We start from the raw sequence: 114,566 nt of genomic DNA on the forward strand, positions 1-114,566 counted from the left end.
TCGCGACAAGCATCAGGATCGCGCCGAAGACCAGCGAGATCAGCGCGTTGATCGACACGGCCCAGTGGCGCGGGACCTTGAAGCCGAGCGTCTGCGCGGTGAAGCCCGCCGAGTACATCGACATCGCGTTGATCAGCAGCATGCCGACCAGGGCGATCAGCAGGTACGGCACCGCGATCCACAGCGGCAGGAAGTCGCCCAGGAAGGAGACCGGGTCGGCGGCCGAGGCCAGGTCCGGCGTCGACACGGCCATCACGGCACCCATGAGGACCATCGGCAGGACGACGATGCCGGCGCCCCCGATCGAGTTCCGCACGATCGCGGCGGCGGAGGCCGTGCGCGGCAGGTAGCGCGTGAAGTCCGGGGAGGCGGGGATCCAGCTGACGCCACCGGCGGCGATCATGCCGATGCCGGCCACCATCAGGGACGTCGAACCCGCGGGCTGGTGGAAGACCTTCGACCAGTCGGTGTCGACGATCAGGTAGACGAGCACCAGGACGGAGAAGGCGCCGAAGAGGTACGTCGCGTACTTGTTGCACTTCTGCACGGCGTTGATGCCGAGGCCCGAGATGGCGAACGTCGCCACCACGAAGAGCAGCAGGGTGATGACGACCAGGACGTCGTTCTGCTTGATGCCGAAGAGGATGTCCAGCACGGTGAGGACCGCGTAGGCCCCCGTCACCGCGTTGATCGTCTCCCAGCCCCAGCGGGCCACCCAGATCAGCGAACCGGGCAGCAGATTGCCGCGCTGTCCGAAGACGGCGCGCGACAGGGCCATACCGGGCGCGCCGCCCCGCTTGCCCGCGATGCCGATCAGCCCGACCAGCCCGTACGAGACGACGGGCGCCACGATCGCGACGACGACGGCCTGCCAGAAGTTCAGCTTGTACGCCACGACCAGGCTCGCGCCCATCGTGAGCAGCAGCACGCTGATGTTGGCCGCGACCCAGGTGGGGAAAAGGTCGCGGGTCTTGGCGGTGCGCTCGGCGTCCGGGACGGGCTCGATGCCGCGGGTCTCGAGGGCGCCTTCGGATTCGGCGGTCTTGCTCATGCGGTGGGGTTCCGTGCCTCTGTGGGGGTGGGGCGGTGGCGATCGTCGCGGTCCGGCGAGGCGATCGCGTTGGACTCTACGCGCGTTGACGCTTCCTCTTCCATCGTACTTTAGTCCGAGTAGTTCCCTCTAGAGGCGTTTGTCTCTTGGAGGAAGTCACAAGAGCGGCCCGGACGAGGCCCATGACTGATACTGGACGGGTTATGGACATCGTCATCCTTGCTGTAGTCATCGCCGTGGTCGTGATCGGCGCGCTCGGCGGGCTCGTGGTCGGCAGCCGCAAGAAGAAGCAGCTGCCTCCGCCGCCGCCCTCGGCGCCCGACATCACCGCCGCCCCGCCGGCCGAGCCGCACGTCGGCGACGAGGCCGAGACCCCGCGCGACGAAGCGCGGCGCACGATCGAGGAGGTCGACCTCCCGGCCGCCGAGCCGGCCACCGAAGCCCCCGTCGAGGCCCCCGCAGAGGAAGCCCCGGCCGCCCCCGAGATCGAGGTCCCCGAGCCGACCGCGGGCCGGCTGGTCCGGCTGCGCGCCCGGCTCTCCCGCTCGCAGAACGCGCTGGGCAAGGGGCTCCTCACCCTCCTGTCCCGCGAGCACCTCGACGAGGACACCTGGGAGGAGATCGAGGACACGCTGCTCACCGCCGACGTCGGCGTGCAGCCCACCCAGGAGCTCGTCGAGCGGCTGCGCGAGCGCGTCAAGGTGCTCGGCACCCGCACCCCGGAAGAGCTGCGCGGCCTGCTGCGCGAGGAGCTCCTCAAGCTGCTCGTCCCCGAGTTCGACCGCGCAGTGAGCACGGACTCGAACCTGGACACCCCGGGCATCGTGATGGTCGTCGGCGTCAACGGCACCGGCAAGACCACCACCACCGGCAAGCTCGCGCGCGTGCTCGTCGCCGACGGCAAGAACGTCGTCCTCGGCGCCGCGGACACCTTCCGCGCCGCCGCCGCCGACCAGCTGCAGACCTGGGGCGAGCGCGTCGGCGCCCGCACCGTGCGCGGCCCCGAGGGCGGCGACCCCGCGTCGATCGCCTTCGACGCCGTCAAGGAGGGCATCGAGGAGGGCGCCGACGTCGTCCTCATCGACACCGCGGGCCGGCTGCACACCAAGACCGGCCTGATGGACGAGCTCGGCAAGGTCAAGCGCGTCGTGGAGAAGCACGCCCCGCTCGACGAGGTGCTGCTCGTGCTCGACGCGACGACGGGGCAGAACGGACTGGTCCAGGCCCGCGTCTTCGCCGAGGTCGTCGACATCACCGGCATCGTGCTGACCAAGCTGGACGGCACGGCCAAGGGCGGCATCGTGATCGCGGTCCAGCGCGAGCTGGGCGTACCGGTGAAGCTCATCGGGCTCGGTGAGGGGCCGGACGACCTCGCGCCGTTCGAGCCCGAGGCGTTCGTGGACGCGCTCATCGGGGAGTAGGCACTCCGCGCGGTGCGGGATTCCGCACCGTCGAGGGATGCGCTGTGGGGAACTGCGGGCCGATCGTGGCCGGCGGTTCCCCACCCTGCTTTTCGGGGCCAAAGCCAGGGCTACACGCAGGGCGACCTGTGGGCCGTGTACGCCAGGGTGCCCAGGAGGAGGCGGGCCTGCGGGGGCTGGGCGGCCGTGTCCAGGGACGGCGGGCGCAGCCAGCTCGTCGGACCCAGGCCGGCGCGGTCCGAGGGCGGCGCCGTGATGTACGTACCGGGGCCGAGGGCGTGGAGGTCGAGCGCCGCGTCGTCCCAGCCCATGCGGTACAGGAGCGCGGGCAGCTCGGCGGCGGCGCCCGGCGCCACGAAGAAGTGCACCCGGCCCTCGGGCGTGGCGACGACCGGGCCGAGCGGCAGCCCCATGCGCTCCAGACGGATCAGCGCCCGCCGTCCCGCCGCCTCCGGCACGTCGATGATGTCGAACGCGCGGCCGACCGGAAGCAGGACCGCGGCCCCCGGGAAGCGGCTCCATGTCTCGGTCACCTCGCCGAGCGTGGCGCCCGCCGGCACCGTCACTGACGGATCGAGCGGATGCGCCCCCGGCGCCGGGCAGTCGGCCCGGCCGCAGGAGCACGCGCCGCCCGCGGCCCGCGCGCCCGGGACGACGTCCCAGCCCCACAGGCCGGTGAACTCGGCGACGTGCGTGCAGTCCGAGGTGCGGCCGGACGTGCGGCCGCGGCGACGTGAGCCCGTCCGCAACTCACGGATGCCGCCGATCGTGAAGCCCATGCCCCCTCCAACGGGTCCCGCGCGCCGGTGGTTACGTAGTGGAATCGGATCGTGACCCGCTGCTCACGTCGCCCGGTCGAGGCGGCGCTCGGTCGCATCGGGGGTGGTGCGCCCGGCGCGACGCGCCCTGCCGCACCCCGGTCCGCCCACTTCCGGCTGTCCTATGTCAAGTGAATCGTGCGGCGCCGTCGCGCAGTTCATTCGAAGGGGTGGCGAATGGTGGCGTTTCCGGGTTCTCCCTCGCCGGAGGGGTGATCGTAGGATTACTTTCAGTGCACGAAGTTCGGGGTAGACGCACTCGTGGGTATGCCGCAGGCAAGTCGGTTTTCTCTCCGGAGAGTGACAACTGCCGGACGGGAGGCCGTTCTTGACGGCATCCTTGATAGTGCTTGCGGACAAGAGCGGCTGGGCAGGGCTTGGCGTCGAGCGTCTTGGTCGGATTCAGAATGGGGGCGTTCCAGTGGGCGGCAGCGGCGGAAGCGTGACGAACGCTGAGAAGCGCCCGAACGAGCTCCTCGGCTCGTGGTTCGTGCGCAGCGGCTGGTCCAAGGGCGAGCTGGCACGTCAAGTGAACCGCCGGGCCCGCCAGTTGGGTGCGAACCACATCTCCACCGACACCTCCCGGGTCCGGCGCTGGCTCGACGGGGAGAACCCGCGCGAGCCGATCCCCAGGATCCTCAGCGAGCTGTTCTCCGAGCGGTTCGGCTGTGTCGTGGCCGTCGAGGACCTCGGGCTGCGCGCCGCGCACCAGTCGCCCTCCGTGTCCGGCGTCGACCTGCCCTGGACCGGACCGCAGACGGTCGCGCTGATCGGCGAGTTCTCGCGCAGCGACCTGATGCTGGCCCGCCGCGGCTTCCTCGGCAGCTCGCTCGCCCTGGCCGCGGGCCCCTCCCTGGTCGAGCCCATGCAGCGCTGGCTCGTGCCGACCCCGGGCGGGGCGGCGAAGCCCGAGCCCGTGACCGACCTCGACAGCCGCCGCCGGGGCAATCGCCTCTCGAAGCCGGAGCTGGACCTCCTCGAGTCCACCACCGTCATGTTCCGCCAGTGGGACGCCCAGTGCGGCGGCGGTCTGCGCCGCAAGGCCGTCGTCGGCCAGCTCCACGAGGTCACCGACCTCCTCCAGGAGCCCCAGCCGGAGGCCGTCACCCGCCGCCTGTTCAAGGTCGCCGCCGAGCTCGCCGAGCTGGCCGGCTGGATGAGCTACGACGTGGGCCTGCAGCCCACCGCCCAGAAGTACTTCGTGCTCGCCCTGCACGCCGCCAAGGAAGCGGGCGACAAGCCGCTCGGCTCGTACATCCTCAGCAGCATGAGCCGCCAGATGATCCACCTCGGCCGCCCCGAGGACGCGCTTGAGCTCATCCACCTCGCCCAGTACGGCAGTCGGGACTGCGCCAGTCCGCGCACCCAGTCGATGCTGTATGCGATGGAGGCCCGCGCGTACGCGAACATGGGGCAGCCCAGCAAGTGCAAGCGCGCCGTGCGGATGGCCGAGGACACCTTCAGCGACGCCGACGACTGGGACGAGCCGGACCCCGACTGGATCCGCTTCTTCTCCGAGGCCGAGCTGCACGGGGAGAACAGCCACTCCTTCCGCGACCTCGCGTACGTGGCCGGCCGCAGCCCCACGTACGCGACGATGGCCGAGCCGCTGATGAAGCGGGCCGTCGAGCTGTTCGGCAAGGACCCGGAGCACCAGCGCTCCTACGCGCTCAACCTGATCGGCATGGCCACCGTGCACCTCCTCCAGAAGGAGCCCGAGCAGTCCACGGTCCTGGCCGAGCAGGCCCTCGGGATCGCCCGCAAGGTCCGCTCCGAGCGGGTCAACACGCGCATCCGCAAGACCGTGGACACCGCCGTGCGGGACTTCGGCGGCATCGCCGAGGTCATCCACCTGACCGACCAGCTCGCCGTCCACCTGCCCGAGACCGCCGAAGCCGCGGTCTGAGACCGCACCGGCCCACCAGGGACCATCCGCGCGTCATCCACGCGTAACACGCACGACCTCTTCGTCACTGCGGCGAAACATCGAGGGGCGCCCGCCGAAACGGCGGGCGGCCAGAGTCTGGCGCATAACCGGCCCACCCCTCATGACCGCTCAGGCTTCGCCCGCACGGGGCCGCACGAAACGACGAGGAGACGCCGATGGCACCAGCCATCACGCTTGCGGCGGACAGCCCCGCACTGTCGTCCGCCGACACAGGCTTCATGCTCATCTGTTCCGCCCTGGTGATGCTCATGACCCCGGGCCTCGCCTTCTTCTACGGAGGCATGGTCCGCGTCAAGAGCACCCTGAACATGCTGATGATGAGCTTCATCAGCCTCGGGATCGTCACGATCCTCTGGGTGCTCTACGGCTTCTCCGTCGCCTTCGGCACCGACAAGGGGTCGCTGATCGGCTGGGACGGCGACTTCGTCGGCCTCAGCGGCATCGGCCTCACCCAGCTCTGGGACGGCTACACGATCCCGGTCTACGTCTTCGCCGTCTTCCAGCTGATGTTCGCCGTGATCACGCCCGCCCTGATCAGCGGCGCCCTCGCGGACCGGGTGAAGTTCACCGCCTGGGCGGCCTTCATCACCCTGTGGGTCACGCTCGTCTACTTCCCCGTCGCCCACTGGGTGTGGGGCGCCGGCGGCTGGGCTTTCGAGCTCGGCGTCATCGACTTCGCCGGCGGCACCGCCGTGCACATCAACGCGGGCGCCGCGGCCCTCGGCGTCATCCTCGTCATCGGCAAGCGCGTCGGTTTCAAGAAGGACCCGATGCGGCCGCACTCGCTGCCGTGGACGATGCTCGGCGCGGGCCTGCTCTGGTTCGGCTGGTTCGGCTTCAACGCGGGCTCCTGGCTCGGCAACGGCGACGGCGTCGGCGCGCTCATGTTCGTCAACACACAGGTCGCGACCGCCGCCGCCATGCTCGCCTGGCTCGCCTACGAGAAGATCCGGCACGGCGCGATCACCTCCCTCGGCGCCGCCTCCGGAGCCGTCGCGGGCCTCGTCGCCATCACCCCCTCCGGCGGCTCCTGCTCCCCGCTCGGCGCCATCGCCATCGGCGCGATCGCGGGCGTCCTGTGCGCCATGGCCGTCGGCCTCAAGTACAAGTTCGGCTACGACGACTCCCTCGACGTCGTCGGCGTCCACCTCGTCGGCGGCATCATCGGCTCCGTCCTCATCGGCTTCTTCGCCACCGGCGGCGGCCAGTCCGACGCCAAGGGCCTCTTCTACGGAGGCGGCCTCGACCAGCTCTGGAAGCAGCTGGCCGGAGTCGGCGGTGTCCTCGCCTACTCCCTGATCGTCTCCGCGATCCTCGCCTTCGCCCTCGACAAGACCATCGGCATGCGGGTCAGCGAGGACGACGAGGTCGCCGGCATCGACCAGGCCGAGCACGCCGAGACCGCCTACGACTTCAGCGGCGCCGGCGGCGGCATCGCGGCCCGCTCGGCGGTACCGGCCCCGGCCGCCCAGGACTCCCAGAAGGTGGACGCATGAAGCTCATCACCGCGGTCGTCAAGCCGCACCGGCTCGACGAGATCAAGGAGGCCCTCCAGGCCTTCGGGGTCCAGGGCCTGACCGTCACCGAGGCCAGCGGCTACGGCCGCCAGCGCGGCCACACCGAGGTCTACCGCGGCGCCGAGTACACCGTCGACCTCGTCCCCAAGATCCGCATCGAGGTCCTGGTCGAGGACGAGGACTCCGACCAGCTCGTCGAGGTCGTGGTCAAGGCCGCCCGCACCGGAAAGATCGGCGACGGCAAGGTCTGGGCCGTCCCCGTCGAGACGGCCGTACGGGTCCGGACCGGCGAGCGCGGCCCGGACGCCCTCTAGAACCACGAAGCGAACGGGAGCCGCCGGGTGACGAGTGTGAACGACGTACCGACCGAAGCAGCGGACGACGACAGCGCTGCGCCCAGCGGCTACGCGGCGGCCCGGCTGCGCCTCCTCCAAGGGGACGCGCGGCCCGGGCCGCCGCGCCGTGCCGCCCTCGCCGCACTGACGGACGACTGGCTCGCCGGACTGTTCGGCACCGCGGTCCCGGGCACCGCGCTCGTCGCCGTCGGCGGATACGGGCGCGGCGAGCTCTCCCCGCGCAGCGACCTCGACCTTCTGCTGCTGCACGACGGCACCGCCGGACCCGGCGAGATCGCCGCGCTCGCCGACCGCCTCTGGTACCCGGTCTGGGACCTGGGCCTCGCCCTGGACCACTCCGTACGTACCCCCGCCGAGGCCCGCAAGACCGCGGGCGACGACCTCAAGGTCCACCTCGGCCTCCTCGACGCCCGGCACGTCGCGGGCGACCTCGGCGTCACCGCGGGCCTGCGCACCGCCGTCCTCGCCGACTGGCGCAACCAGGCACCCAAGCGCCTGCCCGAGCTCCGGGAGCTGTGCGAGGAGCGCGCCGAACGCCAGGGTGAACTGCAGTACCTCCTCGAACCCGACCTCAAGGAGGCCCGCGGCGGCCTGCGCGACGCCACCGCCCTGCGCGCCGTCGCCGCCTCCTGGCTCGCCGACGCCCCCCGCGAAGGACTCGCCGACGCGCGGCGCCGCCTCCTCGACGTCCGCGACGCCCTGCACCTCGCCACGGGCCGCGCCACCGACCGCCTCGCCCTCCAGGAACAGGACCAGGTCGCGCGGGACCTGGACCTCCTCGACGCCGACACCCTGCTCCGCCAGGTCTACGAGGCCGCACGCACCGTCGCGTACGCCACGGACGTCACCTGGCGCGAGGTCGGCCGCGTCCTGAGATCCCGCTCCGTGCGGCCCCGGCTGCGCGCCATGCTGAGCGGCGGCAAGGCCGCACCGGCCGAGCGCTCGCCGCTCGCCGAGGGCGTCGTCGAGATGGACGGCGAGGCCGTGCTCGCCCGCGCCGCCCGGCCCGAACGCGACCCGGTGCTGCCGCTGCGCGCCGCCGCCGCGGCCGCCCAGGCCGGACTCCCGCTCTCCCTGCACGCCGTGCGCCGCCTCGCCCAGGCCGCCCGCCCGCTGCCCACACCCTGGCCCGCCGAGGCCAGGGAACAGCTCGTGACGCTGCTCGGCGCGGGCCGGCCGACCGTCGAGGTGTGGGAGGCGCTGGAGGCGGAAGGACTGATCACGCGGCTGCTCCCGGACTGGGAGCGGGTCCGCTGCCGGCCGCAGCGCAACGCCGTGCACACCTGGACCGTCGACCGGCACCTCGTCGAGACGGCGGTCCGCGCCTCCACCCTCACCCGGCACGTCGGCCGCCCCGACCTGCTGCTCGTCGCCGCGCTGCTGCACGACATCGGCAAGGGCTGGCCCGGCGACCACTCGGTCGCCGGTGAGGTCATCGCCCGCGACGTGGCCTCCCGCATCGGCTTCGACCGTGCCGACACCGCCGTCCTCGCCACGCTCGTCCGGCACCACCTGCTGCTCATCGACACCGCCACCCGGCGCGACCTGGAGGACCCCGAGACGGTCCGGGCGGTGGCCGACGCGGTCGGCTCGGTCGGCACCCTGGAACTGCTGCACGCCCTCACCGAGGCGGACGCGCTGGCCACCGGGCCCGCCGCCTGGTCGTCCTGGCGGGCCTCGCTCGTCGCCGATCTGGTCCGGCGGGCCGCCGCCGTGCTCACCGGCGACGAGCCCGTCGACCCGGACGCCGCCGAACCCACCGCACAGCAGGAACGGCTCGCCGTGGAGGCGTTCCGCACGGGCGGGCCCGTGCTCGCCCTGCACACACAGATGGAGTCCGTCCCGGCCGAGCCCGCCGACCCGGAGCCGCTCGGCGTCGAACTGCTGATCGCCGTGCCGGACCGGCCGGGCGTCCTGCCCGCCGTCGCCGGGGTCCTCGCCCTGCACCGGCTCACCGTGCGCACGGCGGAACTGCGCTCGCTCACCCCGCCCGGCGACATGCCCGGCACCGTCCTGCTGCTCGACTGGCGGGTCTCCGCCGAGTACGGCTCGCTGCCCCAGGCCGCCCGGCTGCGCGCCGATCTGGTCCGCGCCCTCGACGGCTCGCTCGACATCGTGTCCCGGCTCGCCGAGCGTGACGCGGCCCAGCCCAGGCGCCGCGGGGTCGTCCCGCCGCCGCCCCGGGTGACCGTCGCGCCGGCCGCGTCCCGGCTCGCCACGGTCATCGAGGTACGGGCCCAGGACGCGCCCGGGCTGCTGCACCGGATCGGGCGGTCGTTCGAGACGGCCGGGGTACGGGTGCGGTCCGCGCACGCCTCGACGCTGGGGGCCAACGCGGTCGACGCCTTCTACGTCACCGGTCCGGAGGGCGCCCCGCTCCCGCCGGAGGAGGCCGCCGAGCTGGCCATGGCCCTGGAGGCGGCGCTCAGGGGCTGACCGCCTCGGACTGCTCCCCACGCGCGCGTAGATGTGTCCCCGCTCACCCGATCCGGTGGGCGGGGACGATTGCTTTGCGCGGCCAGATACTCTGGAGGGCGATTCTCCGTCCCCGACCCCAAGGACCGACGAGCGCCGTGTTCGATACTCTCTCCGACCGCTTGGCGAATACCTTCAAATCCCTCCGGGGCAAAGGCCGCCTCTCCGAGGCGGATATCGACGCCACCGCGCGTGAGATCCGTATCGCGCTGCTCGAGGCCGACGTCGCGCTGCCCGTCGTCCGTGCGTTCATCAAGCAGGTCAAGGAGAGGTCCCTCGGGATCGAGGTCTCCCAGGCGCTGAACCCTGCCCAGCAGGTCATCAAGATCGTCAACGAGGAGCTCATCGGCATCCTCGGCGGCGAGACCCGCCGGCTGCGGTTCGCCAAGACCGGCCCGACCGTGATCATGCTCGCGGGTCTGCAGGGTGCCGGTAAGACCACCCTCGCGGGCAAGCTGGGCCACTGGCTCAAGTCGCAGGGCCACTCGCCGCTGCTCGTCGCCTGTGACCTCCAGCGCCCCAACGCCGTGAACCAGCTGAGCGTCGTCGCCGAGCGCGCCGGCGTCGGCATCTACGCCCCGGAGCCGGGCAACGGGGTGGGCGACCCGGTCCAGGTCGCCAAGGACTCCATCGAGTACGCCAAGTCCAAGGTCTACGACGTGGTCGTCGTCGACACCGCCGGCCGCCTGGGCATCGACCAGGAGCTGATGCAGCAGGCCGCGGACATCCGCGACGCCGTCAGCCCCGACGAGGTCCTCTTCGTCGTCGACGCCATGATCGGTCAGGACGCGGTCAACACGGCCGAGGCCTTCCGCGACGGCGTCGGCTTCGACGGTGTGGTCCTGTCGAAGCTCGACGGCGACGCCCGCGGTGGTGCTGCGCTCTCCATCGCGCACGTCACCGGCAAGCAGATCATGTTCGCCTCCAACGGCGAGAAGCTGGACGACTTCGACGCGTTCCACCCGGACCGCATGGCGTCCCGCATCCTCGGCATGGGCGACATGCTCACGCTGATCGAGAAGGCCGAGCAGACCTTCTCGCAGCAAGAGGCCGAGAAGATGGCCGAGAAGCTGGCCTCCAAGAAGGGCCAGGACTTCACCCTCGACGACTTCCTGGCTCAGATGGAGCAGGTCAGGAAGATGGGCTCGATCTCGAAGCTGCTCGGGATGCTCCCGGGCATGGGCCAGATCAAGGACCAGATCAACAACCTCGACGAGCGCGACGTCGACCGCACCGCCGCGATCATCAAGTCGATGACCCCGGCCGAGCGCGCGGACGCCGCGATCATCAACGGCTCGCGCCGCGCCCGTATCGCCAAGGGTGCCGGTGTCGAGGTCAGCGCGGTCAAGAACCTGATCGAGCGGTTCGTCGAGGCCCGCAAGATGATGTCCCGCATGGCCCAGGGCGGCGGCATGCCGGGCATGCCGGGGATGCCGGGCATGGGCGGCGGCCCCGGCCGGCAGAAGAAGCAGCCGAAGAAGGCCAAGGGCAAGCAGCGTTCGGGCAACCCGATGAAGCGCAAGCAGCAGGAGCAGGACGAGGCCGCCCGTCGCGCGGCCGCCGCCGAGGCCGGCGGCGCGCTCGGCCTGCCGGGCGCGGCCGAGCAGGGCGGCAAGGACTTCGAGCTCCCCGACGAGTTCAAGAAGTTCATGGGCTGACCTGCCGCGGAACAGCAGGGGAGAGGGGCGCTCGCGCGATGCGGGCGCCCCTCTCGCATGCGCGGGGGTGACCCGGTCCACCCGGGTGGCGAGGTCCCCGGAACTGTGCGGTCATGGGCCCAAGGCCCATCAGCCCGGCCGGCGCTCCGCGGCGCCCCGACGGCAGGCGGCACAGGAGGAGAGGCAGGCGTGGCGAACCCCGTACCCCCGCGTGACCGCACGGACCAGCCCTGGCGATCCGAAGGCGCCCCTCCGCCCCCTCCGCCGCAACCGCCGAAGCGCAAGATGCCCGGCGGCTGGGGCGGCCTCATCCTGACCGCGCTGGTCGTCTACCTCATCGCCAACCTGGTGCTGTCCTTCTTCAGCTCGGGCGGCGAGCCGACCATCTCGTACACCGAGTTCAGCAAGCAGGTCGCCGACGACAACGTCAGCAAGATCTACGCCAAGGGCGACGCGATCCAGGGCCAGCTCAAGAAGGAGCAGCCCACGCCCGACGGCAGCGACAAGGACAGCAAGAAGTACACGAAGTTCAAGACCCAGCGCCCCTCCTTCGCCGACGACAAGCTCTGGGAGAACCTGGAGAAGCACGGCGTCACCGTGACGGCCGAGCCGGTCGTCCAGCAGCGCAGCTTCCTGTCCAACCTGCTCATCTCGCTCGCCCCGATGCTGCTCCTCGTCTTCCTATGGATCTTCATCGCGCGGCGCATGAGCCAGGGCATGGGCGGCGCGGGCGGCATGCTCGGCCGCAAACAGCCGCCCAAGCCGGTCGAGCTGGAGCCCGGCAAGAAGCGCACCACCTTCGCCGACGTCGCCGGCATCGACGAGGTCGAGGGCGAGCTCAACGACGTCGTGGACTTCCTCAAGAACCCCGACGCCTACCGGAAGATGGGCGCCAAGATGCCGCGCGGCGTGCTGCTCGCGGGCCCTCCCGGCACCGGCAAGACGCTGCTCGCGCGGGCCGTCGCGGGCGAGGCGGGCGTGCCGTTCTTCTCCGCGTCCGCCTCCGAGTTCATCGAGATGATCGTCGGCGTCGGCGCCTCGCGCGTACGGGAACTCTTCGCGGAGGCCCGCAAGGTCGCCCCGTCGATCATCTTCATCGACGAGATCGACACCATCGGGCGGGCCCGCGGCGGCGGCAGCGGCATGGGCGGCCACGACGAGCGCGAGCAGACGCTGAACCAGATCCTCACCGAGATGGATGGCTTCAGCGGCTCCGAGGGCGTCATCGTCATCGCCGCCACCAACCGCGCCGACGTCCTCGATCCGGCCCTGACCCGCCCCGGCCGCTTCGACCGCGTCGTCAACGTCTCGCCGCCCGACCGCGACGGCCGCGAGGCCATCCTCAAGATCCACACCCGCGAGATCCCGATGGCCGAGAACGTGAACCTCGCCCAGGTGGCACGGACGACGCCCGGCATGACCGGCGCCGAACTCGCCAACCTCGCCAACGAGGCCGCCCTCATCGCCGTCAAGCGCAAGCAGCCCCAGGTCACCCAGACCGACCTCTCCGAAGCCCTGGAGAAGGTCCAGCTGGGCGCCGAGCGGCCCCTGGTCATGCCCGAGGAGGAGCGCCGCCGCACCGCGTACCACGAGAGCGGCCACGCCCTCCTCGGCATGCTCCAGCCCGGCGCCGACCCGGTCCGCAAGATCACCATCGTGCCGCGCGGCCGCGCCCTCGGCGTCACCCTCTCCACCCCGGACGCCGACCGGTACGCGTACACGGAGGAGTACCTGCGCGGCCGCATCATCGGCGCCCTGGGCGGCATGGCCGCCGAACACGTCGTCTACGGAGTCGTCACCACCGGCGCCGAGAACGACCTCGAACAGGTCACCAACATCGCGCGCGGCATGGTCGCCCGCTGGGGCATGAGCGAGAAGGTCGGCCGTCTCTCGGCCCTCCCGAGCGACGCCCAGCAGGCCTACGGACTGTCCGCCGCGCCCGACACCCTCGACGTCATCGACGGCGAGATGCGCCGCATCGTCGACGAGTGCTACGAGGAGGCCTGCCACAAGCTGCGCGAGAACCGCGACAAGCTGGACGCGCTCGCCGCGGCCCTCCTGGAGAACGAGACGCTGGAGGAGGCCGACGCCTACCGGATCGCCGGCGTCACCCGCCTCTTCAAGGACATCGACTGACCGCCGACCGGCCGACCGGTCACGTACGGGCGATCAGGTACCGGAACACGTTGGGCATCCACACCGTGCCGTCCGCGCGGACGTACGGCTGCAGCGCCTCCGTGATCTCCTTGGCGACCTGAACCGGGTCCGTCGCCGCGGCCGCCGCGTCGAAGAGCCCCGTCGACAGCAACCCCCGTACGGCGCTGTCCGCGTCCGCGTACCCGAAGGGGCACGCCACCCGGCCGGACCCCTCGGGGCACAGCCCCGCGCGCCGGGCCACCTCCTCCAGGGCGGCACCCCGGCCGGGCGCCCCGCGCAGGGGATCGGCGAGCTTCCTGGCCACCTTCAGGACGGACGACGTCGTGCAGCACTCCGGAGGACCCCAGCCGGTGAGCACCACCAGGGCGCCCTTCCCGGCCGACGGCACGACCTCGCGCAGCAGCGCGGAGAGGTCCTCCGCGTCACCGTCCGCGCAGCCGATCGGGTGGAACGCCGTGATCAGCCCGTAGGACGCGTCCTCCGCCTCCGGGGCGGCGCCCTCCATGAGGCGCGGCCGCGTCTCCATGTCCGGCAGCCGCTCCCGGGCGAGCGCGAGCCGCTCCGGGCAGGCGCTCTCCATCCCGGCCACGCGGGCGCCCCGCGCGGCCGCCATCACGAGCGCAAGCCCGGCTCCGCAGCCGAGTGCCAGCAGCCGCGTGGCCCGGCCCACCTCGAGCCGTGCGTACACCGCCTCGTAGAGCGGGACCAGCATCCGCTCCTGGATCTCCGCCCAGTCACGCGCGCGTGCGTGCGGGTCCACGCCGGGCGCGAGCGCAGGTGTCATGGAAGGGCCCCATCCGCCGGGAGTCACCGGTGAGTTGTCCGTTGTCGTTCCCCGTAAGCCAGAGAACTGCGCGCGGGCCGTCCCGTCCAGAGGCGTTCCGGCATCCGGGCGAAAACCGGTGCCCCGGGGTCCAGGTCCGGCCGTAGCATGCGCGCCATGGCAAAAGCACCTGTTCTCACCCCCCGGGCGGACGACTTCCCGCGCTGGTACCAGGACCTGATCACCAAGGCCGAACTGGCCGACAACGGACCGGTGCGCGGCACGATGGTCATCCGACCGTACGGCTACGGCCTGTGGGAGCGGATGCAGCAGGACATGGACGCGCGCATCAAGGAGACGGGCACGCAGAACGCGTACTTCCCCCTTCTGATCCCGCAGTCCTACCTCACCAAGGAGGCCGACCACGTCGAGGGGTTCGCGCCCGAACTGGCCGTGGTCACGCACGGCGGCGGCAAGGAGCTGGAGGAGCCGGCCGTCGTCCGCCCCACCTCGGAGATGATCGTCAACGACTACTTCTCCAAGTGGGTGCAGAGCTACCGCGACCTGCCGCTGCTCATCAATCAGTGGGCGAACGTGGTCCGCTGGGAACTGCGGCCCCGGCTCTTCCTGCGCACCACGGAGTTCCTGTGGCAGGAGGGCCACACCGCGCACGCCACCTACGAGGAGGCGCGCGACTTCGCGGCCCGCATCCACCGCCACGTGTACGCGGACTTCATGGAGAACGTCCTCGCGATGGACGTCGTACTGGGCCGCAAGACCGCCAAGGAGCGCTTCGCGGGCGCCATCAACACGCTCACCCTCGAAGGGATGATGGGCGACGGCAAGGCCCTCCAGATGGGCACGAGCCACGAGCTGGGCCAGAACTTCGCCAAGGCGTTCCACACCCAGTACTTGTCGAAGGAAGGCAGGCAGGAGCTCGTCTGGCAGACCTCCTGGGGGTCGACCACGCGCATGATCGGCGCCCTGGTGATGATGCACGGCGACGACGACGGACTGCGGGTGCCGCCGCGCCTGGCGCAGGTCCAGGTCGTCGTGCTCGCCATCAAGGGCGACGAGGCGGTGCTCGCCAAGGTCCGCGAGATCGGCGCCGCCCTGAAGGCCGCCGGGATCCGCGTCCAGGTCGACGACCGCACCGACACCCCGTTCGGCCGCCGCGCGGTCGACTGGGAGCTCAAGGGCGTCCCCGTACGCGTCGAGGTCGGCCCCCGCGACCTGGAGAGCGGGACGGCGATGGTCGCCCGCCGCATCCCCGGCGGCAAGACGCCGGTCGCGGTCGACACGCTCGCCGCGGTGCTGCCCGGCCTCCTGGAGGAGGACCAGGCGCTGCTCCTGCGCCAGTCGCGCGAGCGCCGCGTGTCCCGCACCAGCGACGTCACCACCGTGGCGGAGGCCGTCGAGGCGACCGACGCCGGCGGCTGGGCCCGCATCCCGTGGGCCACCCTCGGCCCGGAGGGGGAGGAGACGCTCGCCGAGCACGGCGCCTCGGTGCGCTGTCTGCTCGCCGAGGACGGGGCGGTGCCGGACGCCGATGACGCACCGGGTAACGTCGCGGTCGTCGCGCGCGCCTACTGAGGCCCATGGCGGGAAGACGGCCTCCGGGGCGCCGGGGTTGCGGAAGAGGCCGAAACACCTCTTGCGTCACACATGAAGTCGTATGCCGCAGTGCGCGTAGGCCGCCTACGCGCACGGGCGTACAGGTCACTACGCACCACCTTGGTGCGAGCTGTGAGACTTCTCCGCAGATCGGCGCACCCGCCCTCGTCCGGACGCATCAGCGACAACTGACGGGTACGTGCAAATTATTTGGGATGCCCCGGAATAGGAACACAGAGGCACCCCGGCTCGTTGTCACGACGTGAGCACGACACCACCTGTTCTCGCCGCAGAGCTGGCAGGGGCGTGGGCCGACATTCAGCGGCACCACCCCGAACTGCCGGATCTTGCCGCGCCCGAATCCCTGATCGGGGAGTCGTCGTCCGCCTGCGGACACGAGCTCTCCTTCGAGCGACTCCTCCACGAGGCAGTCCACGGCATCGCAGCCGCGCGCGGAATCCGCGACACGTCCCGCGCCGGCCGCTACCACAACCGCAGATTCCTGGCCATCGCCGAGGAGATGGGCCTCGACCACCCCGAGGAGCCGCACCCCAGCAGCGGCTTCTCGCTGGTCGCGCTCACTCCGGAGGCGAAGCAGCGTTACCGACAGACGATCGAGCGACTCCAGCGCGCCCTCAAGGCGCACACCGTGGCGACCGCCGCGGACACCAAGCGCAGCTTCCGCGGCCCGGCCGCGCGGCACGGCTCCTCCGGGGGCGGCGTCCGCGTCAAGGCCGTCTGCGACTGCGGGCGCAACGTCCGCGTGGTGCCCTCGGTGCTGGCGCAGGCCCCGATCGTCTGCGGCGGCTGCGGCAAGCCGTTCCGGATCCCGGAGGTCGTCGGCGCCGGCGTCGCGGTCGGCTGACCGCCGGGCTCCTGGTGGGGCGGCCGGCGGGGCCGCCTCCCCGCCCGCCCGGGGCCGGGGGGAGCGTTCGGCCGCTCCGGCGGCATATGGCACAATGGCTAGCTGTACTCGACAGTCGCATAGGACCCCTCTCTCCTCCGGCTGACGCGTCCATCGGGCACTCGGGTACCGCAACCCCACGCGGCCATCTCGCCGTGCCCACCCACGTCAAGACCAGGAGACACCACTCCAGTGGCAGTCAAGATCAAGCTGAAGCGTCTGGGCAAGATCCGTTCGCCTCACTACCGCATCGTCGTCGCCGACTCCCGTACCCGCCGTGACGGCCGGGCCATCGAGGAGATCGGTCTGTACCACCCGGTGCAGAACCCCTCGCGCATCGAGGTCGACTCGGACCGCGCGCAGTACTGGCTGGGTGTCGGCGCGCAGCCGACCGAGCCGGTTCTCGCCATCCTGAAGCTCACCGGTGACTGGCAGAAGTTCAAGGGTCTGCCGGCCCCCGCGCCGCTGAAGGTCGCCGAGCCGAAGGCCGCCCGCCCCTCCTTCGAGGCGCTGGCCACGGCCGACGAGCCCAAGGGTGAGGCCATCACCCAGAAGAAGAAGGCTGAGAAGAAGGACGAGGCCGCTGAGGCTGCGTCCGAGTCGACCGAGGCCTGAGCATGCTCGAGGAGGCTCTTGAGCACCTCGTGAAGGGCATTGTCGACAACCCCGACGACGTGCAGGTCGCCTCGCGCAACCTGCGCCGTGGGCGCGTGCTGGAGGTCCGGGTCCACCCCGACGACCTCGGCAAGGTGATCGGTCGTAACGGCCGCACCGCGCGTGCTCTGCGGACCGTCGTGGGCGCCATCGGCGGCCGCGGTGTCCGCGTCGACCTCGTCGACGTCGACCAGGTTCGCTGACAAGTTGAACACCGGCTCGGGCCGGGGAGGGCCTCAGGGCCGTCCCCGGCCTTAGTCGTATGACAGGAGATAGCTCACGTGCAGCTGGTAGTCGGGCGCATCGGGCGCGCCCACGGCATCAAGGGTGAGGTCACCGTCGAGGTGCGTACCGACGAGCCCGAGCTGCGGCTCGGCCCCGGTGCGGTGCTCGCCACCGACCCCGCGTCCACCGGACCGCTCACCATCGAGTCCGGCCGGGTGCACAGCGGTCGGCTGCTGCTGCGCTTCGCCGGCGTCCGCGACCGCACCGGCGCGGAGGCCCTGCGCAACACGCTCCTGATCGCGGAGGTCGACCCGGAGGAGCTGCCGGAGGACGAGGACGAGTTCTACGACCACCAGCTCATGGACCTCGACGTCGTCACCGTGGACGGCACCGAGGTCGGCCGGATCACCGAGATCTCCCACCTGCCCTCGCAGGACCTCTTCATCGTGGAGCGGCCCGACGGCAGCGAGGTCATGATCCCCTTCGTCGAGGAGATCGTCACCGAGATCGACCTCGAGGAGCAGAAGGCGGTCATCGACCCGCCGCCCGGCCTCATCGACGACCGGGCCGAGATCGCCTCCGCCCGCGACGCCGAGACCGAGGCGGGCGCCGAGGACGGCTCGGCATGAGGCTCGACGTCGTCACGATCTTCCCCGAGTACCTGGAACCGCTGAACGTCTCGCTCGTCGGCAAGGCACGCGCGCGAGGACAGCTCGACGTCCGCGTGCACGACCTGCGCGAGTGGACCCACGACCGGCACAACACGGTCGACGACACCCCCTACGGGGGCGGCCCCGGCATGGTCATGAAGACCGAGCCGTGGGGCGAGTGCCTCGACGACGTGCTCGCCGACGGATACGAGGGCGGCGCCCAGGCGCCCGCCCTGGTCGTCCCCACCCCCAGCGGCCGCCCCTTCACCCAGGAGCTCGCCGTGGAGCTCTCGCAGCGCCCCTGGCTGGTCTTCACCCCGGCACGCTACGAGGGCATCGACCGCCGCGTCATCGACGAGTACGCGACCCGGATGCCCGTCTACGAGGTCTCCATCGGCGACTACGTGCTCGCCGGCGGGGAGGCCGCCGTCCTCGTCGTCACCGAGGCCGTGGCCCGGCTGCTGCCCGGCGTCCTCGGCAACGCGGCGTCCCACGAGGACGACTCCTTCGCGCCCGGCGCCATGGCGAACCTCCTGGAGGGGCCCGTCTACACCAAGCCCCCGGCCTGGCGCGGCCGCGAGATCCCCGAGGTGCTGCTCAGCGGCCACCACGGGAAGATCGCCCGCTGGCGACGGGACGAGGCGCTGCGCCGCACGGTGCGCAACCGGCCCGATCTCGTCGAGCGCACCGACCCGAAGGCCTTCGACAAGAAGGACCGCGAGATGCTCTCGATCCTGGGCTGGCGACCGGGTCCCGACGGCCGATTTGGGCCCACGCCCGAGGTCGTGGAAGAATAAGCCGCTGCTGTACGTCCAGCCTGCGCCCCTGCCACAGGGGGAACGACGCCGGCCCGACGCGATCAGCTACCGAAACTCATCACATACCTCCCGCCGATGACCTGTGGCATCGGTGAAGAAAGCAGACGATCATGTCTCACCTGCTCGACTCCGTCGACTCCGCGTCGCTGCGCAGCGACATCCCGGCCTTCCGCCCGGGTGACACCGTCAACGTCCACGTCCGCGTCATCGAGGGCAACCGCTCCCGTGTGCAGCAGTTCAAGGGCGTAGTCATCCGCCGCCAGGGCGCCGGTGTCCGCGAGACCTTCACGGTCCGCAAGGTCTCCTTCTCCGTCGGCGTCGAGCGCACCTTCCCGGTGAACAGCCCGATCTTCGAGAAGATCGAGCTCGTCAGCCGCGGTGACGTCCGTCGCGCCAAGCTGTACTACCTCCGCGAGCTGCGCGGCAAGGCCGCGAAGATCAAGGAGAAGCGCGAGAACTGAGCCGCTCGGCGCCCCACGCGGGCGCCGGCGCATCTCGCGTACGGAGTCCACAGGAGCGCCGGATAGCATCTGGCCTCGATGGACACCGAAGCACAGCATCAGGAGCGCGACCGCTCCTCCCGGCCCCACGAGAGCACCTCGGAGGGCGAGGAGGGACGGTCGCGTTCCTCTTTGTCTCTCGGGGGGATCGCGGAGCAGGTGCCCGGCGGCCGGATCACGCTCGGCGCGCTGCTCTGCGTGGTGCTGCTGCTGGCCTTCGGGGTCTTCGTGATGCAGCCGTTCCAGATCCCCAGCAGCTCGATGCGGCCGACGCTGAACGTCGGGGACCGCGTTCTCGTGAACAAGTTGGCGTACCGTTTCGGTGCGCGGCCGGAGCGCGGGGATGTCGTCGTCTTCGACGGCAGCGGGTACTTCGGTGACGCGGACTACGTCAAGCGCGTCGTCGGGGTGGGGGGAGACCACGTGGTCTGCTGCGACAGGCAGGGGAGGATCGCCGTGAACGGGCGAGCCGTGGACGAGCGGTCCCTGCTGTACCGCGGGGACGCGCCTTCAGAGGTGCGCTTCGACATCGAGGTTCCCGACGGGACGCTCTTTCTGCTGGGTGACCACCGCGCCGACTCCCGCGACTCCCGCGACTATCTGGGCGCCCCCGGCGGCGGCTTCGTCCCCGTCGACCAGGTGATCGGCAAGGCCCAGTGGGTCGCCTGGCCCGCCGTCCACTGGAGCTCCCTGGCGCGCGAGGACCTCTACGCGCGCGTACCCGAGGCGGGCGGCGCCCATGGGTAAGCGGGGCAGGACGCACGCCGGTGACGAGGCCGAGGAGCAACTGCCCACCGGGAGCAGGCGCACCGCGGGCACCGCGCCGCGCGGCCGGGCGGAGCGCCGCAAGCTGGCCCGCAAGGTGAAGCGGCGCCGCCGGCGTTCCGCGATCAAGGAGATACCTCTCCTGATAGGCGTGGCGCTGCTCATCGCGCTCGTCCTGAAGACGTTCCTGGTGCAGGCCTTCGTGATCCCGTCGGGCTCCATGGAGCAGACGATCAAGATCGGCGACCGGGTCCTGGTCGACAAACTGACGCCCTGGTTCGGCGCGAAGGTGCAGCGCGGCGACGTCGTGGTCTTCAAGGACCCCGGCAAGTGGCTGGAGCAGGAGACGGGACAGAAGAAGGACGACCCCGTCGGGATCAAGCAGATCAAGACGGGTCTCACGTGGATCGGCCTGCTGCCCTCCGCCGACGAGCGGGACCTGATCAAACGCGTCGTGGCCGTCGGCGGCGACACGGTGAAATGCTGCGACGCCCAGGGCCGCGTCACCGTCAACGGGACGCCGCTCGAGGAACGTTCGTACATCCACCCCGGCAACGCGCCCTCGAAGTTCGACTTTTCGGTGAAGGTTCCCGAAGGCCGGCTCTTCGTGATGGGCGATCACCGGGCGAACTCGGCGGACTCGCGCTACCACCTCACCGAGGCGTTCCACGGCACCGTGTCCGAGGAATCCGTAGTGGGGCGGGCCCGGTTCATCGGCTGGCCGATCGGGAACTGGACCACGCTGGAGGAGCCGGAGACCTTCGCGGGGGTCGCCGACGCGCAAGGGGGCGGATCGACCGCGGCCCCCGGCGCGTCGCATAGGGTGGCCATCGCGGACAGCCCCGAATCGAGACCCGACTCATTGGATTCGGACGGAATGATCCCTCTCCCGACCCCTGCGGAACTCCCGCTCGTTATGGGAGTGGTGGGCCTGCATCGCGTAGGGATCAGGCAGCGGCACGGAGTGAGGAGTGGATGTGGGGGACTTGGCGGTCGGCGCACGGTCAGGGCATGGGCCCGAGGAACAGCCCGAGCGATCCGACGACGCGACAGGTCCCGGCGTGACTGACCACACGCCCGGGAGCGATGACGGTGGAGCGGCGGGCCGTTCCGGCGCCGCCGGAGAGCGGCCCGGCGACGAGCCGAGGATTCCGAAGAAGGCCAAGAAGCCCCGCTCCTTCTGGAAGGAGCTGCCGCTGCTCATCTTGATCGCCCTGGTCCTGGCCCTGTTGATCAAGACCTTCCTGGTGCAGGCGTTCTCGATCCCGTCGGGGTCGATGCAGAACACGCTGCAGATCGGCGACCGCGTGCTCGTCGACAAGCTGACCCCGTGGTTCGGCTCCAAGCCGGAGCGCGGCGAGGTCATCGTGTTCAACGACCCGGACCAGTGGCTGGAGGGCGAGCCCGCCAAGCCGCCGAACGCCGCGCAGAAGGTTCTGAGCTGGGTCGGCCTCATGCCCTCCGCCGACGAGAAGGACCTCATCAAGCGGGTCGTCGGCGTCAGCGGCGACACCGTCGAGTGCAAGGGCACGGGCCCGTTGAAGGTCAACGGCAAGGCGCTGAACGAGCCTTACGTCTTCCCGGGCAACACCCCGTGCAGCGCGGACGGCGTCGGCGGCACCTTCAAGGTGAAGGTTCCCGAAGGCAAAGTCTGGGTCATGGGCGACCACCGCCAGGACTCGCTGGACTCCCGCTACCACCAGAACGACAAGAACCAGGGCTTCGTCCCCGTGGACAACGTCGTGGGCCGCGCGATCGTGGTGGCCTGGCCGCCCACGCACTGGTCCACGCTGCCGGTCCCGGACACCTTCGACCAGTCGGGGATCAACGCCGCGGCGAACGTCGCCCCGGGCGCCCTGGGACTCGCCGGAGCCGTGCCGCTCGTGCTGTGGCGCCGCCGCCGGACGAACCGGAGCGTTACTGAGGGGAACACCAGGGTTTCTGAGGTCACGAGCGCCCGGTAGGGTGCCGTCCCAGATCGCCGATCTTGCGCGGTCCGTGCCACTCGGGCCGGACCGCGCGGTCGATGTCTCCGACGCTGGGGAGCAACTGGGATGAGCAGGACGGGTCGTACGGCCGAGGGCCACGGCAAGGCCGGCAGTGTGCTGTCGGGCATAGCCGTGGCCCTCGGCTGTGTGCTGTTCCTCGGCGGGTTCGTATGGGGTGCCGTGGTGTACCAGCCGTACACGGTGCCCACCGACTCCATGACGCCGACGATCGGCGCGGGCGACCGAGTGCTCGCGCAACGGATCGACGGCGGCGAGGTCAAGCGCGGCGACGTGGTCGTCTTCCGCGAGGCCAGCTGGGGCGACATGCCGATGGTCAAGCGGGTGGTCGGCGTCGGTGGCGACAAGATCGCCTGCTGCACGGACGGCAAGCTCACCGTCAACGGCGAGCAGGTCGAAGAACCGTATCTGCCGGCCGGTACGTCCGCCTCGCTCGCCGGGATCAAGTCGACCACGGTCCCGCAGGGCCGGCTCTTCCTCCTCGGTGACGAGCGCAGCGGCTCCCTGGACTCCAGCGTCCACCTCGGTGACGCCAACGGCGGCTCGGTGGAGCGCGGCGCCGTGGAGGCCCGGGTGGACGCCGTGGCCTGGCCCATGAACGGCATGCTGGGCAAGCCCACGGGCTTCGAGGCGATGCCCGGCGGTATCTCGCAGCCCGGCCCGCTCCGGATCATGGTGGGCGCCGTCGTGGCCGGCGCGGTCCTGGTGCTCGCCGGCGCCGCGTACGGCCCGATCGCGAACCGGGCACGGCGCTCCCGGACCCGCCGCGCGCCGGAGCCCGCCCGTGTCTGAGCCCGGCGGCGTCGTGCGCGAGGTGGCCCGCGTCGTCCTGCTCGACCAGGACGACCGCGTCCTGCTGCTGCACGGGCACGAGCCCGGCGACACGGCGGACGACTGGTGGTTCACTCCGGGCGGCGGTCTGGAGGGCGACGAGACGCGTGCGCAGGCCGCGCTGCGGGAACTGGCCGAGGAGACGGGCATCACGGATGTGCGGCTCGGCCCGGTCCTGTGGCAGCGGGTCTGCTCCTTCCCGTTCGACGGGCGCCGCTGGGACCAGGACGAGTGGTACTTCCTGGCCCGCACGACCTCGACGGCCCGGGCCGTGGAGATCAACGGAGAGGGCCTGACCGACCTGGAACGGCGCAGTGTCGCGGGAGCGCGATGGTGGTCGTGCGAGGAACTGGCCGAGGCCCGTGAGACGGTGTACCCGACCAGGCTCGCCGAGCTGCTGAAGCGGCTGCTCGTCGAGGGTCCCCCGAGCCGGCCGCTGGTTCTCGAGACGGAAATCGTCTAGAGGCACCGGTGGCTGACGCACAATAGGGGGACGCACGGCAGAAGGGGAACATGCCATGAGCGCCGAGGACCTCGAGAAGTACGAGACCGAGATGGAGCTGAAGCTCTACCGGGAGTACCGCGACGTCGTCGGGCTGTTCAAATACGTGATCGAGACCGAGCGGCGCTTCTACCTCACCAACGACTACGAGATGCAGGTGCACTCGGTCCAGGGCGAGGTGTTCTTCGAGGTGTCGATGGCGGATGCCTGGGTCTGGGACATGTACCGCCCCGCTCGTTTCGTGAAGCAAGTCCGGGTCCTCACGTTCAAGGACGTGAACATCGAGGAGCTCAACAAGAGCGACCTGGAGCTTCCGGGCAGCTGAGCCCGCGTCCTTCCGCTGATTTCCCCGGGCCGTCCCTCCGGTCGTCCCCCTGGCGGGTGACGGAGTTTTCCACAACCCGCCGGTAGTTCACCAAGATCCACTCCGTTCCGTCCCGTGCCGCAGCGTGGACGTCGGAGGTGGTGCCGACGTGAACGCACGGGGCGCGATGGGGAAGTACGGCGAGGACCTGGCCGCGAGGCGGCTGGCCGAGACGGGAATGACCGTGCTCGCGCGGAACTGGCGCGCGGGCCGCACGGGCGAGATCGACATCGTGGCGCGGGACGGCGACGCGATCGTCGTCTGCGAGGTCAAGACGCGCAGAGGGGGAGGCGAGTCGGCCTTCGAGCACCCGATGGCCGCGATCACGCAGGTCAAGGCGCGACGACTGCGGTGCCTGGCCGAGCGCTGGATCCACGAGCACGGGGGAGCGCCACCGGGCGGCGTCCGTATCGACGTGATCGGCGTCCTGGTGCCCGAGCGCGGCGCACCCCGCCTCGAGCACGTGCGGGGGGTGTCCTGATGGGATTCGCGCGTACGTGTTCCGTGGCCCTGGTGGGAGTCGAGGGCGTCGTCGTCGAGGTGCAGGCCGACCTGGAGCCCGGCGTCGCCGCGTTCACGCTCGTCGGCCTGCCGGACAAGAGTCTGATCGAGAGCCGCGACCGGGTCAGGGCGGCCGTCGTGAACTCCGGGGCCGACTGGCCTCAGAAGAAGCTGACCGTGGGGCTCAGCCCGGCGTCGGTGCCCAAGGCCGGGTCGGGATTCGATCTCGCTGTCGCGTGTGCCGTACTCGGCGCCGCCGAGCGTATCGATCCGCGCGTGCTCGCCGACATCGTCATGATCGGGGAGCTGGGGCTCGACGGGCGGGTCCGGCCGGTGCGCGGGGTGCTTCCCGCCGTACTGGCCGCGGCCGACGCCGGGTACGAGCAGGTCGTCGTGCCCGAGTGCACCGCGGGCGAGGCGTCCCTGGTGCCCGGGATCTCCGTCCTCGGGGTGCGCAGCCTGCGCCAGCTCATCGCGGTGCTCACCGACGAGCCCGTCCCGGAGGAGGAGCCGGAGCCCGCCGGCCGCCCCGATCCGATGCTGGCCGCGCTCAGCATGCCCGGCAGCGGCGCCGACATCGGCGGTCTGACACTCGACGGGCACGGGCTCGACCTCGCGGACGTCGTCGGCCAGCTGTCGGCACGCACCGCCATCGAGGTCGCCGCGGCGGGCGGACACCACGTCATGCTCTCGGGCCCGCCGGGCGCGGGCAAGACGATGCTTGCCGAGCGGCTGCCCGCCCTGCTGCCACCGCTCACCCGCGGGGAGGCGCTCGAGGTCACAGCCATCCACTCGGTGGCCGGCATGCTCCCACCGGGCAAGTCCATGATCGACACCGCGCCGTACTGCGCGCCCCACCACTCGGCCACCATGCAGTCCCTGGTCGGTGGCGGCCCGGGCGTCGCACGGCCCGGAGCGGTGTCGCTGTCGCACCGTGGCGTCCTCTTTCTGGACGAGGCTCCGGAGTTCAGCGGCCAGGCGCTCGACGCGCTGCGCCAGCCCCTCGAGGCGGGGCACGTGGTCATCGCCCGCAGCGCCGGGGTGGTGCGACTGCCGGCGCGGTTCCTCATGGCGCTGGCCGCGAACCCCTGCCCCTGCGGGCACTACCGGGCGCTCGGCGGCGAGTGCGACTGCCCGCCGGCGACCGTGCGGCGCTACCAGGCCCGGCTCTCCGGGCCCCTGCTCGACCGCGTCGACCTGCGCGTCGAGGTGGACGCCGTCACACGGAACGAGCTCGCGGGATACGGCCCGCGCGGCGAGAGCACCCAGGTCGTCGCCGACCGGGTCAGGCAGGCCAGGGAGCGGGCGGCGGCACGGCTCGCGGAGACACCGTGGCGGACCAACAGCGAGGTGCCCGGGCACGCCCTGCGCACCCGGTGGCCCGCCGCGCCCGGTGCCCTGGACGAGGCCGAGCTGGACCTGGAGCGCGGCTTCATCACCGCGCGCGGCCTCGACCGGGTGCTGCGCGTGGCCTGGACCGTCGCCGACCTGGCCGGACGGGACCGGCCCTTCGCCGAGGACGTGGCGCTCGCCCTGCAACTACGGACCGGGATCTCGCGCGGGGTGCCGATGACGATCGGGGCCGAGCGGTGACCGGGCCCGCCGGTACGGGCCCGGGCGTGCCGGACGCGGTGCGGCTCGCCCGGGCCCGGCTGACCCGGATCGTCGAACCGGGCTGGGAGGCCGCCGCCCGCTGGCTGCGCGAGTTCGGGGCAGTCGAGACGGTGCGGCGGATCGACGCGGGCGCCGCCGACGAGGAGGCCGAGCCGCTGCCCGGGGTGCGGGCCGAGCGCTGGGCGGGCCTGCTCGCCCGGGCCCGGGACGCGCCGCCCCCGGAGCGGGATCTGGACCGCGCGGCGGAGCGCGGGGCGCGCTTCGTGTGCCCGGGGGACGTGGAGTGGCCCGGGCAGCTCGACGACCTGGGGGACGCGCGGCCCCTGGGGCTCTGGGTGCGGGGCGGGCCCAGCCTGCGGATGTGGGCATTGCGCTCGGTGGCCGTGGTCGGGTCGCGGGCCTGCACGGACTACGGCGTCCGCATGGGGGCGAGCCTGGGCGCCGGGCTCGCCGAGCGCGGCTGGGTCGTCGTGTCGGGCGGCGCGTACGGGGTGGACGCGGCGGCCCATCGCGGGGCCCTGGGCGCGACCGGGGCCACGGTCGCCGTGCTGGCCTGCGGGATCGACCGGATCTATCCGCGCGGCCACACCCAGTTGATCGACCGGGTCGCGGAACAGGGACTGGTGGTGGCCGAGTTGCCGCCAGGGGAGCATCCGACCCCCAGCCGCTTCATCCTGCGCAACAGGGTGATCGCGGCGCTGACCAGGGGCACGGTCGTCGTCGAGGCCGCCTATCGCAGCGGGGCGCTGGGCACGGCCCGCTGGGCACAGCGGCTCGGGCGGCACGCGATGGGCGTGCCCGGGCCGGCGACGAGCACCGTCTCGGCGGGCGTGCACGAACTGCTGCGCAAGGAAGGCGTACTGGTGACCGATGCCGCCGAAGTGGTCGAGCTGGTGGGGGAGATGGGCGAGCTCGCGCCGGCGCGCCGCGGGCCGGTGCTCGCCCGGGATCTGCTGCCACCAGCCGCGGCTCGGGTGCTCGCCGCACTGCCCGGACGCGGGGCCGCCGGGGTCGCGCAGATCGCCCGGGACGCGGGGACGAGTGCGGACGACACGATCGGGAGGTTGTACGAACTGCGCTCGTTGGGGTTCGTCGAACGACACGGCGATGGCTGGCAGTTGACACGCCAGAGCGTCGAGCCGGTCTTTCCGGAAGGGGGAGTTCCCTGACGCTGTGTGTTGCGCCGTCCGGATGACACCCCGATGACCTTGCCAGTTCCGGCAGTTGGTGTTTCGGAGTGGTTACGGAGAGAGACGCGGGAGGTCGTCGGGGCCGGGTAACGGAACGTATCTGCACGGGTGTGATCACCCGGTCATCGCGCACTGCGACGCTCCAGTCACGCTACGCTCACCAGGATTCGGGTTCGCCACCTCGATCCGTGACCAGGTGGACGGCTCGTGATCAGTCAGTACGAGACGGGCACCCCGGCCTCTCCACAGCGAAACGATCAACGGCACAAGGCGGCGCATGCCACAGCACACCTCAGGGTCCGACCGGGCGGCGGCACCCCCCGCCGCCCGCGGCTCCAGCGTGCGGCCTCCGGCTCCCACCTCCCTGGAGGAGCTGTGGAGGTCGTACAAGGCGACCGGCGACGAGCGGCTGCGCGAGCAGCTGATCCTGCACTACTCGCCGCTGGTGAAGTACGTCGCCGGCCGGGTCAGTGTGGGCCTGCCGCCCAACGTGGAGCAGGCCGACTTCGTCTCGTCCGGGGTCTTCGGGCTGATCGACGCGATCGAGAAGTTCGACATCGAGCGCGAGATCAAGTTCGAGACGTACGCGATCACCCGGATCCGCGGTGCGATGATCGACGAGCTGCGGGCGCTGGACTGGATCCCCCGGTCGGTGCGGCAGAAGGCGCGCAACGTGGAGCGCGCGTACGCCACGCTGGAGGCCAAGCTGCGGCGCACGCCCTCGGAGAGCGAGGTGGCCGCCGAGATGGGGGTCGCGCTCGAGGAACTGCACGCCGTTTTCAGCCAGTTGTCGCTGGCCAACGTGGTGGCGCTGGAGGAGCTGCTGCACGTCGGGGGCGAGAGCGGCGACCGGCTCAGCCTCATGGACACCCTGGAGGACCAGGCCGCCGACAACCCGGTGGAGGTCGCCGAGGACCGGGAGCTGCGCAGGTTCCTCGCGCGGGCGATCAACACGCTGCCGGAGCGGGAGAAGACCGTGGTCACGCTGTACTACTACGAGGGCCTGACCCTCGCGGAGATCGGCAATGTGCTCGGGGTGACCGAGAGCCGGGTCAGTCAGATCCACACGAAGTCGGTGCTGCAGCTGCGGGCGAAGCTGGCAGGGTTCGGGCGCTGACCCGGCCGACGGCCTCGTGACGTGCGGAATCGTCCCTGCCCGCGCCTTCGCCGGGCGGTCACGGATGGTGCGGGGTGTCCGGTGGCACTCCCGTCCCGGGGGTCGCGCTCGTAAAGTGGAGGCGTGCCAAGGATTCGAGCGGCCTCTGTGGCCGAGCACCGGTCGATGCAGCGCGGCGCCCTTCTGGACGCGGCGCGTTCCCTGCTGTCCGAGGGCGGGACGGAGGCGCTGACCTTCCCCGCGCTCGCCGAGCGGACGGGGCTCGCGCGGTCGTCCGTGTACGAGTACTTCAAGTCCCGGGCGGCCGTCGTCGAGGAGCTGTGCGCGGTCGACTTCCCGGTGTGGGCCGCGGAGGTCGAGGCCGGGATGGCGCGGGCCGCGACGCCTCGGGGCAAGGTCGAGGCGTATGTGCGGGAGCAGTTGGCGCTGGTCGGGGACCGGCGGCACCGGGCCGTCGTCGCGATCTCGGCGAGCGAGCTGGACGCCGGGGCGCGGGAGAAGATCCGGGCCGCGCACGGCGGGCTCGTCGCGATGATCGTCGAGGCGCTCGGGGAGTTGGGGCACGAGGAGCCGCGGCTTGCGGCGATGCTCGTGCAGGGGGTTGTCGACGCGGCCGTGCGGCGGATCGAGCTCGGGGCCGCGGAGGAGCCCGGGGTGATCGTCGATGCGGCGGTCGCCATGGTGCTGCGGGGCGTCTCCGGCTGAGACCCGCCTCCGTTCGGCCTCCTTCAGGGCGCGCCCGGCGCCGGGGTGCCGCCTTGCCCGCCCGTGCCGCCCCAGGCGGCAGACTGCCCAAGGCTGGGCCGACCGCATGCGCACCCGGGGCCGAGGAGCTGCCCAAGGCCAGGTAGACCGAAGGCGTACTCGGGGCCGGACTGCTGCTCAAGGCTGAGGGGCCATGGACCCCAGAGGGGGAGCAGGCGGGGCGGGGTCGGAGGCAGGGCCGTCGGGGACAGCAGGGTCAAAGGGTTCAGGTAGGTCGTCGCTCGGCGCAGGCCCCAGTGGAGGCAGGACGGGGCGGACGGCGGGCAGTGGCCTGTGGGGAGTTCCAGGGTGCCCAGGGCGGTGCCCGCTGCGACCTGGTCTCCTTTGCGTACCGATGTCGCCACCGGTTCGTACGAGGTGCGCAGCGGCGGGGTGCCGGAGTCGGTGAGTTCGACGGTGACGACGCCGCGGCCCGCCACCTGGCCGGCGAAGGAGACGCGGCCCGCCGCGACCGTGCGGACCGGTGCGCCGATGGGGGCCGCGAGGTCGACGCCGCGGTGGCCGGGGCCGTAGGGCGAGGCGGGCGGTGACCAGTCACGCACGATCGCCGGGCGGTCGCCCACCGGCCAGATGTTCGAGGCAGGGGTCCGGTCGGCCGTCTCCGCCCGTGCCGAGGCGGGCGCGAGCAGGAGCAGGACCGGCAGAAGCATCACGCTGAGTAGTGTTCGCATGGCTCAGACGATCCGCCTCCGGGCCGATCGGCGCGGATCATGGCGGCGAATCGTGGACTACCGGCCGGTTGTGGACAGCGGCGTCACCCGCATCTCCGCGGGTCCCGTACACTTCTTGTGGCGATCCGGGCCACCGGATCGACTTCGCACGCCCCGACACCTTCGGAGTCAGCGGCCTATCGGTCCCGTACGAGCGACAGCGCGTACGCGGCAGGCACGCGGTGGGGCGTCAGGAAACAACCGAGAACACCAGAGGAGTACGGCCATGGCCGTCGTCACGATGCGGGAGCTGCTGGAGAGCGGCGTCCACTTCGGTCACCAGACCCGTCGTTGGAACCCGAAGATGAAGCGCTTCATCTTCACGGAGCGCAACGGCATCTACATCATCGACCTGCTCCAGTCGCTGTCGTACATCGACCGCGCCTACGAGTTCGTCAAGGAGACCGTCGCCCACGGCGGCACGGTCATGTTCGTCGGCACGAAGAAGCAGGCGCAGGAGGCGATCGCCGAGCAGGCGACCCGCGTCGGCATGCCCTACGTGAACCAGCGCTGGCTGGGCGGCATGCTCACCAACTTCTCGACCGTCTACAAGCGTCTGCAGCGCCTCAAGGAGCTCGAGCAGATCGACTTCGAGGACGTCGCCGCGTCCGGTCTCACCAAGAAGGAGCTTCTCGTGCTCTCGCGCGAGAAGGCCAAGCTGGAGAAGACCCTCGGCGGTATCCGCGAGATGTCCAAGGTGCCCAGCGCCGTCTGGATCGTGGACACCAAGAAGGAGCACATCGCTGTCGGCGAGGCCCGGAAGCTCAACATCCCGGTCGTCGCGATCCTCGACACGAACTGTGACCCCGACGAGGTCGACTACAAGATCCCGGGCAACGACGACGCGATCCGCTCCGTCACCCTGCTCACCCGCGTGATCGCCGACGCCGTCGCCGAGGGCCTCATCGCCCGCTCCGGTGCCGCCACGGGCGACCAGAAGCCGGGCGAGAAGGCCGCCGGCGAGCCGCTCGCCGAGTGGGAGCGCGACCTGCTCGAGGGCGAGAAGAAGGCCGACGAGAAGCCGGCCGCCGAGGCTGAGGTCCAGACCTCCGCCGAGACCGAGAAGGTCGCCGACGCCGAGGCCGAGGTCGCCGCCGAGGTCGCCACCGAGGCTCCGGCCGCGGACGCCGAGCAGGCCTGACCCGCACGGGTACCGGTTTCATGAGGTGACGGCGGGGGCCGGTGCGGCCCCCGCCGTTCACCCGTGACTCTGGAGGCGCCCCGGGCCGGCCCGTTCGGCCCGGACCTCCGACGCACACTTCTCAGACTTCGTAGAGAGAAAACCAGGATCATGGCGAACTACACCGCCGCTGACGTCAAGAAGCTCCGCGAGCTCACGGGCGCCGGCATGATGGACTGCAAGAAGGCGCTCGACGAGGCCGAGGGCAACGTCGACAAGGCCGTCGAGGCCCTGCGCATCAAGGGCCAGAAGGGCGTCGCCAAGCGCGAGGGCCGCTCCGCCGAGAACGGCGCCGTGGTCTCCCTCATCGCCGACGACAACACCTCGGGCGTCATCCTCGAGCTGAAGTGCGAGACGGACTTCGTCGCCAAGGGCGAGAAGTTCCAGTCGGTCGCCAACCAGCTCGCCGAGCACGTCGCGAAGACCTCCCCGGCCGACCTCGAGGCGCTGCTCGCCTCCGAGATCGAGCCCGGCAAGACCGTGCAGGCCTTCGTCGACGAGGCGAACGCCAACCTCGGCGAGAAGATCGTCCTGGACCGCTTCGCGCAGTTCACCGGCGGTTACGTCTCCGCGTACATGCACCGCACGATGCCCGACCTGCCCCCGCAGATCGGTGTCCTCGTCGAGCTGGACAAGGAGAACGCGGAGATCGCCAAGGGCGTCGCCCAGCACATCGCCGCCTTCGCGCCGAAGTACCTCTCCCGCGAGGACGTCCCGGCCGAGATCGTCGAGACCGAGCGTCGCGTCGCCGAGGAGACCACCCGCGCCGAGGGCAAGCCCGAGGCCGCCCTGCCGAAGATCGTCGAGGGTCGCCTCAACGGCTTCTTCAAGGACGCCACGCTGCTCGGTCAGCCGTACGCCCTCGACAACAAGAAGTCCGTCGAGAAGGTCCTCCAGGAGGCCGGTGTCACCCTGAAGCGCTTCTCGCGCATCAAGGTCGGCATCTGAGTCCGGACCCCGCCCGACGGGAGACCCCGCTAGGGTCGACAGCAGTCGTCCGGGCACGCGCCGGACGACCGCAGATGTGACGAGGAGGCCATTGCCGCGCATGGGATGCGAACCACCCCATCGGCAGTGGCCTCCTTCGTATGTGTGCCAAGCAGAAGAGGCGAGATTCCATGACCACCACCCAGGCCGACAAGGACAACAGCGACGACGGCAAAGGCGCGGGGCGCTTTCTGCTGAAGCTTTCCGGCGAGGCGTTCGCCGGGGGCGGGGGTCTGGGAGTCGACCCCGACGTGGTGCACGCCATCGCCCGTGAGATCGCGGCTGTCGTCCGCGACGGGGCACAGATCGCCGTCGTCATCGGCGGCGGCAACTTCTTCCGCGGCGCCGAGCTCCAGCAGCGCGGCATGGACCGGGCGCGCTCCGACTACATGGGCATGCTCGGCACCGTCATGAACTGCCTCGCCCTCCAGGACTTCCTGGAGAAGGAAGGCATCGACAGCCGGGTCCAGACCGCCATCACCATGGGCCAGGTCGCCGAGCCGTACATCCCGCTGCGCGCCGTGCGCCACCTGGAGAAGGGCCGCGTCGTCATCTTCGGCGCCGGCATGGGCATGCCGTACTTCTCCACCGACACCACCGCCGCGCAGCGCGCCCTGGAGATCGACGCCGAGGCGCTGCTCATGGGCAAGAACGGCGTGGACGGCGTCTACGACTCGGACCCGAGGACCAACCCCACGGCCGTGAAGTTCGACGCGCTCAGCTACGGCGAGGTCATCACCCGGGACCTCAAGGTCGCCGACATGACCGCGATCACCCTGTGCCGGGACAACAAGCTCCCGATCCTCGTCTTCGAGCTCCTCGCCGCAGGCAATATCGCCCGCGCCGTCAAGGGTGAGAAGATCGGGACGCTCGTGGGCGAGCAGGGCACGCGCGCCTGACCCCGTCCCTCGTGCGTCCCGCGAGGGATGGACAATGGCCTGCCGGTCGGACACCGTCTGGTGCGACGACCGCGCAGGACCGAAGACACACGACGCAGCCGGCCGCCCTGTGCACGCCGGGCCTCACTCAAGACACGCAGGAGCAAGTGGTGATCGAAGAGACCCTCCTCGAGGCCGAGGAGAAGATGGAGAAGGCCGTCGTGGTCGCCAAGGAGGACTTCGCCGCGATCCGCACCGGCCGTGCGCACCCGGCGATGTTCAACAAGATCGTGGCCGACTACTACGGCGCGCTGACGCCGATCAACCAGCTGGCCTCGTTCTCGGTGCCGGAGCCGCGGATGGCCGTGGTGACCCCGTTCGACAAGAGCGCCCTGCGCAACATCGAGCAGGCGATCCGTGACTCGGACCTCGGCGTCAACCCGAGCAACGACGGCAGCATCATCCGTGTGACGTTCCCGGAGCTGACCGAGGAGCGCCGCCGCGACTACATCAAGGTCGCCAAGACCAAGGCGGAGGACAGCAAGGTCTCCATCCGCTCCGTGCGCCGCAAGGCCAAGGACGCCATCGACAAGGCCGTCAAGGACGGCGAGGTCGGCGAGGACGAGGGCCGTCGCGCGGAGAAGGAGCTCGACGACACCACCGCCAAGTACGTGGCCCAGGTCGACGAGCTGCTCAAGCACAAGGAAGCCGAGCTGCTCGAAGTCTGAGCCAGCGCGGAACATCGAGGTTCGAGGAATCCGTGAACGACTCTTCCTGGGGTGCGCCGACCGGGCCCGTACACCGGGGCTCCCCTTACGGCGAGGGTGCCTCCGCCTCGTACGGCCAGGGGCCCGGCTTCGGCCAGGCGCCCGGCCCTGAGCAGGGCCAGGGGTACGACCAGGGGGCCGCGTACGGCGCGGGTCCCTCGTACGACCCCGCGTACGACCCCTCGTACGACCCGGGGCCCGCTCCGGCGGGTCCCGCGTACGAACCGCACGCGGTTGGCGAGACTCGGCCCATGCCCATCGTGCCCGATATGCCTGACGTGCCCTCTGGTGCTTTTCCAGCGGGCGGTGGCCAGGACGACCGGGGGGCCGCTCGGCCGAGCGGCCCTCTGTTCCGCGACGAGACGCCGCAGGAGCCCATGACCGGCGCAACCCCGCAGCCCGCCCCCGACGCTCCGGAGCCCTCGCCGGCCCCGAAGCCGAAGAAGAGCGCGGGCCGTGACCTCGGATCGGCCATAGGGGTCGGCGTCGGGCTCGGCGCGGTGATCATCGCGTCGCTGTTCGTCGTCAAGGCCGTGTTCGTCGGCGTGATAGCGGTCGCCGTCGTCGTCGGCCTGTGGGAGCTCACTTCCCGCCTCCAGGAGCGCAAGAGCATCAAGGCGCCGCTGGTGCCGCTCGCCGTGGGCGGCGCGGCGATGGTCGTCGCCGGGTACGTGCGCGGGGCCGAGGGGGCCTGGGTGGCGATGGCGCTGACCGCGCTCGCCGTCCTGGTGTGGCGGATGACCGAGCCGCCCGAGGGCTACCTCAAGGACGTCACGGCGGGCGTCTTCGCCGCGTTCTACGTGCCGTTCCTCGCGACGTTCGTGGCGATGATGCTCACCGCGGACGACGGGGCCTGGCGCGTCCTCACCTTCCTGATCCTCACCGTCGTCAGCGACACCGGCGCGTACGCGATCGGCTGGCGCTTCGGCAAGCACAAGCTCGCGCCGCGCATCAGCCCCGGCAAGACCCGCGAGGGCCTGCTCGGCGCGGTGCTGTTCGCGATGGTGGCGGGCGTGCTGTGCATGCAGTTCCTGGTGGACGACGGCACGTGGTGGCAGGGCCTGGTCCTCGGTGTCTGCGTCGCCGCGTCCGCGACGCTCGGCGACCTCGGCGAGTCCATGATCAAGCGCGACCTCGGCATCAAGGACATGGGCACGCTGCTCCCCGGCCACGGGGGCATCATGGACCGCCTGGACTCCCTGCTGCCGACGGCGCCGGTGGTGTGGCTGCTGCTGGTGCTGTTCGTCGGGTCCGGCTGACCTGCGTTTTCCCCGGTGCGGGTCCGTTGTCCACAGGGCGGCGGGCCCGCACTCGTTTGTCTGCGACACTGGTACAGCCATGCCTAAGCCCGGAGAACTCACATTCGTCGCCCCCCGCGGAGCCAAGAAGCCGCCGCGGCACCTTGCCGACCTCTCGCCCGCCGAGCGGAAGGAAGCCGTCGCCGCGATCGGTGAGAAGCCGTTCCGCGCCAAGCAGCTGTCCACGCACTACTTCGCGCGGTACGCGCACGACCCCGCGGAGTGGACCGACATCCCCGCCGGGTCGCGCGAGAAGCTGCGGGAGGCACTGCTGCCCGAGCTGATGACCGTCGTGCGGCATCTGTCGACCGACCAGGACACCACCCGCAAGACCCTGTGGCGGCTGTTCGACGGCACGCTCGTCGAGTCCGTGCTCATGCGGTACCCGGACCGGGTCACGATGTGTATCTCGTCGCAGGCGGGATGCGGGATGAACTGCCCGTTCTGCGCCACCGGACAGGCCGGCCTCGACCGGAACCTGTCGACCGGCGAGATCGTGCACCAGATCGTGGACGGGATGCGGGCCCTGCGGGACGGGGAGATCCCCGGCGGGCCGGCGCGGCTGTCCAACATCGTGTTCATGGGGATGGGGGAGCCGCTCGCCAACTACAAGCGCGTGGTGGGTGCCATTCGGGCGCTGACCGATCCTGAGCCCGACGGGCTCGGGCTCAGCCAGCGCGGGATCACCGTGTCGACGGTCGGCCTGGTGTCCGCCATTCACCGGTTCGCCGATGAAGGGTTCAAGTGCCGGCTGGCCATCTCGCTGCACGCCCCTGACGACGAGCTGCGGGACACGCTGGTGCCCGTCAACACGCGGTGGAAGGTGCGGGAGGTGCTCGACGCCGGCTGGGAGTACGCGGCCAAGTCCGGGCGCCGGCTGTCCATCGAGTACGCGCTCATCCGGGACATCAACGACCAGGCCTGGCGTGGGGACCGGCTCGGGCGGCTGCTGCGCGGGAAGCCCGTGCACGTCAATCTGATTCCGCTGAACCCGACCCCGGGCTCGAAGTGGACCGCGTCGCGCCCCGAGGACGAGAAGGCGTTCGTCGAGGCCATCGCGGCGCACGGAGTCCCCGTCACCGTCCGGGACACCCGTGGCCAGGAGATCGACGGAGCCTGTGGACAGCTCGCCGCCACCGAGCGGTAGCCTTGCCCGCAGTACCACATCTTCATATTCCGACAGGGGAGCGCCACAGCGCTGAGAGTGCGGCAGAGCCGCAGACCCTCTGAACCTTGCCCAGGTCATTCTGGGTAGGAAGTTCGGTCACCACTCAAGCTGTTGCGCCCTGCCCGGAGCCGTAGGAAAGGCCCGGGCAGGGCCGCGTCTCTTCCTGGTCACCCCCAGGAGGAAAACCAGTGAGCAAGAACAAGAAGGCGTACCTGGCCGCGGCCGTGGGGCTCGGGCTCGTCACGCTGTCCGCGTGCGGTTCGTCGTCGTCCTCGGGTGGCGGCGACGCAGGGGACTCCAAGACGGTCACCCTGGTCAGTCACGACTCGTGGGCCGTCTCGAAGAACGTGATCAAGGACTTCGAGAAGAAGTCCGGCTACCAGGTGAAGGTCGTCGAGGACGGCGACGCCGGCCAGGCCGTCAACAAGGCGATCCTGTCCAAGGGCAACCCCGTCGGCGACGTGTTCTTCGGCGTCGACAACACGCTGCTGTCCCGCGCCCTCGACAACGGCCTGTTCACCTCCTACGAGGCCAAGGGCATCGACCAGGTGCCGGACCAGTACCGCCTCGACAAGGGCAAGAACCGCGTCACGCCCGTCGACACCGGCGATATCTGCGTCAACTACGACAAGAAGTACTTCGCCGACCACAAGCTGACGCCGCCCGCCTCCTTCGCGGACCTCGCCAAGCCCGCGTACAAGAACCTGCTGGTCACCGAGGACGCCGCGACGTCCTCCCCGGGCCTCGGCTTCCTGCTCGGCAGCGCCGCCCAGTACGGCGACGACGGCTGGCAGTCCTACTGGAAGAAGCTGAACGCCAACGGCGTGAAGGTCGTCAGCGGCTGGGACCAGGCCTACAACGAGGAGTTCTCCGGCAGCGCCAGCGGCAAGAAGGCCGGCGGCGACCGCCCGCTCGTCGTCTCCTACGCGTCCTCCCCGCCCGCCGAGGCGATCTACTCCGACCCGCAGCCCAAGACCTCGCCCGTCGGCGTCGCGACCGGCACCTGCTTCCGCCAGATCGAGTTCGCCGGCCTGCTCGACGGGGCGAAGAACGAGAAGGGCGGCAAGGCCTTCCTCGACTTCCTGATCTCCAAGGAGTTCCAGGAGGACATGCCGCTCAACATGTTCGTCGACCCGGTGGCGAAGAACGCCGTCGCGCCCGCCGACTACACCAAGTACGCGGTCGAGATCGACAAGCCGCACACCATGAGCCCGCGGAACATCGCGGACCACCGTGACGAGTGGGTCAAGACGTGGACGTCGCTCGTCAGGAAGTGACCCCGGACAAGGCCGAGGTCACGTCCGAGGCCAAGGCCAAGGTCAAGGCCAAGGCCAAGGTCAAGGCCAAGGCCAAGGCCAAGGCCGAGGCCGGCACCCGGCCGCGCCGGCTCCGTACGGGGAGCGCGGCGCGGCTCGGCCTCATGGCCGTGCCCGCCGTGTTCTTCGGGCTCTTCTTCGCCTACCCCGTCGCCGCGATCGTCGAGCGCGGTCTGCACGTCGACGGGGTCTGGCGCCTCGGGCGGATCCTCGACGTGCTCGGGGAGGCGGACGTGCGGCACGTCCTGTGGTTCACCGTGTGGCAGGCGCTCGCCTCCACCGCGCTGACCCTGCTCGTCGCGCTGCCCGGCGCGTACGTCTTCGCCCGGCTCGAATTCCCCGGCAAGCAGGTGCTGCGCGCCGCGGTCACCGTGCCGTTCGTGCTGCCCACCGTCGTCGTCGGCACCGCGTTCCTCGCGGTCGTCGGCCGCGGCGGGCTCCTCGACGACCTGTGGGGCGTCCGGCTCGACACCACCGTGTGGGCCATCCTGCTCGCGCACGTCTTCTTCAACTACGCGGTCGTCGTCCGGACCGTCGGCGGCCTGTGGGCGCAGCTCGACCCGCGCCAGGAGGAGGCCGCGCGGATGCTCGGCGCCTCCCGCCTCGCCGCCTGGCGCAAGGTGACGCTGCCCGCGCTCGGGCCCGCCGTCGCCGCCGCGGCCCTGATGGTCTTCCTCTTCACCTTCACCTCGTTCGGCGTCGTACAGATCCTCGGCGGCCCGGGATTCTCCACGCTGGAAGTGGAGATCTACCGGCAGACCGCGCAGATCTTCGACCTGTCCACCGCCGCCGTGCTGACCATCGTGCAGTTCGCGGCCGTCGGGCTCATCCTGCTCGTGCACGCCTGGACCGTGCGGCGCCGGGAGAGCGCCCTGCGGCTCGTGGACGCGGCGCACACGGCGCGCCCGCCGCGCGGCGCCGGGCAGCGCGCCCTGCTCGGCCTGGTCCTCGCCACGGTCGCCGTGCTGATCCTGCTGCCGCTCGGCGTGCTCGTCCAGCGCTCCCTGCAGGCCCCCGGCGGCTTCGGCTTCGCGTACTACCGCGCGCTCGGCGACGCCGACGGCGGCACCTTCCTCGTGCCGCCCATCGAGGCCGTCTGGAACTCGCTGCGCTACGCGCTGGCCGCCACCGCCGTCGCCCTGCTGATCGGCGGACTCGCCGCGGCCGCGCTCACGCGCCGGGCCGGACGCCTGGTCCGCGGCTTCGACGCCCTGCTGATGCTGCCGCTCGGCGTCTCCGCCGTCACCGTCGGCTTCGGCTTCCTCATCACCCTCGACGAACCGCCGCTCGACCTGCGCCAGTCCTGGTGGCTCGTGCCGCTCGCGCAGGCCCTCGTCGGCGTGCCCTTCGTCGTCCGCACCATGCTGCCGGTGCTCCGCGCGGTCGACGGGCGGCTGCGCGAGGCCGCCGCCGTGCTCGGGGCCTCGCCGCTGCGGGCCTGGCGCGAGGTCGACCTGCCGATGGTGCGCCGGGCGCTGCTGATCGCCGCCGGGTTCGCCTTCGCCGTGTCGCTCGGCGAGTTCGGCGCCACCGTGTTCATCGCGCGGCCCGACAACCCGACCCTGCCGGTCGCCGTGGCCCGGCTCCTCGGCCGCGCCGGCGACCTCAACTACGGGCAGGCGATGGCCCTGTCGACCGTCCTCATGGTCGTCTGCGCCGTCTGCCTCCTGCTGCTCGAACGCATCCGGCCCGCACGGGCACAGACGGGGGAGTTCTGATGACGGCCCTACTGGCTCTGGACGAGGCGACCGTACGGTTCGGCGGGCGCGCCGTGCTCGACCGGGTGGACCTGGAGGTCGCCGAGCACGAGATCGTGTGCGTCCTCGGGCCCAGCGGCAGCGGCAAGTCGACGCTGCTGCGCGCGGTCGCCGGACTCCAGCCGCTGGACGGCGGCCGGATCGTCCTCGGCGGGCGCGACCAGCGCGGGGTGCCCGCGCACAAGCGGGGCGTCGGCCTCATGTTCCAGGACCACCAGCTGTTCCCGCAGCGCGACGTGGGCGCCAACGTCGCGTTCGGGCTCCGCATGCACGGTGCGCCGCGCGCCGAACAGGCCGCGCGCGTGGGGGAGTTGCTGGACCTCGTCGGGCTGCCGGGGGCCGCGCGCCGGGCCGTCTCCGCGCTCTCCGGCGGCGAACAGCAGCGCGTCGCCCTCGCCCGCGCCCTGGCCCCGCGCCCCCGGCTGCTCATGCTCGACGAGCCCCTCGGTCAGCTCGACCGCTCCCTGCGCGAACGCCTCGTCGTCGAACTGCGCGAGCTCTTCGGCGAGTTGGGCACCACCGTCCTCGCCGTCACCCACGACCAGGGCGAGGCCTTCGCGCTCGCCGACCGGGTCGTCGTCATGCGCGACGGCCGGATCGCCCAGTCCGGCACCCCGCTGGAGGTCTGGCAGCGCCCCGCCGACGAGTTCGTCGCCCGCTTCCTCGGCTTCGACAATGTCGTCGAGGCGACCGTCTCCGTCTCCGGCGACGCCGCCGACACCCCGTGGGGCAAGGTCCCGGTGCCCGCCGGTTCCCCCCAGGGGCAGGTGAAGATCCTCGTACGTCCCACAGGGGTACGGCTGGTCGACGCCGCCGACGCCCAGCTGACCTGCACCGTGGCCGCCCGGACCTTCCGGGGCACCCATGTCGCGCTCCAGTTGCAGCCCGTGGACGCGCCCCGGCTGGAAGCGGCCTGCGGGCTGCGGTCGGCCCCGGAACAGGGCGCCGAGGTGGGCGTCGCCTTCGACGCCGCGGAAATCGTGGTGCTGGGCGGGGGACCGGTTCCGTAGGGTCGGGATCATGGCGACCCACACGGACCCCCGAGGCCCGCTCACGCACGACCGCTACTGCTCCGAGATCGTGACCCAGACCGGGCTGCTGAGACAGCACCTGGCCGGCGCCGATCTCACCACCACCGTCCCGACCTGCCCCGACTGGAGCCTGCGCGAGCTCGCCGTGCACGTCGGCGGTGCGCACCGCTGGGCCGAGACCCTCGTGCGGACCCGCGCGGGCGAGGACGTCCCCGAGGACCAGGTGCCGCACTTCGCCGGGCCGGACAGCGAGGATCCGGCCGCGCTCGACGCCTGGCTCGCCGAGGGCGCCGAGCTCCTCGCCGCCACCCTGCGCGCCGCCGGACCCGAACAGCCCGTGTGGACCTGGGCCTGGCGGCAGGACGCCGCGTTCTGGGCCCGCCGGATGACCCACGAGACGGTGATCCACCGTGCCGACGCGGCGATCGCCGCCAAGGCCGACTACGACGTGGCGCGGGAGGTGGCCGCCGACACGATCGAGGAGTGGCTGGAGATCGTGCGCTTCGCCCAGGGCTTCCCCGAGGACACCGCCAACGAGCTGCGCCACGGCGGCCGCACGCTGCACCTGCACGCCACCGACACCCCGGCCGGCGCCCCGCCCGCCGAATGGGTCCTGGACCTCGCCGACGACGGTCTGGCCTGGAGCCACGAGCACGCACGCGCCGATGTCGCCCTGCGCGGTCCCCTCACCGAGCTGGTCCTCGCGTTCTACCGCCGCGCCTCGCCCGACGACCCGGCCCTGGAGGTCCTCGGCGACCGTGAGCTGCTGGACTTCTGGCTGGAGCGCGCCACCTTCGGCTGAGGACGGCCGGGGCAGCACGGCGGGGCGCCACCGGTGGTGACGCCCCGCACGCGGTGAGCAGGGTCAGCGCTGGGCCGCGCCCCGCTTGCGCAGCGCGAACACGATGCCGCCGCCCGCGACGACGAGCGCCCCCGCGAGACCGGCGAACAGCGGGGTGTTCGAGCTCGAACCCGTCTCGGCCAGGTTGTCCGAACTACCCGCCGGGGCGGGCGAGTTGCTCGGCGCCGGGGCGGCCGGGGTGGGGGAAGCGGGAGCCGAGGTGCTCGGCGCGGGCTTGGAAGGCGCCGGCTTCGACGGGGCGGGCTTCGAGGGAGCCGGCTTCGAGGGAGCCGGGGTGGTGGCGCAGGCCTTGCCCGGCGTGGTCAGCTCCGGCGAGATGTCCTCGTCGACCTGGTCACCGGCCTTCACGTGCACGCGGTACGTGGCGTTCGGCTGCCAGTCCTCCTTGAACGTGAGCGTGGCGCCCTCGCGGGTGCCCTTCACGTCCTGCGAGCCGATCAGCTTCTCGGCGCCGCCCGACTTCAGGTAGACCGAGACGGTCGCCTGCACGCCGGACGGGTCCTTGTCGACCACGGTGATGACGCCCTGCTCGCCGGTGCACTCGGCGGCGGCGGTGAACTCACTGATGTTGCACGCCGACGCGGTGCCGGCGGCGCCGAGTGCCAGCGCCGAGGCGGCCGCGGCCACACCGGCGAAGCGGGCGGCACGGGCGGATATGCGGGGCCACAAAAAAGAGAACGAGGAGTCGGACACGGCTGTCCTTCACGGGATCAGTACGGGATGCCGTACAGAAGAGGGGTGCGGTGAGGGAGCGTCACGGTGCGTGCCAGGCGGCGCACACCAAAGGCGCGCACCACGCGGCACACGCCACAGCTCCGGCCTCGGCACCCTCACGGTCCCCAAACGTTTACAAGTGCCCGTGACGCAGCGTCAATACGGTGCGGTGAAGACCGGTCAGTCTTGACCCGTGCTTGACCCGAGGGCCCGGATCGCCTCGGCGGCCTCCGCCGGGGTGTCCACGAGCGCGATCCGGTGCTCCATGGACCGCTCCCGCGCCAGCGCCCGAAGCAGCGGCCGGGCGGGCAGCTTCTCGGTCCAGTGCGCGCGGCCGACCAGCACCATCGGCGTCGGTTCGCCCCGGGACTCGTAGTAGTTGGGCGTGGCGTTGTCGAAGACCTCCTGCACGGTGCCGGCCGCGCCCGGCAGGAAGACGACGCCCGCGGTCGACCGGGCCAGCAGCCCGTCCTCCCGCGTGGCGTTGGCGAAGTACTTGGCGATGTGCTCGGCGAACGCGTTCGGCGGCTCGTGCCCGTAGAACCAGGTGGGGATGCCGACCGAGGCGCCGCCGCGCGGATGCCGGGACCGTACCTCGAACGCGGCGGCCGCCCAGTCCGTGACCGACGGGGCGAACGACGGTGCCTTGGCGAGGAGTTCGAGCGACTCGTCGAGCATGGTGTCGTCGAACGGGGCCGCGTACGCGCCCAGGTTCGCCGCCTCCATCGCGCCCGGACCGCCGCCCGTCGCCACCGTGAGACCGGACCGCGCGAGGGTCCGGCCGAGCCGCGCGGCCTCCGCGTAGTCCTCCGTGCCGCGCGCCATGGCATGGCCGCCCATGACGCCCACCACCCGTGCCCCGGTGAGGAGTTCGTCGAGCGCGTCCGAGACCGAGTCGTCGTGGATCGCGCGCAGCATCGACGCGAAGACGTCGCCGTCCGCCTTCGTGTGCTGGAACCAGGCGTACGCGCGGGCGTCCGGCGTCGCCTCGTAGCCGCCGGAGGCCAGATGCGTGAACAGCTCGTCCGGCGTGTAGGGGTGCCCGCGGTACGGGTCGAAGGGGAGGCCGGGGACCGGCGGGAAGACCAGGGCGCCCCGGGCCCGCACGCTCAGGGCCGCCTCCGGCGTCATGGAGCAGCCGAGGAAGAGGGCGCCCGCCGTCTCCACGGCGAGCAGCCGCCCGGTGCGCTCCGTCAGGTCGACGGCCTGCACCCGGTGCCCGGCGATCGAACCGCTCGCGGCCACCTCGTCGAACTCGGCGACCGTCTCGATCTCGCGGTCGTGGGCCGCGCCGGGCAGGGCGGGTTCACCCGAAGGTGGTGAGGGATCACTCGAAGGTGACGGTGTCGGCTGCACCCGCCCAGCTTAAGCGCGCCCGCCCGGCGCGGACTTGCTCAGTCCTGGATGACGCTCGGGTCCATCCACGCGACCTCGAAGGTGTGGCCGTCGATGTCGTCGAAGGCCCGCCCGTACATGAAGCCGTGGTCCTGCTTCTCGCCCGTCTCGGTGCCGCCGGCCGCGATCGCCTTCTCGACGAGCTCGTCGACCTTCTCGCGGCTCTCGGCGCTCAGACACAGGAGCACCTCGCTGGAGGTGGTCGAGTCGATGATCGTCTTCTTCGTGAAGCCGGAGTACTTCTCCTTGGTCATCACCATGAGGATGATGGTGTCGCTGACGACCACGGCGGACGCGGTCTCGTCCGTGAACTGCTGGTTGATCGTGAAGCCGAGCTCCGTGAAGAACTTCTTGGACGCGTCCAGGTCGCTCACGGCCAGGTTCACGAAGATCATCTGCTGGTACTGGTGCTGCGTCATGAGGAGCCCGTCGCCTTCTGTGTCGTGCGGTCGCTTAGCTGTCGTGATGCTCGCAGGGTTAGACGCCCGGGGCGGGCAAAACTCATCGCGTCAGCAGCGGAGCGGCCGAAAGTTCTGCGACGGCCCAGGTCAGCGGGCCGAACACGGCGAGGAGCGCGCCCGCGCGGAGCACCGCGGAGCTCCGCAGCAGGGTCGCGGGGGCGCCGAGCCGCAGTAGCGCCGTCTGGGTGTGCCGGCGGACCTGGCGGGCCTCGACGGCCGCCGTGGCGAGGGTGGCGAGCGTGCAGCCGACGACGAGGACGCCGCCGAGCGCGGACAGCGGACCGAGCGCCGGCCGGGCGCCGGCCAGCACGGTCGCCGCGTACACGCCGGAGGCCACCGCGCACACGACGCCGAGAGGCCGGCCGATCCGCCCGGCCTCCTCCATCAGCACCCGCCCGGCGAGCAGCCGCACCGCGCCGGGCCGTACGGCCTGCACGGCGCGCCCGCACTGGTAGGTCAGACCGGGTCCGACGAGCGCCAGGCCGACCGCGGTGAGCGCCCAGCCGGCCAGCACGCCGGACGGGCTGCCGCCGAGCCCGCCGGGCATCGGGAACCCGGAGGCGCCGCGCGCGTGCGCCGCGTACGTCTCGACGGCGAGTCCGGCGGCGAGCAGGGCCACGCCCCAGGGCAGTCCGCTGGGCGCGGGGGCCGGTTCCTTCAGGTCCTGCGGCTCGTCGGTGGCCGCCTTGTCGCCCCGCGCCTTCACGATCCGGGGCCGCAGCACGAGGGCGCTGGCCGTGGACGCGGCGAGCGGCACGAAGGCGAGCAGGGTGAGGGTGGCGGCCAGCGGCAGCGGCCGGTCGGCGGCGAGCAGCCCGCGGGCGGCGCCGTCGAACGGCAGCCCGGTCAGGTCGCCGCGCAGATGCAGGAAGAACAGCAGGGCGAGCGTCGAGCCCAGCGTGCAGGCGACGGCGGTGGACACCGAGGCGAGCAGCGTGAGGCGCCCGGGGCCGAGGCCCACGGCGGAGAGCCCGGCGCGCGGTTTCGTACCGGGGTCGGAGCGGGCGACGGCGACCGCCAGATAGACGGTCGCGGCGAGCGGCACCACGCACCAGGCGAGCCGGAGCACGGCGTCGCCGGAGGACTCGGGGTGCCCCATCGCGTAGCCCAGCGTGCACAGCAGCAGGAAGCCGGTGCCCGCCGAGGCGGCAGCCACGAGGAGTCTGCGCAGCTGGACCAGGGGATGGGCCCCGCGGGCTAGACGGAGAGCGAGCACGCGGCCCGGCCTTCCGCCTCGGGCTGCCCGGCGGGCAGGTGCACGGTGTTCACGCGGCGGCCGTCGAGCAGCGGCACGGTGCGGTCGGCGAGCGCGCCGACCTCCGCGTCGCTGGTGGCGAGCACCACGGTGATGGAGTGCGAGCGGGCCGCCGCGGTGAGGGTGCGCAGGACGTGCGCGCGGTCGGCCTGGTGCAGGGTCGCCGTCGGCTCGTCGGCGAAGACGATGTCGGGCGCGTGCACGAGGGCGCGGGCGATGGCGACGCGCTGCCGCTCGGCCATGTGCAGGGCGTGCGGGCGCTTGCGGGCGAGATGGCCGACGTCGAGCCGCTCCAGCCATTCGTGGGCGGCGGTCTTGGCCGGCCGGCGGCCGCCGCCGCGCAGCATGAGCGGCAGGGCGGTGTTCTCCCACACGTTCAGTTCGGGGACCAGGGCCGGCTCGGGGTCGATCCAGCCGAAGCGGTCCCGGCGCAGCCGCTCGCGCACCAGCGCGCCCATCGTGTGGACCGGGGCGCTGTTGAACCACACCTCGCCCTGCTGGGGGAGGAGCTGGCCGGAAAGGCACTGGAGCAGGGTCGTCTTCCCGGCGCCGCGCGGGCCGCCGACGGCGAGGATCTCGCCCTGGCGCACCCCGAGCGAGACACCGGTCAGCGCGGGCGAGCCGCTGTGGGAGAAGTGCAGGGCGCGTGCCCAGAGCACGTCGTTGTCCGGCGGGGCCACCATGGCGTACACCTCGGTTCAGATCAGATATGCCGGGAAGTTCCCGTCCCCCGTACGGGGGAACGAAGGCAGGGCCGATCGGTCACAGGGCACGCTAGGTTTTCCGGCCGGTGGGTCCGGACGCGACGCGGCCCGGCCGCTCCCATCTCACTCGGACGGGTGCAGCCGGGCCGTGGTGCGCGCTGGTTCCGTGGTGCGCGCGGCTCAGATCCCGAGCGCGGGCTCGGGTGCTGGGCGCAGGGCTCAGATCTTGGTCCAGGCCTCGGTGAGGACCTGACGGATGATGCCCTCGATCTCGTCGAACGTGGCCTGGTCGGAGATCAGCGGCGGGGAGAGCTGGATGACCGGGTCGCCACGGTCGTCCGCGCGGCAGTACAGGCCGTACTCGAAGAGCTTCTTCGAGACGTAGCCGTACAGGACGCGCTCGGACTCCTCGTCGGTGAAGGACTCCTTGGTGGCCTTGTCCTTCACGAGCTCGATGCCGTAGAAGAAGCCGTTGCCGCGGACGTCGCCGACGATCGGCAGGTCGTTCAGCTTCTGCAGCGTGTTGAGGAAGTTCGCCTCGTTGTCCAGCACGTGCTGGTTGAGGCCCTCGCGCTCGAAGATGTCGAGGTTGGCCAGACCCACGGCCGCCGACACGGGGTGACCACCGAAGGTGTAGCCGTGCAGGAAGGTGTTGTCACCCTTGTAGAACGGCTCGGCGATGCGGTCCGAGACGATCGCGGCACCGATCGGGGAGTAACCCGAGGTCATGCCCTTGGCGCAGGTGATGATGTCCGGGATGTAGCCGAACTTGTCACAGGCGAACATCGTGCCGAGGCGGCCGAAGGCGCAGATGACCTCGTCGGAGACGAGCAGCACGTCGTACTGGTCGCAGATCTCGCGCACGCGCTGGAAGTACCCGGGCGGCGGCGGGAAGCAGCCGCCCGCGTTCTGCACCGGCTCCAGGAAGACAGCGGCGACGGTCTCGGGGCCTTCGAACAGGATCTCCTGCTCGATCTGGTCGGCGCACCAGCGGCCGAAGGCCTCCGGGTCGTCGCCGTGGATCGGGGCGCGGTAGATGTTCGTGTTCGGCACCTTGTGCGCGCCCGGGACGAGCGGCTCGAAGGGGGCCTTGAGGGCCGGCAGACCCGTGATGGACAGGGCGCCCTGCGGGGTGCCGTGGTAGGCGACCGCGCGGGAGATGACCTTGTACTTCGTGTGGTTGCCGTTGAGCTTGTGGTACTGCTTCGCCAGCTTCCAGGCGGTCTCCACGGCCTCGCCGCCACCGGTGGTGAAGAAGACCTTGTTCAGGTCGCCCGGGGCGTAGTGGGCGAGGCGCTCGGCCAGCTCCACGGCCTTGGGGTGGGCGTACGACCAGATCGGGAAGAAGGCCAGTTCGGCGGCCTGCTTCGCGGCGACCTCGGCGAGCTCCTGGCGGCCGTGGCCGGCCTGGACCACGAACAGGCCCGCGAGACCGTCGAGGTACTTCTTGCCCTTGTCGTCGTAGATGTAGGTGCCCTCGCCACGAACGATGGTGGGTACGGGCGCGTTCTCGTACGACGACATGCGGGTGAAGTGCATCCACAGGTGGTCGTACGCGCTCTGGCTGAGGTCCTTGCTCACGGCTATCGGGTTCCCCACATATAGGTCTGCTTCTTGAGCTTGAGGTAGACGAAGCTCTCGGTGGAGCGCACGCCGGGCAGCGCCCGGATGCGTTTGTTGATCACGTCCAGAAGGTGGTCGTCGTCCTCACAGACGACCTCCACCATCAGGTCGAACGAGCCTGCCGTCATCACGACGTACTCGCATTCCGGCATGGCCGTCAGCGCATCCGCCACGGGATCCAGGTCGCCCTCGGCGTTGATCCCGACCATCGCCTGCCGGCGGAATCCCACGGTGAGCGGGTCCGTGACGGCGACGATCTGCATCACGCCCTGGTCGAGCAGCTTCTGCACGCGCTGGCGGACCGCTGCCTCGGACAGGCCCACGGCCTTTCCGATGGCGGCGTACGGGCGCCTGCCGTCTTCTTGGAGCTGCTCGATGATGGCGAGGGAGACGGAGTCCAGAGGCGGGCTTCCGCCGTTCCTCGAACTGGGTCCCTTGGGGTCTGCGCTGCGACTGGCCACGACCTCACTGTGCACGAGGTCTCGTCCGTTTCGCAACCCCAGATCGATGAAATTCGTTGTTTGCCGCCTCGAACTTCACGGATTCCGTAGTTCGTGAGGGTCGGGGGGTGTTGAAAACGTCGGCGGGCCGACTAGGGTGGGACGTCTCAGGTGCTGGACACCGGCGCGCGCCGCGCGCCGGACGCCACAATCCTGCAGAAACCGAACGTCTTCTCAGGTCAGGAGGGCCGGCAGTGACCACCAGTGAGCTGCGTCGTCTGCGTAACTACATCGACGGTGAGTTCCGGGACGCCGCCGACGGACGGACCACGGACGTGGTCAACCCCGCCACGGGCGAGGCGTACGCGACCGCGCCGCTGTCCGGGCAGGCCGACGTCGACGCCGCGATGGCCGCGGCCGAGGCCGCGTTCCCCGCGTGGCGCGACCTCACGCCGGGCGAGCGCCAGAGGTACCTCCTGAAGATCGCCGACGCGTTCGAGGAGCGGGCCGAGGAGCTCATCGCGGCCGAGGTCGAGAACACGGGCAAGCCGATCGGCCTCACCCGCAGCGAAGAGATCCCGCCGATGGTGGACCAGATCCGCTTCTTCGCCGGCGCCGCCCGCATGCTCGAGGGCCGCTCCGCCGGTGAGTACATGGAGGGTCTGACCTCCATCATCCGCCGCGAGCCGATCGGCGTCTGCGCCCAGGTGGCGCCGTGGAACTACCCGATGATGATGGCCGTGTGGAAGTTCGCCCCGGCGCTCGCCGCGGGCAACACGGTGGTCCTCAAGCCGTCCGACACCACCCCGGCGTCGACGGCCCTGATGGCCGACATCATCGGCTCGATCGTCCCCAAGGGCGTCTTCAACGTCGTGTGCGGCGACCGTGACACCGGCCGCGCCATGGTCGAGCACCCGACCCCGGCGATGGCCTCCATCACCGGCTCGGTCCGCGCGGGCATGTCCGTCGCCGAGTCCGCCGCCAAGGACCTCAAGCGGGTCCACCTGGAGCTGGGCGGCAAGGCCCCGGTCGTCGTCTTCGGCGACGCCGACATCGAGAAGGCCGCCGCGGGCATCGCCGAGGCCGGTTACTTCAACGCCGGCCAGGACTGCACGGCCGCCACGCGCGTGCTGGTCCACGAGTCCGTGCACGACGAGTTCGTGAGCGCGCTCGCGAAGATCGCCGCCGAGACCAAGACCGGTCAGCCGGACGACGAGGACGTGCTCTACGGCCCGCTGAACAACCCGAACCAGCTGAAGCAGGTCACCGGCTTCATCGAGCGCCTCCCGGCCCACGCCAAGGTCGAGGCCGGCGGCCACCGGGTCGGCGACAAGGGCTACTTCTACGCCGCGACCGTCGTCTCGGGCCTCAACCAGGACGACGAGATCATCCAGAACGAGGTCTTCGGCCCCGTCATCACCGTCCAGTCCTTCACGGACGAGGAGCAGGCCGTCGCCTACGCCAACGGCGTCGACTACGCCCTCGCCTCCTCCGTGTGGACCAAGGACCACGGCCGCGCCATGCGCATGTCCAAGGCCCTCGACTTCGGCTGCGTGTGGATCAACACCCACATCCCGCTGGTCGCCGAGATGCCGCACGGTGGCTTCAAGAAGTCCGGCTACGGCAAGGACCTCTCCGGCTACGGCTTCGAGGACTACACGCGCATCAAGCACGTCATGACCTCCCTGGACGGCTGAGCCCCACCCCTCGGGTGAGCCTCACCTATACGGAGACGGGCGCGACCCTGGCGGACGGTGAACTGCCGCCGGGGTACGCCCACCTGGACCGCCGTGTCCGGCTCGGCTCCGGGCAGCAATGCCTGGAGCGGGCCGGCGCGGCGGTTCTCGCGTGGCGGGCCCAGCGCGGCGCCGGACTGAGCGTGACCCCCGGCGAGGACGTCCGCGAGGGCGCCGACGTCGTCCTGCGCCTCCTCGTGCTGCGGATCCCCTGCCGGGTGGTGCGGGTCGTGCGCGAGCCGGACCGGATCGGCTTCGCCTACGGGACCCTCGCCGGGCATCCCGAGTGCGGCGAGGAGGCGTTCCTCGTGACCCGGGAGCCGGACGGCTCGGTGTGGTTCCGCATCCGGGCCTTCTCCCGGCCGGGCCGCTGGTACACACGGCTCGCCGGACCCCTCGCGCGCGTGGTCCAACTCGCCGTGACCCGGCGGTACTTGCGGGCGCTGCTGCCGTAGACGCCTTTCCGGCCCCCGGAAATCCGGGTGCGGGGCCCGCCGCGCGGCACGTACCGTGAGCCTCGCGGGGGCGGCTCCGCGGTGCGCTTCCTTCTTCCTTCTTCTGCGAAAAGACCGTAGTGCGCCCACTTCCCGCCCCCGCTTTCGCATGGAAGCCGACGGGGGTGGACGGAGCATGGTCCAGGACGACATCGAGGCGCTGCTGCTGCGCCGCGCGCAGCTGGTGTACGTCGACGAGGGGCCCGGTCCGAGTGTGACCGTGGCCGCCGGAGTCCTCGTCCTCGAGGCCGAACTCGCCGCGCTCGGCCACCTGTTGACCGTCCCACTGCGCAAGGCCCTCGCCGCTCTCGACGAGGACGGGCTCGCCCGCGCCGGGACCCGGCTGCTCGCCGGGGTCGCCGCGCTCACCGGCGCGGACCGGCACCACGCGCCGCTGTTCCGCGGCTTCCCGCAGGACGTTCCCTACCGCCGCGCGGGCCGCCTGTACGTGGCGCGCGTCCTCGCCGCGCTCGCCGCCCAGCCGCACCAGCCCTGCATGGCCTGCGGCCGGCCCGGCGACCCGGTCCGCGCCGTCGCGCCCTGCGCCCACCTGGTGTGCGAGAAGTGCCGGGGCGGCTTCGACTTCGGCTGCTGCGAGCTGTGCGACACCTGGTACGCGTGCCCGGTCTGCGAGACCCGGTACGAGACCGGTGAGCCCACCGAGCCCTGGTTCGGCCTGCCTCCGGCCGACGGCGACCGCACCGTGCTGCGCACCCTCGGCCTCGGCACGTCCCCCGACGCGGACGCGACCGCCGAGCTCACCGCCCTGCTCGCCCACCGCACCCCGCTCAACCCGCGGGACCACGACGACCTCGTCCTCCTGCTCGGCTCCCTCGACCCCGCGGACCTCGCCGCGCTGCCCGCCGACATCCCCGTACGCGAGTCCAAGGCGCTGCTGCTCGCGCGGCTCGCCGAGCACGAGCCCGCCGCGCTGGCGCGGTACGCGGACACCGCGACCGATGTGCTGCGCCTGCTCGTCGTGCGCTCGGGCGGCGACCCGGACCTGCTGGAGACCGTGCGGCTGCGGAACGTCCCGCGGCCCCTGCGGCGTCAACTGCTCGGCATCCTCGACGGGTTGGACCTCGAACGGCTCGTCGAGGACATGCGGCGGCGACCCGGTGCGTTCAAGCGCGTCGGTGAACTGCTGCACCCCTTCGAGCACGCCCGCCGCTTCCCGCGCGCCGCGCTCGCCTTCGCCGTGCTGCGCGGCCACCACGTGCAGGACGAGGGGCCGTTGCAGGACGTGCTCCTCTCCCGGGCCGCGCGACAGGGCGCCGAGGTCAAGCTCGTCGGCGACCGCCTGCGCACCGTCAGCCAGGCGGCCCGGATCGAGAGCGCCCTCGCGTACTGGGACGTCGAGCGCGCCGCCGAACTGCTGCGCGCCCGCCCCGGCGAACTGCTGCGCCGGCTCGACGCGTTGCTTTCCCGGGCCGTCGTCGACGGGATGCCCGAGCGGGTCATCGACGCCCTCACCGACGCGCTGCCCGGCGCGGGCGTCGGACCGCTCCTCGGCGCCTGGGGCAAGCTCGCGGTACGGGGCGTGCCCGGACACCGCCGCGTCTTCTTCCCGCGCGGGCGCGTCACCAAGGCCTACGCGATCGACGACACGCGCCCGCCGCTGCCGCGCCGCAGCGTCGAGCGGGCCGCCGAGGCCATCGAGGCCGAGGCGGTGCGCCGCATGGACGTGCCGGACGACCGGTACGACCTCGCCGTGCTCGACGCCCGCCTCGCCGACCTGCCCGTTCCCTACGCCGAGCGCGCCTCGGCCGCGTCCCTCGTCGCCGTGCCGCGCGGCAGCGCGCTCAAGGTGCCCGCGCCGCAGGACGGCAAGGCGCTGCGCCTGTTCCTGCACTGGATGCAGGAGCGCGGCCGGCGCGTCGACCTCGACCTCTCCGTCGCCTTCTACGACGACCAGTGGCGCTTCGTCGGCCTGTGCGACTACACCTGCCTGGAGTGGGGCGGCGAGGCCGCGCTGCACTCCGGCGACCTCACGTCCGCGCCCGCGCCGCACGGGGCCACCGAGTACGTCGACCTCGACCTGGGCCGGCTGCGCGGGGTGGGCGTGCGCTACGCGCTGCCGGTCGTCCTCTCCTACAACGACGTGCCGTTCGACGAACTGCCCGACGCGTTCGCCGGGTTCATGGGCGTCGAGCGCGGGGCCCGCGGCCGGTTCGACGCGCGGACCGTGCGGCAGCGCTTCGACCTCGCCGGGGACGCGAAGGCGCTCGTGCCGATGACCGTCGACCTGCGCACCCTGCGCGCCTGGTGGGCCGACACCACCCTGCCGACCGGCGAGGGCGAGCACAGCGTGTGGCGGCACCGGGAGGCCCTGCGCCGGCTCGGCCGCGACCTGCTCGACGCGTTCCAGGCCGGTGACCGGGCCACGCTCTGGGACCTCGCCTGCTGGGCCGCGGCCGCCCGCACCGACGGCGACATCGCCGTACGGGACGGGTCGGGGCTCGCGCGGATCTACCGGCGGGAGCCGGACGAGCCCCGCGCCTGGTTCGCGCTGCGCGTGCGGGAGGGGTGGGAGCCGGACCTGGTGACCGCGGTGCCGGAGTTCTCGGGGCGACGGGTCTTCGCCGCACTCGAGTACGGGGAGCTCCCGGACGCCGGTGACGGCACCCTGTACCGACTGTTTCCCGGGGCGGCCGACGCGGCCGGGCTGGAGCGGGTGACGGCCGGGGGCCTGGCGGGGTGGCTGGAGCCGCGTTAGGCCCGGGCCGCTCGGGCGACCGAGCCTCGTCGGTACCGGCTTTGTTCCCCGGGGGCGGAGCGCCGCACGGCGACGCGGCGCCGCCTCCCGTGGGGAGTGCCGGACAGGGGTGTGGCTCCCCGGGGTGGACGGAGCGCCGTCGGGGAGATGGGCGCGCGTCTCTCGTGGGTGGAGCGCCGCACGGCGACATGGCGCCGCCCTGCCGTGGGGGGAGTGCCGGACGGGGGCGTGGCCCTTCGGGTGGGCGGAGCGTCGTCGGGGAGATGGGCGCGCGTCTCTCGTGGGTGGAGCGCCGCACGGCGACATGGCGCCGCCCCCCTGTGGGGGAGTGCCGGACCAGGGGGGGGCGTGGCCCCCCCCGGGCTGGACGGAGCGCCGCCGGGGAGATGGCCCCGCGCCTCTCGTGGGCGGGGCGCCGCACGGTGGCACGGCGCCGCCCTGCCGTGGGGGGAGTGCCGGACGGGGGCGTGGCCCCTTGGGTGGATGGAGCGCCGTCGGGGAGATGGGCGCGTGCCTCTCGTGGGCGGAGCGCCGCACGGGGACACGGCCCTGCCTTCCCGCGGGCGGAGTGCCGGACAGCGGCCCCGCCCTCCCGTGGGCGGGGCCGCATCTGCCGGCTCAGGCCAGATGTGTCAGGTCCTCCGGTGTCAGCCGCAGGGTTGCCGCCCGGGCCCAGTCGCGTACCTGCTCGGGGCCGCGGGCCCCCGCGATCGCCCCGGTCACCCCGCGCCGGGCCAGCGTCCACGCGATCGCCGCCGAGCCGACCGGGACGCCGTGGCCTTCGGCGACCGCGCGCAGACGGTCCACGATCCCTAGGTTGCGGTCCAGATCGCGGGTGAAGTCCGGGTGGGTGCGGCGCCAGTCGCCGGCGTCGAGCCGCGCCGCCCGCTCCCGGGTGAACGTCCCGGACAGCAGCCCGGAGTGCAGCGGCTGGTACACGACCACGCCGGTGCCGTGGTCCGCGGCCCAGTCGATCTCCGGCTCGGCGGTGCGGTTGATCAGGGAGAGCGGCGGCTGGATCGCGTCGACCGGGGCGACGGCCGAGGCCGCGGCGAGCTGCGCCGGATCGTGGTTGGACAGGCCGATCGCGCGGACCTTGCCCTCCTTCTTCAGCTCGGCCATCGTCTGCCAGTACTCCTCCAGAGGCGTGACCCGCACGTCCTCCGCGGCGCCCGAGCCGTCGCCGTCCCAGTCGAGCGAGGCGCCCGTGTCCGGCCAGTGCACCTGGTAGAGGTCGATCGCCTCGACGCCGAGCCGGCGCAGCGACTCCTCCACCTCGCGGCGCACACTGTCCGCTCGCATCACGCGCCGGGGCGCGGCAGCCGGGTTCTCCGGGTCCCAGACGAGCCCCACCTTCGTGAAGACGAACGGCCGCTCACTCTCCGGGAGTTGGGCGATCGCCTTGCCGACGACCTCCTCGGAGTGACCGAGGCCGTAGACCGCGGCGGTGTCGATCCAGTTCACCCCGGCCTCGACGGCGGCGTGCACCGTGGCGATCGAACGGGCGTCGTCCTGCCCGCCCCAGGAGAAGCGCCAGCCCTCGCCGCCGAAGGCCCAACTGCCGAGGCCGATGGGGGAGAGCCGCATGCCGGTGGTGCCGAGCTCGCGGTGGACGAGCGAGGTGGTGGTGGGGCTGGGGGTGGTGTCGATCGGGGAGTTCATGGTGTCCGTCCTCAAAGTCTCAAGGTCCGAAGGTCGCAAGGCGTGGTCGCCGTGCTGACGAGGAAGACTCTGCGGCCCGGGCACCACCCCCTGACAGGCACACCCGTGAGGGGGGAAAGAGTTGACCACCCACGCGGCGACGCGAGCGGTGATACTCGTCGCCATGGACCTCACCGTCGAACGCCGGACCGAACTGAGCCAGTTCCTGCGCACCCGCAGGGCCCGCCTGCGCCCCGCCGACGTAGGCCTCGTCTCGTACGGGCAGCGACGCGTCCCGGGTCTGCGCCGCGAGGAGCTCGCCCAGCTCGCGGGCGTCAGCGTCGAGTACTACGTACGCCTGGAGCAGGGGCGCAACCCGCACGTGTCGGACAGCGTCCTGGAGTCCGTCGGCCGCGCCCTGCGGCTCGACCCCGCCGAGCAGGAGCACCTGCGCAATCTCGCCCGACCCGACCGGGCCCGCCCCGCCACCCGCACGGCCGCCGCCCCGCGCCACGAGCCCGTACGCCCCGGACTGCGGCGCCTCCTCGACGCGCTGCCGGGGCCCGCCTACCTGTGCGGGCCGCTCACCGAGGTCGTCGCCTGGAACGCGCAGGCCGCCGCCGTGTTCGGCGATTTCGACCGGCTCCCCGAGGAGCAACGCACCTTCGCGCACCTGGTCTTCCTGGACGAGACGTACCGCTCGCTCCTCGCCGGCAGCCTGCAAGCCAAGGCGGAGGCGACGGTCGGCTTCCTGCGGGTGAGCGTGGGCCGGTACCCGGACGATCCCGCCCTCGCCTCCCTCATCGGCACGCTCGCCATGAAGAGCGAGGAGTTCGGCACCCTGTGGGCCCGGCAGGACGTCCACGAGAAGGGGGCCGGACGGTACGCGCTGCGGCACCCCGTCGTCGGGCCGCTCGACCTCGACTTCGAGATCCTGCACCTGCCCGACACCGGACAGGTCCTGGTCACCTATCTGCCGGCGCCCGGCACGGACGCCGCCGAGAACCTCGGGCTGCTCGCCAGCTGGACCGGCTGAGCGCGGCGCCGCCACGGCGAGGTGCAGCCCAGGGGATCGACAAGGTGTCGCCCGCCGGGGTGTCTGCCCGGACGCAGCGTCCATTGAGCCGGGGTGCGTGGCACCGGCATGCTTCCGGGGTGCGAGCCAACCACGACACACCCCGCCTCGACCGCCGTTCCCTGCTGCGCGCCCTGGGCGGTGGTGCCGCCGCCGCGGCCGTCGGCGCCCTGGCCACCGGCTGCGGGGTGCCCGCCGCCTACGTCGCGCCGGGCGACCGGGCCGCCGACCGCGACCGCTCGGCCGACGACAAGCGGCTCACCTGGGCGAACTGGCCGCTCTACATCGACGTGGACGACGACGACCCGGCGCTGCGCCCGACGCTGGACGCCTTCGAGAAGCGGACCGGCATCCAGGTCCGGTACACCGAGGAGATCAACGACAACGACGAGTTCTTCGGCAAGATCAGCCCGTCCCTGATGAACCATCAGAGCACCGGCCGGGACCTCATCGTCATCTCCGACTGGATGTGCTCCCGGTTCGTCCGACTCGGCTGGGTCCAGGAGATGGACCGCTCGCGCCAGCCGAACGTCACCAAGTACCTCGACCCGCTGCTGCGCGACCCGGCCTTCGACCCCGGCCGCAGGTCGACGGTGCCGTGGCAGTCCGGCATCACCGGCATCGCGTACAACAAGCGCCGCCTCGGCCGCGAGATCCGGCACGTCTCCGACCTCTGGGCCCCCGACCTCAAGGGCCGCGTCACGCTGCTGTCCGGCCTCGACGAGTCCTTCGCGCTCCTCATGCAGGGCAACGGGGTCGACATCACGCGCTGGACCGCCGACGACTTCCACCGCACCTGCGACCAGGTGGAGAAGCTCGTCGCGTCGAAGCACATCCGCCGCTTCACCGGCAACGACTACATCAAGGACCTCTCCAGCGGCGACGTCCTCGCCTGCCAGGCCTACAGCGGCGACGTCATCCAACTCCAGGCCGACGACCCGGACATCGAGTTCGTCGTCCCCGAGGAGGGCGCCGAACTCTGGGCCGAGTCCCTGATGATCCCCAACCTCGCCGAGCACAAGGCCACCGCCGAGCGACTCGTCGACTACTACTACGAACCCGAGGTCGCCGCCGAACTCGCCGCCTGGGTCAACTACGTGTGCCCCGTGCCCGCCGCCCAGCACGTCCTGGCCTCCTCCAAGGACAAGGAGACCGCCGCGCTCGCGGAGGACCCGCTGATCTTCCCGGACGACCGGATGCGGTCCCGGCTCGCGATCGCCCGGGACATCAAGTCCACGGAGCGCACGGAGTTCGCGAAGCGCTGGAACGCGATCGCCGGGCTGTGAGGGCGCCGGCCGCCGCCCCGCGTCTCCAAGTAGCCTTCCGGCATGGGGAATTCATCGAGCGATGAAAAGGTGTCCGCCGCTGTCACGCTGGGGCTCTTCGCGGCCTGGGCCCTGCACGACACCGAGGAACTGGCCACGGGGCCGCGATGGGTGCGGGAGAACGTGCCCGTGCTGCGGGAGCGGTGGCCCGGGGTGCCGGACGGGGTGTGGCGGGCGATGGAGGGGGTCGACGAGCGGGAGTTCAAGGCGGCCGTCGGGGTCATGGCCGGGATCGTGGGCGCGGGGGCCGTCGCGGGGTGGGTGAGCGGCGGGCGCAGCGCCGTCTATCAGGCGATGCTCAACGGGTTCGGGCTGCACGGGCTCATGCATGTGGGGCAGGCGCTCGCCGTGCGCGGGTACACGCCGGGTGTTGCCACCTCGCCGACACTCGTCGTGCCGTTCGCGGTGTGGGCGCGGGGGCGGTTGAAGCGGGCGGGGGTGTTGCGTTCTGCTCGGGGGCGGGATGTGGTCGCCGGGCTTGCGTGGGCCGGGGCGGCCACGGTGGTGTCGCACGGGGTGGCTCGGCGGGTCGTCAGAGCTCGGGGCTGACCGGTTCGATCGGGGAAATGCGACCCGAAGGGTCTGCATTTCAGGGGCGCGGGGAACTGCGCGACCAGCCCCCACCGGGCCGCACCCGGCGACGAACCGGACCCGCCGTCAGCGCATCGCGGCCAGGACGTCGACGCGGTTGGTCGTGATGGAGTCGACGCCTGCGGCCAGCAGCCTCCGCATCGAGCGCCGCGTGTCCGGCGTCCAGGCCGACACCAGCAGCCCGTCATGGTGGACCCGGGTCACGAGATCACGGGTCAGCAGCGAGAAGCGGTAGTTGAGCCAGTGCGGGCGGACCGCCGAGAGGAGCGCCGGGCGGGGCGGCGCCAGGGTCGTCCACGTCAGGGCGATCTCGGCGGAGGGATCGGCGTCCCGCACCCTCAGCATCGTCTCGGCGCCGGCGCAGTAGTAGACGCGTTCGGCGGCGCCGCAGTCGCCGATCACCCCCACGATCGTCCGGACGGCACGCCGGTCCGCGCCGGGCAGGTCGATCATGAGGCGGGCCTCACCGGTCGCGGCCAGCGCCTCGGCGAGGGTGGGGACGCCGCCCTCCGTCAGGCCCCGCACCTCGTCCGAGGAGAGGGCCGACAGGGGGCGGTCGTGCTTCCACAGCCGTTCGAGCGTGGAGTCGTGCAGCAGGACCGGGACGCCGTCGCGGGTCAGCCGGACGTCGACCTCCACCACGTCCGCACCCCGCTCCAGCGCCGAGCGCAGGGACGGGAGGGTGTTCTCACGGACGCGGTAGGGGTCGCCTCGATGGGCCACGGCAGTCACGGTGCGCATGCGCACCATTGTGGTGCCCGAAGGCCGCCGTGCCCTGTCGTGCCGAACGTCCGCGCGTCAGGCGTCCGCGAGCCAGTTCCGCGTGTACGCGTCGATCTCCGCGGCGATCCGGGACTTGCCGGCGTCGTCGAGGAAGGAGGCGCGGACCGCGTTCTTCGCGAGGTCGGCCAGGCCCTGCTCGTCGAGCCCGAGCAGCCGCGCCGCGACCGCGTACTCCGTGTTCAGGTCCGTCGAGAACATCGGCGGGTCGTCCGAGTTGATCGTCACCGTGACGCCCGCGTCCACGAACGCCTTCAGCGGGTGCTCCTCCAGGGTGCGGACGGCACGCGTCGCGATGTTCGACGTCGGGCACACCTCCAGCGGGATCCCGTGCTCGGCCAGGTGCGCGAGGAGCTTCGGGTCCTGCGCCGAGGAGGTGCCGTGCCCGATGCGCTCGGCACGCAGGTCGCGCAGGGCGTCCCAGACCGTCTCGGGCCCGGTGGTCTCGCCGGCGTGCGGCACCGAGCGCAGCCCGGCCGCGATCGCCCGGTCGAAGTACGGCTTGAACTGCGGGCGCGGCACCCCGACCTCCGGGCCGCCGAGTCCGAACGACACCAGGCCCTCGGGGCGCAGCTTGTCGTCCGTGGCCAGCCGCGCCGTCTCCTCGGCGGAGACCAGACCGGCCTCGCCCGGGATGTCGAAGCACCAGCGCAGCACGGTGCCGAACTCCGCCTCGGCCGCCTTGCGGGCGTCCTCGATCGCGTCCATGAAGGCCTTCTCGTCGATCCCGCGCCGGGTCGACGAGTAGGGGGTGATGGTCAGCTCCGCGTAGCGCACGTTCTGCCGCGCCATGTCGCGTGCGACCTCGTACGTCAGCAGGCGGACGTCCTCGGGGGTGCGGATCAGGTCGACGACCGACAGGTAGACGTCGATGAAGTGCGCGAAGTCCGTGAACGTGAAGAAGTCGGCCAGCGCCTCGGGGTCGGTCGGCACCTTCGAGTCGGGGTGCCGGGCCGCGAGGGCGGAGACGATCCTCGGAGAGGCCGAGCCCACATGATGGACGTGCAGTTCTGCTTTGGGCAGTCCGGCGATGAAGGTCTGCAGGCGCTGGCTCACGGATTCCTCCCCAGGAACTCGGGTGATCGGCTGATCGGGGTCCCCGGCATCGTATGCGGGCGGCGCCGGCGCGGGTCGGCCGGAGCGCGGCAGGGCGGTCCGCGGGGGCCCGGGTCCTGTCCGGAGTTCCCCGTCTGCGCCCCGACGCCCGGCACGCACCCTCGCCGCACGGCGTCCCAGGACAGGTGGCTCCGCCACATGACCCGGGACGCCGCACACCGAGGGCACGCACCGACCGCCGCTGCGCCCGCGCTCCGCGCGAACGACGGGGAGCTCCGGACAGGACCCGGCACCCGGCACGTAGCATGTCCGGACGCGCGGCACCGAGCACGACGACGTACGCAACGAAGGGGGCCCGTCCCATGGCAGGCGGCACCACACCGCAGGGCAGCGACCCCGGGGCGAAGCCGCAGGACGCGGTCCCGGCACCGGCCCCGCAGAGCCCGGCCGGCGGGCGCGGCATCCACGACAGCCAGACGGTGACGGCCATGCCCGCGGCGAGCGGCACCCCGCAGCCGCCGTCCCCGCAGGCCCCGTCCCCGTACGCGCCGCCCGCCCCGCAGCACCCGCAGTACCCGCAGCAGGGCCCCGTACCGCCCCCGCCGGTCTCGCCCGCGGGACCGGGCCTGCCCGCCGCGGCCTACGGCCACCCGGCCCCCGGCCCACAGCAGGCCCCGTACGGCTACCCGGCGCAGCAGCCCATGGCGGCCTATCCGCAGGCCCCCTACGGCTGGGCCGGCGGGATGCCGATGCAGCCGAGCAACGGACTCGGCGTCACGGGCATGGTCACCGGCATCGTCTCCGCGGTGCTCTGCCTGTTCTGGCCGGTCTCGATCATCACCGGGATCCTCGGCGTCGTCTTCGGCTTCGTCGGCCGGAGCAAGGTGCGGCGCGGTGAGGCCACGAACGGCGGGCAGGCGCTCGCGGGCATCATCTGCGGCGCCTTCGGCCTGCTCATGGGCGTCGGCGTCCTCGTCCTGGTCGTGATCCTCAACGCCACGCGCTGAACCGGCCCGGCGCGATCACGCCGGGCGGCCGTCTCAGGACGTCGCCGCGGCCAGCTCCCGCCGCGCCGCCATCAGCGCGAACCCCAGCAGGTTCGGCCCGCGCCAGCGCTCCGGGTCCTCGGCCGCCGGGGAGTCCGCCGCGAGGCCGATGCCCCAGACGCGGTCCACGGGACTGGCCTCCACCAGGACGCGGTCGCCGGTGCGCACCAGGAAGTCCCGCAGCGCGGGGTCCGAGCCGAACTTGTGGAGGCTGCCCGCGACGACGATTCCGAAGCGCTCGCGCGCCCAGACCTCCTCGTCGAAGCCCTTCACCAGACGCCCCGCCTTCTTCGCCTGCGCGGGGTGATCGGCCTCGACGGCTCTGCGCTCCGCCTCCGCGTCCCCGAACAGCCGCGCCTTGCCGGCCATCATCCAGTGCTCCGCCGTCGCGTACGCGACGCCGTCGACCGTGAACGGCGACGGCCACCACTGGCTGAGGCAGCTCGGGCCCAGCGTGCCGTCCGCCCGCGGGGTGTGCCCCCAGAAATGCAGCCACTTCACGCGCGTCCCCGCCGCCAGGGCGCTGACCAGTGATTCCCTGCTGTCGATCATGCTCGCGGCCCCCGTTTCGTTCATGCACGCGAGTCTGGCACGCACCACTGACACACCGTCCTGGGTTTTCCAGGTGCACTCGACACCTGGTCGACAGATTCCGTCGCGTAACCAAAAGGCAACAACGGAATCACTTGTTGAGGTGTCGCCCCTCTGTCAGGATCGGCACTCAAATCGAGCTGGAGCCACGCAGGGACCTGTGGGAACGGGTGCCCGGCGAGGAAAGCGAGAGCGAGCACTCATGCACAACCCCACCTCGGCCAACCTCCCCGACCGCCCGTCGGCCAAGTCCGTCGCGGCCGCCGCGCAGGAACGCTTCGCCGATGGAGCGAACTTCGTCGGCGGACGGCTGACCCAGGGCACCTCCGGCCGCACCCACGCGGTCGTCGACCCCGCGACCGGCACCGACGTCTTCACGTACGAGCTGGCCGGCACGGCCGACGTGGACGCCGCCGTCGCCTCCGCCCGCGAGGCCTTCCCCGGCTGGGCCGGCGCCACCCCGGGCGAGCGGTCCGACGCGATGCACGCCTTCGCCGGGGCCCTCGCCGAGCGCGCCGAGGAGTTCGCCCGCCTCGAGTCGCTGCAGTGCGGCAAGCCCCTCAAGCTGAGCCGCGAGTTCGACGTGCCCGGCACCGTCGACAACACCGCGTTCTTCGCGGGCGCCGCCCGCCACCTCCAGGGTCAGTCCGCCGGTGAGTACAGCGGCGACCACACCTCGTACGTACGGCGCGAGCCGATCGGTGTCGTCGGCTCCATCGCCCCCTGGAACTACCCGCTCCAGATGGCCGCCTGGAAGGTGCTGCCCGCCATCGCCGCGGGAAACACCATCGTCCTCAAGCCCGCCGAGCTGACGCCGCTGACCTCGCTGCTCTTCGCGCAGACCGCGGCCGACGCCGGCATCCCCGCCGGTGTCGTCAACGTGATCACCGGCGCGGGCCGGGACGCCGGTGAGCACCTCGTCGGCCACCCGGACGTCGCGATGACCTCCTTCACCGGCTCCACCGGCGTCGGCAAGCGCGTCGCCGAGGTCGCCACCGCCACCGTCAAGCGGCTCCACCTGGAGCTCGGCGGCAAGGCGCCCTTCGTGGTGTTCGACGACGCCGACCTGGCCGCCGCGGTGCACGGCGCCGTCGCGGGCGCCCTCATCAACACCGGCCAGGACTGCACCGCCGCCACGCGCGCGTACGTGCAGCGCCCCCTCTACGAGGCCTTCGTCGCGGGCGTCGCCGACGTCATGGCGTCGGTCCGGCTCGGCGACCCGTTCGCCGACGGCACCGACCTCGGCCCGCTCATCTCGCACGCCCAGCGCGACCGCGTCGCCGGATTCGTCGACCGCGCCCGCTCCTACGCGCGCGTGGTGACCGGCGGCGAGGCCCCCGGTGGCGCCCTCGCGGACGGCGCCTACTACCGGCCCACCCTGGTGGCCGACGCCGCGCAGGACAGCGAGATCGTGCAGTCCGAGATCTTCGGCCCCGTCCTCGTCGTGCTGCCCTTCGACACCGACGAGGAGGGCATCCGGCTCGCCAACGACACCCCCTACGGGCTCGCCGCCTCCGCCTGGTCCACCAACGTGTACCGGGCGAACCGCGCCACGCGCGAGATCAAGGCCGGCTGCGTCTGGGTCAACGACCACATCCCGATCCTCAGCGAGATGCCGCACGGCGGCTACAAGGCGTCCGGCTTCGGCAAGGACATGTCCGCCTACTCCTTCGAGGAGTACACGCAGATCAAGCACGTCATGTTCGACAACACCGCGGTCGTCAGGAAGGACTGGCACCGCACGATCTTCGGGGACCGATAGCAGCCCGGCCGCCCGACCCGCGGCCACCATCCCGAAAGGGCACCACGCGCATGGAGCAGTACGAGCCCGACCGCCTTTCCCCGGCCCAACTGGCCGCCATGCGGCGCAGCTTCAGGAACGGCAGGGCCGCGATGACCCGCCGCTCCCTGCTGCGCGCCTCGGCCGGCGGCGCACTCGCCGTCGGCGGCCTCGGGGCGCTCACCGGCTGCGGCATTCCCGCCGCGAGCAAGTCCCAGGGCGCCGGCACGTCCGAGGACCACTCGGCCAAGGAGAAGGTCATCAACTTCTCCAACTGGACCGAGTACATCGACATGAGCGACGACGAGAAGCACCGCCCGTCGCTGGAGGCGTTCACCAAGCGCACCGGGATCCAGGTCAAGTACACCGAGGACATCAACGACAACGTCGAGTTCTTCGGCAAGATCAAGCCGCAGCTCGCGGCCGGCCAGGACACCGGCCGCGACCTGATCGTCCTCACCGACTGGATCGCCTCCCGGCTCGTGCGCTACGGCTGGGTGCAGAAGCTCGACCCCGCCAACCTGCCGCACGCCTTCACCAACCTGGCGCCCCAGTTCCGCAATCCCGACTGGGACCCCGGGCACGCCTACTCGTACCCCTGGCAGGGCGTCTCCACCGTCATCGCGTACAACACCAAGGCGACCGGCGGCAAGGAGATCACCTCGGTCACCGAGCTGCTCGAGGACCCCAAGCTCAAGGGCAAGGTCGGCCTGCTGTCCGAGATGCGCGACAGCGTCGGCATGACCCTGCTCGACATGGGCAAGGACCCCCGCACCTTCAAGGCCGACGACTTCGACGCGGCGATCGCCCGCCTCCAGAAGGCCGTCGACCGCGGGCAGGTGCGCCGCTTCACCGGCAACGACTACATCGCCGACCTCAGCAAGGGCGACCTCGCGGCCTGTCTGGCCTGGGCCGGTGACGTCGTGCAGCTCCAGGCGGACAACCCGCACGTCAAGTTCGCCATCCCGGACGCCGGTTACATTACCGCGACCGACAGCATGCTGATCCCCAACAAGGCGCGCCACAAGACGAACGCCGAGCGGCTCATCGACTACTACTACGAGCCGGCCGTCGGCGCGCAGCTCGCCGGGTGGATCAACTACGTGAGCCCGCTGGACACCGGCATCGTCCGGCCCGAGCTCGCCAAGATCGACAAGGACATCGCGAACGACCCGCTGATCGTTCCCGACAAGGCCATGCAGTCCAAGGGACACGGCTTCCGCTCCCTGACGGCCAAGGAAGAGACCGCGTTCGAGGAGAAGTTCGCCCAGCTCACCGGCGGCTGAACCGGCCCTCCGCCACCCGCACCGCCCCCGTCCCCGACGAATCCTTGGACTCACCATGACGACCGACCACGGCGGCGACGTCCGTCTCACCGGGATCAGCAAGACGTACGACAACGGCTTCACGGCCGTCCGTCCGCTCGACCTCACCGTGCCCCAGGGCTCCTTCTTCGCCCTCCTCGGCGCCTCCGGCTGCGGCAAGACCACCACCCTGCGCATGATCGCGGGCCTGGAGGAGCCGACCACCGGCACCGTCCTCCTCGGCGACCAGGACGTCACGAACCTGCCGCCCTACAAGCGGCCCGTGAACACCGTCTTCCAGTCGTACGCGCTCTTCCCGCACCTCGACATCTTCGAGAACATCGCCTTCGGCCTGCGCCGGCGCGGCATCAAGTCGGTGAAGAAGCAGGTCGACGAGATGCTCGACCTGGTCCAGCTCGGCGAGCACGCCCGCAAGAAGCCGCACCAGCTCTCCGGCGGCCAGCAGCAGCGCGTCGCGGTCGCCCGCGCGCTCATCAACCACCCCAAGGTGCTGCTGCTCGACGAGCCCCTCGGCGCCCTCGACCTCAAGCTGCGCCGCCAGATGCAGCTGGAGCTCAAGCGCATCCAGACCGAGGTCGGCATCACCTTCATCCACGTCACGCACGACCAGGAAGAGGCCATGACCATGGCCGACACCGTCGCCGTGATGAACCAGGGCGTCGTCGAACAGCTCGGTGCCCCCACCGACCTGTACGAGAACCCGCGCTCGACCTTCGTCGCCAACTTCCTCGGCACCTCGAACTTCATCGAGGCCGAGATCGCCGGCCGCGCGGGCGACGAGCTCACCCTGCGCGCGGGCGACGGCAAGCTCTCGCTGCCCGCCGAGCGCTGCACCGCGGACACGGAAGCGGGCGGCAAGGTCCTCGTCGGCGTACGCCCCGAGAAGATCTCCCTCACGCACACCGACGACGCGGGCACCATCCCCGAGGACCGCAACCGCATCACCGGCACCATCGCCGACAGCAGCTTCATCGGCGTCTCCACGCAGTACGTCATCGACACCCCGCTCAGCGACTCGTTCGAGGTCTACGCCCAGAACATCGAGCGCGACAGCCGCCTCACGCCCGGCGCCGAGGTCGTCCTCCACTGGAACCCCGCGCACACGTTCGGGCTCGACGCGGACCAGGACGCCGACGCGGGCGTGGAGAAGGTCTCGGAGGACACGGCCGCATGAGCACTGTCACCGAAGCGCCGCCACTGGCGCCCGCCCCGGCGGAGGAACCGCCCCGCAAGATCCGCAAGCGCGGCCGCCTCGTCCCGTACTGGCTGCTGCTGCCCGGCATCCTCTGGCTGATCGTCTTCTTCGCCCTGCCGATGGTCTACCAGGCCTCCACCTCGGTGCAGCAGGGCTCCCTCGAGGACGGGTTCAAGGTCACCTGGCACTTCGCCACGTACTGGGACGCGCTCACCGACTACTACCCGCAGTTCCTGCGCTCCGTCCTGTACGCCGGCTGCGCCACGCTCCTGTGTCTGGTGCTCGGCTACCCGCTCGCCTACCTCATCGCCTTCCGCGCGGGCCGCTGGCGCAACGTCGTCCTGGTCCTGGTGATCGCCCCGTTCTTCACCAGCTTCCTGATCCGCACCCTCGCCTGGAAGACGATCCTCGCGGACGGCGGACCCGTGGTCGGCGCCCTCAACTCGCTGCACGTCCTCGACGTCACGACCTGGCTCGGGATGACCGAGGGCGACCGCGTCCTCGCCACCCCGCTCGCCGTGATCTGCGGCCTCACGTACAACTTCCTGCCGTTCATGATCCTGCCGCTCTACACCTCCCTGGAGCGGATCGACGGCCGGCTGCACGAGGCCGCGGGCGACCTCTACGCCTCGCCCGCCACCACCTTCCGCAAGGTGACCTTCCCGCTGTCGATGCCCGGCGTCGTCTCCGGCACCCTGCTCACCTTCATCCCGGCGGCCGGCGACTACGTGAACGCGGACCTCCTCGGCTCCACGGACACCCGCATGGTCGGCAACGTCATCCAGACGCAGTTCCTGCGCATCCTCGACTATCCGACCGCGGCCGCCCTCTCCTTCATCCTCATGGCGGCCATTCTCGTGATGGTCACCGTCTACATCCGGCGGGCCGGAACGGAGGACCTCGTCTGATGCGCTGGCTGCGGAAGAACCTCGTGGTGATCGCGGGTCTGATCACCCTCGCCTATCTCCTCCTGCCGAACGTCGTCGTCACGGCCTTCTCCTTCAACAAACCGAAGGGCCGCTTCAACTACGAGTGGCAGGAGTTCAGCCTCGACGCCTGGAAGAACCCCTGCGGCGTCGCCGACATGTGCGGCTCGCTGTCGCTCAGCCTCCAGATCGCCCTGTGGGCCACGATCGGCGCGACCGTGCTCGGCACGATGATCGCCTTCGCCCTCGTCCGCTACCGCTTCCGGGCGCGCGGCGCGATCAACTCGCTGATCTTCCTGCCCATGGCGATGCCCGAGGTCGTCATGGCGGCCTCGCTGCTCACCCTGTTCCTCAACATGGGCGCCCAGCTGGGCTTCTGGACCATCCTGATCGCCCACATCATGTTCTGCCTCAGCTTCGTGGTGACCGCCGTCAAGGCGCGCGTCATGTCGATGGACCCCCGACTGGAACAGGCCGCGCAGGACCTCTACGCCGGCCCCGTCCAGACCTTCCTCCGCGTCACCCTGCCGATCGCGGCACCGGGCATCGCGGCGGGAGCGCTGCTCGCCTTCGCGCTCTCCTTCGACGACTTCATCATCACGAACTTCAACGCGGGATCCACGGTCACCTTCCCCATGTTCGTGTGGGGCTCGGCGCAGCGCGGCACACCCGTTCAGATCAATGTCATCGGTACGGCCATGTTCCTGGTCGCCGTACTGTGCGTCCTTGTCGGCATGCTCGCCGGCAAGCGAAAGAACAAGGTCGCCTGAGTCTCAGGGGACTGCTCATTTCTGAGGGAGTTGGAATCATGGCCGCTGGCGCCATGAATCGTCAGAGCCGCTGGACCGCCGCCCTCGCGGACGCCCAGCCCGTCGCGTACTGGCTGGACGACCCGGGGCGCCCGGCGGCGCTGCCGGCGCTGACCGGTGACGAGCGGTGCGACCTGCTCGTCGTCGGCGGCGGCTACAGCGGCCTGTGGACCGCGCTGATCGCCAAGGAGCGCGACCCCGGCCGGGACGTCGTCCTCGTCGAGGGCCGCGAGATCGGCTGGGCCGCCTCCGGGCGCAACGGCGGTTTCTGCGCCGCCTCCCTCACGCACGGCACGGCCAACGGGCTCGCCCGCTGGCCCGACGAGATCCACAAGCTGGAGGAGCTGGGCGCCGCCAACCTCGACGCGATCGAGGCGGCGGTCGCCCGCTACTCCATCGACTGCGACTTCGAGCGCACCGGCGAACTGGACGTGGCGACCCAGCCGCACCAGGTCGCCGAACTGCGCGAGTTCCACACCGAGCTGCAGGAGGCCGGTCTCGCCGACGGCCTGGAGATGCTCGACGCCGACCAGACCCGGGAGCAGGTCGACTCCCCGACCTTCCTCGGCGCGCTGCACGACCGGCGCGGCGTCGCCATGCTGCACCCCGCCAAGCTCGCCTGGGGCCTCAAGCAGGCCTGCCTCGACCTCGGCGTCCGGATCTACGAGAACACGCCCGCGACCCAGCTGGCCTCCAGCGGAGCGGGCCTCGCCGTCCGCACCCCGTACGGCCGGATCTTCGCGCGGCACGCCGCCCTCGGCACCAACGTCTTCCCGTCCCTGGTCAAGCGCGTCCGCTCGTACACCGTCCCGGTCTACGACTACGCGCTGATGACCGAGCCGCTCAGCGCGGAGCAGCTGGCCTCGATCGGCTGGAAGAACCGCCAGGGCCTCGGCGACAGCGCCAACCAGTTCCACTACTTCCGGCTCTCCGCCGACAACCGGATCCTGTGGGGCGGCTACGACGCGATCTACCCCTACGGCGGGAAGGTCCGCGCCGAGCACGACCACCGGCCCGAGACCTACGCCAAGCTCGCGGACCACTTCTTCACCTGCTTCCCGCAGCTGGAGGGCCTGCGCTTCTCCCACGCGTGGGGCGGCGCGATCGACACCTGCTCGCGGTTCTCCGCGTTCTTCGGCACGGCTCACGGCGGGCGGGTCTCCTACGCCGCCGGGTACACCGGGCTCGGGGTCGGCGCGACCCGCTTCGGCGCGGACGTGATGCTGGACCTTCTCTCGGGCGAGCGCACCGAGCGCACCGAACTCGAGATGGTCCGCAAGAAGCCGCTGCCGTTCCCGCCCGAGCCGTTCGCCTACACCGGCATCGCGCTCACCAAGTGGTCGCTGGCCCGCGCCGACGACAACGGCGGCCGGCGCAACCTGTGGCTGAAGGCGATGGACTCCGTCGGCCTCGGCTTCGACAGCTGACGCCTCCTTTTTTGCCTACTCCTTCGTAGGCATAGGCGTAGGCGTCCCCTGATGGAAGTACAGCCGCCACCCGGCCTCCGGGTGGCGGCGCCACAGCGAGCTGCGGCGGACCCGGCGGTCGCCGTGGTCCGCGTGATACGTCAGATGCACGACGCCCTGCGCGAGCACGGTCCCCGCCATCTCCGTGACCACGACCGGAAGTTCGGGCCCGTCCGGCACCGCGCCCGTCGCCTCCAGGATCGTCGTCCGGTCCCAACGCCGCCCGGACGCGCCGAACTCGAAGAACTCCGGGTCGAGCAGCGCGCTCACCCGCGCGTCGTCGGCGCGCACCGCCGGTTCGAGCAGGCGCAGTTCGCCCTCGATCGCCGCCTGGATCTGCCGCTCGTCGTCCGTCATGGGCGCACTGTAACGGGCGGGCCCGCGAAGAAGTCCGCGAGGAAGCCGGCCGAACCCGCGTAATGCGGCGCCCCCTTGCCCCTCTCCTCTGTGAACGGAACGCGTCATGCGTCACGCGTCACAGCAACAGGGAGGACCCGCCATGACGGACTCGGCGAACGGGCCGGCGGTCGAATGGCTCGCGGCGGTGGCGCCGGACCCGGCCGCCTGCCGCCGCGCATGGGAGCGCGACCCGCGAGGCGTCGCGCTGCTGCCCGCGGGCCGGCGCTGGGACGTGCTGATCCTGCCGGCCGAACTCGGCTACCGAACGCTCGACGTGCTGACCCGCGTCATCGACCGGCCGGGCCCCGTCCTCGCCGACTTCGGCGACGCCCGCATGGGCTTCTTCGTCCCGGCCGGCACGGCGGCCCGCTGGGTCGGTACGGGAGTGCGGGGCGCGGGGCACGGGACCTGGATCGTGGTCCCCCGCCCCGGCCGTGCGACCGGCGCCGTCCGCTGGCTCGTCCCACCCGACGGATCGGGCACCCTCACGGACCCTTCGGTCCTCGAACTGGCCCTGCACGAGGCAGCCGCCGGCCCGGGCCGCCCGGGCTGACGCGTGTGCCCTTCCGCCCGGCGGTGGGCGGAAGGGCACGATTCAGCGGAGGGTGATCAGCGGGCGTTTCCGTTGTTGAAGTGGTAGTCGCCGTTGCCGCCCTGGTTGCCGTTCGCGCCGGGGCCGCGGCCGTCCGTGCCGGGCTCCACGTGGTTGGTCTTGGTGTGCACGATGTCGTAGTACACGTCGGTGTTGTCCGCGTCCGGGAAGACGCGGTAGGTGAACACGTTCTTGTCGAGCTGGACGATCGGAACGGTGCGCTCGAAGAGCACCTTGCCGTTCGCGTCCTTCGCGTTGATCCAGCGCTCGGAGCCGTCGGCGGTGACGGTCCAGTCACCGTGCAGCTTCGGGCTGTCGTCGAGGTTGTACATGGTGTACGTGCCGTCGGCGTCGAAGTACGCCCAGCCCACGAAGTTCGACACGGCCGGGTCGTCGAGGGCGACGCGGTTGCCGTCCTGGTCGACGGCGCCGGTGGTCTTCCACGGGGTGGAGGCGAGCACGTCGGACGGGGTCGCGGCCTGCTTCTGCGCCGCGGACGCGGCAGCCGGTGCGGCGGGCGCGTCGGCGGCCATGGCCGAGACGGGCACCAGGGCGGACACGGCGATCGCGATCGCGGACGCGGTGAGAACGGAACGACGGGAGATTCGAGTGAGGCTCATGTCCTCAACGCTAGGGGCGGTACCGGGGCCGGCATGTCATCCGATCGGCTACTGATGGATGCCCTGGATTGCCGATACGCGCGTCGACCGGACGGCCGTGACGCACGGACGCCCGGTCCTGAGCAGCCCTATCAGCTACTCGGCGGCGCGTTCCCGGCGGGCCACTCGGACACCGATCGTGCCCACGACCAGGAGCAGAGCGACCGTACCCAGAGTGAACGTCTCGAAGGAGAGCCGGGAGACTCCCCAGACGTCCCGGAAGTCGTACGCGATGCCGAAGACGTTCTCGAGGACGCCGGGGAACAGGGCCGACCAGGAGCCGACCAGGATCCACGCGTACACCAGACCGGCGCAGGCGAGGAAGCCCCGGTCACCGAAGGGCACCCGGTACGGCCGCTCGACCTCGGGCCGGCGCAGCCGGAGCAGCACGAGCGCGGGCACGACGACGAGGTACGACAGCAGCAGCGTCGTCACGGCGACGGTGAGCACCACGGCGAAGACGGCCCCGGCGTCCCCGTCGGCGAGCTGCATGGCGGTGAGCATGAACAGCGTGGCCACCGCGCCGGAGAGCAGGTTGGTGCGGACCGGCGTGCCCAGCTTCGGGTGGAAGGCGCCGAGCTTGCGGGTGAAGAAGCCGCCGTCGGCCGCGGCCATCGCCTGCATCCGGTCGCTGACGATCATCCAGGCGCTGCCCTGGGTCAGGAGGGCGAAGACGAACATCACGGCGGTCGTGGTCAACAGGGGCCCGGCGGCCGGACCGTAGACGCCGAAGACGAGCCGCGCACCCTCCATGAAGCCGCCGATCCCGGTGACCTGCTTGACCGGCACGACGGCGAGCAGCGCGAGCACGGGCAGCAGATAGCAGGCGGCCGCGACGGTCGCGGAGCGGCCCAGCGCGGCGGGCACGTCCTTCTGCGGGTCGTGCATCTCCTCGCCGGCGGCGTTGGGCGCCTCGAAGCCGACGTACGCGAACAGCAGGATCGGCACGAGGGCCAGGAAGCCGGCCGCGGTCGGGCTGAAGTGGGCCTCGGCCAGACCGTGGAACCCGTTCTCGATGCCGTAGAGCGTGGCGGTGAGAGTGAAGAGGGTGAGGGACAGCACCTTGACCAGGGCGCCGATCGTGGTGATCCACTTGCCGCGGCTCAGCGACACCACGGCGGTGAGGATCGCGGCCCAGACGAACAGCAGCTTGAAGACGTAGTCGGCGACGGTGCCCGAGCCGAGGTGGAAGACGAAGCCGTCCCACGTCTCGGCGGCGAGGAAGACCAGCGAACCGCCCAGCCAGATCGGGTTGGTGACCCAGTAGAAGAGCGTGGTGAGAGCGGCCGCGGGCCGGCCGAGCGCCAGTTTCACCCAGACGTACGGGCCGCCCTCCTGCGGGAACGCGGCGCCGGTCTCGGCGAACAGCAGGGCGTAGGGGACCAGGAAGAACAGGGCGAGCGCCGCGGTCCAGGTGACCGCCTCGCCGCCGCCGGTGGCGATCTGCCCGACGGTGTCGAAGGAGATGACCGCGGCGATGGCCATGGCGGTGATGTCGAAGCGCTTGAGGCTGCGTCGGAGCCCGGCCGGGGCGTCCGGCGCCTCGTCGGCGGCATGCGGTGCGGCGGGGGAGAGGTGGGAGGACACGGGCAGTTCCTTGGCGGGGTAGAGGGGACTGCGGAGACTGCGGGGGCGGCGGAGGGCCGCGGGACGGTGTGGGATCCGTGTCGGGCGGAGCGGACGGGGGAGGCCCGGCGGGGACCGGGCCTCCCGGACGGGGTCAGGCCCCGCGGATCTCGCCCGTGGGCGCGGTGCGCTCGAGCACGCCGCGCAGCGCGGACGCCGCCTCCTTGGCCTCGGCCTCGGTCATGATCAGCGGCGGCGACAGCACCAGGCTGTGCGCGGAGTCGCGGACGATGACACCGGTCTCGCGGCGGATCACGTCGTGCGGCATGTTGGCCGGGTCGAGCGGCAGCGGCACGCGCGTCTCGCGGTCCTCGACGAGCTCGACGGCCAGCATCATGCCGACCGAGCGGATCTCGCCGACGATCGGCAGCTCGCCCAGCTGCGCCTGCAGTTCGCCGTGGAGGAACGCGCCCATCTCGGTGGCCCGCCCGAGCAGGCCCTCGTTCTCGATGATGTCGAGGTTCGCGAGGGCGACCGCCGTGGCGACCGGGTGGCCGTTGTACGTGTAGCCCATCGGGAAGCCGTGGTCGCGCAGCAGCACCTCGGCGACCTGGTCCGCGACCAGCAGCGCGCCCAGCGGCACGTAACCCGAGGTGATGCCCTTGGCGGTGACGATGATGTCGGGCGTCACGCCGAAGTGCTGGGCGGCGAACCACTGGCCCACGCGCCCGTACGCCGTGACGACCTCGTCGAAGATCAGCAGGATGCCGTGCCGGTCCAGGACCTCGCGCACGCGCGGCCAGTAGTCGGCCGGCGGGACGAGCATGCCGCCGACGCCCATGATCGGCTCACCGATCATCGCCGCGATCTTGTCCGGGCCGATCTCCGCGATCCGCTCCTCCAGCTCGCGGATCAGGAAGTCGGTGACCTGCTCCGGCGTGCGGGCCTCCCCGCCGTAGAGCTCCGAGCGGTACGGCCACGGCGGGGTGAGGTGGCTGACGTGCGGCATCATCGGGGCGAAGCCCTCGTGGTACAGCGGGAAGCCGGTCGCGGAGCCGCCGCCGTAGCCGATGCCGTGGTACGCCTTGCTGCGCGCGAGGATCCAGGTGCGGTCGGTGTCGCCGCGCCGGTGGTGGTAGTAGCGGGCCATCTTGATGGCCGCCTCGTTGCCCTCGGAGCCGCCCGACGTGAAGTACACGTGGTTCAGCGGGTCGGGCGCGATCTCGGCGAGGCGGGCGGCGAGCGCGATGGCGCGGTCGTTGGAGAACTCCCAGAAGCTGGTGAAGTACTCCAGCTTCTTCATCTGCTCGTGGGCGACGTCCGCCAGGTCCTCGCGGCCGTGACCGACCTGCGCGAGCCACAGACCGCCGGTCGCGTCGAGGTAGCCGCGCCCCTCGGAGTCGGTCAGCCGGCAGCCGGAGCCCTCGGTCATGACGACGCGCTCGGTCGCGGAGCCCGGCAGGTACGGGTGGATGATGTGCGCCCGGTCGAGGCGGGCGAGTTCGGCTGCGTCGTGGGTCATGGCGGTGGTGCTCCCTTGTTGCTCGTGGGCGTGGCGGGGAAGTGGTCGGGGCGGCCGGGCGGCGGTGCGCCGGTCAGCCGTAGGCGATCCAGGTGGTCTTCCGGCCGGTGTACTTGTCGAAGGAGTGCAGCGAGAGGTCGCGTCCGTAGCCGGACTGCTTGAAGCCGCCGAACGGGGTGAACGGGCTGAGCGCGTCCACCGTGTTCACGGAGACGGTCCCGGCGGTGAGGGCGTCCGCGACGCGGTGCGCGCGGGCCAGGTCCCGGGTCCACACGCTGGCGGCGAGCCCGTACGCGGAGTCGTTCGCGAGGCGGATCGCCTCGGCCTCGTCGCGGAACGGCACGACCGTGAGGACGGGGCCGAAGAGCTCCTCGCGGACCAGCGGGGCGTCCGGGCCGAGGCCGGTGACGATCGTGGGGTCGACGTAGGCGCCCTCGCGGTCGGGGCGGGTGCCGCCGCACACGACGGTGCCGCCGGACGCCGCGACGGCCGCGACGACCCGCTCGGCCTGCGCCTCGTCGACCAGCGGGCCGAGCCGGGTGGCCGGGTCCAGCGGGTCGCCGGGCAGCCATCCGCGCGCGTGCTCGGCCACCCTCGCGGTGAACTCCTCGGCGATCGAGGCCTCCACGAGCAGGCGGGTGTTGGCGGAGCAGACCTGCCCGGTGTTGTAGACGAAGCCCCAGGCGGCGCGCTCGGCGGCGGCCTCCAGGTCGGCGTCCGCGAAGACGACGTTCGGGCTCTTGCCGCCGGCCTCCGGCCAGACCTGCTTCATGTTCGACTCGGCGGCGTAGCCGAGGAAGCGCTTGGCGACGGCGGTGGAACCGGTGAAGACGAGGGTGTCGACGTCCCCGTGCAGCCCCAGCGCGCGGCCGGTCACCTCACCGGGGCCCGGCACCACGTTGAGCACACCGTCGGGCAGCCCGGCCTCGACGGCCAGCTCGGCCAGGCGCAGCGCCGACAGCGGCGACTGCTCGGCCGGCTTCAGCACCACGCTGTTGCCCGCGGCCAGGGCGGGCGCCAGCTTCCAGACCGCGATGTCCAGCGGGAAGTTCCACGGCACGACCGCGCCGACCACGCCCAGCGGGGCCCGGCGGACCAGCGCCAGGTTCCCGGGCGGGGCCGGGGCGACCTCGTCGTAGAGCTTGTCGACGGCCTCCGCGTACCAGGCGAAGACGCCGGCCGCGCCGGGCACGTCCGTGCCGTACGACTCGGCGATCGGCTTGCCCATGTCGAGGGTGTCGCACAGGGCGAGCTCCTCGGCGTTCTCCTCGATCAGCCGGGACAGGGCGAGCAGGACGCGCCGGCGCTCCGCCGGAGCGGTGCGCGACCAGCGGCCGTCCTCGAACGAGGTCCGCGCCGCGGCCACCGCCCGGTCCACGTCCGCCGCGGACGCGGCGGCGACCTCGGCGACGGTCTTGCCCGTCGCCGGGTTCACGGTCGGGACGTACCCGGTGTCACCCGTGGGGTCGCTCCAGGCTCCGTCGATGAACAGGCGCGTGCGCGGCACGAGCTCGGCGGCGCGCTGCCGCCAGTGCGAGTACGTCGTCATGGTGTGGCCTTCGCTTACGAGGTGAGGCGGGTGAGGCGGGGTGAGGCGAGGTGAGACAGGGGGCCCGGCTCCGCGGGGGACCCCCGGGATCTGTGTGCAGCGGGCTGCGCTCGACTGGTCGCGTTCTTTGAGCTGAGATTCAAACAATTGCCGAAGCGCCCGTCAATGCTCCCGGCAGACTCTTCTTGCAGAAATTGGTCCGCGTGGCAGAGAATCCCCGCCATGGGGAAAGTGGGCAGGCCGAGGAACCAGACGGCGCGCAGAGAGGCCCTCGTCACCGCGGCGGGTCGGGCCATCGCGCAGCGCGGACTCGAGGGCCTGCGGATCAAGGACATCGCCGACGAGGCGGGCGTCTCGCAGGGCTCGGTGCTGTACTACTACCCCGAGCTCGGCGACCTCGTCCTCGAGGTGCACCGCGGCGCCGTGGAGAGCTTCCTGTCCTCGCGCCAGCAGGCCTACGAGGACGCCCCGGCCGGCGACGCCGTGGCCCGCCTGCGCGCGCTGGTCGCCAGCGGCCTGCCCGACAGCACCGAGAACGCCGTGCACGGACTGCTCTACGAACTGCACCGGCGCGCCGGACGCAGCCCCGGGCACGCCGAACTGATGACCTCGCTCTACGCCCGCGAGGTCGCGCTCTACACGACGGCGCTCGAGGTCGGCGCCGCCACCGGCGCGTTCACCCTCGGCGCGAGCGCCCGCGATCTCGCGCACGGGCTCGTCGCCATGGAGGACGGGTACGGGCTGCACATCATCAGCCACAACGCGGCGGTGCGACCCGAGAGCGCCCGCGCGCTGATCCTGGCCCACGCACGGGCGATCACGGGATGCGCCGAGCTCTGAGCTGATTTGAACGCCGGTTCAGAACGCCGGTTCAGAACGTCCGTTCAGAAACGTGGTTCAGAGCGGGCCGGTGTCGCGCGCGATGTCCCGCAGCACGTCCCGCACCGCGCGGGCCCGGGCCGTCTGCGTCACGCCCTTCACCGACGCGATCCGCACGTCGAGCGGCGGCCCCGGATCGCGCAGCTCCAGCTCCGCGACCTCGCCGCCGCCGTACGTCTGGGTGATCGGCAGCCGCTGGTTGAGCAGCGAGAAGCCGAGCCCGCGCGCGACCAGCGAGCGAACCGTCTCGTAGCTCTGGGTGCGGTAGCGCACGTCGGGCGAGACGCCGGCCGCGGCGAGCAGCGAGCGGAAGTAGTCGCGGCTGTGCGGCAGGTCGAGCAGCACCAGGGGCTCCGAGGCCAGCTCCGCCAGGTGCACCGGGCCGCGCCCGGCGAGCGGGTGGTCCGCCGCGACGACCGCGTACGCCGGGGCCCGCGCGACGGTCTCGCCGTGCAGCTCCGGCTCGGTCGCCAGGCCCAGACCGTAGGCGAGCGCGAAGTCGACCCGGCCTGCCTTCAGCGCCCCGACGAGCTGGTCGGTCTCGCCCTCCACCACGTTCACCTCGATGCCCGGATGGCGCCGGGTGCACTCGGTGAACAGGCGCGGCAGGTAGTGCGGGGCCAGCGTCACGAAGCAGCCGACCGTCACCGGGCCGGTGAGCGCGTCGCCCTCGCCCCGGGCCTCCCGCTCCATCTCCCGTGCCCGGGCGAGGAGTTCACGGGCCTGGTGCTGCAGCCGCTCCCCGGCCGGGGTCAGGGTCAGGCCCTTGCCCCGGCGCCGGATGAACAGCTGCGCCGACAGGTCGTTCTCCAGGTTGTGGATCGCCGCGGAGACCGCGGACTGGGCGATGTGGAGCTCCGCCGACGCCTCCGACATCGACCCCCGCTCCGCCGCCACGAGGAAGTAGCGCAGCTGAACGAGGGTGAACCCCACCGGTGATGTCATGCCCGACCCTTGTGCCCGTGATCCTCGTGCCCCGATTCCGTGGCGACCCTACCGGTGGCGCGGTCGATGCCCGTCCAGGCCAGGGCCGCGGCCCCGTCGAGCAGCGCCCGTTCGGCGGGGCCGCCGACGCAGTGCGCCGCGAACTCCCGCTGGTGGTTGGTCGCGGGCAGCGAACCGATGCCGATGTACGGGTGGATCGCGGGCACCACCTGCGACACGTTGCCCATGTCGGTCGACGCGCGGTTCATGCGCGCCGCCTGACCGGGCGGGGCGAACTCGCGGCCCAGCGCCACCGCGTTCGCCCGGTAGTGCGCGAGCGCGCCCTCGTCCGCGCGGAACTCCGCGTACGGCTTGCTCTCCGCCTCGACGCTCAGCTCGCAGCCGGTCGCGAGGGCGCCGGCCTCGAACGCCCGCATCACGCGCGGTTCGAGTGCGGCGAGTTCGGCGAGCGTCTCGGCCCGCACGTACCAACGGCCCGTCGCCCGCTCCGGGATGGCGTTCGGCGCGTCACCCGCGTGCGTGACGACACCGTGCACCCGCGCCGAGGGCGGCAGTTGCTGACGCAGCAGCCCGATCGCGACCTGGGCCACGGTGAACGCGTCCGCGGCGTTGACCCCCGCCTCCGGGTAGGCCGCGGCGTGCGCCGACTTCCCCGTGTAGCCGATCTTCGAGTGGCTGACCGCGAAGGGCCGGGCCTCGGCCACGTCGACGGGCGCCGGGTGCACCATCATCGCGAGGTCCACGCCCTGGAAGGCGCCCCGGTCGAGCAGCTCGATCTTGCCGCCGCCGCCCTCCTCGGCCGGGGTCCCGTACACCTCGACGGTGAGCCCCGCCTCGTCGGCGACGGCGGCAAGCCCGAGAGCGGCACCCACCGCGCTCGCGGCGATGAGGTTGTGCCCGCACGCGTGGCCCAGACCGGGCAGCGCGTCGTACTCCGCACACAGCGCGATCCGCACCGGGCCGCTGCCGAACCGGGCGTGGAACGCGGTGTCGAGCCCCAGGTAGGACGCGGTCACGTCGAACCCGGCGCGCTCCAGGAGTGCGGGCACGGCGGCGGCCGCCCGGTGCTCCTCCCACGCCGTCTCCGGGTCGGCGTGCAGCCGCTCCGACAGGGCGATCAGCGCTTCCGCGTGCCGCGCGACGGCCGCCCGGGAGGCTTCCTTGAGCCGCCGCATCACAGGTCTCCCGGCACGCCGTACGACGGAGCCGACGCCGGGTCGAGACCGCGCCGCACGTAGTCGTCGCGCTGCGGCAGCCAGACCCCGACCAGCTCGGCGAGCCGGCCGATCGGGTCCTCGGCCCAGTCCGCGCGCAGGTCGGTGACCCGCCAGCCGGCGTCGGCGACGACCGCGAGCCCGGCGGAGTGCACCGGACCCTCCTCGCCGCCGGCCTCCAGGGCGGCCCGCATGGCGACGATCAGGCGCTCCTCCAGCTCGCCCGTGGCGGCCGCGAAGGCGTCCAGCATGACGCCCGGGACATGGGTCCCGGAGAGCATGTTGCCCGCGGCCACCGCGCCGTCCATGGTCGCCGTCGCGTAGGTGCCGAGGGTCTGCGCACCACTGAAGGCGAAACCCGGGCCGGAGCGGCCCAGGACCGTCAACTGCCGGTACTGGATGCTCTTTTCGTTGCGCGGGTGCCCGGTGACCGCTTCCAGGGCGCGCTCCGGATCACCGTGCTCCGCGAGTTCGTCGAGGAGGTCCGGGCCCAGGGTGGGGTCGGTGACGTTCTGCGACGCGGCCGCGCCGACGCCCGGCCGCAGATGGGCGACGCGGGCGGCGACCGCGGGGCTCGACGAGCTGACCGCGATGCCGAACCGTCCGCCGTCGCGCACCACGAGGGAGAAGGTCACGCGCCCTCACCCCCGGGGATCACGGCGATCGCGTCGATCTCGCACAGCCACTCCGGCCGGGCGAGGGCGGAGACGACCAGGCCGGTGGAGATGGGGTGGACGCCCTTGGTCCAGCGGCCCACCGTGCGGTACACGGCCTCGCGGTAGCGCGGGTCGACGAGGTAGATCGTCAGCTTGACCAGGTGCTCCATACGGGCACCGGACTCTTCGAGCAGCATCTTGATGTTGGCCATGGCCTGCTCGGCCTGGGCCTCGGCGTCCCCGATACCCACGGACTCGCTGGTGTCCAGGTCCTGGCCGATCTGCCCGCGCACGTACACGGTGTTCCCGGCGACGACCGCCTGGCACAGGTCGTTGTCGAGGCTCTGCTCGGGGTAGGTGTCACGGGTGTTGAACGGGCGGACGCGGGTGTGTCCGCCGGCGACGATCGGCGCGGCGTGGCTGCTGGAGGTCATCAACTGCTCCTCAGTCCTGGTGGGTTGCGGAGGTGGCGGGGTCGGACGCGGCGGCGTCGTGGGCGAGGTAGCCGCGCTGGATCGCGATGTGGTCGGCGACGTGCCGGGCGTCGTGCCAGACGCCCCAGATGAAGCTGGAGCCGCGCCGCGAGAGCCAGGGCAGGCCGAGGAAGTACACGCCGGGCTCGGTGGACACGCCGCGCCGCTGCGCGGGCCGTCCGTTCTCGTCGAACGCGTCGACCTGGAGCCAGCCGTAGTCGGCGGTGTACCCGGTGGCCCAGACGATCGAGGTGACCCCGGCTTCGGCCAGGTCGAGCCGGTCGCGGGGCTCGGTCACGCAGTCCGGCTCCGGGCCGAGGACGTGCGCCTCGGGCTCTTCGGGCAGGTCGAGCCCGTTGCGCTCCACGTACGCGTCGGCGGCGCGCAGCAGCGCGAGGTGCTTCTCGTCGCCGGCGGCGATGTTCCCGGCGAGGTCCGGGGCGATGCGCAGCACGCCGTCCTCGTAGGACTCGGTCATGCCGAGGAGCTCGATCCCGTCGGCGGCGAGCGTGCGGAAGTCCACGGTGTGACCGCCGCGCGCGCCGCTGACCGCGATGGTCACGTGCTCGGCGCCCTGCGGCGGCGTCTCCGCGTCCCACAGCCCGAGCACCCCGAGCCACCAGCAGAAGTCGCGGCCGCGGTACGAGCGCGGCGGACGGTCGTGCGGCCCGACGGACAGGAACACCCGGCGCCCCGACCGGCGCAGTTCGTCGGCGATCTGCACACCGGACGACCCGGCGCCGACGACGAGGACCGCGCCCTCGGGCAGCTGCCCCGGATTGCGGTACGCGTGGGAGTGGATCTGCACGGGCACGGCGCCGTCCGGCACGATCGGCGGGAACACCGGCCGTTGGAACGGCCCGGTGGCGGCCACGACGTAGCGCGCGTCGATGCTTCCCGCGGACGTCTCGACCCGGAACCCGGGCCGCCCGGTGTGCCGGCGCACCGAGGTCACCTCGACGCCGCAGCGCACCGGCGCGTCGATCTTCTCGGCGTACGCGGCGAAGTAGTCGGCGACCTGGTCCTTCCCGGCGAACGCGGTGGGCTCGACGTCCGCGAACTCCATCCCGGGGAACCGGTCGTGCCACGCGGGCCCGTTGGCGACGAGGGAGTCCCAGCGCCCGGTGCGCCACCGCTCGGCGATCCGGTCCCGCTCGAGCACGAGGTGCGGGACGCCGTGGGCCCCCAGGTGCTCACTCATGGCCACCCCGGCCTGTCCGGCCCCGACGACGACCACTTCGGTCACTTCACTCGACATGTCAGCCTCCCTCCGGCGGCAGCGCCTCCCGGTGTCGCACTGACGCCCCGGGCTGCCGCACAGCCATCGTGGGCCGCCCCTCGACTTCTGTCGAACAGATGTTTCCGCGCTGAGCTATCGGAAAATCAGAGGTGAGGCGCTTCTGTCCGACCCCGACCCCGACCCCGGACCCGCGTCCACACCCACGCGCAGACGTCGAGCAGCGTGAGCGAGAGCAGCCAGCCGCCGAGGACGTCGAGGGGCCAGTGGTAGCCCTGGTGGACCAGGCCGAGGCCCACCGCGAGGTTCAGTGCGGCGCAGCCGACGAGAGGTGCGCGGCGGAAACGGGCGGGGAGGCGCGGGCGCAGGAGGAGCGCGCACAGGCCGTAGGCGACCGCCGCCGTCGCCGCGTGCCCCGAGGGGTAGAAGCCGGTCTCGGGGGACATCGGCGGCGGGCCGGGGCGGGCGATCAGGGACTGGAGCGGGGCCACGAGGGCCGGGACCAGGGTCATGGTCAGGGCGGCGATCGCCGCGGGATGCCAACTGCGGGTGCGCCAGGTGGCGTACGCGAGGGCCGCCGCCAGGATCGGCAGGGCGACCGGCGGATTGCCCAGGTCGGCGAAGAACTCGGCGGGGCCGGAGGGGATCGCGGACATGGTGCGCAGCGCGTCGCCGAGGCGCTCGTCGGGACCGAGGAGCGGGCCGGAGGCCGCGACCTGCCACGTGAGCGCGGCGAAGAGAAGGGCCCACACGAGGGGCCGCAGAAGGGGTCGCAGCGGGGGGAGAAAAATGGTCGGCCGGCCCGGAACAGGGGGGGTGGTTCCGGGCCGGCCGAACTGATCGGCGTGCCGCGCGCCCCGGGGGGTTTGGGGCGGGCGACCGTCCGATCGGTGAGGAGTTCCGGAGCCGGAAGCTCCGGGTGTGTGCGCGAGGGCACGACCAGGGCGGGGCTGGGGAGGCTCCGACCCGGCGTCGCCCACAGTCCCCCGTGGGCGAGGTGTTTCTCTCATCTGCAGAAACCGTACGTCAGGGGGTGAGGGGGCGACAGACGGTTGGCCAACCCCCCTTCGGCCCCCCACACCTTCTTCACACGGCCCGACCGTTACCGCAGGTCACGGAACGGTCATCCGTGACGGCGGCGTCGGCCGGGCCGTGCGAAAGCGGTGATCAGAGCGCCGCGAAGGCGCTCTCGATGACGTCGAGACCCTCGTTGAGGAGGTCCTGGCCGATGACGAGCGGCGGCAGGAAGCGCAGCACGTTGCCGTAGGTGCCACAGGTGAGGACGAGGACGCCCTCCGCGTGGCAGGCCTTGGCGAGCGCGGCGGCGGCCTCCGGGTGCGGCTCCTTGGTGGCCGGGTCCTTCACCAGCTCGATGGCGATCATCGCGCCGCGGCCGCGGATGTCGCCGATGACGGCGAACTTCTCCTGCATCGCCGTGAGGCGGGCCTTCATCGTGGTCTCGATCTCCTTCGCCTTGGCGTTGAGGTCGAGCTCCTTCATCGTCTCGATGGCGCCGAGCGCACCGGCGCAGGCCACCGGGTTGCCGCCGTAGGTGCCGCCGAGGCCGCCCGCGTGCGCGGCGTCCATGATCTCGGCGCGGCCCGTCACGGCGGCGAGCGGCAGACCGCCCGCGATGCCCTTGGCGGTCGTGATCAGGTCGGGGACGATGCCCTCGTCCTCGCACGCGAACCACTGGCCGGTGCGGCAGAAGCCGGACTGGATCTCGTCCGCGACGAACACGATGCCGTTGTCGTTGGCGAACTTCACGATCTCCGGCAGGAAGCCCTTGGCCGGCTCGATGAAGCCGCCCTCGCCGAGCACCGGCTCGATGACGATCGCGGCGACGTTCTCCGCGCCGATCTGCTTGGTGATGTTGTCGATCGCCTGGGCGGCGGCCTCGGGGCCGGCGTTCTCGGCGCCGGTCGGCCAGCGGTAGCCGTAGGCGACCGGGACGCGGTAGACCTCGGGGGCGAACGGGCCGAAGCCGTGCTTGTACGGCATGTTCTTCGCCGTCATGCCCATGGTGAGGTTGGTACGGCCGTGGTAGCCGTGGTCGAAGACGACGACCGCGGTGCGCTTGGTGTACGCGCGGGCGATCTTGACCGCGTTCTCGACGGCCTCGGCGCCCGAGTTGAACAGGGCCGACTTCTTGGCGTGGTCACCCGGCGTGAGCTCGGCCAGCGCCTCGGCGACGGCCACGTAGCCCTCGTACGGCGTGACCATGAAACAGGTGTGGGTGAAGTCCTGGAGCTGGGCGGAGGCGCGGCGGACCACGGCCTCGGCGGAGGCGCCGACCGACGTCACGGCGATGCCGGAACCGAAGTCGATCAGACGGTTGCCGTCGACGTCCTCGATGATGCCGCGGTCCACGCGGGCGGTGAAGACCGGCAGCGTGGAGCCCACGCCCGCGGCGACGGCGGCGAGGCGGCGCTGCTGCAGCTCCTGCGACTTCGGGCCGGGGATGGCGGTGACGACGCGGCGCTCCTGCGGGATGTCGCTCATGCGGGGCTCCTGGTTCAGGTGGGGCGGCTGTGCCGGGATCCGCGTGGGTCCGGTTTCGCCGGTTTCTTCGGGGGTTCCTTCGCAGGTTAGGGCCGCCCCGGTGGGGTGGTCATGCTCCATCGGGGTGGGATTCGGCAGGACTGTTGTCCGCCATGGACACATGGGATTCCCGGCCAGTCCGTGCCGGTGGGCCGCGTAAGCGGTGAACTCCCTTGGATCGGGCACTAAATTGAGGCCGGATCGACGGACGGTCCGACCGATGGACCGGCAGGTCAGGGGGCAAGGGCCATGGACACCGAGGGCACGAGCGGCGCCGCCAGGGAGCGGGGCGTCCGGGACGGCACGGGAGCGCGCGGGGCGGCGGTGCCGCATCCGGCACGACCCGTCACGCCCCCGCCCCGGCCCGCGCACGCGCCGGGGGAGCGGGGCAGCTCGGCGGGCGGCACCTTCCTGACCTGGCTGCGCACCCCGCGGCCCGCCGCTGCACCGGGCGTCTGGCGCTTCGGCCACCGGCCGCGCCCCGAGCAGGAACCCGAGCGCACCCCGACCCGCCAGTTGCTCAGCGGCGCCCTGATCGCCTTCCTCGTCGGCTGGCTCGTCTGGTCCCTGCTGTGGAACGGCTACCTGGGCGGCTGGTGGCTGCTCCCGCTGTACGCGATGATCCCGGACTCCTGGGCCTCCCCGCACTCCTTCGCCTCGGTCGTCGTCGTGTACCTCTACTACGCCGTCTTCGCCGTCGGGATCATGGTCGGCGTCGGCCGGCTCGGCCGCTGGGGCGAACTGTGGCGCCGCTTCGGCTACCCCGCCTGGCGCCGGGCCGCACCCGCGCCGACCGTGCGCCCGCCCGCCCCCGACGAGGACCCCGCCACCTGGCCGCAGCTGCGCGAGGCCGGGGCCGAGGCCGCCGCCGAGCGGCTCGGCGCCGACGCCCGCGCCGGACTCATGCGCGATGTCGACCACGCCCGCATCGCCCGCGCCTGGCAGGGCGTCAAGCGCGGCCGGCACAGCCTCGCCGCCTTCACCGCCGCCGTCGCCAAGGAGGGCGCCGCCGCCTGCCCGCACCCCTCCGGCACCCGCGACTTGCCCGCCCGCGCCGCCCGCCACGACCTCGCCACCGCCCAGGTCAGGATCGGCGCGGCCGCCGACGACGAGCGCAACCCCTACTCCTACCGGGGCGTCGGCCTCGCCCTCGGCCCCGACCTGATCGGCACCTCGCTGCTCGCCGTCGGCCCGCCCGGCTCCGGCAAGACCGGCAGCGTCGTGTGGCCGCTCGCCGAGTCCCTCTGCCTCGGCGCCCTCGCCGGACGGGCCGCCGTGGTCGTCGTCGGCGCAGCCGGCGCGGGGCTCGGCGCGCAGGACACGTACGACGTCGTCGTCCGCGTCGGCGCCCCCGACTCCGTCCACGACCTCGACCTGTACGGCGGCAGCACCGACCCCGACGAGGCCGCGGCCGTGCTCGCCGAAGCCCTCGTCGGCGACCTCGCCGACCCGCACCCCGGCGGCGACAGCCGGCGCTCCACCACCGTCCTCGCCCAGCTCCTCGGTCCCTACCACGCCGTCCACGGCCGCTTCCCGTCCGTGCCCGAGCTGCGGCAGCTGCTCGACGGGGCGCCCGCCGCGCTCGGCGCCCTGCGCACCGCCCTCACCGACGCCGGCCACCACGCGATGCTCCGCGAACTCGACGCGCGCGAACGGCAACTGGGCCACCCCGGCGACGTCGGCGCCGTGCTCGCCGACCGCGTCGCCCTGCTCGACCGGCCCGCCTTCGCCTCCTTCTTCGACACCTCCGGCGCCACCCGGCCCTTCTCCCTGCGCGCCCTCGACCACCCCGTCCGGGTCCGCATCGACCTGCCCGAACGTGGCCACGCCGACGCCTCCCGGATCCTCGCCCGGCTCGTCCTCGCCCAGTTCACCGCCAGCGTCGCCGTCCGCGAGGACCGCTCCCTGTTCGCCTGCCTCGTGCTCGACGACGCGACCGGCACCATCACCCCGCAGTCCGTCCGCGGCGTCCAGCGCCTGCGCTCGGCCAACGCGGGCGCCGTCCTCACCCTGCGCACCCTCGACGACGTGCCCCGGCCGCTGCGCTCCCCGCTGCTCGGCGCGGTCGGCTGCCGCATGGCCCTGTCCGGGCTCACCCCCTGGGACGGCCAGGACTTCGCCGAGGTCTGGGGCAAGGAGTGGACCGAGGCCCGCGACGTCACCGACCGGCAGATCATCGCCGAGACCCCGGCCGGCAAGGCGCTGCACGCCGTGCGCCGCGTGATCACCGGGCGGGCGCCGACGGCCCGCGCCGTCACCGTCCGCCAGGTCGAACGCGAACGCTGGTCCGCCTCCGACCTCGCGCACGCCGTGCCGCCCGGCCACGCCGTCCTCTCCCTCACCACCGTGCGCGGCGACCACGCGCCGCCGCTCCTGGTGGACCTGCGCGCCTGAGGAGGCACCGCTTCGGCGCCGGGAGTACGTACGGTGAGGCAGAATCGGCTCAGGACGTTCATACGGAGCGGCCAAAAGCTTCACAGAACGCCCGCCGCAGAGCCACCCGTACGTACCGCACACCTGAAGGCCTCATGCCGCCCACGCTCGCCTCGCTCGTCCACCACTCGGCGCTCAAGCTCACCGTGCGCGCGGGCGAGGAACGCCTGGACACGCCCGTCCGCTGGGCCCACGTCAGCGAGCTCGCCGACCCCGTCCCCTACATGGAGGGCGGCGAGCTGCTGCTGATCACCGCCCTCAAGCTGGACGCCGAGGACCCCGAGGCGATGCGGCGGTACGTGAAGCGGCTCGTCGGCGCCGGCGTCGTCGGCCTCGGCTTCGCGGTCGGCGTCAACTACGACGACGTGCCGCAGGCCCTCGTCGACGCCGCCCGGAGCGAGGGCCTGCCCCTCCTCGCGGTCCCGCCCCGCACCCCGTTCATCGCCATCAGCAAGGCCGTCTCCGCGGCCATCGCCGCCGACCAGTACCGCGCCGTCACCTCCGGCTTCGCCGCCCAGCGCGAACTGACCAAGCAGGCCCTGAGCGAAGGCCCCGAAGGCCTCCTCACCGTGCTCGCCGCCCAAGTCGACGGCTGGGCCGCCCTCTACGACGCGTCCGGCGCCGTCGTCGCCGCCGCTCCCGAGTGGGCCGGCCGCCGCGCCGCCCGGCTCACCCCCGACGTGGAACGGCTGCGGGAGCGGCCCGCGCCCGCCAGCGCCGTCGTCGCGTCCGGCACCGACGACCGCATCGAGCTGCACTCCATCGGCACCGGACGCGGCCCGCGCGCCGCGCTCGCCGTCGGCACCGCCGCCACCCTCGGCACCGCCGAGCGCTACGCCCTGCACTCCGCGATCGCCCTCCTCACCCTCACCACCGAACGCTCCCGCGCCCTGCACGCCGCCGAACAGCGCATCGGCTCCGCCGTGCTCCGGATGCTGCTCGCGGGCGAACCCGACCACGCGCGGGCCGTCGCCGGCGGCCTGTACGGGGCGCTGCTCGACGCGCCGTTCCGCATGGTGCTCGCCGAGGCCGTCGCGCCGCCGCCCACCGGGGTCGCGGCGAGCGGCGACACCCCGGCGGGCACGGCCGTACTCCTCGCGGAAGCTGTCACCGGCGCGGGCGAGGACCCCCTCTCCGCGCTCTCCGACATCGTGGAGTCCGCCGCCGCGCGGGCCGGCGAGGCGGTGCTCGTCGTGCCGGACGGCGGCCGGCTCGTGCTGCTCGCCGCCGACGGGGGCGCGGCCGTCGAGGCCTGTGTGCGGTACGCGGAGGCGCTGGAGGCGATGCGGGCCGAGGCGGCCCGCGCCGAGGGCGCGACGGGGGACGAGCCCGTGATCGGCTTCTCCGCGCCGTCCGGGCCGATCGCCGCCGCCGGCGCCTTCAAGCAGGCCGAACAGGCGCTGTCCGTCGCGCGCCGGCGCGGCCGCATCCTCGTCGAGCACGAGGACGTCGTCGCCGGGTCCGTGCTGCCGCTGCTCGCGGACGACGCGGTGCTCGCGTTCGCGGACGGGCTCCTGCGTGCCCTGCGCGACCACGACGCGACGGGCCGCGGTGACCTCGTGGCCTCGCTGCGGGCCTGGCTGTCCCGGCACGGGCAGTGGGACGCGGCGGCCGCCGATCTGGGCGTCCACCGCCACACCCTGCGCTACCGCATGCGCCGCGTCGAGGAGATCCTCGGCCGCTCCCTCGACGACCCGGACGTCCGCATGGAGCTGTGGCTGGCCCTGAAGGCAACGGGTTCGTAGGCGGGGGAGGCTGCGCCTCATCGGGGAAATGCGACCCGAAGGGTCTGCATTTCAGGGGCGCGGGGAACTGCGCGACCAGCCACGACGCACCCGCAGCGGCCGACGCACGGGAACAACCCACGGCGCGTTCGCCATTCCGTCGAACGGGAAAACCCGCACACTCCACCCCGGCCAACAAGATCCCGCCCGGCGGAGCCCTACCGTGGGCACAACACCCCCGTTCACGGAAAGGCCGGTACACGACCCATGACCGCCACCCACGCCTTCTGGCTCGCCGGCCGCCAGGCCACCGGCACCGAGACGTTCGACGTCACCAACTCCTACGACAACCGCGTCGTGGGCACCGTCTCCATCGCCACCGAGGCCCAGGTCGAAGAGGCCGTCGCCGCCGCCCACGCCGTCGTGGACGAGTTCGCCGCCACCCCGGCCCACGTCCGTGCCACCGCCCTGGACCACGTCGCGAAGCGCCTCGCCGAGCGCACGGAGGAGCTCGCCCAGCTGATCTCCGCCGAGAACGGCAAGCCGATCAAGTGGGCCCGCGGCGAGGTCGGCCGCGCCGTCTCCGTGTTCCGCTGGGCCGCCGAGGAGGCCCGCCGCTTCAACAGCGGCGAGGCCCAGCGCCTGGACACCGACGGTGGCGGCGTCGGCCGCCTCGCGCTCACCCGCCGCATCCCCAAGGGCGTCGTTCTGGGCATCGCGCCGTTCAACTTCCCGCTGAACCTGAGCGCCCACAAGGTCGCCCCGGCCATCGCCGTCGGCGCCCCCATCATCCTCAAGCCGGCCCCGTCCACCCCGATCTCCTCCCTCGTCCTGGGCGAGATCCTGGCCGAGACCGAGCTGCCGGCCGGCTCCTGGTCCGTGCTGACCGTGCCGAACGACCGGATGCCCGCCCTCGTCCAGGACGAGCGCCTCCCGGTCATCTCCTTCACCGGCTCCGACAAGGTCGGCTTCGCCATCCAGGAGTCCGTGCCGCACAAGCACTGCACCCTGGAGCTCGGCGGCAACGCCGCGGCCGTCGTCCTCGGCGACTGGGCCTCCGAGGAGGACCTGGACTGGGCGGCGACCCGTATCGCCACCTTCTCCAACTACCAGGGCGGCCAGTCCTGCATCTCCGTGCAGCGCGTCATCGCCGACGCCACCGTGTACGACCGGCTGCTGCCGAAGATCGTCGCGGCCGTCGAGGCCCAGGTCACCGGTGACCCGGCCGACGATGCCACGGACGTCGGCCCGCTCGTCGACGAGAACGCCGCCAAGCGCGTCGAGTCCTGGGTCGACGAGGCCGTCGCGGCCGGCGCCCAGCTGCTCGCCGGCGGCAAGCGCGAGGGCGCCTCGTACGCCCCGACCGTCCTCACCGAGCTGCCCGCCGACGTCACCCTGGCCCGCGCCGAGGTCTTCGGCCCGGTCCTCACGGTCACCAAGGTCGACGGCGAGGCCGAGGCGTTCGCCGCGGTCAACGACTCGGACTTCGGCCTCCAGGCCGGTGTCTTCACCCACGACCTGCAGACCGCGTTCCGCGCCCACCGCGCCCTCGAGGTCGGCGGCGTGATCATCGGCGACGTCCCGTCCTACCGGGCCGACCAGATGCCGTACGGCGGCGCCAAGAAGTCCGGCGTCGGCCGCGAGGGCGTCAAGTACGCGATGGACGACTACACCTACGAGCGCGTCCTGGTCCTGACGGGCCTCGCGCTCTAGAACAGCCCGTCAGGGCCCACGCCGACGCGTGCGCCCGGACGGACCGAGACCGACGGCCGGAGCCCACTGTGCGGGGGCTTCGGCCGTCCTCGCGTTCCGGGGCCGCCCTCGCCGCGGGCGGCTACCGCCGGCCCGTGGCCGAGCCGAAGCCGAGCCAGGTGTGCCGGTTGCCCCACCAGCACCAGCCGACCTTCGGGGCGCCGCGCCGCTCGCGCCCGTCCCGGCCCGTGCCGTTGCTGATCCAGATCGCCGGCGTACGGGCGTCCAGGGCGCCGTTCGGCTTGCGCAGCCGGGAGCCGATGGTCATGAAGCACTGGTTGCGCTCCAGGACCTCCGGCTGCTGGAGCACCCAGTGGATGCCCTCGCTGAGCACCAGCGGCGTACGGTCCTCCTCCGTGAGCGCGGGCAGCGCCTCCTCCGGACTCCAGTTGGACATGCGGTCACCCCGGTCCACCCCGGTGACCAGGTACAGCGGGGTGTCGGGCAGACCGACGGCCTCGCCCGGCGCGAAGTCGTCCACGTCCGTCATGTCGACGACGACGAAGCCCGGCTTGTCCTCGCGGCGCAGCAGCGGGGCGAGGGCCGAGGCGGGAACGCGGTCCGGGTGGACGGCGAGCAGGACGCCGCCCCCGGGGGCGGCCGCGGCACTCCCGGCGAAGGCGCGCAGTTCGTCCGCGGGGATCCCCGCGAGCTCGTGCACGCCGAGTTCGATCAGTCGCTCGGCCTGCACGGCGAGCGGCGGGAGAGCGGTCACGGTCGTGGCCCTGTCGGTGGCATCGGTTTCGGGCACGGTGTTCCCCTGACGTGCGGTACGGAGCGCGGACGCCGGGGTGAACGCGGGCCCGCGCCCGAAGGTTCCCCACCTGGGCGCTCCGGTTGACGGCGTCACCCATCCGGCGTAGGCCGGGAGCAGGGGGAACCATCCGCGGAGTCGGAGAGGAGTCCCGTCATGCTCGGCGAGACGATAGGTGAGGAACAGGGGCAGACGACAGGGATGCGGGTGCTGTCCACGGACGGCGGCCACCCCGTCACCGAGGCGTCCTTCCAGGCGAGCGGCACCCTTCTCGGGGTCGAGATCCAGGACACCGGCACGTACGAGTCGGTCCTGCGCCCCGACGGCACCCTCTGGGGCGAAGGACAGGGCTTCAACATGACCAAGGACGGCGAGACCGTCACCTGGCACGGCTCCGGGGTGGGCCGCTTCGTCGACGGTGGCGCGGTCGAATGGCGCGGCGCGATCTTCTTCGAGACCGCCGCCGCGAAGTTCGAACGGCTCAACACCGTCGCCGGCGTCTTCGAGTTCCGCGTGGAGGCCGACGGCAAGGCCACCGCCAAGCTCTACGAGTGGAAGTAGGGCGTACCGAGGCGTCCTGAGGAGCCGCGCCCGCCCCGCCGACGGGGCCCGCACCCGACCCGCCGTCTTTCCGAAGCACCGGAAATCGGGTACTACGGTCGAGTAGCCACAAGCCCCCGACGAGCGGCGAGGTGAGCTCCGCATGACCGCATCCACCGACCGGCCCAAGGTCTCCGAGCGCGAGGCCCGGCAGGTCGCCGAGGCCGCCCGCGAGCAGGGCTGGCGCAAACCCAGCTTCGCCAAGGAGCTGTTCCTCGGCCGGTTCCGCCTCGACCTCATCCACCCGCACCCGGTGCCCGCCGACGAGGACGTGCGGCGCGGCGAGGCGTTCCTCGCCGAACTGCGCGCCTTCTGCGAGACCGAGGTCGACCCGGCCCGCATCGAACGCGACGCCCGCATCCCCGACGAGACCGTCGACGGGCTCAAACGGCTCGGCGCGCTCGGCATGAAGATCGACCCCGAGTACGGCGGCCTCGGCCTCACCCAGGTCCACTACAACAAGGCGCTCGCCCTCGTCGGCTCCGTGTCCCCCGCGATCGGCGCCCTCCTCTCCGCGCACCAGTCCATCGGCGTCCCGCAGCCGGTGAAGACCTTCGGCACCCAGGAGCAGAAGGAGCGCTACCTGCCGCGCTGCGCCCGCACCGACATCAGCGCCTTCCTGCTCACCGAGCCCGACGTCGGCTCGGACCCGGCCCGGCTCGCCACCAGCGCCGTCCCCGACGGCGACGACTACGTCCTCGACGGCGTGAAGCTGTGGACCACGAACGGCGTCGTCGCCGACCTCCTCGTCGTCATGGCCCGCGTCCCGGCCTCCGAGGGCCACAAGGGCGGCATCACCGCGTTCGTCGTCGAGGCCGGCTCCGAGGGCATCACCGTCGAGAACCGCAACGCCTTCATGGGCCTGCGCGGCATCGAGAACGGCGTCACCCGCTTCCACCGGGTCCGCGTCCCCGCCGGCCAGCGCATCGGCCCCGAGGGCGCGGGCCTCAAGATCGCCCTGACCACGCTCAACACGGGCCGGCTCTCGCTGCCCGCCATGTGCGTGGGCGCCGGAAAGTGGTGCCTGAAGATCGCCCGCGAATGGTCCGCGGTCCGCGAACAGTGGGGCCGGCCCGTCGCCCTCCACGAGGCCGTCGGCGCGAAGATCAGCTACATCGCCGCCACGACCTTCGCCCTCGAGGCCGTCCTCGACCTCTCCTCCCAGATGGCCGACGAGAACCGCAACGACATCCGCATCGAGGCCGCCCTCGCCAAGCTCTACGGCTCCGAGGCCGCCTGGCGGATGGCCGACGAACTCGTCCAGATCCGCGGCGGCCGCGGCTTCGAGACCGCCGAGTCCCTCGCCGCCCGCGGCGAACGGGCCGTCCCCGCCGAGCAGCTCCTGCGCGACCTGCGCATCAACCGCATCTTCGAGGGCTCCACCGAGATCATGCACCTGCTCATCGCCCGCGAGGCCGTCGACGCCCACCTCTCCGTCGCCGGCGACCTCATCGACCCCGACACCTCCCTCACCGACAAGGCCAAGGCGGGCGCCAAGGCCGGCGGCTTCTACGCCCGCTGGCTGCCCAAACTCGTCGCCGGACCGGGCCAACTCCCCAACGCCTACGCCGAGTTCGGCGACCTCGCGACCCACCTGCGGTACGTGGAACGGTCCGCGCGCAAGCTCGCCCGCTCCACCTTCTACGCCATGTCCCGCTGGCAGGGCCGCATGGAGACCAAACAGGGCTTCCTCGGCCGGATCGTCGACATCGGCGCCGAACTCTTCGCCATGAGCGCGGCCTGCGTCCGCGCCGAACACCTGCGCACCACGGGCCCGCACGGCCGCGAGGCCCACCAGCTCGCCGACGCCTTCTGCCGCCAGGCCCGTATCCGCGTCGACGAACTCTTCGCCCGCCTGTGGACCAACACCGACGACCACGACCGCAAGGTCGTCAGGGCCACCCTGGACGGCGCCTACACCTGGCTGGAGGAGGGCGTCGTCGACCCGAGCGGCGACGGCCCCTGGATCGCCGACGCCACACCAGGACCGAGCAAGCGGGAGAACCTCCACCGGCGCATCCCCTGACCGACAGTCCGACAAGACGGGGCGCCCTGTCGGAGTCACAGGCGGCGCGCGCAAGAATGGGGGAATGACCGACAGCCCCTCGCCCCTCGCGGACCCTCACCTCGTCTTCGACCCCGCACCCGCCGACGGACCCCGCGACATCGTCGTCCTCGGTTCGACGGGGTCGATCGGCACGCAGGCGATCGACCTCGTGCTGCGCAACCCGGACCGGTTCCGGGTCACCGCGCTCAGCGCCGCGGGCGGCCGCGTCGCCCTGCTCGCCGAGCAGGCCCACCGGCTGCGCGTCCGCACGGTCGCCGTGGCCCGCGAGGACGTCGTGCCCGCGCTGCGCGAGGCACTCGCCGCGCAGTACGGGCCCGGGGAGCCGCTGCCCGAGATCCTGGCCGGACCGGACGCCGCCACCGAGATCGCGGGCCGCGGCGACTGCCACACCGTCCTCAACGGCATCACCGGCTCCATCGGCCTCGCGCCGACCCTCGCCGCACTGGAGGCGGGCCGCACCCTCGCCCTCGCCAACAAGGAGTCGCTGATCGTCGGCGGCCCGATCGTCAAGCGGATCGCGAAGCCCGGCCAGATCATCCCGGTCGACTCCGAGCACGCCGCCCTCTTCCAGGCCCTCGCCGCCGGCACCCGCGCCGACGTCCGCAAGCTCGTCGTCACCGCCTCCGGCGGCCCGTTCCGCGGCCGTACCAAGGCCGACCTCGCGCACGTCACCGTGGAGGACGCCCTCGCGCACCCCACCTGGGCGATGGGCCCGGTCATCACGATCAACTCGGCGACGCTGGTCAACAAGGGCCTGGAGGTCATCGAGGCGCACCTCCTCTACGACATCCCCTTCGACCGCATCGAGGTCGTCGTCCACCCCCAGTCCTACGTCCACTCCATGGTCGAGTTCGTCGACGGCTCCTCGCTCCTCCAGGCGACCCCGCCCGACATGCGCGGCCCCATCGCGATCGGCCTCGGCTGGCCCGAGCGGATCCCCGACGCCGCCCCCGCGTTCGACTGGACGAAGGCGTCGAGCTGGGAGTTCTACCCGCTCGACACCGACGCGTTCCCGTCCGTCGGGCTCGCCCGGCACGTGGGGGAGCTCGCGGGCACGGCCCCGGCGGTGTTCAATGCCGCCAACGAGGAGTGCGTGGACGCCTTCCTGAAGGGCGCCCTGCCGTTCAACGGGATCATGGAGACCGTCACCCGGGTCGTCCACGAACACGGAACACCCGGAACGGGAACTTCCCTGACCGTCGCGGACGTCCTCGATGCGGAGACCTGGGCACGCGCCCGGGCCCGTGAACTGACGACGCAGGACCAGGCAGCCGCGGAGGCTCGTGCATGACGACCTTGATGATGATCCTCGGCATTGTCGTCTTCGTGGTGGGCCTGCTCATCTCCATCGCCTGGCACGAGCTGGGCCACCTGTCGACGGCGAAGCTCTTCGGCATCCGTGTGCCCCAGTACATGGTCGGCTTCGGCCCCACCCTCTGGTCGCGCAAGAAGGGCGAGACCGAGTACGGCGTCAAGGCCATCCCGCTCGGCGGCTACATCCGCATGATCGGCATGTTCCCGCCCGGCGAGGACGGCAGGATCGAGGCCCGCTCGACCTCCCCGTTCCGCTCGATGGTCGAGGACGCCCGCGCGGCGGCCTTCGAGGAGGTCCAGCCCGGCGACGAGACCCGGCTCTTCTACACGCGCAAGCCGTGGAAGCGCGTGATCGTCATGTTCGCCGGACCGTTCATGAACCTGATCCTCGCGGTCGCCCTGTTCTTCGTCGTGCTCATGGGCTTCGGCATCACCCAGCAGACCAACGTGGTCGAGTCCGTCTCGCCCTGCGTCATCAAGGCCAGCGCCGAGCGCGACACCTGCAAGAAGACCGACGACGCCTCCCCGGCCAAGGCCGCGGGCCTCCAGGCGAAGGACAAGATCGTGTCCTTCAACGGCGTCACGACGGACAAGTGGAACACCCTGTCCGACGAGATCCGCAAGAGCGCCGGCAAGACCGTCCCGATCGTCGTCGAGCGCGACGGACAGCAGAAGACGCTCACCGCGAAGATCGCCACCAACCAGGTCGCGAAGAAGGACTCCAGCGGCCAGGTCGTCGACGGCTACGTCAAGGCCGGCTTCCTCGGCTTCACCGCCGCCACCGGCGTCGTCCACCAGGACTTCGGCGACTCCGTGAGCTGGATGGGCGACCGGGTCGGCGACGCCGCCGACTCCATCGTCGCCCTCCCCGCGAAGATCCCGGCCCTGTGGGACGCCGCGTTCGGCGACGGCCCGCGCGAGCAGGACTCCCCGATGGGCGTCGTCGGCGCGGCCCGCGTCGGCGGTGACATCGCCGCCCTCGACATCCCCGCCACGCAGAAGCTGGCCATGTCGCTGATGCTGGTCGCGGGCTTCAACCTGTCGCTGTTCCTCTTCAACATGCTGCCGCTGCTCCCGCTCGACGGCGGGCACATCGCCGGAGCCCTGTGGGAGGCGCTGCGGAGGAACGTGGCGAAGGTCTTCCGGCGGCCCGACCCGGGCCCGTTCGATGTAGCGAAGCTCATGCCCGTGGCCTACGTGGTGGCCGGAATCTTCGTCTGCTTCACCCTCCTGGTGCTGATCGCCGACGTCGTCAATCCGGTGAAGATCTCCTGATCACGCATGGTTCATGACGCCCGGGTCCCTTGTGGGCCCGGGCGTCCCCCTTTGGGTGGTGTGAAGGGGCGCGATGTGCTGGGGGCCCGGCCGGTGACGTAATCTCGGAATCCTGGGACTCGATCCACACCTTGGGGTTGCACAGCAGATGACTGCGATTTCACTCGGCATGCCGGACGTACCGACCAAGCTCGCCGAGCGGCGCAAGAGCCGGCAGATCCAGGTCGGCACCGTGGCCGTCGGCGGCGACGCCCCGGTCTCGGTCCAGTCGATGACGACGACACGTACGTCCGACATCGGCGCGACCCTCCAGCAGATCGCCGAGCTCACCGCGTCCGGCTGCCAGATCGTGCGTGTGGCCTGCCCCACGCAGGACGACGCCGACGCGCTGCCGATCATCGCCCAGAAGTCGCAGATCCCCGTGATCGCCGACATCCACTTCCAGCCGAAGTACGTCTTCGCGGCCATCGAGGCCGGCTGCGCCGCGGTCCGGGTCAACCCGGGCAACATCAAGCAGTTCGACGACAAGGTCAAGGAGATCGCCCAGGCGGCTAACGACCACCGCACCCCGATCCGCATCGGTGTGAACGCGGGCTCCCTGGACCGCCGACTGCTCCAGAAGTACGGCAAGGCCACCCCCGAGGCGCTCGTCGAGTCCGCCCTCTGGGAGGCGTCCCTCTTCGAGGAGCACGGCTTCCGCGACATCAAGATCTCGGTCAAGCACAACGACCCGGTGGTCATGGTCAACGCGTACCGGCTGCTCGCCGAGAAGTGCGACTACCCCCTCCACCTGGGCGTCACCGAGGCCGGTCCCGCGTTCCAGGGCACGATCAAGTCCGCCGTCGCGTTCGGCGCGCTGCTCTCCGAGGGCATCGGCGACACGATCCGCGTCTCCCTGTCGGCCCCGCCGGTCGAGGAGATCAAGGTGGGCAACCAGATCCTGGAGTCGCTGAACCTGAAGCCCCGCCGCCTGGAGATCGTCTCCTGCCCGTCCTGCGGCCGCGCCCAGGTCGACGTCTACAAGCTCGCCGAGGAGGTCACGGCCGGCCTCGACGGCATGGAGGTCCCGCTCCGCGTCGCCGTCATGGGCTGCGTCGTGAACGGGCCGGGCGAGGCCCGCGAGGCCGACCTCGGCGTCGCGTCCGGCAACGGCAAGGGCCAGATCTTCGTCAAGGGCGAGGTCATCAAGACCGTCCCCGAGTCCAAGATCGTGGAGACCCTCATCGAGGAAGCCCTCAAGATCGCGGAGCAGATGGAGAAGGACGGCGTGGCCTCCGGCGAGCCGACGGTAGCCATCGCGGGCTGACCCGGCTGGGGCCGACCTGGCCGCCTGAGCGTCTGCGGGGTTCCACCTCGCGGGCGGGTGCGGCCCGGTGGGGCTTCTCGCGCAGTTCCCCGCGCCCCTGAGATGCGCACTTCGTGCGCCAACTCAGGGGCGCTTCCCGTCGGGGAAATGCGCCCGAAGGGCATGCATTTCAGGGGCGCGGGGCTGTGTCCATCAGCGGCTCCGCCGCGGGGCGCGACCAGCCCCCACCGGCCCGCACCCGCCGACGAGAGCGCACCTGGCAGACGAGAAGGCGGATCCCGCCGAGCCGAACGCAGAGGTACAGTCGGAGACGCTCCGCACCCCCAGCAAGATGAGGCCCCGTGCTGACCCAGACCACCACCCGGGTCCTCGAACCGAGTGACCTGGACGCCGCCCTCGCCGTGCTCGACCGCGACCCCGTCGCGAACGCCTTCGTGACGGCCCGCGTCCGCATCGCGGGCCTCGACCCCTGGCGGCTCGGCGGCGAGATGTGGGGCTGGTACGAGGACGGCATGCTCCAGTCCCTGTGCTACGCGGGCGCCAACCTCGTCCCGATCTGCGCCACCGACCGCGCCGTACGAGGCTTCGCCGACCGCGCCCGCCGGGCCGGCCGCCGCTGCTCCTCCATCGTGGGCCCGGCGGAGCCCACCGCCCGCCTGTGGCAGCTGCTCGAACCCAGCTGGGGCCCGGCCCGCGAGGTCCGCGCCCGCCAGCCGCTCATGGTCACCGACCGGATGCCCGCCGACATCGCCCCCGACCCGTACGTCCGCCGCGTCCGCAAGGACGAGATGGACACGATCATGCCCGCGTGCGTGGCCATGTTCACCGAGGAGGTCGGCGTCTCCCCGCTGGCCGGCGACGGCGGACTGCTCTACCAGGCCCGGGTCGCCGAACTGGTCGGCTCCGGCCGCTCCTTCGCCCGCCTCGACGAGCACGGCAAGGTCGCCTTCAAGGCCGAGATCGGCGCCGCGACCGCCGACGCCTGCCAGATCCAGGGCGTCTGGGTCGCCCCCGAGTACCGCGGCCGCGGCCTCGCCGCCCCCGGCATGGCGGCCGTCCTGCGCTACGCGCTCGCCGACGTCGCCCCCGTCGTCAGCCTCTACGTGAACGACTTCAACACTCCGGCCCGCGCCGCCTACCGCCGCGTGGGATTCCAGGAGGTCGGAGCGTTCATGAGCGTCCTGTTCTAGGAGCACGGCCCCCCGGGTACGCTCCGGGCATGCCGCACCGGAACCGCACGGACGACACCGTCACCATCGGCCACCTCGACCTGAGCAGCCGCGTCGACGAGGCCCTCGCCGTCCAGGCCCATGCCTTCGGACTCAGCGACGACGAGATCGCCGTACGCCGCCAGATCGTGCTGCGACACATGACGTACCCGGGCGCCCGCGCGCTCGGCGCGACCACCGAGAGCGGCCGCCTCGTCGGCTTCGTCTACGGCATGCCCAACGACCGCCTGCACTGGTGGTCCACCGTCGTCGAGCCGTACCTGCGCGCCCGCGGCACCGAGGACTGGCTCGACGACTCCTTCGTCATCACCGAGCTGCACGTCCACCCCGGCTACCAGAACCGCGGCATCGGCCGCACCCTCATCACCACGATCACCGACACCGCCCTCCAGCCCCGCTCGATCCTCTCCGCGATCGACCACGAGAGCCCGGCCCGGGGCCTGTACCGCTCGCTCGGCTACGAGGACCTCGCCCGGCAGGTCGTCTTCCCGAGCGCTCCGAAGCCGTACGCGGTGATGGGCGCCCCCCTCCCGCTGCGGCGGAACGCATAACCGATTTCCGGCGGCGGCGGCGGCCCGGCTAACCTCCAGGGACCACCCTTTCGCAGCAGGAGTCACAAATCATGGCCAAGGTCCAGGTCCAGCGCATGTCCCGGTTGATGGTGAAGACCCTGCGCGACGACCCGGCGGACGCCGAGGTGCTGAGCCACAAGCTCCTCGTCCGCGCCGGTTACGTGCGCCGCACCGCCGCCGGCGTCTGGTCCTGGCTGCCGCTCGGCCGCAAGGTCTACGCCAACGTCGAGCGCGTCGTCCGCGAGGAGATGGACGCCATCGGCGCCCAGGAGGTCCTGCTCCCCGCCCTGCTGCCCAAGGAGCCCTACGAGGCGACCGGCCGCTGGGAGGAGTACGGCGCCGAGCTGTTCCGCCTCAACGACCGCAAGGGCGGCGACTACCTCCTCGGCCCGACCCACGAGGAGATCTTCACCCAGCTGGTCAAGGACCAGTGCACGTCCTACAAGGACCTGCCGGTGATCCTCTACCAGATCCAGACCAAGTACCGCGACGAGGCCCGCCCCCGCGCCGGCATCCTGCGCGGCCGCGAGTTCCAGATGAAGGACTCCTACTCCTTCGACCTGGAGGACGAGGGCCTGGCCCAGTCCTACGCGCTGCACCGCGCCGCCTACCAGCGCATCTTCGAGCGACTCGGCCTCGACTACCGCATCTGCGCCGCCACCGCCGGCGCCATGGGCGGCTCCAAGTCCGAGGAGTTCCTCGCCCCGGCCGCGGCCGGCGAGGACACCTTCGCCGACTGCCCGAACTGTGAGTACGCGGCGAACACCGAGGCCGTCTCCTTCGAGCTGAAGGCCGTGGACGCGGCCGGCGTGCCCGCCCTCGAGGAGATCCCCACCCCGGACACCCCCACGATCGAGACGCTCGCCGCGCACCTCGGCGTCGAGGCCTCCGCCACCCTCAAGAACCTCCTCGTGAAGGTCGACGGCGAGATCGTCGCCGTCGGCGTCCCCGGCGACCGCGAGGTCGACATGGACAAGGTCGAGGCCCACTTCGCCCCGGCCACCGTCGAGCTCGTCACCGCCGAGGACTTCACCGACCGCCCCGACCTCGTGCGCGGCTACGTCGGCCCGCAGGGCCTGGAGAAGGTCCAGTACCTCGCCGACCCCCGCGTCGCCCCCGGCACCTCCTGGATCACCGGTGCCAACAAGGACGGCGTGCACGCGAAGAACGTCGTCGCGGGCCGTGACTTCGAGGTCGACGCCTACGTCGACGTCGTGGTCGTCCAGGAAGGCGACCCCTGCCCCAACTGCGGCACCGGCCTGAAGCTGGACCGCGCCATCGAGATCGGCCACATCTTCCAGCTCGGCCGCAAGTACGCCGACGCCTTCCAGCTCGACGTCCTCGGCCAGAACGGCAAGCCGGTCCGCGTCACGATGGGCTCCTACGGCATCGGCGTCTCCCGCGCCGTCGCCGCGCTCGCCGAGCAGCACGCCGACGACAAGGGCCTGGTCTGGCCCGCCGAGATCGCCCCGGCCGACGTCCACGTCGTCGCCGCCGGCAAGGCGCTCCAGACCGAGCTGGCCCTCGAGGTCTCCGACAAGCTGGCCGCCGCCGGTGTCCGTGTCCTGGTCGACGACCGCCCCGGCATCTCGCCCGGCGTCAAGTTCACCGACTCCGAGCTCATCGGCATCCCGCAGATCCTGGTCGCGGGCCGCCGCAGCGCCGACGGCATCGTCGAGCTCAAGGACCGCCGTACCGGCGAGCGCGAGGAACTCTCGGTCGAGGAAGCGGTAGCCCGCCTGACCTCCGCCTGATCCCGGACCCCCGGGCCACAGCGGTCTTGTACCGGACCGCGGCCCGGTGGGGGCTTGTCGCGCAGTTCCCCGCGCCCCTGATGAGGCTTCGCCTCATCGGGGAGATGCCACCCGAAGGGTGTGCATCTCAGGGGCGCGGGGCGGTGACATCAGCGGCTCCGCCGCGGGGCGCGACCAGCCACAACGGCGCAGCAGTCGTCGACGCGCGGCAAGCGGCAATTCGGTGTACGGACCCGCTCGGCGGAGCCTAGGGTCACGCCATGCCCGAACTGCAGCCCCTCCGAGCCGACCACGCGGACGCCGTGCTCAGCTTCGAGCGCGACAACCGCGCGTTCTTCGCACAGAGCGTCCCCGACCGCGGCGACACCTACTTCGAGGAGTTCGCGGCCCGCCACGCCGCGAACCTCGCGGAGCAGACCGAGGGCACGGCCCTCATGCACGTCCTGGTCACCGCCGAAGGCGAGATCATCGGCCGCTTCAACCTCTACGACCCGGCCGACGGCAGCGCCGAACTGGGCTTCCGCATGGCCGAGCACGCCACGGGCAGGGGCCTCGCCACCGCGGCCGTCCGCCGCCTGTTCACCCTGGCCCGCGAGGAGTACGCCCTCACCCGCGTCACCGCGGCGGCCGAACCCGAGAACCGGGCGTCCCGCGCCGTCCTCCTGCGCACGGGCTTCCACCCCACCGGCACCACGACCCGCTCGGGCCGCCCCTGCGTCGAGTACGCCCGCACGCTGTAGCGGTCAGAGCCAACCCGCGAACTCCAGCAGGTTCTCCGCGTCGCCGGGACGGCCCACGCGCAGCGCCCGCACCCCGGACTCCACCGCACGGAACAGCGTCCAGCCGCGCAGCCGCTCCTGGTCCACGTCGAGGGACTCGGCGAGCTTGCGCACGCGGCGCCGGGTGATCGCCGGGCCGGACGGGGAGCCGATCAGGTCCTCGACCCGGTCGCGCACCAGACGGGCCAGATCGAAGGCGCACTCGCCGACCACCGGGTCCGGACCGATCGCCAGCCACGGCACCCGCTCACCCGCGAGCACCTTGCTCTGCCGGAACGTGCCGTGCAGCAGCCGCAGCTCCGGCGGCGCCGCCACCAGCTCGTCCCGGGCCGTCAGCGCCGCGTCCACCAGCGGCGCCACCTCGGGGAAGCCGTCGGCCGTCGCCCGCATCAGAGTGGCCTGCCGGCCCGTGCGCTCGGGCACCGTCTCGCAGTTGCGGCCCGCCGGCGGGTCGACCCAGAGCCGGCGCAGCGTGCCCGCCGCCTCCAGGAGCGCCTTGGCCTCGGGCAGCGTACGGACCGAGACCTCGGGGTGCAGCCGCTCCAGGAGCAGCGCGCCGTCGCTCGGGCCCGGGTCGAGGAGCCGCACCGCGCCGAAGCCGTCCCAGTGCGTCAGCGCGGCCCGCTCCGCCTCCGGCCGGAACCGCTCGGGCGCCAGCTTCAGCACGGCCGGGGTGCCGTCGGCGGTGCGCACATGGGCGACCAGGCCGCTGCGGCCGCCGGGCAGATGGATCCGCTCGACGTCGACCCCGCGCCGGGCCGCCGCCTCCTCCAGCAGGGTGCCGAGCCGGGCGAGCCACGCGGACGCCCCCTCGTCGGCCACCTCGCCGAGCGCGTTCACAAGGCGCGAAGGCGGTTCGAATGCCATGCGCGAGGATTCCCTTCCGAAGACTGCTCAGGTACCGGGTGCCACCGACGATCCGGAGGCCGAGGCGGACGGCACCGCGGCCCGTTCGGTGAGCCCAGGGAAGGCTACGCTGCCGCCGCGCCAGCGCACCGCACGGACCGCCGCCTCCCGCAGCGCATCGGCCGCACCCCGGCGCCGGTCCCCGCTCGCGGCCCGGACGAGATCCGAGTACACGCCCGCGACCTTGTCCTCGATGTCCGCGGCCAGCCGGGCCGCGGCCGCCGAGTCCGGCACCGGGAACGGCAGCGCGTACGCCCCGGCGGACTCCTCCGGCTTCGCTCCCAAGTCCCGTACCGTGCGCCGCAGTTCGTCCCTGCGCGCCCGGTGCACGTCGTACGCGGCGCGGGCCTCGGAGCGCCGGCCCTCGCGGATCCGGCCGCCGACCACCCCGTACCCGTACACCGCCGCGTGCTCGGCGCGCAGCGCGGCCTGCACCGCCGCGAGCAGCTCGTCGTTCTCCGCCATGCCGGTCAGCCTTCCGTCAGCAGGTACGCGTGCGCGGCGCCGGCCGCGGCCACCGAGGCGAGCAGCCGCGCGAGCTCGGCCGGGGCGTCCACCAGCGCGGCGAGACGCCGGTCCGACAGCTCGCGCTCGGCCGCCGCGAGCGCCTTGAGGACGTCCTCCTCGGCGACCGGGCTCGTCGTCGGAGCGGGCGCGCCCGCCATCCGGCTCGGCACCGCCGCCCCGCCGAAGGCCTGCGCGTGCCGCTCGATCTCGCCCCGCAGCGGCCCGAGCCGCCCCGCGAGCCCCGGACGGGCGGTGAGGGCGTCGTCGTAGCGCCCGAGCAGGTCCGCGCTGTCCCGCGCCGCCTGCGTACGCATCCGCCGCTCCTGCGAGACGGACGGGGCGCCGCTGCCGCCCTCGGCACCGTCACCGCCGCCCGAGCACGCGGTCAGCAGGGCGCCCGCCCCGGCCAGCGAGGCGAGCAGGGTCCTACGGCGTGGCCCGGGCGGGACCAGGGGGATGAGCGGCACGGCGGACGTCCTCGGCGGGAAGACCGGAAAGAGCTCCGGAAACGATTCGGCAGTATGAGCGATGGGTGACCCGAAGATCACCGTACCTTCGGCCCCCGCCCGGTGGACGGCAACACCCCCCTGGACCGGATACCCTTTGACCTGACGCGCAAGGATTGTCAGCGACCACAACAGCACACGCGGCCGAGGAGTCACCCGGATGAGCACCACCCAGAACGAGAGGCTGCGGGAACTACTGGAACCGCTCGTCAGCTCACAGGGGCTCGATCTCGAAGAGATCGAAGTGGCCTCGGTCGGACGCAAGCGGGTGCTGCGCGTCGTCGTGGACTCCGAGGAGGGCGCCGATCTGGACGCCGTCGCCGATGTGAGCCGCGCGCTCTCGGCGAAGCTCGACGAGTCCGACGTGATGGGCGACGGCGAGTACGAGCTCGAGGTCGGCACGCCCGGCGCCGAGCGCGCGCTGACCGAGCACCGTCACTACCTCCGCGCGACGGACCGCCTCGTGAAGTTCCAGCTGACCGACGGCGGCGAAGTCACCGCGCGCATCCTCCAGGTGGACGACGAGGGTCTGGACCTGGAGGTCCCGGGCGTGAAGGGCCGCAAGGCCACCGCCCGCAGGCTCGGCTTCACGGACATCGCCAAGGCGCGGGTCCAGGTCGAGTTCAACCGCAAGAACGCGAACGAAGACAAGAACGAAGAGGAGGCGTAGCCGTGGACATCGACATGAGTGCCCTGCGGGGTCTGGTCCGTGAGAAGGAGATCTCCTTCGACCTGCTGGTCGAGGCGATCGAATCGGCCCTCCTCATCGCCTACCACCGCACCGAGGGAAGCCGCCGCCACGCGCGCGTGAAGCTCGACCGCGAGAGCGGACACGTGACGGTCTGGGCGAAGGAGGACGCGGACGACCTGGAAGAGGGTCAGGAGCCGCGCGAGTTCGACGACACGCCCTCGGACTTCGGCCGTATCGCCGCGACGACCGCCAAGCAGGTCATCCTGCAGCGGCTGCGCGACGCCGAGGACGACGCGACGCTCGGCGAGTACGCGGGCCGCGAGGGCGACATCGTGATGGGCGTCGTCCAGCAGGGCCGCGACCCGAAGAACGTGCTGGTCGACATCGGCAAGCTGGAAGCCATCCTGCCGGTGCAGGAGCAGGTGCCGGGCGAGGAGTACCCGCACGGCATGCGCCTGCGTTCGTACGTCGTCCGGGTCGCCAAGGGTGTGCGCGGTCCGTCCGTGACGCTGTCGCGCACGCACCCGAACCTGGTCAAGAAGCTCTTCGCGCTCGAGGTGCCGGAGATCGCCGACGGGTCCGTCGAGATCGCCGCCATCGCCCGCGAGGCCGGCCACCGTACGAAGATCGCCGTCCGCTCCACCCGGAGCGGGCTCAACGCCAAGGGCGCCTGCATCGGCCCCATGGGCGGCCGTGTGCGCAATGTCATGGGCGAGCTCAACGGCGAGAAGATCGACATCGTCGACTGGTCCGACGACCCGGCCGACATGGTGGCCAACGCGCTGTCCCCGGCCCGCGTCTCGAAGGTCGAGATCGTGGACCTGGGTGCCCGCTCGGCCCGGGTGACCGTGCCCGACTACCAGCTCTCCCTCGCCATCGGCAAGGAGGGCCAGAACGCCCGGCTCGCGGCCCGGCTCACCGGCTGGCGCATCGACATCCGGCCGGACACCGAGCAGCCCGCACCGGGCTCGGGGGAATAAATCCGGGCGCTGTGCGCTTGGATCACGACAGAATGTAACGAGACAGCCGTTCGATTTTTCCCCCAAAGGGGTGAGGTCGGTACGGGGAGGTAGACTTCATCGTGTCTGGCCGGACGCACGTCGGCGCATGCCCTGAGCGAACCTGCGTGGGTTGCCGGGAGCGAGCGGCCAAGAGCGATCTGCTGCGGATCGTGGTGATCGAGGGCGCGTGCGTCCCCGATGATCGCGGTACGCTGCCCGGCCGGGGTGCGTACGTGCACCCCGCCCAGGTCTGTTTCGACCAGGCGGTCCGCCGTCGGGCCTTCCAGCGGGCGTTCAAGGCCCCTGGGCCGTTCGACACGGAGGCGCTGAGCCACCGGGTCGGACGGGCAACACCGTAAGAAGCGCCGCGCGGATCCTCCGTGCGGCCCTGGTATTCCGCGAGTTGGAAGTAGGTCGAGATTGCGATGAGCACTCGATGAGCACGCGATGAGTACGCCCATGAAGTAGCGACGGTCCGGCGTAACCCGGACCTAAAAGGAGCGAAGTGGCTAAGGTCCGGGTATACGAGCTCGCCAAGGAGTTCGGTGTAGAGAGCAAGGTCGTCATGGCCAAGCTCCAGGAACTCGGTGAATTCGTCCGTTCGGCGTCCTCGACGATCGAGGCGCCGGTCGTGCGCAAGTTGACTGATGCCCTCCAGCAGGGCAATGGCGGCGGCAAGCCCGCCGCACGCAAGGCCGCGCCCGCGAAGCCCGCGGCGCCGCGTCCCACCCCTTCCCCCGCGCAGGCCGCGAAGCCTGCCGCGCCGCGCCCGCCGGCCCCCAAGCCGGCCGCCGCGGAGAAGCCCGCCGCCTCGGCCCCCGCGCCGGGTCCGCGTCCGGGTCCGAAGCCGGCCCCGAAGCCGGTCACGCCGGCTCCGGCCGCGCCCGAGTTCACGGCGCCCCCCGCGGCTCCCGCCGCCCCGGCCGCTCCGGCTGCCGGTGCTGCGCGTCCGGCGGCCCGTCCCGGCGCCCCGAAGCCCGGTGGCCGTCCGGCCCCCGCTCAGGGCGGCCAGGGTGGTCAGGGTCAGCGCGGTGACCGTCAGGGCGCCCAGCGTCCCGGCGGCCAGGGTGCTCCCCGTCCCGGTGGCGCCCGTCCCGCGGGCCCGCGTCCGGGCAACAACCCCTTCACGTCCGGCGGTTCCACCGGCATGGCGCGCCCGCAGGCGCCCCGTCCCGGCGGCGCCCCGCGTCCCGGTGGCCCCGGTGGCGCCCCGGGCGGTCCGCGTCCGCAGGGCGGCGGCCAGGGCGGCCCCCGTCCGCAGGGTCAGGGCGGCGCCCGTCCGACCCCGGGCGGCATGCCTCGTCCGCAGGGCGGCGCGGGCGGTCCGCGTCCCGGCGGTGCCCCCGGTGGTAACCGTCCGAACCCGGGCATGATGCCGCAGCGTCCCGCTGCCGGCCCGCGTCCCGGTGGTGGCCCCGGCGGTGGCCGTGGTCCCGGTGGTGGCGGCGGTCGTCCCGGTGGTGGCGGCGGCGGTCGTCCCGGCTTCGCCGGTCGTCCGGGCGGTCCCGGTGGCGGTGGCGGCGGCTTCGCCGGTCGTCCCGGTGGCGGCGGCGGTGGCGGCGGCTTCGCCGGTCGTCCCGGTGGCGGTGGCGGTTTCGCCGGTCGTCCCGGTGGCGGTCGTCCCGGTGGTCCCGGTGCCCGTGGTGGCACGCAGGGTGCGTTCGGCCGTCCCGGCGGGCCCGCCCGTCGTGGTCGCAAGTCGAAGCGTCAGAGGCGCCAGGAGTACGAGGCCATGCAGGCCCCGTCGGTGGGCGGCGTCATGCTGCCTCGCGGCAACGGACAGACCGTCCGCCTGTCGCGCGGTGCCTCGCTGACCGACTTCGCGGAGAAGATCGGCGCCAACCCGGCCTCGCTCGTCGCCGTGATGATGAACCTCGGCGAGATGGTCACTGCCACGCAGTCCGTCTCCGACGAGACCCTCCAGCTGCTCGCGGGCGAGATGAACTACGTCCTCGAGGTCGTCAGCCCGGAGGAGGAGGACCGCGAGCTGCTCGAGTCCTTCGACATCGAGTTCGGCGAGGACGAGGGCGGCGAGGACATGCTCATGTCCCGTCCGCCGGTCGTCACCGTCATGGGTCACGTCGACCACGGTAAGACCCGCCTGCTCGACACCATCCGCAAGACGAACGTCGTCGCGGGCGAGGCCGGCGGCATCACGCAGCACATCGGTGCGTACCAGGTCACGACGGAGGTGAACGAGGAGGAGCGCAAGATCACCTTCATCGACACCCCCGGTCACGAGGCCTTCACCGCCATGCGTGCCCGTGGTGCGAAGTCGACCGACATCGCGATCCTCGTGGTCGCGGCCAACGACGGCGTCATGCCCCAGACGGTCGAGGCGCTCAACCACGCCAAGGCCGCCGAGGTCCCGATCGTCGTCGCGGTCAACAAGATCGACGTCGAGGGTGCCGACCCGACCAAGGTGCGCGGTCAGCTGACCGAATACGGCCTGGTGGCCGAGGAGTACGGCGGCGACACCATGTTCGTCGACATCTCCGCCAAGCAGGGCCTCAACATCGAGCAGCTGCTCGAGGCCGTGGTCCTGACCGCGGACGCCTCGCTCGACCTGCGGGCCAACCCGGAGCAGGACGCGCAGGGTATTGCGATCGAGTCGCACCTCGACCGTGGCCGCGGTGCCGTCTCGACGGTCCTGGTCCAGCGCGGCACGCTGCGCATCGGCGACACCATGGTGGTCGGCGACGCGTACGGCCGTGTCCGGGCGATGCTCGACGACAACGGCAACAACGTCGAGGAAGCGGGTCCCTCGACCCCCGTCCTCGTGCTCGGTCTCACCAACGTCCCGGGTGCCGGCGACAACTTCCTGGTGGTCGACGAGGACCGTACGGCCCGTCAGATCGCCGAGAAGCGTGCCGCTCGCGAGCGCAACGCCAACTTCGCGCGCCGCGGCGTCCGGTTCTCCCTGGAGAACCTGGACGAGGCCCTCAAGGCCGGTCTGGTGCAGGAGCTCAACCTCATCATCAAGGGCGACGCGTCCGGTTCGGTGGAGGCTCTCGAGTCCTCGCTGCTCCAGCTCGACGTCGGTGAAGAGGTCGACATCCGTGTCCTGCACCGCGGTGTGGGTGCGGTCACCGAGTCCGACATCAACCTGGCGACCGGCTCCGACGCCATCGTCATCGGCTTCAACGTCCGGGCAGCCGGCCGTGCGCAGCAGATGGCGGAGCGCGAGGGCGTCGACGTCCGGTACTACTCGGTGATCTACCAGGCCATCGAGGAGATCGAGGCGGCCCTCAAGGGCATGCTCAAGCCGGAGTACGAAGAGGTCGAGCTCGGCACGGCGGAGATCCGCGAGGTCTTCAAGTCGTCCAAGCTGGGCAACATCGCCGGTGTGCTCGTCCGGTCCGGAGAGGTCAAGCGCAACACCAAGGCGCGCCTGCTGCGCGATGGCAAGGTCATCGCGGAGAGCCTCAACATCTCCGGTCTGCGTCGCTTCAAGGACGACGTCACCGAGATCCGCGAAGGGTTCGAGGGCGGTATCAACCTCGGCAACTTCAACGACATCAAGGTCGACGACGTCATCGCGACGTACGAGATGCGCGAGAAGCCGCGCGTCTGACCGATGTGGTAAGCGATCGGGGCCGGTCGACGGAACTTATTTCCGTCGATCGGCCCCGGCCGTTGCGTGTACGGTTCCCGTATCGGCGTCAGCTTGTGGCGCCTTTACGAACCCGAACCGGCGGGACATCCGGACACACATGTATGTGGGGACTCTGTCCTTCGATCTGCTCCTCGGCGACGTCCACTCGCTGAAGGAGAAACGCTCCATCGTTCGCCCCATCGTGGCCGAGCTCCAGCGCAAGTACGCGGTGAGCGCGGCGGAGACGGGCGACCAGGACCTCCATCGCAGGGCCGAGATCGGGCTCGCGCTGGTCTCCGGGGACACGGGACACCTCAGCGACGTACTGGACCGCTGCGAGCGGCTGGTCGCCGCCCGGCCCGAGGTGGAACTGCTCTCGGTTCGACGCAGGCTCCACAGCGACGAAGACTGAAGCAAGAAGCAAGACAGTTACTAAGGAGACGGACCAGTGGCCGACAACGCGCGCGCCAAGAGGCTGGCGGACCTCATCCGAGAGGTGGTGGCCCAGAAGCTGCAGCGTGGGATCAAGGACCCGCGGCTCGGCACCCATGTCACCATCACGGACACCCGCGTCACGGGTGACCTGCGAGAGGCCACCGTCTTCTACACGGTGTACGGGGACGACGAGGAGCGGGCCGAGGCTGCCGCCGGTCTGGAGAGCGCCAAGGGCGTCCTGCGTTCCGCGGTGGGTGCCGCGGCCGGCGTGAAGTTCACGCCGACCCTCACCTTCGTGGCGGACGCCCTGCCGGACAACGCCCGCACCATCGAGGACCTCCTCGACAAGGCACGGGCCTCGGACGCCGAGGTGCGCCAGGCGTCCGCCGGTGCCGCCTTCGCGGGCGACGCCGACCCGTACAAGAAGCCGGAAGACGACGCCGCCGAGGACGAGACGGACGGCGACGCCTGAGCATGTCCGACCGCACCCCTCCGCCCGACGGCCTGGTCATTGTCGACAAGCCGTCGGGCTTCACCTCGCACGACGTCGTGGCCAAGATGCGCGGGATCGCCAGGACCCGCCGCGTCGGCCACGCGGGCACCCTCGACCCGATGGCGACGGGCGTCCTCGTGCTCGGCGTCGAGCGTGCCACCAAGCTTCTCGGTCACCTCGCGCTGACCGAGAAGGAGTACCTCGGCACGATCCGGCTCGGGCAGAACACGCTCACCGACGACGCCGAGGGCGACCTCACCTCGTCCACGGACGCCTCCGGAGTGCGGCGCGACGCCGTCGACGCGGGCGTCGCCAAGCTGACCGGCGCCATCATGCAGGTGCCGTCCAAGGTCAGCGCCATCAAGATCAACGGCGTGCGCTCGTACAAGCGCGCCCGTGAGGGCGAGGAGTTCGAGATCCCGGCCCGGCCGGTCACCGTCTCCTCCTTCCAGGTCTACGACATGAGGGACGCCGTCGCCGAGGACGGGACCCCCGTGGTCGACCTCGTGGTGTCCGTCGTCTGCTCGTCCGGCACCTACATCCGGGCCCTCGCCCGCGACCTCGGCGCGGACCTCGGCGTCGGCGGCCATCTGACCGCCCTGCGCCGGACCCGGGTCGGGCCCTACAAGCTCGACGGGGCCAAGACCCTGGACCAGCTCCAGGAGTCGTTCGCCGTGATGCCGGTGGCCGACGCCGCGAGCGCCGCGTTCCCGCGCTGGGACGTCGACGCGCGCCGCGCCAAGCTGCTCCTGAACGGGGTGCGCCTGGAGATGCCCGCCGAGTACGCGGACGCCGGTCCCGTCGCCGTCTTCGGCGCCGACGGCACCTTCCTGGCCCTCGTCGAGGAGTCCAAGGGCAAGGCGAAGAGCCTGGCCGTCTTCGCCTGACGGTCTCCTCGGCCGACGGTCTCCTCGGCCGACGGCTTCCCCGCCGAACGGCGGACGCCGATGAAGCGGCGGGCATCCGGACCCCGGGTGCCCGCCGCTCCACGTTCCCCCTCCATGAGGTCTGTCCGCCAGGCCGGTCGAGTTCACCCCATCGAGCGGGCGCTCGGAGTGAATCAGGGGAGCGCAGGGGGGCGCGTTCGCCGCGCGCGCTGTCCTGCTGATCATTGCGCGCCTACCGTCGAGGGGACGGGGGGTGGCGGAGAGCGGCGGGAGGTTCAGCGGCATGGTCGATCCGCCGCTGGTTCGGATCTGTGATCTGGCCGGGCGCCCGCGCGGAGCGGGCTTCGCCGTGGACGACCAGGGGACCGTGGTCACCGGTCACGAAGCGGTGGACGGGCTCGGCCGCCTCGTGCTGCACGCACCCGGCGGCGCCACCTGCGTCGTGGGCCCCGAAGCCGTCCACGCCCTGCCCCACCTCGGCCTCGCCCTCGTGCGCACCGAAGGACTCGGCGTCCCCCCGCTGCCCGTCGCCGCCGGCGGACCCCTGCCCACCGGGGCCTACGTGCGGATCCCGGCCGGCGGCTGGCGCGAGGCCCGGGTGCTCGGCCACGGCCCCGCGCACTACACCGCGGGCGACGGCCCCCATCCGCTCGACGAGGTCATGGAGCTCGCCGTCGGCACCGCCGGCGCGGACGCCCTGGCACCGGGTGGCGGCGCCGCGGGCGGACCGGTCCTGGACGCCGTCACGGGCGCCGTCGTCGCCGTCCTCGGCACCGCCCTGCACACCGGCCACCGTGCCGCGGGACTCGCCGTCCCGCTGCGCACGGCCGCCGCCGACCCGCAGGGCCCCCTCGCCGCACTCCTGGCCCGCAACGCGGTCACCGTCGCCGCCTACGGGGACGAACTGAACGTCGCGGGTGTCCTGCAGCTCGCCGCCGTCTCGGTCGGCAGCGAGGGGCCCGCCGCCGACGGCGCCCCGGACCCGGTCGAACGACCCGACGTCGTACGGGAACTGGCCGCGTTCGCCGCCGGACCGGCACGGCTGCTCGCGCTCGTCGGGGACCCCGGCAGCGGACGCACCACGGAGCTCGCGGCCCTCGCCGCGCGCCGGGGCGCCGGGGCGGGCGCCGCGCCCACGCTCTGGCTGCGCGGCGCCGACCTGGGCGGCGGCGACGCCTCCGTCGCGCAGGCCGTCGGACGCGCCCTGGAGCGGGCGGGCCGGATCGTCGCCGCCACCCGTGAGGTGGAGCCCGGCGAGCTCGGAGACCTGTCGCCCGCGCGCGTCGCCCGGATCGCCGCCGACGCCGGGCGCCCCCTGACGCTGGTGCTCGACGGGCCCGAGGAGATGCCGCCCGTGCTCGCCCACCGGCTCGCCGCCTGGTCGCGGGGCACCGAGCGCTGGCTCGCCGAGTCCGGAGTCCGGCTCGTCGTGGCCTGCCGCGGGGAGTACTGGGAGCAGGCAGGCCGGCTCTTCGGCCCCGGGGCGCTGCACGGGCGGGCCGGGCGGCTGCCCGCCTGCGTCCGGATCGGGGACCTCGACGACGAGCGGGCCCGGGAGCGGTTCGGGATCCCCGAGGGCGCCCTCCACCCGGCGGACGCCCGGCATCCGCTGGCGCTGCGGCTGCTGCGGGACGTGCGGGCGGCGCTGCCCGGGGAGGTGCCCGGGCGCCCGGACCGGGACGAGGTCTTCGGGGCGTACCTGGACCTGATGTGCCTGCGGGTGGCCGTACGGCTCGCCGCTCCCGCCGGGCTGCGGGGCGCGGCGGTGCGGCGGCTCGCGGCGCGGGTCTGCGGGCAGCTGCACGAGGCGGCCCGCAGCTGTCTCGGGCCCGGGCAGGGGGAGCTGGACCGGGCCGCGTTCGAGGAGCTGTTCCCCTGGGGGGCGCGGCACGGGGTGAGCGGGTGGGCGTCCGCCGTGCTCACCGAGGGGGTGCTGGTGCCGGCGGGGAGCGGGTACCGGTTCGCGCACGAGGAGGTGGCCGACTGGATCCAGGGCATGCACCTGGATCTGGACGGGGCGCTGGAGGCGCTGGTGTTCCGGCGGCGGGGCGGGTCCGCCGTGCCGGTGCCCCGGCATCGGGCGGGGCCCGTGGTGCGGGCCCTTCTGCTGCTCGGGCGGCAGCGGGGGCCTGCCGAACTGGGGGAGCGGCTCGCGGAGTTGACGGCCTGGCTGCCGGGAGGTGGGCGAGGCGAGGGCGAGGCCGCCGACGAGGAGGCCGAGTGGTGGGCCGGGCATCTGGTCGCGGAGGTGCTGTCGCGCGTTCCGGACGCCGAGCCGTATCTGCCCGTGCTGCGCGAGCTCGCCGACGGCGGGGCCTTCGGGCCCTGGTTCTGGACGCGGGTCCCGGTGTCGGACGGCGCCCGGTTCGCGCTGCTGCGGCGGCTCGTCGTACACGACCCCTCACCCGGTGAGGGGCACCGCTACCTGGACACCGTTGCCGAGCTCCTGGCCGCCGCGCCCGCCGCCGCGCAACGGCAGCTCACCACCTGGTTCGACGACGAGCGGGCCCTGCCCGCGCTGCCCGACGCCACCGTCGCGACCGCCGCCCAGGCCCTGCTCCACACCCACCGCCACCGCGCCGTCGACGACCTCACCGAGGCGCTCGTCGACTGCCCGCACCCGCGCGCCGACGAACTGCTCACCGTGCTCGCCGACGAGGAACCCTCCGCGCTGTGCCGGGCCGTCGACCGCTGGGCGCACGACGAGCGGCTCGACCGGCACGTCGCCGCCCTCGCCTACGGGCTGCGCGTCCAGTCCCGGGCCACCAGCGACGCCGACCGCGGACTGCTGCGCTACGCGGCGCTCGCCCTGCTGGCCCGCCCCGGAGAGGACACGCTGCACGGCGCCGCCCTCGCCCTGCTCGTCCGCGACCCGCACTCCCGGCCCCAGTACCTCGCCCGGGCGCTGCGACGGTTCACCGCGGGGGACCCCCAGCTGCCCGCGTCCGCGCTCGCCCCGGCCCTGGAGACCCACCCCGAGCCGGTCCTCGACGCGTTCCGGTCCCGGCTCGACGGGCTCGGCCCCGGCGCCGGGGACCTCGTGCGCACCCTCGCCGACGTCACGACCCCCGCCCTGGCCCGCCGCGCCGCCGCGCTCGTCGGGGAGCTGGCCGCCGCGCACCCCGAAGGCGCCGCCCGGCACGCGGCCGCCTTCGTGGACCGGTGCCTGGAGCGCGGCCCCACCGGGCGCTCCGTCCTGCTGCCGCTCGCCCTGGAGCTGCTGCGCGCCCCATCGCCCGCCGTACGGGCCGCGCTCGCCCCCGTCCTCGCCGCGCCCGGCACCGCGGCCTCGCGCGGCCTGCGCGGGGAGCTGCTCGACGTCCTGCTCGGGCGGGAGAGCGACGCGGACGTGCTCGCCGCCGTGCTCGACGCGGCCGCACGGGGAGCCGTACGGCGCGGCCAGGCCCGGACCCGGGACCTCGTGCACCGCACCGGCACCCTGCTCGTCCGCACCCCCGAGGGCGCCGCCCGTTTCGACCGGGGCCTGGTGGAGCTGGCCGGGGCCGTCCCTGGCTTCGCCGCCCTCACCGCCCGCTGGCTCACCGCGGAGCCTGCCGACTGGGCCGCCCTGGTCGGGCCCAGCGCCCGCCGCACCATCGAGAGCGTGGCCGGGGCGAAGGTGCCCGCCTGAAGCCCGACGCCCCGCCCGATGAGTGGCGCGGCCGGGCGACATGGCACTCTTAGACCTGCGTGTTCGGTAAGAGACGCACGAAGCACAGACAGACGGAACCGTCGTACACAGGTTTGCGAGGAGCAATCACCGTGCAGCGCTGGCGTGGCTTGGAGGACATCCCCCAGGACTGGGGGCGCAGCGTCGTCACCATCGGCTCCTACGACGGGGTGCACCGCGGACACCAGTTGATCATCGGCCGTGCCGTGGAGCGCGCCCGTGAGCTGGGCGTTCCGGCCGTCGTCGTCACCTTCGACCCGCACCCCAGCGAGGTCGTGCGCCCCGGCTCGCACCCGCCGCTGCTCGCCCCGCACCACCGCAGGGCCGAGCTGATGGCCGAGCTGGGCGTGGACGCGGTGCTGATCCTGCCGTTCACCACCGAGTTCTCGAAGCTGTCGCCCGCCGACTTCGTCGCGAAGGTGCTCGTCGACCGGCTGCACGCCCGGATCGTCGTCGAGGGCCCCAACTTCCGCTTCGGCCACAAGGCCGCGGGCGACGTCGGGTTCCTCGCCGAGCAGGGCCGCACGTACGACTTCGACGTCGAGCTCATCGACCTGTTCGTCAGCGGCACGGCGGGCGGCGGTCAGCCGTTCTCCTCGACGCTGACCCGCCGGCTCGTCGCCGAGGGCGATGTCGAGGGCGCCCGCGAGATCCTGGGCCGCCCGCACCGCGTCGAGGGCGTCGTCGTGCGCGGCGCGCAGCGCGGCCGCGAACTGGGCTTCCCCACGGCCAACGTGGAGACCCTCCCGCACACCGCGATCCCCGCCGACGGCGTCTACGCGGGCTGGCTGCACGTCGAGGGCGAGGCCATGCCCGCCGCCATCTCGGTCGGTACGAACCCGCAGTTCGACGCGGTCGAGCGGACCGTGGAGGCCTACGCCATCGACCGCGAGGGGCTCGACCTGTACGGGCTGCACGTCGCCGTCGACTTCCTCGCGTTCGTGCGCGGGATGTCGAAGTTCGACTCCCTGGAGCAGCTCGTCGAGGCGATCGCCGACGACGTGAAGCGCTCGCGTGACCTCATCGCCGCCTACGAGGCGAACGAGGCGTAGGTCACACCCCGTTCCGGCCCGGGGATGTCACAGCCGGGCCCCTGCGATCCGTCCTGTTGGTGAAGCACCGTCCAGGACCACGGAATCCAAGCAGGGAGCTCGTCATGGAACCCCGTCTGAACATGTTCGCCAGCCAGTCCGCCGTCGGATTCCTCAAGCGTCTCGTCGCCGCGCACCAGCCGCTCACCGGCTCCGGCCTGCCCGCCGCGACGCAGGAACTCGTGAAGATCCGCGCCAGCCAGATCAACGGCTGCTCGGGCTGTCTCGACATGCACGTCAAGGAGGCCGTGGCGGCAGGGGAGACCCCGGTCCGGCTCAGCCTCGTCGCGGCATGGCGCGAGGCGAAGGTCTTCACGGAGGCGGAGCGGGCGGCCCTCGAACTCGCCGAGGAGGGAACGCGTCTGGCGGATGCCGCCACGGGGGTGCCGGACGAGGTGTGGGACCGCGCCGCCAAGCACTACGACGAGGAGCAGCTCGGCGCGCTCGTCTGCCTCATCGCCGGCATCAACGCCTTCAACCGCCTGAACGTGATGACGCGACAGCCGGCCGGCGACTACCAGCCGGGCATGAAGTCCCCGCTGGAGTAGGGCGCGGGTTCCGCATCCGCGTCTGCCGGGTCCGGTCGTGTCGCGACTGCGGCCCGGTGGGGCTTCTCGCGCAGTTCCCCGCGCCCCTGATGAGGCTCCGCCTCATCGGGGAGATGCCACCCGAAGGGTGTGCATCTCAGGGGCGCGGGGAACTGCGCGACC

103 protein-coding genes and 1 riboswitch (1 of these 104 running past the window's edge) are annotated in these 114,566 nt (G+C 72.2%); of the genes, 72 read left to right on the forward strand and 31 right to left on the reverse strand.

All coding sequences use genetic code 11. The features are described 5' to 3' along the window. Positions 1-1,051, reverse strand: partial view of a cytosine permease gene (locus ACIBTU_RS29040; protein WP_399129478.1) — the 5' portion only. Its footprint begins 395 nt before the window's first position; 1,051 of the gene's 1,446 nt are visible here — the first part of the coding sequence; it begins with the start codon at positions 1,049-1,051; its stop codon lies beyond the left edge, outside the window. Between the two features lie 203 nt (positions 1,052-1,254). On the opposite strand from ACIBTU_RS29040, the gene ftsY reads away from it, so the two are divergent. Beyond that, entirely contained in the window at positions 1,255-2,472 is a 1,218-nt protein-coding gene (gene ftsY / locus ACIBTU_RS29045) for a signal recognition particle-docking protein FtsY (RefSeq protein ID WP_399129479.1), read from the forward strand. Positions 2,473-2,582: 110 nt separating this feature from the next. Here ftsY and ACIBTU_RS29050 read toward each other — a convergent pair whose 3' ends face one another. Then, positions 2,583-3,251: a bifunctional DNA primase/polymerase gene (locus ACIBTU_RS29050; RefSeq protein WP_399129480.1), complete on the reverse strand. Its 669-nt coding sequence runs from the start codon at positions 3,249-3,251 to the stop codon at positions 2,583-2,585. Positions 3,252-3,711: 460 nt separating this feature from the next. Between ACIBTU_RS29050 and ACIBTU_RS29055 the strand changes: the two genes are divergently transcribed. From ACIBTU_RS29055 to ftsH, 6 genes are all read left to right on the forward strand, one after another. Continuing rightward, positions 3,712-5,196 carry a hypothetical protein gene (locus ACIBTU_RS29055; protein ID WP_399129481.1) on the forward strand — a complete coding sequence of 495 codons (1,485 nt, stop codon included), beginning with the start codon at positions 3,712-3,714 and terminating at the stop codon, positions 5,194-5,196. Between the two features lie 197 nt (positions 5,197-5,393). Next, entirely contained in the window at positions 5,394-6,734 is a 1,341-nt protein-coding gene (locus tag ACIBTU_RS29060; protein ID WP_399129482.1) for an ammonium transporter, read from the forward strand. Beyond that, positions 6,731-7,069, forward strand: a complete 339-nt coding sequence (locus tag ACIBTU_RS29065) for a P-II family nitrogen regulator (RefSeq protein ID WP_188336619.1) — start codon at positions 6,731-6,733, stop codon at positions 7,067-7,069. Before ACIBTU_RS29060 ends, ACIBTU_RS29065 begins: the two co-directional genes overlap by 4 nt. A gap of 36 nt (positions 7,070-7,105) precedes the next feature. Next, complete coding sequence (locus ACIBTU_RS29070) at positions 7,106-9,547, forward strand: [protein-PII] uridylyltransferase (RefSeq protein ID WP_399129617.1); 2,442 nt, start codon at positions 7,106-7,108, stop codon at positions 9,545-9,547. 137 nt (positions 9,548-9,684) lie between these two features. Further along, the gene (gene ffh / locus ACIBTU_RS29075) at positions 9,685-11,244 is read left to right on the forward strand and encodes a signal recognition particle protein (RefSeq protein ID WP_399129483.1); all 1,560 of its coding nucleotides are present in this window, start codon (positions 9,685-9,687) and stop codon (positions 11,242-11,244) included. A 189-nt stretch (positions 11,245-11,433) separates the two neighbouring features. Continuing rightward, a complete protein-coding gene (gene ftsH / locus ACIBTU_RS29080) occupies positions 11,434-13,380 on the forward strand; it encodes an ATP-dependent zinc metalloprotease FtsH (protein ID WP_399129484.1) in 1,947 nt (648 codons plus the stop codon). Positions 13,381-13,399: 19 nt separating this feature from the next. On the opposite strand, the gene ACIBTU_RS29085 is transcribed toward ftsH, so the two are convergent. Then, complete coding sequence (locus tag ACIBTU_RS29085) at positions 13,400-14,185, reverse strand: SAM-dependent methyltransferase (RefSeq protein WP_399129485.1); 786 nt, start codon at positions 14,183-14,185, stop codon at positions 13,400-13,402. A 156-nt stretch (positions 14,186-14,341) separates the two neighbouring features. On the opposite strand from ACIBTU_RS29085, the gene proS reads away from it, so the two are divergent. From proS to ACIBTU_RS29175, 18 genes are all read left to right on the forward strand, one after another. Continuing rightward, entirely contained in the window at positions 14,342-15,757 is a 1,416-nt protein-coding gene (proS, locus tag ACIBTU_RS29090; protein ID WP_399129486.1) for a proline--tRNA ligase, read from the forward strand. 283 nt (positions 15,758-16,040) lie between these two features. Continuing rightward, the gene (locus ACIBTU_RS29095; RefSeq protein WP_399129487.1) at positions 16,041-16,643 is read left to right on the forward strand and encodes a hypothetical protein; all 603 of its coding nucleotides are present in this window, start codon (positions 16,041-16,043) and stop codon (positions 16,641-16,643) included. 231 nt (positions 16,644-16,874) lie between these two features. Next, positions 16,875-17,297, forward strand: a complete 423-nt coding sequence (gene rpsP, locus ACIBTU_RS29100; RefSeq protein ID WP_188336613.1) for a 30S ribosomal protein S16 — start codon at positions 16,875-16,877, stop codon at positions 17,295-17,297. A 2-nt stretch (positions 17,298-17,299) separates the two neighbouring features. Further along, complete coding sequence (locus ACIBTU_RS29105) at positions 17,300-17,539, forward strand: RNA-binding protein (protein WP_014176063.1); 240 nt, start codon at positions 17,300-17,302, stop codon at positions 17,537-17,539. A 78-nt stretch (positions 17,540-17,617) separates the two neighbouring features. Then, positions 17,618-18,190: a ribosome maturation factor RimM gene (gene rimM, locus ACIBTU_RS29110; protein WP_399129489.1), complete on the forward strand. Its 573-nt coding sequence runs from the start codon at positions 17,618-17,620 to the stop codon at positions 18,188-18,190. Continuing rightward, entirely contained in the window at positions 18,187-19,008 is an 822-nt protein-coding gene (trmD, locus tag ACIBTU_RS29115; protein WP_399129491.1) for a tRNA (guanosine(37)-N1)-methyltransferase TrmD, read from the forward strand. Before rimM ends, trmD begins: the two co-directional genes overlap by 4 nt. Before the next feature lie 131 nt (positions 19,009-19,139). Further along, complete coding sequence (gene rplS / locus ACIBTU_RS29120; protein WP_399129492.1) at positions 19,140-19,490, forward strand: 50S ribosomal protein L19; 351 nt, start codon at positions 19,140-19,142, stop codon at positions 19,488-19,490. Between the two features lie 78 nt (positions 19,491-19,568). Beyond that, on the forward strand, positions 19,569-20,276 hold the full coding sequence (gene lepB / locus ACIBTU_RS29125) for a signal peptidase I (RefSeq protein WP_399129493.1): 708 nt from the start codon (positions 19,569-19,571) through the stop codon (positions 20,274-20,276). Further along, positions 20,269-21,363: a signal peptidase I gene (gene lepB / locus ACIBTU_RS29130; RefSeq protein ID WP_399129494.1), complete on the forward strand. Its 1,095-nt coding sequence runs from the start codon at positions 20,269-20,271 to the stop codon at positions 21,361-21,363. Before lepB (ACIBTU_RS29125) ends, lepB (ACIBTU_RS29130) begins: the two co-directional genes overlap by 8 nt. Then, on the forward strand, positions 21,272-22,258 hold the full coding sequence (gene lepB, locus ACIBTU_RS29135; protein ID WP_399129495.1) for a signal peptidase I: 987 nt from the start codon (positions 21,272-21,274) through the stop codon (positions 22,256-22,258). Before lepB (ACIBTU_RS29130) ends, lepB (ACIBTU_RS29135) begins: the two co-directional genes overlap by 92 nt. Positions 22,259-22,348: 90 nt before the next feature. Next, positions 22,349-23,092 (forward strand): signal peptidase I, encoded by a 744-nt coding sequence (lepB, locus tag ACIBTU_RS29140; protein WP_399129496.1) that lies wholly within the window; start codon positions 22,349-22,351, stop codon positions 23,090-23,092. After that, on the forward strand, positions 23,085-23,594 hold the full coding sequence (locus ACIBTU_RS29145) for an NUDIX hydrolase (protein ID WP_399129497.1): 510 nt from the start codon (positions 23,085-23,087) through the stop codon (positions 23,592-23,594). The genes lepB (ACIBTU_RS29140) and ACIBTU_RS29145 overlap by 8 nt, the downstream gene beginning before the upstream one ends. 55 nt (positions 23,595-23,649) lie before the next feature. Beyond that, on the forward strand, positions 23,650-23,958 hold the full coding sequence (locus ACIBTU_RS29150) for a DUF2469 domain-containing protein (protein ID WP_005311352.1): 309 nt from the start codon (positions 23,650-23,652) through the stop codon (positions 23,956-23,958). A 166-nt stretch (positions 23,959-24,124) separates the two neighbouring features. Continuing rightward, positions 24,125-24,478 (forward strand): YraN family protein, encoded by a 354-nt coding sequence (locus ACIBTU_RS29155; RefSeq protein ID WP_399129618.1) that lies wholly within the window; start codon positions 24,125-24,127, stop codon positions 24,476-24,478. After that, positions 24,478-26,091 carry a YifB family Mg chelatase-like AAA ATPase gene (locus tag ACIBTU_RS29160; RefSeq protein WP_399129498.1) on the forward strand — a complete coding sequence of 538 codons (1,614 nt, stop codon included), beginning with the start codon at positions 24,478-24,480 and terminating at the stop codon, positions 26,089-26,091. Before ACIBTU_RS29155 ends, ACIBTU_RS29160 begins: the two co-directional genes overlap by 1 nt. Then, positions 26,088-27,281, forward strand: a complete 1,194-nt coding sequence (gene dprA, locus ACIBTU_RS29165) for a DNA-processing protein DprA (RefSeq protein WP_399129499.1) — start codon at positions 26,088-26,090, stop codon at positions 27,279-27,281. The genes ACIBTU_RS29160 and dprA overlap by 4 nt, the downstream gene beginning before the upstream one ends. A gap of 298 nt (positions 27,282-27,579) precedes the next feature. Continuing rightward, positions 27,580-28,419: an RNA polymerase sigma factor WhiG gene (gene whiG / locus ACIBTU_RS29170; protein ID WP_399129500.1), complete on the forward strand. Its 840-nt coding sequence runs from the start codon at positions 27,580-27,582 to the stop codon at positions 28,417-28,419. Positions 28,420-28,566: 147 nt separating this feature from the next. Then, positions 28,567-29,124, forward strand: coding sequence for a TetR/AcrR family transcriptional regulator (locus ACIBTU_RS29175; RefSeq protein WP_399129619.1), 558 nt, complete (start codon positions 28,567-28,569; stop codon positions 29,122-29,124). 23 nt (positions 29,125-29,147) lie between these two features. Here the strand turns inward: ACIBTU_RS29175 and ACIBTU_RS29180 are convergent, their stop codons facing one another. After that, positions 29,148-29,855, reverse strand: coding sequence for a murein hydrolase activator EnvC family protein (locus tag ACIBTU_RS29180; RefSeq protein ID WP_399129501.1), 708 nt, complete (start codon positions 29,853-29,855; stop codon positions 29,148-29,150). Positions 29,856-30,120: 265 nt separating this feature from the next. Between ACIBTU_RS29180 and rpsB the strand changes: the two genes are divergently transcribed. From rpsB to ACIBTU_RS29230, 10 genes are all read left to right on the forward strand, one after another. Beyond that, positions 30,121-31,035: a 30S ribosomal protein S2 gene (gene rpsB / locus ACIBTU_RS29185; protein ID WP_399129502.1), complete on the forward strand. Its 915-nt coding sequence runs from the start codon at positions 30,121-30,123 to the stop codon at positions 31,033-31,035. Between the two features lie 150 nt (positions 31,036-31,185). Continuing rightward, positions 31,186-32,022, forward strand: a complete 837-nt coding sequence (gene tsf, locus ACIBTU_RS29190; protein ID WP_399129503.1) for a translation elongation factor Ts — start codon at positions 31,186-31,188, stop codon at positions 32,020-32,022. Positions 32,023-32,192: 170 nt separating this feature from the next. Next, positions 32,193-32,960: a UMP kinase gene (gene pyrH, locus ACIBTU_RS29195; RefSeq protein ID WP_399129504.1), complete on the forward strand. Its 768-nt coding sequence runs from the start codon at positions 32,193-32,195 to the stop codon at positions 32,958-32,960. A gap of 149 nt (positions 32,961-33,109) precedes the next feature. Beyond that, positions 33,110-33,667, forward strand: coding sequence for a ribosome recycling factor (gene frr, locus ACIBTU_RS29200; protein WP_161301549.1), 558 nt, complete (start codon positions 33,110-33,112; stop codon positions 33,665-33,667). A 32-nt stretch (positions 33,668-33,699) separates the two neighbouring features. After that, a complete protein-coding gene (locus ACIBTU_RS29205) occupies positions 33,700-34,965 on the forward strand; it encodes a phosphatidate cytidylyltransferase (RefSeq protein WP_399129505.1) in 1,266 nt (421 codons plus the stop codon). Positions 34,966-35,044: 79 nt separating this feature from the next. Continuing rightward, entirely contained in the window at positions 35,045-36,151 is a 1,107-nt protein-coding gene (gene rlmN, locus ACIBTU_RS29210; protein WP_399129506.1) for a 23S rRNA (adenine(2503)-C(2))-methyltransferase RlmN, read from the forward strand. A gap of 24 nt (positions 36,152-36,175) precedes the next feature. Continuing rightward, positions 36,176-36,280: riboswitch (TPP riboswitch) on the forward strand. A gap of 80 nt (positions 36,281-36,360) precedes the next feature. Then, complete coding sequence (locus ACIBTU_RS29215) at positions 36,361-37,449, forward strand: thiamine ABC transporter substrate binding subunit (protein ID WP_399129507.1); 1,089 nt, start codon at positions 36,361-36,363, stop codon at positions 37,447-37,449. Positions 37,450-37,592: 143 nt separating this feature from the next. Then, the gene (locus ACIBTU_RS29220) at positions 37,593-39,206 is read left to right on the forward strand and encodes an ABC transporter permease (protein WP_399129620.1); all 1,614 of its coding nucleotides are present in this window, start codon (positions 37,593-37,595) and stop codon (positions 39,204-39,206) included. After that, the gene (locus ACIBTU_RS29225) at positions 39,206-40,255 is read left to right on the forward strand and encodes an ABC transporter ATP-binding protein (RefSeq protein ID WP_399129508.1); all 1,050 of its coding nucleotides are present in this window, start codon (positions 39,206-39,208) and stop codon (positions 40,253-40,255) included. The genes ACIBTU_RS29220 and ACIBTU_RS29225 overlap by 1 nt, the downstream gene beginning before the upstream one ends. A gap of 10 nt (positions 40,256-40,265) precedes the next feature. After that, a complete protein-coding gene (locus tag ACIBTU_RS29230; protein WP_399129509.1) occupies positions 40,266-41,078 on the forward strand; it encodes a maleylpyruvate isomerase N-terminal domain-containing protein in 813 nt (270 codons plus the stop codon). Between the two features lie 63 nt (positions 41,079-41,141). On the opposite strand, the gene ACIBTU_RS29235 is transcribed toward ACIBTU_RS29230, so the two are convergent. From ACIBTU_RS29235 to ACIBTU_RS29265, 7 genes are all read right to left on the reverse strand, one after another. Next, positions 41,142-41,831 (reverse strand): LAETG motif-containing sortase-dependent surface protein, encoded by a 690-nt coding sequence (locus ACIBTU_RS29235; RefSeq protein WP_399129510.1) that lies wholly within the window; start codon positions 41,829-41,831, stop codon positions 41,142-41,144. Between the two features lie 201 nt (positions 41,832-42,032). After that, a complete protein-coding gene (locus ACIBTU_RS29240; protein ID WP_399129621.1) occupies positions 42,033-43,151 on the reverse strand; it encodes an LOG family protein in 1,119 nt (372 codons plus the stop codon). 95 nt (positions 43,152-43,246) lie between these two features. Next, positions 43,247-43,666, reverse strand: a complete 420-nt coding sequence (locus ACIBTU_RS29245; protein ID WP_399129511.1) for a VOC family protein — start codon at positions 43,664-43,666, stop codon at positions 43,247-43,249. An 82-nt stretch (positions 43,667-43,748) separates the two neighbouring features. After that, positions 43,749-44,924, reverse strand: a complete 1,176-nt coding sequence (locus ACIBTU_RS29250) for a hypothetical protein (protein WP_399129512.1) — start codon at positions 44,922-44,924, stop codon at positions 43,749-43,751. Next, positions 44,906-45,646: an ABC transporter ATP-binding protein gene (locus ACIBTU_RS29255; RefSeq protein WP_399129513.1), complete on the reverse strand. Its 741-nt coding sequence runs from the start codon at positions 45,644-45,646 to the stop codon at positions 44,906-44,908. The genes ACIBTU_RS29250 and ACIBTU_RS29255 overlap by 19 nt, the downstream gene beginning before the upstream one ends. Positions 45,647-45,886: 240 nt before the next feature. Then, positions 45,887-47,266, reverse strand: coding sequence for an aspartate aminotransferase family protein (locus ACIBTU_RS29260; RefSeq protein WP_399129514.1), 1,380 nt, complete (start codon positions 47,264-47,266; stop codon positions 45,887-45,889). Continuing rightward, entirely contained in the window at positions 47,251-47,766 is a 516-nt protein-coding gene (locus tag ACIBTU_RS29265) for an Lrp/AsnC family transcriptional regulator (protein ID WP_188336588.1), read from the reverse strand. Before ACIBTU_RS29265 ends, ACIBTU_RS29260 begins: the two co-directional genes overlap by 16 nt. 218 nt (positions 47,767-47,984) lie before the next feature. On the opposite strand from ACIBTU_RS29265, the gene ACIBTU_RS29270 reads away from it, so the two are divergent. The 3 genes from ACIBTU_RS29270 (at position 47,985) to ACIBTU_RS29280 (ending at position 52,676) form a co-directional block, all read left to right on the forward strand. Continuing rightward, positions 47,985-49,427 (forward strand): gamma-aminobutyraldehyde dehydrogenase, encoded by a 1,443-nt coding sequence (locus tag ACIBTU_RS29270; RefSeq protein WP_399129515.1) that lies wholly within the window; start codon positions 47,985-47,987, stop codon positions 49,425-49,427. Between the two features lie 14 nt (positions 49,428-49,441). After that, a complete protein-coding gene (locus ACIBTU_RS29275) occupies positions 49,442-49,921 on the forward strand; it encodes a DUF1990 family protein (RefSeq protein ID WP_399129516.1) in 480 nt (159 codons plus the stop codon). Between the two features lie 175 nt (positions 49,922-50,096). Further along, a complete protein-coding gene (locus ACIBTU_RS29280; protein ID WP_399129517.1) occupies positions 50,097-52,676 on the forward strand; it encodes an MXAN_6230/SCO0854 family RING domain-containing protein in 2,580 nt (859 codons plus the stop codon). A gap of 618 nt (positions 52,677-53,294) precedes the next feature. Here ACIBTU_RS29280 and ACIBTU_RS29285 read toward each other — a convergent pair. Then, positions 53,295-54,338 carry an aldo/keto reductase gene (locus tag ACIBTU_RS29285; RefSeq protein ID WP_399129518.1) on the reverse strand — a complete coding sequence of 348 codons (1,044 nt, stop codon included), beginning with the start codon at positions 54,336-54,338 and terminating at the stop codon, positions 53,295-53,297. A gap of 163 nt (positions 54,339-54,501) precedes the next feature. Between ACIBTU_RS29285 and ACIBTU_RS29290 the strand changes: the two genes are divergently transcribed. The 3 genes from ACIBTU_RS29290 (at position 54,502) to ACIBTU_RS29300 (ending at position 57,266) form a co-directional block, all read left to right on the forward strand. After that, positions 54,502-55,353 (forward strand): helix-turn-helix transcriptional regulator, encoded by an 852-nt coding sequence (locus tag ACIBTU_RS29290; protein WP_399129519.1) that lies wholly within the window; start codon positions 54,502-54,504, stop codon positions 55,351-55,353. 119 nt (positions 55,354-55,472) lie between these two features. Beyond that, positions 55,473-56,678, forward strand: coding sequence for a spermidine/putrescine ABC transporter substrate-binding protein (locus ACIBTU_RS29295; protein ID WP_399129520.1), 1,206 nt, complete (start codon positions 55,473-55,475; stop codon positions 56,676-56,678). Positions 56,679-56,720: 42 nt separating this feature from the next. Next, positions 56,721-57,266 (forward strand): HXXEE domain-containing protein, encoded by a 546-nt coding sequence (locus ACIBTU_RS29300; RefSeq protein ID WP_399129521.1) that lies wholly within the window; start codon positions 56,721-56,723, stop codon positions 57,264-57,266. 108 nt (positions 57,267-57,374) lie between these two features. Here the strand turns inward: ACIBTU_RS29300 and ACIBTU_RS29305 are convergent, their stop codons facing one another. Beyond that, complete coding sequence (locus tag ACIBTU_RS29305; protein ID WP_399129522.1) at positions 57,375-58,049, reverse strand: glycerophosphodiester phosphodiesterase; 675 nt, start codon at positions 58,047-58,049, stop codon at positions 57,375-57,377. 57 nt (positions 58,050-58,106) lie between these two features. Next, positions 58,107-59,171, reverse strand: a complete 1,065-nt coding sequence (locus ACIBTU_RS29310; protein ID WP_399129622.1) for an adenosine deaminase — start codon at positions 59,169-59,171, stop codon at positions 58,107-58,109. Positions 59,172-59,506: 335 nt separating this feature from the next. Between ACIBTU_RS29310 and ACIBTU_RS29315 the strand changes: the two genes are divergently transcribed. After that, on the forward strand, positions 59,507-60,151 hold the full coding sequence (locus tag ACIBTU_RS29315; RefSeq protein WP_399129523.1) for a DUF4190 domain-containing protein: 645 nt from the start codon (positions 59,507-59,509) through the stop codon (positions 60,149-60,151). Between the two features lie 33 nt (positions 60,152-60,184). On the opposite strand, the gene ACIBTU_RS29320 is transcribed toward ACIBTU_RS29315, so the two are convergent. Continuing rightward, positions 60,185-60,766 carry an NADAR family protein gene (locus ACIBTU_RS29320; RefSeq protein ID WP_399129524.1) on the reverse strand — a complete coding sequence of 194 codons (582 nt, stop codon included), beginning with the start codon at positions 60,764-60,766 and terminating at the stop codon, positions 60,185-60,187. A gap of 217 nt (positions 60,767-60,983) precedes the next feature. On the opposite strand from ACIBTU_RS29320, the gene ACIBTU_RS29325 reads away from it, so the two are divergent. Genes ACIBTU_RS29325 through ACIBTU_RS29350 form a run of 6 tightly spaced genes read left to right on the forward strand, consistent with a single transcriptional unit; the run spans position 60,984 to position 68,243 of the window. Then, positions 60,984-62,543 carry a gamma-aminobutyraldehyde dehydrogenase gene (locus ACIBTU_RS29325; RefSeq protein ID WP_399129525.1) on the forward strand — a complete coding sequence of 520 codons (1,560 nt, stop codon included), beginning with the start codon at positions 60,984-60,986 and terminating at the stop codon, positions 62,541-62,543. Between the two features lie 50 nt (positions 62,544-62,593). Next, the gene (locus ACIBTU_RS29330) at positions 62,594-63,847 is read left to right on the forward strand and encodes a spermidine/putrescine ABC transporter substrate-binding protein (protein WP_399129526.1); all 1,254 of its coding nucleotides are present in this window, start codon (positions 62,594-62,596) and stop codon (positions 63,845-63,847) included. A 55-nt stretch (positions 63,848-63,902) separates the two neighbouring features. Beyond that, complete coding sequence (locus ACIBTU_RS29335) at positions 63,903-65,060, forward strand: ABC transporter ATP-binding protein (protein WP_399129527.1); 1,158 nt, start codon at positions 63,903-63,905, stop codon at positions 65,058-65,060. Further along, entirely contained in the window at positions 65,057-65,989 is a 933-nt protein-coding gene (locus ACIBTU_RS29340) for an ABC transporter permease (protein WP_399129528.1), read from the forward strand. Before ACIBTU_RS29335 ends, ACIBTU_RS29340 begins: the two co-directional genes overlap by 4 nt. After that, complete coding sequence (locus ACIBTU_RS29345; RefSeq protein WP_399129529.1) at positions 65,989-66,777, forward strand: ABC transporter permease; 789 nt, start codon at positions 65,989-65,991, stop codon at positions 66,775-66,777. The genes ACIBTU_RS29340 and ACIBTU_RS29345 overlap by 1 nt, the downstream gene beginning before the upstream one ends. A gap of 38 nt (positions 66,778-66,815) precedes the next feature. Further along, positions 66,816-68,243 carry an NAD(P)/FAD-dependent oxidoreductase gene (locus ACIBTU_RS29350; RefSeq protein WP_399129530.1) on the forward strand — a complete coding sequence of 476 codons (1,428 nt, stop codon included), beginning with the start codon at positions 66,816-66,818 and terminating at the stop codon, positions 68,241-68,243. A gap of 15 nt (positions 68,244-68,258) precedes the next feature. On the opposite strand, the gene ACIBTU_RS29355 is transcribed toward ACIBTU_RS29350, so the two are convergent. Next, complete coding sequence (locus ACIBTU_RS29355) at positions 68,259-68,639, reverse strand: DUF4440 domain-containing protein (RefSeq protein WP_399129531.1); 381 nt, start codon at positions 68,637-68,639, stop codon at positions 68,259-68,261. Between the two features lie 142 nt (positions 68,640-68,781). On the opposite strand from ACIBTU_RS29355, the gene ACIBTU_RS29360 reads away from it, so the two are divergent. Then, positions 68,782-69,234 carry a hypothetical protein gene (locus ACIBTU_RS29360; protein ID WP_399129532.1) on the forward strand — a complete coding sequence of 151 codons (453 nt, stop codon included), beginning with the start codon at positions 68,782-68,784 and terminating at the stop codon, positions 69,232-69,234. A 56-nt stretch (positions 69,235-69,290) separates the two neighbouring features. Here ACIBTU_RS29360 and ACIBTU_RS29365 read toward each other — a convergent pair whose 3' ends face one another. From ACIBTU_RS29365 to ACIBTU_RS29380, 4 genes are all read right to left on the reverse strand, one after another. Then, the gene (locus ACIBTU_RS29365) at positions 69,291-69,893 is read right to left on the reverse strand and encodes a DUF4822 domain-containing protein (protein ID WP_399129533.1); all 603 of its coding nucleotides are present in this window, start codon (positions 69,891-69,893) and stop codon (positions 69,291-69,293) included. 135 nt (positions 69,894-70,028) lie between these two features. Beyond that, entirely contained in the window at positions 70,029-71,519 is a 1,491-nt protein-coding gene (locus ACIBTU_RS29370) for an APC family permease (RefSeq protein ID WP_399129534.1), read from the reverse strand. Between the two features lie 133 nt (positions 71,520-71,652). Further along, on the reverse strand, positions 71,653-73,020 hold the full coding sequence (locus ACIBTU_RS29375) for an aspartate aminotransferase family protein (protein WP_399129535.1): 1,368 nt from the start codon (positions 73,018-73,020) through the stop codon (positions 71,653-71,655). Between the two features lie 73 nt (positions 73,021-73,093). Beyond that, positions 73,094-74,569, reverse strand: coding sequence for an aldehyde dehydrogenase family protein (locus tag ACIBTU_RS29380; RefSeq protein WP_399129536.1), 1,476 nt, complete (start codon positions 74,567-74,569; stop codon positions 73,094-73,096). Between the two features lie 222 nt (positions 74,570-74,791). Here ACIBTU_RS29380 and ACIBTU_RS29385 point away from each other — a divergent pair, with 222 nt between their 5' ends. Then, positions 74,792-75,409 (forward strand): TetR/AcrR family transcriptional regulator, encoded by a 618-nt coding sequence (locus ACIBTU_RS29385; protein WP_399129537.1) that lies wholly within the window; start codon positions 74,792-74,794, stop codon positions 75,407-75,409. Between the two features lie 57 nt (positions 75,410-75,466). Here the strand turns inward: ACIBTU_RS29385 and ACIBTU_RS29390 are convergent, their stop codons facing one another. From ACIBTU_RS29390 to gabT, 7 genes are all read right to left on the reverse strand, one after another. After that, complete coding sequence (locus tag ACIBTU_RS29390; protein ID WP_399129538.1) at positions 75,467-76,393, reverse strand: LysR family transcriptional regulator; 927 nt, start codon at positions 76,391-76,393, stop codon at positions 75,467-75,469. Then, positions 76,390-77,568, reverse strand: a complete 1,179-nt coding sequence (locus ACIBTU_RS29395) for a M20 family metallopeptidase (RefSeq protein WP_399129539.1) — start codon at positions 77,566-77,568, stop codon at positions 76,390-76,392. Before ACIBTU_RS29395 ends, ACIBTU_RS29390 begins: the two co-directional genes overlap by 4 nt. Then, the gene (locus ACIBTU_RS29400) at positions 77,568-78,242 is read right to left on the reverse strand and encodes a DUF1028 domain-containing protein (RefSeq protein ID WP_399129540.1); all 675 of its coding nucleotides are present in this window, start codon (positions 78,240-78,242) and stop codon (positions 77,568-77,570) included. The genes ACIBTU_RS29395 and ACIBTU_RS29400 overlap by 1 nt, the downstream gene beginning before the upstream one ends. Next, positions 78,239-78,697, reverse strand: a complete 459-nt coding sequence (locus tag ACIBTU_RS29405) for a RidA family protein (RefSeq protein WP_399129541.1) — start codon at positions 78,695-78,697, stop codon at positions 78,239-78,241. The genes ACIBTU_RS29400 and ACIBTU_RS29405 overlap by 4 nt, the downstream gene beginning before the upstream one ends. Positions 78,698-78,707: 10 nt before the next feature. Next, a complete protein-coding gene (locus ACIBTU_RS29410) occupies positions 78,708-79,994 on the reverse strand; it encodes a flavin-containing monooxygenase (RefSeq protein ID WP_399129542.1) in 1,287 nt (428 codons plus the stop codon). 125 nt (positions 79,995-80,119) lie between these two features. Continuing rightward, positions 80,120-80,725, reverse strand: a complete 606-nt coding sequence (locus tag ACIBTU_RS29415) for a phosphatase PAP2 family protein (protein WP_399129543.1) — start codon at positions 80,723-80,725, stop codon at positions 80,120-80,122. Positions 80,726-81,140: 415 nt separating this feature from the next. Further along, complete coding sequence (gene gabT / locus ACIBTU_RS29420) at positions 81,141-82,475, reverse strand: 4-aminobutyrate--2-oxoglutarate transaminase (protein ID WP_399129544.1); 1,335 nt, start codon at positions 82,473-82,475, stop codon at positions 81,141-81,143. Between the two features lie 288 nt (positions 82,476-82,763). Here gabT and ACIBTU_RS29425 point away from each other — a divergent pair, with 288 nt between their 5' ends. The 3 genes from ACIBTU_RS29425 (at position 82,764) to ACIBTU_RS29435 (ending at position 88,384) form a co-directional block, all read left to right on the forward strand. After that, the gene (locus ACIBTU_RS29425; RefSeq protein ID WP_399129545.1) at positions 82,764-84,908 is read left to right on the forward strand and encodes an ATP-binding protein; all 2,145 of its coding nucleotides are present in this window, start codon (positions 82,764-82,766) and stop codon (positions 84,906-84,908) included. Between the two features lie 134 nt (positions 84,909-85,042). Beyond that, positions 85,043-86,692, forward strand: a complete 1,650-nt coding sequence (locus ACIBTU_RS29430; RefSeq protein ID WP_399129546.1) for a PucR family transcriptional regulator — start codon at positions 85,043-85,045, stop codon at positions 86,690-86,692. A 246-nt stretch (positions 86,693-86,938) separates the two neighbouring features. Next, the gene (locus ACIBTU_RS29435; RefSeq protein WP_399129547.1) at positions 86,939-88,384 is read left to right on the forward strand and encodes an aldehyde dehydrogenase family protein; all 1,446 of its coding nucleotides are present in this window, start codon (positions 86,939-86,941) and stop codon (positions 88,382-88,384) included. A 121-nt stretch (positions 88,385-88,505) separates the two neighbouring features. On the opposite strand, the gene ACIBTU_RS29440 is transcribed toward ACIBTU_RS29435, so the two are convergent. Then, complete coding sequence (locus ACIBTU_RS29440; protein ID WP_399129548.1) at positions 88,506-89,174, reverse strand: DUF5701 family protein; 669 nt, start codon at positions 89,172-89,174, stop codon at positions 88,506-88,508. Between the two features lie 159 nt (positions 89,175-89,333). Here ACIBTU_RS29440 and ACIBTU_RS29445 point away from each other — a divergent pair, with 159 nt between their 5' ends. From ACIBTU_RS29445 to ACIBTU_RS29485, 9 genes are all read left to right on the forward strand, one after another. Further along, complete coding sequence (locus ACIBTU_RS29445; protein WP_384629535.1) at positions 89,334-89,738, forward strand: hypothetical protein; 405 nt, start codon at positions 89,334-89,336, stop codon at positions 89,736-89,738. 142 nt (positions 89,739-89,880) lie between these two features. Then, positions 89,881-91,803: an acyl-CoA dehydrogenase family protein gene (locus ACIBTU_RS29450; protein WP_399129549.1), complete on the forward strand. Its 1,923-nt coding sequence runs from the start codon at positions 89,881-89,883 to the stop codon at positions 91,801-91,803. 64 nt (positions 91,804-91,867) lie between these two features. Next, the gene (gene dxr / locus ACIBTU_RS29455) at positions 91,868-93,136 is read left to right on the forward strand and encodes a 1-deoxy-D-xylulose-5-phosphate reductoisomerase (protein ID WP_399129550.1); all 1,269 of its coding nucleotides are present in this window, start codon (positions 91,868-91,870) and stop codon (positions 93,134-93,136) included. Next, a complete protein-coding gene (locus ACIBTU_RS29460) occupies positions 93,133-94,434 on the forward strand; it encodes a M50 family metallopeptidase (protein ID WP_399129551.1) in 1,302 nt (433 codons plus the stop codon). Before dxr ends, ACIBTU_RS29460 begins: the two co-directional genes overlap by 4 nt. Positions 94,435-94,582: 148 nt before the next feature. Beyond that, positions 94,583-95,740: a flavodoxin-dependent (E)-4-hydroxy-3-methylbut-2-enyl-diphosphate synthase gene (ispG, locus tag ACIBTU_RS29465; RefSeq protein WP_399129552.1), complete on the forward strand. Its 1,158-nt coding sequence runs from the start codon at positions 94,583-94,585 to the stop codon at positions 95,738-95,740. 341 nt (positions 95,741-96,081) lie between these two features. Next, the gene (locus tag ACIBTU_RS29470) at positions 96,082-96,930 is read left to right on the forward strand and encodes a GNAT family N-acetyltransferase (RefSeq protein ID WP_399129554.1); all 849 of its coding nucleotides are present in this window, start codon (positions 96,082-96,084) and stop codon (positions 96,928-96,930) included. Positions 96,931-96,959: 29 nt separating this feature from the next. After that, entirely contained in the window at positions 96,960-97,520 is a 561-nt protein-coding gene (locus ACIBTU_RS29475; protein WP_399129555.1) for a GNAT family N-acetyltransferase, read from the forward strand. A 71-nt stretch (positions 97,521-97,591) separates the two neighbouring features. Further along, a complete protein-coding gene (locus tag ACIBTU_RS29480) occupies positions 97,592-99,295 on the forward strand; it encodes a proline--tRNA ligase (protein WP_399129556.1) in 1,704 nt (567 codons plus the stop codon). 260 nt (positions 99,296-99,555) lie between these two features. Continuing rightward, entirely contained in the window at positions 99,556-100,035 is a 480-nt protein-coding gene (locus ACIBTU_RS29485; RefSeq protein WP_399129557.1) for a GNAT family N-acetyltransferase, read from the forward strand. A gap of 3 nt (positions 100,036-100,038) precedes the next feature. Here ACIBTU_RS29485 and ACIBTU_RS29490 read toward each other — a convergent pair whose 3' ends face one another. From ACIBTU_RS29490 to ACIBTU_RS29500, 3 genes are read right to left on the reverse strand one after another with little or no spacing between them, the layout of a single operon-like run. Further along, positions 100,039-100,941 carry an aminoglycoside phosphotransferase family protein gene (locus ACIBTU_RS29490; protein ID WP_399129559.1) on the reverse strand — a complete coding sequence of 301 codons (903 nt, stop codon included), beginning with the start codon at positions 100,939-100,941 and terminating at the stop codon, positions 100,039-100,041. Between the two features lie 27 nt (positions 100,942-100,968). Beyond that, positions 100,969-101,445: a ferritin-like domain-containing protein gene (locus ACIBTU_RS29495; protein ID WP_399129560.1), complete on the reverse strand. Its 477-nt coding sequence runs from the start codon at positions 101,443-101,445 to the stop codon at positions 100,969-100,971. A gap of 5 nt (positions 101,446-101,450) precedes the next feature. Beyond that, positions 101,451-101,954 (reverse strand): hypothetical protein, encoded by a 504-nt coding sequence (locus tag ACIBTU_RS29500; protein ID WP_399129561.1) that lies wholly within the window; start codon positions 101,952-101,954, stop codon positions 101,451-101,453. A gap of 199 nt (positions 101,955-102,153) precedes the next feature. On the opposite strand from ACIBTU_RS29500, the gene rimP reads away from it, so the two are divergent. From rimP to ACIBTU_RS29550, 10 genes are all read left to right on the forward strand, one after another. Beyond that, positions 102,154-102,663 carry a ribosome maturation factor RimP gene (rimP, locus tag ACIBTU_RS29505; RefSeq protein WP_399129563.1) on the forward strand — a complete coding sequence of 170 codons (510 nt, stop codon included), beginning with the start codon at positions 102,154-102,156 and terminating at the stop codon, positions 102,661-102,663. A 2-nt stretch (positions 102,664-102,665) separates the two neighbouring features. Then, the gene (gene nusA, locus ACIBTU_RS29510) at positions 102,666-103,664 is read left to right on the forward strand and encodes a transcription termination factor NusA (RefSeq protein WP_399129564.1); all 999 of its coding nucleotides are present in this window, start codon (positions 102,666-102,668) and stop codon (positions 103,662-103,664) included. A 101-nt stretch (positions 103,665-103,765) separates the two neighbouring features. Beyond that, on the forward strand, positions 103,766-104,044 hold the full coding sequence (locus tag ACIBTU_RS29515) for a YlxR family protein (protein ID WP_399129566.1): 279 nt from the start codon (positions 103,766-103,768) through the stop codon (positions 104,042-104,044). 146 nt (positions 104,045-104,190) lie between these two features. Next, positions 104,191-107,259 (forward strand): translation initiation factor IF-2, encoded by a 3,069-nt coding sequence (infB, locus tag ACIBTU_RS29520; protein WP_399129567.1) that lies wholly within the window; start codon positions 104,191-104,193, stop codon positions 107,257-107,259. 139 nt (positions 107,260-107,398) lie between these two features. Next, positions 107,399-107,692 (forward strand): DUF503 domain-containing protein, encoded by a 294-nt coding sequence (locus ACIBTU_RS29525; RefSeq protein ID WP_399129568.1) that lies wholly within the window; start codon positions 107,399-107,401, stop codon positions 107,690-107,692. A 36-nt stretch (positions 107,693-107,728) separates the two neighbouring features. After that, on the forward strand, positions 107,729-108,187 hold the full coding sequence (gene rbfA, locus ACIBTU_RS29530) for a 30S ribosome-binding factor RbfA (protein WP_399129569.1): 459 nt from the start codon (positions 107,729-107,731) through the stop codon (positions 108,185-108,187). Between the two features lie 2 nt (positions 108,188-108,189). Beyond that, positions 108,190-109,095: a tRNA pseudouridine(55) synthase TruB gene (gene truB, locus ACIBTU_RS29535; RefSeq protein ID WP_399129570.1), complete on the forward strand. Its 906-nt coding sequence runs from the start codon at positions 108,190-108,192 to the stop codon at positions 109,093-109,095. A gap of 283 nt (positions 109,096-109,378) precedes the next feature. Continuing rightward, positions 109,379-112,726 (forward strand): trypsin-like peptidase domain-containing protein, encoded by a 3,348-nt coding sequence (locus tag ACIBTU_RS29540; RefSeq protein WP_399129571.1) that lies wholly within the window; start codon positions 109,379-109,381, stop codon positions 112,724-112,726. 131 nt (positions 112,727-112,857) lie between these two features. After that, entirely contained in the window at positions 112,858-113,817 is a 960-nt protein-coding gene (locus ACIBTU_RS29545) for a bifunctional riboflavin kinase/FAD synthetase (RefSeq protein ID WP_399129572.1), read from the forward strand. A gap of 104 nt (positions 113,818-113,921) precedes the next feature. Continuing rightward, a complete protein-coding gene (locus tag ACIBTU_RS29550; protein ID WP_399129574.1) occupies positions 113,922-114,404 on the forward strand; it encodes a carboxymuconolactone decarboxylase family protein in 483 nt (160 codons plus the stop codon). Positions 114,405-114,566: the final 162 nt, after the last annotated feature.

Origin of the sequence: Streptomyces sp. NPDC050145 (genome assembly GCF_044460245.1) — a bacterium.
Classification (GTDB): Bacteria; Actinomycetota; Actinomycetes; order Streptomycetales; family Streptomycetaceae; genus Streptomyces.

Coding starts and splice junctions, on each gene's coding strand:
- ftsY (WP_399129479.1), top strand. CDS start 1,255: ATGGACATCGTCATCCTTGCTGTAGTCATCGCCGTGGTCGTGATCGGC.
- ACIBTU_RS29050 (WP_399129480.1), bottom strand. CDS start 3,251: ATGGGCTTCACGATCGGCGGCATCCGTGAGTTGCGGACGGGCTCACGT.
- ACIBTU_RS29060 (WP_399129482.1), top strand. CDS start 5,394: ATGGCACCAGCCATCACGCTTGCGGCGGACAGCCCCGCACTGTCGTCC.
- ACIBTU_RS29065 (WP_188336619.1), top strand. CDS start 6,731: ATGAAGCTCATCACCGCGGTCGTCAAGCCGCACCGGCTCGACGAGATC.
- ACIBTU_RS29085 (WP_399129485.1), bottom strand. CDS start 14,185: ATGACACCTGCGCTCGCGCCCGGCGTGGACCCGCACGCACGCGCGCGT.
- proS (WP_399129486.1), top strand. CDS start 14,342: ATGGCAAAAGCACCTGTTCTCACCCCCCGGGCGGACGACTTCCCGCGC.
- ACIBTU_RS29105 (WP_014176063.1), top strand. CDS start 17,300: ATGCTCGAGGAGGCTCTTGAGCACCTCGTGAAGGGCATTGTCGACAAC.
- trmD (WP_399129491.1), top strand. CDS start 18,187: ATGAGGCTCGACGTCGTCACGATCTTCCCCGAGTACCTGGAACCGCTG.
- rplS (WP_399129492.1), top strand. CDS start 19,140: ATGTCTCACCTGCTCGACTCCGTCGACTCCGCGTCGCTGCGCAGCGAC.
- lepB (WP_399129493.1), top strand. CDS start 19,569: ATGGACACCGAAGCACAGCATCAGGAGCGCGACCGCTCCTCCCGGCCC.
- lepB (WP_399129494.1), top strand. CDS start 20,269: ATGGGTAAGCGGGGCAGGACGCACGCCGGTGACGAGGCCGAGGAGCAA.
- lepB (WP_399129496.1), top strand. CDS start 22,349: ATGAGCAGGACGGGTCGTACGGCCGAGGGCCACGGCAAGGCCGGCAGT.
- ACIBTU_RS29150 (WP_005311352.1), top strand. CDS start 23,650: ATGAGCGCCGAGGACCTCGAGAAGTACGAGACCGAGATGGAGCTGAAG.
- ACIBTU_RS29155 (WP_399129618.1), top strand. CDS start 24,125: ATGGGGAAGTACGGCGAGGACCTGGCCGCGAGGCGGCTGGCCGAGACG.
- ACIBTU_RS29160 (WP_399129498.1), top strand. CDS start 24,478: ATGGGATTCGCGCGTACGTGTTCCGTGGCCCTGGTGGGAGTCGAGGGC.
- whiG (WP_399129500.1), top strand. CDS start 27,580: ATGCCACAGCACACCTCAGGGTCCGACCGGGCGGCGGCACCCCCCGCC.
- ACIBTU_RS29180 (WP_399129501.1), bottom strand. CDS start 29,855: ATGCGAACACTACTCAGCGTGATGCTTCTGCCGGTCCTGCTCCTGCTC.
- rpsB (WP_399129502.1), top strand. CDS start 30,121: ATGGCCGTCGTCACGATGCGGGAGCTGCTGGAGAGCGGCGTCCACTTC.
- tsf (WP_399129503.1), top strand. CDS start 31,186: ATGGCGAACTACACCGCCGCTGACGTCAAGAAGCTCCGCGAGCTCACG.
- pyrH (WP_399129504.1), top strand. CDS start 32,193: ATGACCACCACCCAGGCCGACAAGGACAACAGCGACGACGGCAAAGGC.
- rlmN (WP_399129506.1), top strand. CDS start 35,045: ATGCCTAAGCCCGGAGAACTCACATTCGTCGCCCCCCGCGGAGCCAAG.
- ACIBTU_RS29220 (WP_399129620.1), top strand. CDS start 37,593: ATGGCCGTGCCCGCCGTGTTCTTCGGGCTCTTCTTCGCCTACCCCGTC.
- ACIBTU_RS29225 (WP_399129508.1), top strand. CDS start 39,206: ATGACGGCCCTACTGGCTCTGGACGAGGCGACCGTACGGTTCGGCGGG.
- ACIBTU_RS29230 (WP_399129509.1), top strand. CDS start 40,266: ATGGCGACCCACACGGACCCCCGAGGCCCGCTCACGCACGACCGCTAC.
- ACIBTU_RS29245 (WP_399129511.1), bottom strand. CDS start 43,666: ATGACGCAGCACCAGTACCAGCAGATGATCTTCGTGAACCTGGCCGTG.
- ACIBTU_RS29255 (WP_399129513.1), bottom strand. CDS start 45,646: ATGGTGGCCCCGCCGGACAACGACGTGCTCTGGGCACGCGCCCTGCAC.
- ACIBTU_RS29280 (WP_399129517.1), top strand. CDS start 50,097: ATGGTCCAGGACGACATCGAGGCGCTGCTGCTGCGCCGCGCGCAGCTG.
- ACIBTU_RS29285 (WP_399129518.1), bottom strand. CDS start 54,338: ATGAACTCCCCGATCGACACCACCCCCAGCCCCACCACCACCTCGCTC.
- ACIBTU_RS29290 (WP_399129519.1), top strand. CDS start 54,502: ATGGACCTCACCGTCGAACGCCGGACCGAACTGAGCCAGTTCCTGCGC.
- ACIBTU_RS29300 (WP_399129521.1), top strand. CDS start 56,721: ATGGGGAATTCATCGAGCGATGAAAAGGTGTCCGCCGCTGTCACGCTG.
- ACIBTU_RS29305 (WP_399129522.1), bottom strand. CDS start 58,049: ATGCGCACCGTGACTGCCGTGGCCCATCGAGGCGACCCCTACCGCGTC.
- ACIBTU_RS29315 (WP_399129523.1), top strand. CDS start 59,507: ATGGCAGGCGGCACCACACCGCAGGGCAGCGACCCCGGGGCGAAGCCG.
- ACIBTU_RS29320 (WP_399129524.1), bottom strand. CDS start 60,766: ATGAACGAAACGGGGGCCGCGAGCATGATCGACAGCAGGGAATCACTG.
- ACIBTU_RS29325 (WP_399129525.1), top strand. CDS start 60,984: ATGCACAACCCCACCTCGGCCAACCTCCCCGACCGCCCGTCGGCCAAG.
- ACIBTU_RS29330 (WP_399129526.1), top strand. CDS start 62,594: ATGGAGCAGTACGAGCCCGACCGCCTTTCCCCGGCCCAACTGGCCGCC.
- ACIBTU_RS29335 (WP_399129527.1), top strand. CDS start 63,903: ATGACGACCGACCACGGCGGCGACGTCCGTCTCACCGGGATCAGCAAG.
- ACIBTU_RS29340 (WP_399129528.1), top strand. CDS start 65,057: ATGAGCACTGTCACCGAAGCGCCGCCACTGGCGCCCGCCCCGGCGGAG.
- ACIBTU_RS29345 (WP_399129529.1), top strand. CDS start 65,989: ATGCGCTGGCTGCGGAAGAACCTCGTGGTGATCGCGGGTCTGATCACC.
- ACIBTU_RS29350 (WP_399129530.1), top strand. CDS start 66,816: ATGGCCGCTGGCGCCATGAATCGTCAGAGCCGCTGGACCGCCGCCCTC.
- ACIBTU_RS29355 (WP_399129531.1), bottom strand. CDS start 68,639: ATGACGGACGACGAGCGGCAGATCCAGGCGGCGATCGAGGGCGAACTG.
- ACIBTU_RS29360 (WP_399129532.1), top strand. CDS start 68,782: ATGACGGACTCGGCGAACGGGCCGGCGGTCGAATGGCTCGCGGCGGTG.
- ACIBTU_RS29365 (WP_399129533.1), bottom strand. CDS start 69,893: ATGAGCCTCACTCGAATCTCCCGTCGTTCCGTTCTCACCGCGTCCGCG.
- ACIBTU_RS29375 (WP_399129535.1), bottom strand. CDS start 73,020: ATGACCCACGACGCAGCCGAACTCGCCCGCCTCGACCGGGCGCACATC.
- ACIBTU_RS29380 (WP_399129536.1), bottom strand. CDS start 74,569: ATGACGACGTACTCGCACTGGCGGCAGCGCGCCGCCGAGCTCGTGCCG.
- ACIBTU_RS29385 (WP_399129537.1), top strand. CDS start 74,792: ATGGGGAAAGTGGGCAGGCCGAGGAACCAGACGGCGCGCAGAGAGGCC.
- ACIBTU_RS29390 (WP_399129538.1), bottom strand. CDS start 76,393: ATGACATCACCGGTGGGGTTCACCCTCGTTCAGCTGCGCTACTTCCTC.
- ACIBTU_RS29395 (WP_399129539.1), bottom strand. CDS start 77,568: ATGCGGCGGCTCAAGGAAGCCTCCCGGGCGGCCGTCGCGCGGCACGCG.
- ACIBTU_RS29405 (WP_399129541.1), bottom strand. CDS start 78,697: ATGACCTCCAGCAGCCACGCCGCGCCGATCGTCGCCGGCGGACACACC.
- ACIBTU_RS29410 (WP_399129542.1), bottom strand. CDS start 79,994: ATGTCGAGTGAAGTGACCGAAGTGGTCGTCGTCGGGGCCGGACAGGCC.
- gabT (WP_399129544.1), bottom strand. CDS start 82,475: ATGAGCGACATCCCGCAGGAGCGCCGCGTCGTCACCGCCATCCCCGGC.
- ACIBTU_RS29425 (WP_399129545.1), top strand. CDS start 82,764: ATGGACACCGAGGGCACGAGCGGCGCCGCCAGGGAGCGGGGCGTCCGG.
- ACIBTU_RS29430 (WP_399129546.1), top strand. CDS start 85,043: ATGCCGCCCACGCTCGCCTCGCTCGTCCACCACTCGGCGCTCAAGCTC.
- ACIBTU_RS29435 (WP_399129547.1), top strand. CDS start 86,939: ATGACCGCCACCCACGCCTTCTGGCTCGCCGGCCGCCAGGCCACCGGC.
- ACIBTU_RS29445 (WP_384629535.1), top strand. CDS start 89,334: ATGCTCGGCGAGACGATAGGTGAGGAACAGGGGCAGACGACAGGGATG.
- ACIBTU_RS29450 (WP_399129549.1), top strand. CDS start 89,881: ATGACCGCATCCACCGACCGGCCCAAGGTCTCCGAGCGCGAGGCCCGG.
- dxr (WP_399129550.1), top strand. CDS start 91,868: ATGACCGACAGCCCCTCGCCCCTCGCGGACCCTCACCTCGTCTTCGAC.
- ACIBTU_RS29460 (WP_399129551.1), top strand. CDS start 93,133: ATGACGACCTTGATGATGATCCTCGGCATTGTCGTCTTCGTGGTGGGC.
- ispG (WP_399129552.1), top strand. CDS start 94,583: ATGACTGCGATTTCACTCGGCATGCCGGACGTACCGACCAAGCTCGCC.
- ACIBTU_RS29475 (WP_399129555.1), top strand. CDS start 96,960: ATGCCGCACCGGAACCGCACGGACGACACCGTCACCATCGGCCACCTC.
- ACIBTU_RS29480 (WP_399129556.1), top strand. CDS start 97,592: ATGGCCAAGGTCCAGGTCCAGCGCATGTCCCGGTTGATGGTGAAGACC.
- ACIBTU_RS29485 (WP_399129557.1), top strand. CDS start 99,556: ATGCCCGAACTGCAGCCCCTCCGAGCCGACCACGCGGACGCCGTGCTC.
- ACIBTU_RS29490 (WP_399129559.1), bottom strand. CDS start 100,941: ATGGCATTCGAACCGCCTTCGCGCCTTGTGAACGCGCTCGGCGAGGTG.
- ACIBTU_RS29495 (WP_399129560.1), bottom strand. CDS start 101,445: ATGGCGGAGAACGACGAGCTGCTCGCGGCGGTGCAGGCCGCGCTGCGC.
- rimP (WP_399129563.1), top strand. CDS start 102,154: ATGAGCACCACCCAGAACGAGAGGCTGCGGGAACTACTGGAACCGCTC.
- ACIBTU_RS29525 (WP_399129568.1), top strand. CDS start 107,399: ATGTATGTGGGGACTCTGTCCTTCGATCTGCTCCTCGGCGACGTCCAC.
- truB (WP_399129570.1), top strand. CDS start 108,190: ATGTCCGACCGCACCCCTCCGCCCGACGGCCTGGTCATTGTCGACAAG.
- ACIBTU_RS29540 (WP_399129571.1), top strand. CDS start 109,379: ATGGTCGATCCGCCGCTGGTTCGGATCTGTGATCTGGCCGGGCGCCCG.
- ACIBTU_RS29550 (WP_399129574.1), top strand. CDS start 113,922: ATGGAACCCCGTCTGAACATGTTCGCCAGCCAGTCCGCCGTCGGATTC.